General features: G+C 68.9%; 99 protein-coding genes, 4 tRNA genes and 3 pseudogenes (1 of these 106 running past the window's edge). 57 read left to right on the forward strand and 49 right to left on the reverse strand.

What is annotated here, in order from left to right; all coding sequences use genetic code 11:
• Positions 1–108 (forward strand): annotated as a pseudogene (locus NDR87_RS29255) (IS5/IS1182 family transposase); the annotation flags it as partial.
• 15 nt (positions 109–123) lie between these two features.
• On the opposite strand, the gene NDR87_RS29260 reads toward NDR87_RS29255, so the two are convergent.
• Genes NDR87_RS29260 through NDR87_RS29270 form a run of 3 tightly spaced genes read right to left on the reverse strand, consistent with a single transcriptional unit; the run spans position 124 to position 2703 of the window.
• The gene (locus tag NDR87_RS29260) at positions 124–1128 is read right to left on the reverse strand and encodes an ATP-binding cassette domain-containing protein (RefSeq protein ID WP_251917093.1); all 1005 of its coding nucleotides are present in this window, start codon (positions 1126–1128) and stop codon (positions 124–126) included.
• The gene (locus NDR87_RS29265) at positions 1125–1979 is read right to left on the reverse strand and encodes an ABC-2 family transporter protein (protein ID WP_308212165.1); all 855 of its coding nucleotides are present in this window, start codon (positions 1977–1979) and stop codon (positions 1125–1127) included. The genes NDR87_RS29260 and NDR87_RS29265 overlap by 4 nt, the downstream gene beginning before the upstream one ends.
• Complete coding sequence (locus NDR87_RS29270; RefSeq protein WP_251941250.1) at positions 1972–2703, reverse strand: ABC-2 family transporter protein; 732 nt, start codon at positions 2701–2703, stop codon at positions 1972–1974. Before NDR87_RS29270 ends, NDR87_RS29265 begins: the two co-directional genes overlap by 8 nt.
• 421 nt (positions 2704–3124) lie before the next feature.
• Between NDR87_RS29270 and NDR87_RS29275 the strand changes: the two genes are divergently transcribed.
• From NDR87_RS29275 to NDR87_RS37465, 5 genes are all read left to right on the forward strand, one after another.
• A complete protein-coding gene (locus NDR87_RS29275; RefSeq protein ID WP_251917089.1) occupies positions 3125–4243 on the forward strand; it encodes a sugar ABC transporter substrate-binding protein in 1119 nt (372 codons plus the stop codon).
• Positions 4243–5016: an ATP-binding cassette domain-containing protein gene (locus NDR87_RS29280; protein ID WP_251917087.1), complete on the forward strand. Its 774-nt coding sequence runs from the start codon at positions 4243–4245 to the stop codon at positions 5014–5016. The genes NDR87_RS29275 and NDR87_RS29280 overlap by 1 nt, the downstream gene beginning before the upstream one ends.
• 17 nt (positions 5017–5033) lie before the next feature.
• Positions 5034–6443 carry a sugar ABC transporter permease gene (locus tag NDR87_RS29285; protein ID WP_251917086.1) on the forward strand — a complete coding sequence of 470 codons (1410 nt, stop codon included), beginning with the start codon at positions 5034–5036 and terminating at the stop codon, positions 6441–6443.
• Complete coding sequence (locus NDR87_RS29290) at positions 6444–7601, forward strand: ROK family transcriptional regulator (protein ID WP_251917084.1); 1158 nt, start codon at positions 6444–6446, stop codon at positions 7599–7601. It abuts the gene before it with no gap.
• 164 nt (positions 7602–7765) lie between these two features.
• Positions 7766–10945 (forward strand): FAD-dependent oxidoreductase, encoded by a 3180-nt coding sequence (locus tag NDR87_RS37465; RefSeq protein ID WP_286014207.1) that lies wholly within the window; start codon positions 7766–7768, stop codon positions 10943–10945.
• Here NDR87_RS37465 and NDR87_RS29305 read toward each other — a convergent pair.
• Positions 10923–11906 (reverse strand): FHA domain-containing protein, encoded by a 984-nt coding sequence (locus NDR87_RS29305; protein WP_251917082.1) that lies wholly within the window; start codon positions 11904–11906, stop codon positions 10923–10925. The genes NDR87_RS37465 and NDR87_RS29305 overlap by 23 nt on opposite strands.
• Before the next feature lie 118 nt (positions 11907–12024).
• Here NDR87_RS29305 and NDR87_RS29310 point away from each other — a divergent pair, with 118 nt between their 5' ends.
• Positions 12025–12345, forward strand: a complete 321-nt coding sequence (locus tag NDR87_RS29310; RefSeq protein ID WP_251917080.1) for a hypothetical protein — start codon at positions 12025–12027, stop codon at positions 12343–12345.
• Here NDR87_RS29310 and NDR87_RS29315 read toward each other — a convergent pair.
• The 8 genes from NDR87_RS29315 to NDR87_RS29350 form a co-directional block, all read right to left on the reverse strand.
• Positions 12342–13763 (reverse strand): FAD-dependent oxidoreductase, encoded by a 1422-nt coding sequence (locus NDR87_RS29315; RefSeq protein ID WP_251917078.1) that lies wholly within the window; start codon positions 13761–13763, stop codon positions 12342–12344. The genes NDR87_RS29310 and NDR87_RS29315 overlap by 4 nt on opposite strands.
• Before the next feature lie 84 nt (positions 13764–13847).
• Entirely contained in the window at positions 13848–14246 is a 399-nt protein-coding gene (locus NDR87_RS29320; RefSeq protein ID WP_251917077.1) for a gamma-glutamylcyclotransferase, read from the reverse strand.
• A gap of 18 nt (positions 14247–14264) precedes the next feature.
• Positions 14265–15272 (reverse strand): allantoicase, encoded by a 1008-nt coding sequence (alc, locus tag NDR87_RS29325; RefSeq protein WP_251917075.1) that lies wholly within the window; start codon positions 15270–15272, stop codon positions 14265–14267.
• Positions 15273–16598 (reverse strand): allantoinase AllB, encoded by a 1326-nt coding sequence (gene allB / locus NDR87_RS29330; protein WP_251917072.1) that lies wholly within the window; start codon positions 16596–16598, stop codon positions 15273–15275.
• A 102-nt stretch (positions 16599–16700) separates the two neighbouring features.
• Entirely contained in the window at positions 16701–17849 is a 1149-nt protein-coding gene (locus NDR87_RS29335; RefSeq protein WP_251917070.1) for a glycerate kinase, read from the reverse strand.
• 11 nt (positions 17850–17860) lie between these two features.
• Positions 17861–19552, reverse strand: a complete 1692-nt coding sequence (gene gcl / locus NDR87_RS29340) for a glyoxylate carboligase (RefSeq protein ID WP_251917068.1) — start codon at positions 19550–19552, stop codon at positions 17861–17863.
• Between the two features lie 78 nt (positions 19553–19630).
• The gene (locus NDR87_RS29345; RefSeq protein ID WP_251917117.1) at positions 19631–20545 is read right to left on the reverse strand and encodes an NAD(P)-dependent oxidoreductase; all 915 of its coding nucleotides are present in this window, start codon (positions 20543–20545) and stop codon (positions 19631–19633) included.
• Complete coding sequence (locus NDR87_RS29350; protein ID WP_251917066.1) at positions 20512–21336, reverse strand: hydroxypyruvate isomerase family protein; 825 nt, start codon at positions 21334–21336, stop codon at positions 20512–20514. The genes NDR87_RS29345 and NDR87_RS29350 overlap by 34 nt, the downstream gene beginning before the upstream one ends.
• A gap of 213 nt (positions 21337–21549) precedes the next feature.
• On the opposite strand from NDR87_RS29350, the gene uraD reads away from it, so the two are divergent.
• The 4 genes from uraD (at position 21550) to NDR87_RS29370 (ending at position 24176) form a co-directional block, all read left to right on the forward strand.
• A complete protein-coding gene (uraD, locus tag NDR87_RS29355) occupies positions 21550–22053 on the forward strand; it encodes a 2-oxo-4-hydroxy-4-carboxy-5-ureidoimidazoline decarboxylase (protein WP_251917065.1) in 504 nt (167 codons plus the stop codon).
• The gene (uraH, locus tag NDR87_RS29360; RefSeq protein WP_251917063.1) at positions 22043–22378 is read left to right on the forward strand and encodes a hydroxyisourate hydrolase; all 336 of its coding nucleotides are present in this window, start codon (positions 22043–22045) and stop codon (positions 22376–22378) included. Before uraD ends, uraH begins: the two co-directional genes overlap by 11 nt.
• A gap of 6 nt (positions 22379–22384) precedes the next feature.
• Positions 22385–23290, forward strand: a complete 906-nt coding sequence (gene pucL / locus NDR87_RS29365) for a factor-independent urate hydroxylase (RefSeq protein ID WP_251917061.1) — start codon at positions 22385–22387, stop codon at positions 23288–23290.
• A 121-nt stretch (positions 23291–23411) separates the two neighbouring features.
• Positions 23412–24176, forward strand: a complete 765-nt coding sequence (locus tag NDR87_RS29370) for an IclR family transcriptional regulator (protein WP_308212166.1) — start codon at positions 23412–23414, stop codon at positions 24174–24176.
• 22 nt (positions 24177–24198) lie between these two features.
• Here NDR87_RS29370 and NDR87_RS29375 read toward each other — a convergent pair whose 3' ends face one another.
• Positions 24199–25230 carry a LacI family DNA-binding transcriptional regulator gene (locus NDR87_RS29375; protein WP_251941251.1) on the reverse strand — a complete coding sequence of 344 codons (1032 nt, stop codon included), beginning with the start codon at positions 25228–25230 and terminating at the stop codon, positions 24199–24201.
• A 6-nt stretch (positions 25231–25236) separates the two neighbouring features.
• Positions 25237–25641, reverse strand: a complete 405-nt coding sequence (locus NDR87_RS29380; protein ID WP_251917057.1) for a TIGR03618 family F420-dependent PPOX class oxidoreductase — start codon at positions 25639–25641, stop codon at positions 25237–25239.
• 92 nt (positions 25642–25733) lie between these two features.
• Between NDR87_RS29380 and NDR87_RS29385 the strand changes: the two genes are divergently transcribed.
• From NDR87_RS29385 to NDR87_RS29395, 3 genes are read left to right on the forward strand one after another with little or no spacing between them, the layout of a single operon-like run.
• A complete protein-coding gene (locus tag NDR87_RS29385; RefSeq protein ID WP_251917055.1) occupies positions 25734–26744 on the forward strand; it encodes a sugar ABC transporter substrate-binding protein in 1011 nt (336 codons plus the stop codon).
• Positions 26745–26748: 4 nt separating this feature from the next.
• Entirely contained in the window at positions 26749–27732 is a 984-nt protein-coding gene (locus NDR87_RS29390) for an ABC transporter permease (RefSeq protein WP_251917053.1), read from the forward strand.
• Entirely contained in the window at positions 27729–28514 is a 786-nt protein-coding gene (locus NDR87_RS29395; RefSeq protein ID WP_251917051.1) for an ATP-binding cassette domain-containing protein, read from the forward strand. The genes NDR87_RS29390 and NDR87_RS29395 overlap by 4 nt, the downstream gene beginning before the upstream one ends.
• A 17-nt stretch (positions 28515–28531) precedes the next feature.
• Here the strand turns inward: NDR87_RS29395 and NDR87_RS29400 are convergent, their stop codons facing one another.
• Positions 28532–29563, reverse strand: a complete 1032-nt coding sequence (locus tag NDR87_RS29400) for an NAD(P)/FAD-dependent oxidoreductase (protein ID WP_251917049.1) — start codon at positions 29561–29563, stop codon at positions 28532–28534.
• An 81-nt stretch (positions 29564–29644) separates the two neighbouring features.
• Between NDR87_RS29400 and NDR87_RS29405 the strand changes: the two genes are divergently transcribed.
• Both NDR87_RS29405 and NDR87_RS29410 read left to right on the forward strand, forming a co-directional pair.
• Entirely contained in the window at positions 29645–30229 is a 585-nt protein-coding gene (locus NDR87_RS29405) for a helix-turn-helix domain-containing protein (RefSeq protein ID WP_251917047.1), read from the forward strand.
• Positions 30230–30295: 66 nt separating this feature from the next.
• The gene (locus tag NDR87_RS29410) at positions 30296–32341 is read left to right on the forward strand and encodes a glycosyltransferase family 39 protein (protein ID WP_251917045.1); all 2046 of its coding nucleotides are present in this window, start codon (positions 30296–30298) and stop codon (positions 32339–32341) included.
• Here NDR87_RS29410 and NDR87_RS29415 read toward each other — a convergent pair.
• Positions 32342–32417, reverse strand: a tRNA-Gly gene (locus tag NDR87_RS29415).
• A 65-nt stretch (positions 32418–32482) separates the two neighbouring features.
• Positions 32483–33493, reverse strand: a complete 1011-nt coding sequence (locus NDR87_RS29420; RefSeq protein ID WP_251917043.1) for an LLM class flavin-dependent oxidoreductase — start codon at positions 33491–33493, stop codon at positions 32483–32485.
• A 289-nt stretch (positions 33494–33782) separates the two neighbouring features.
• Between NDR87_RS29420 and NDR87_RS29425 the strand changes: the two genes are divergently transcribed.
• Positions 33783–34175, forward strand: coding sequence for a hypothetical protein (locus tag NDR87_RS29425; protein ID WP_251917041.1), 393 nt, complete (start codon positions 33783–33785; stop codon positions 34173–34175).
• Here the strand turns inward: NDR87_RS29425 and NDR87_RS29430 are convergent.
• The 3 genes from NDR87_RS29430 to NDR87_RS29440 all read right to left on the reverse strand — a co-directional run bounded on the left by NDR87_RS29430 (position 34129) and on the right by NDR87_RS29440 (position 37907).
• Positions 34129–35910, reverse strand: coding sequence for a thiamine pyrophosphate-requiring protein (locus NDR87_RS29430; protein ID WP_251917039.1), 1782 nt, complete (start codon positions 35908–35910; stop codon positions 34129–34131). The two genes, NDR87_RS29425 and NDR87_RS29430, sit on opposite strands and share 47 nt — an antisense overlap.
• Positions 35911–36024: 114 nt before the next feature.
• A complete protein-coding gene (locus NDR87_RS29435) occupies positions 36025–36462 on the reverse strand; it encodes a nuclear transport factor 2 family protein (protein ID WP_251917037.1) in 438 nt (145 codons plus the stop codon).
• Between the two features lie 74 nt (positions 36463–36536).
• Entirely contained in the window at positions 36537–37907 is a 1371-nt protein-coding gene (locus tag NDR87_RS29440; protein WP_251917035.1) for an NAD(P)/FAD-dependent oxidoreductase, read from the reverse strand.
• A 447-nt stretch (positions 37908–38354) separates the two neighbouring features.
• Between NDR87_RS29440 and NDR87_RS29445 the strand changes: the two are divergent.
• Positions 38355–38537 (forward strand): annotated as a pseudogene (locus NDR87_RS29445) (cytochrome P450); the annotation flags it as partial.
• 301 nt (positions 38538–38838) lie between these two features.
• Here NDR87_RS29445 and NDR87_RS29450 read toward each other — a convergent pair.
• Positions 38839–38912: transfer RNA gene (locus NDR87_RS29450), tRNA-Arg, on the reverse strand.
• A gap of 186 nt (positions 38913–39098) precedes the next feature.
• Here NDR87_RS29450 and NDR87_RS29455 point away from each other — a divergent pair.
• A complete protein-coding gene (locus NDR87_RS29455; protein WP_251917031.1) occupies positions 39099–41138 on the forward strand; it encodes a cytochrome c oxidase assembly protein in 2040 nt (679 codons plus the stop codon).
• Positions 41135–42091, forward strand: coding sequence for a threonine/serine dehydratase (locus NDR87_RS29460; protein ID WP_251917029.1), 957 nt, complete (start codon positions 41135–41137; stop codon positions 42089–42091). The genes NDR87_RS29455 and NDR87_RS29460 overlap by 4 nt, the downstream gene beginning before the upstream one ends.
• 1125 nt (positions 42092–43216) lie before the next feature.
• Here NDR87_RS29460 and NDR87_RS29465 read toward each other — a convergent pair.
• Complete coding sequence (locus NDR87_RS29465) at positions 43217–45250, reverse strand: CocE/NonD family hydrolase (protein WP_251917027.1); 2034 nt, start codon at positions 45248–45250, stop codon at positions 43217–43219.
• A 141-nt stretch (positions 45251–45391) separates the two neighbouring features.
• Here NDR87_RS29465 and NDR87_RS29470 point away from each other — a divergent pair, with 141 nt between their 5' ends.
• Both NDR87_RS29470 and NDR87_RS29475 read left to right on the forward strand, forming a co-directional pair.
• A complete protein-coding gene (locus tag NDR87_RS29470; protein ID WP_251917025.1) occupies positions 45392–46030 on the forward strand; it encodes a TetR/AcrR family transcriptional regulator in 639 nt (212 codons plus the stop codon).
• A gap of 108 nt (positions 46031–46138) precedes the next feature.
• A complete protein-coding gene (locus NDR87_RS29475) occupies positions 46139–47548 on the forward strand; it encodes a lipase family protein (protein ID WP_251917023.1) in 1410 nt (469 codons plus the stop codon).
• 6 nt (positions 47549–47554) lie between these two features.
• On the opposite strand, the gene NDR87_RS29480 is transcribed toward NDR87_RS29475, so the two are convergent.
• Entirely contained in the window at positions 47555–48253 is a 699-nt protein-coding gene (locus tag NDR87_RS29480; RefSeq protein ID WP_251917021.1) for a S1 family peptidase, read from the reverse strand.
• A gap of 299 nt (positions 48254–48552) precedes the next feature.
• Here NDR87_RS29480 and ssb point away from each other — a divergent pair, with 299 nt between their 5' ends.
• The 5 genes from ssb to NDR87_RS29505 all read left to right on the forward strand — a co-directional run bounded on the left by ssb (position 48553) and on the right by NDR87_RS29505 (position 57521).
• The gene (gene ssb, locus NDR87_RS29485; RefSeq protein WP_251917018.1) at positions 48553–49041 is read left to right on the forward strand and encodes a single-stranded DNA-binding protein; all 489 of its coding nucleotides are present in this window, start codon (positions 48553–48555) and stop codon (positions 49039–49041) included.
• A 102-nt stretch (positions 49042–49143) separates the two neighbouring features.
• Positions 49144–50820 carry an energy-dependent translational throttle protein EttA gene (gene ettA / locus NDR87_RS29490; RefSeq protein ID WP_251917016.1) on the forward strand — a complete coding sequence of 559 codons (1677 nt, stop codon included), beginning with the start codon at positions 49144–49146 and terminating at the stop codon, positions 50818–50820.
• 326 nt (positions 50821–51146) lie between these two features.
• Entirely contained in the window at positions 51147–56045 is a 4899-nt protein-coding gene (locus NDR87_RS29495) for an NAD-glutamate dehydrogenase (protein ID WP_251917014.1), read from the forward strand.
• A 322-nt stretch (positions 56046–56367) separates the two neighbouring features.
• A complete protein-coding gene (locus tag NDR87_RS29500; RefSeq protein WP_286014216.1) occupies positions 56368–56820 on the forward strand; it encodes a thioesterase family protein in 453 nt (150 codons plus the stop codon).
• A gap of 14 nt (positions 56821–56834) precedes the next feature.
• Positions 56835–57521, forward strand: coding sequence for a hypothetical protein (locus NDR87_RS29505; protein WP_251917111.1), 687 nt, complete (start codon positions 56835–56837; stop codon positions 57519–57521).
• Positions 57522–57572: 51 nt separating this feature from the next.
• Here NDR87_RS29505 and NDR87_RS29510 read toward each other — a convergent pair whose 3' ends face one another.
• Together NDR87_RS29510 and NDR87_RS29515 are read right to left on the reverse strand one after the other, a co-directional pair.
• Positions 57573–57887 carry an AzlD domain-containing protein gene (locus tag NDR87_RS29510; protein WP_251917012.1) on the reverse strand — a complete coding sequence of 105 codons (315 nt, stop codon included), beginning with the start codon at positions 57885–57887 and terminating at the stop codon, positions 57573–57575.
• A 543-nt stretch (positions 57888–58430) separates the two neighbouring features.
• Positions 58431–59093: pseudogene (locus tag NDR87_RS29515) on the reverse strand (AzlC family ABC transporter permease); the annotation flags it as partial.
• Positions 59094–59169: 76 nt separating this feature from the next.
• On the opposite strand from NDR87_RS29515, the gene NDR87_RS29520 reads away from it, so the two are divergent.
• Positions 59170–59742 carry a helix-turn-helix domain-containing protein gene (locus NDR87_RS29520; RefSeq protein ID WP_251917009.1) on the forward strand — a complete coding sequence of 191 codons (573 nt, stop codon included), beginning with the start codon at positions 59170–59172 and terminating at the stop codon, positions 59740–59742.
• On the opposite strand, the gene NDR87_RS29525 is transcribed toward NDR87_RS29520, so the two are convergent.
• Positions 59721–60689 (reverse strand): NAD-dependent epimerase/dehydratase family protein, encoded by a 969-nt coding sequence (locus NDR87_RS29525; RefSeq protein WP_251917008.1) that lies wholly within the window; start codon positions 60687–60689, stop codon positions 59721–59723. The two genes, NDR87_RS29520 and NDR87_RS29525, sit on opposite strands and share 22 nt — an antisense overlap.
• Before the next feature lie 606 nt (positions 60690–61295).
• On the reverse strand, positions 61296–61988 hold the full coding sequence (locus NDR87_RS29530) for an HNH endonuclease (protein ID WP_251917006.1): 693 nt from the start codon (positions 61986–61988) through the stop codon (positions 61296–61298).
• Positions 61989–62326: 338 nt separating this feature from the next.
• Between NDR87_RS29530 and NDR87_RS29535 the strand changes: the two genes are divergently transcribed.
• The 5 genes from NDR87_RS29535 (at position 62327) to NDR87_RS29555 (ending at position 65774) form a co-directional block, all read left to right on the forward strand.
• Positions 62327–62731 carry a globin gene (locus NDR87_RS29535; RefSeq protein ID WP_251917004.1) on the forward strand — a complete coding sequence of 135 codons (405 nt, stop codon included), beginning with the start codon at positions 62327–62329 and terminating at the stop codon, positions 62729–62731.
• A 131-nt stretch (positions 62732–62862) separates the two neighbouring features.
• Entirely contained in the window at positions 62863–64455 is a 1593-nt protein-coding gene (locus NDR87_RS29540) for a glycoside hydrolase family 13 protein (protein ID WP_251917002.1), read from the forward strand.
• 73 nt (positions 64456–64528) lie between these two features.
• A complete protein-coding gene (locus NDR87_RS29545) occupies positions 64529–64807 on the forward strand; it encodes a hypothetical protein (protein WP_251917000.1) in 279 nt (92 codons plus the stop codon).
• Complete coding sequence (locus NDR87_RS29550) at positions 64794–65264, forward strand: DUF5130 domain-containing protein (RefSeq protein WP_251916998.1); 471 nt, start codon at positions 64794–64796, stop codon at positions 65262–65264. Before NDR87_RS29545 ends, NDR87_RS29550 begins: the two co-directional genes overlap by 14 nt.
• 144 nt (positions 65265–65408) lie before the next feature.
• Positions 65409–65774, forward strand: coding sequence for a helix-turn-helix domain-containing protein (locus NDR87_RS29555; RefSeq protein ID WP_251916996.1), 366 nt, complete (start codon positions 65409–65411; stop codon positions 65772–65774).
• 1 nt (position 65775) lies between these two features.
• Here NDR87_RS29555 and NDR87_RS29560 read toward each other — a convergent pair whose 3' ends face one another.
• From NDR87_RS29560 to pepN, 3 genes are all read right to left on the reverse strand, one after another.
• Entirely contained in the window at positions 65776–66366 is a 591-nt protein-coding gene (locus NDR87_RS29560; protein ID WP_251916994.1) for an ATP-dependent Clp protease proteolytic subunit, read from the reverse strand.
• A complete protein-coding gene (locus NDR87_RS29565) occupies positions 66363–66965 on the reverse strand; it encodes a ClpP family protease (RefSeq protein ID WP_251916992.1) in 603 nt (200 codons plus the stop codon). The genes NDR87_RS29560 and NDR87_RS29565 overlap by 4 nt, the downstream gene beginning before the upstream one ends.
• 87 nt (positions 66966–67052) lie before the next feature.
• Positions 67053–69641, reverse strand: a complete 2589-nt coding sequence (gene pepN / locus NDR87_RS29570; RefSeq protein WP_251916990.1) for an aminopeptidase N — start codon at positions 69639–69641, stop codon at positions 67053–67055.
• A 146-nt stretch (positions 69642–69787) separates the two neighbouring features.
• On the opposite strand from pepN, the gene NDR87_RS29575 reads away from it, so the two are divergent.
• Positions 69788–70612: a phosphoribosylaminoimidazolesuccinocarboxamide synthase gene (locus tag NDR87_RS29575; RefSeq protein WP_251916988.1), complete on the forward strand. Its 825-nt coding sequence runs from the start codon at positions 69788–69790 to the stop codon at positions 70610–70612.
• A gap of 9 nt (positions 70613–70621) precedes the next feature.
• Here the strand turns inward: NDR87_RS29575 and NDR87_RS29580 are convergent, their stop codons facing one another.
• Positions 70622–71842 (reverse strand): NAD(P)/FAD-dependent oxidoreductase, encoded by a 1221-nt coding sequence (locus NDR87_RS29580; RefSeq protein WP_251916986.1) that lies wholly within the window; start codon positions 71840–71842, stop codon positions 70622–70624.
• 156 nt (positions 71843–71998) lie between these two features.
• On the opposite strand from NDR87_RS29580, the gene NDR87_RS29585 reads away from it, so the two are divergent.
• On the forward strand, positions 71999–72649 hold the full coding sequence (locus tag NDR87_RS29585) for a DsbA family protein (protein ID WP_251916984.1): 651 nt from the start codon (positions 71999–72001) through the stop codon (positions 72647–72649).
• A gap of 3 nt (positions 72650–72652) precedes the next feature.
• On the opposite strand, the gene NDR87_RS29590 is transcribed toward NDR87_RS29585, so the two are convergent.
• The gene (locus NDR87_RS29590; RefSeq protein WP_251916982.1) at positions 72653–73741 is read right to left on the reverse strand and encodes a M48 family metallopeptidase; all 1089 of its coding nucleotides are present in this window, start codon (positions 73739–73741) and stop codon (positions 72653–72655) included.
• A gap of 78 nt (positions 73742–73819) precedes the next feature.
• On the opposite strand from NDR87_RS29590, the gene NDR87_RS29595 reads away from it, so the two are divergent.
• Both NDR87_RS29595 and NDR87_RS29600 read left to right on the forward strand, forming a co-directional pair.
• Entirely contained in the window at positions 73820–74290 is a 471-nt protein-coding gene (locus NDR87_RS29595; RefSeq protein WP_251916979.1) for a ribose-5-phosphate isomerase, read from the forward strand.
• Between the two features lie 124 nt (positions 74291–74414).
• Entirely contained in the window at positions 74415–75230 is an 816-nt protein-coding gene (locus NDR87_RS29600) for an Fpg/Nei family DNA glycosylase (RefSeq protein ID WP_251916976.1), read from the forward strand.
• Between the two features lie 33 nt (positions 75231–75263).
• On the opposite strand, the gene NDR87_RS29605 is transcribed toward NDR87_RS29600, so the two are convergent.
• The gene (locus NDR87_RS29605; protein WP_251916974.1) at positions 75264–76094 is read right to left on the reverse strand and encodes a DUF1542 domain-containing protein; all 831 of its coding nucleotides are present in this window, start codon (positions 76092–76094) and stop codon (positions 75264–75266) included.
• A 44-nt stretch (positions 76095–76138) separates the two neighbouring features.
• Entirely contained in the window at positions 76139–77137 is a 999-nt protein-coding gene (locus NDR87_RS29610; protein ID WP_251916972.1) for a GGDEF domain-containing protein, read from the reverse strand.
• A 406-nt stretch (positions 77138–77543) separates the two neighbouring features.
• On the opposite strand from NDR87_RS29610, the gene NDR87_RS29615 reads away from it, so the two are divergent.
• The 5 genes from NDR87_RS29615 to NDR87_RS29635 all read left to right on the forward strand — a co-directional run bounded on the left by NDR87_RS29615 (position 77544) and on the right by NDR87_RS29635 (position 79712).
• Positions 77544–77614, forward strand: a tRNA-Gly gene (locus NDR87_RS29615).
• Between the two features lie 56 nt (positions 77615–77670).
• Positions 77671–77747 (forward strand) — tRNA-Pro (locus tag NDR87_RS29620).
• 117 nt (positions 77748–77864) lie between these two features.
• The gene (locus NDR87_RS29625) at positions 77865–78647 is read left to right on the forward strand and encodes a DUF4389 domain-containing protein (RefSeq protein WP_251916970.1); all 783 of its coding nucleotides are present in this window, start codon (positions 77865–77867) and stop codon (positions 78645–78647) included.
• Between the two features lie 20 nt (positions 78648–78667).
• Positions 78668–79135 (forward strand): NUDIX domain-containing protein, encoded by a 468-nt coding sequence (locus NDR87_RS29630; protein WP_251916968.1) that lies wholly within the window; start codon positions 78668–78670, stop codon positions 79133–79135.
• 64 nt (positions 79136–79199) lie between these two features.
• On the forward strand, positions 79200–79712 hold the full coding sequence (locus NDR87_RS29635) for a VOC family protein (RefSeq protein WP_251916966.1): 513 nt from the start codon (positions 79200–79202) through the stop codon (positions 79710–79712).
• A 3-nt stretch (positions 79713–79715) separates the two neighbouring features.
• On the opposite strand, the gene NDR87_RS29640 is transcribed toward NDR87_RS29635, so the two are convergent.
• The 5 genes from NDR87_RS29640 to NDR87_RS29660 form a co-directional block, all read right to left on the reverse strand.
• The gene (locus NDR87_RS29640; protein WP_251916965.1) at positions 79716–82289 is read right to left on the reverse strand and encodes a polynucleotide kinase-phosphatase; all 2574 of its coding nucleotides are present in this window, start codon (positions 82287–82289) and stop codon (positions 79716–79718) included.
• Entirely contained in the window at positions 82289–84019 is a 1731-nt protein-coding gene (locus tag NDR87_RS29645; protein ID WP_251941252.1) for a 3' terminal RNA ribose 2'-O-methyltransferase Hen1, read from the reverse strand. The genes NDR87_RS29640 and NDR87_RS29645 overlap by 1 nt, the downstream gene beginning before the upstream one ends.
• Before the next feature lie 50 nt (positions 84020–84069).
• Positions 84070–84672 (reverse strand): maleylpyruvate isomerase family mycothiol-dependent enzyme, encoded by a 603-nt coding sequence (locus NDR87_RS29650; protein WP_251916964.1) that lies wholly within the window; start codon positions 84670–84672, stop codon positions 84070–84072.
• 254 nt (positions 84673–84926) lie between these two features.
• The gene (locus NDR87_RS29655; RefSeq protein ID WP_251917128.1) at positions 84927–85454 is read right to left on the reverse strand and encodes a hypothetical protein; all 528 of its coding nucleotides are present in this window, start codon (positions 85452–85454) and stop codon (positions 84927–84929) included.
• A 175-nt stretch (positions 85455–85629) separates the two neighbouring features.
• A complete protein-coding gene (locus NDR87_RS29660; protein WP_251916963.1) occupies positions 85630–88104 on the reverse strand; it encodes a phosphoketolase in 2475 nt (824 codons plus the stop codon).
• Positions 88105–88211: 107 nt separating this feature from the next.
• On the opposite strand from NDR87_RS29660, the gene NDR87_RS29665 reads away from it, so the two are divergent.
• The 7 genes from NDR87_RS29665 (at position 88212) to NDR87_RS29695 (ending at position 94667) form a co-directional block, all read left to right on the forward strand.
• Positions 88212–88778, forward strand: a complete 567-nt coding sequence (locus NDR87_RS29665; RefSeq protein WP_251916962.1) for an FKBP-type peptidyl-prolyl cis-trans isomerase — start codon at positions 88212–88214, stop codon at positions 88776–88778.
• Between the two features lie 114 nt (positions 88779–88892).
• Positions 88893–90260 carry a trigger factor gene (gene tig / locus NDR87_RS29670; protein WP_372494333.1) on the forward strand — a complete coding sequence of 456 codons (1368 nt, stop codon included), beginning with the start codon at positions 88893–88895 and terminating at the stop codon, positions 90258–90260.
• A 177-nt stretch (positions 90261–90437) separates the two neighbouring features.
• Positions 90438–91046: an ATP-dependent Clp protease proteolytic subunit gene (locus tag NDR87_RS29675; protein ID WP_308212169.1), complete on the forward strand. Its 609-nt coding sequence runs from the start codon at positions 90438–90440 to the stop codon at positions 91044–91046.
• 31 nt (positions 91047–91077) lie between these two features.
• Positions 91078–91746 carry an ATP-dependent Clp protease proteolytic subunit gene (locus NDR87_RS29680; RefSeq protein WP_251916959.1) on the forward strand — a complete coding sequence of 223 codons (669 nt, stop codon included), beginning with the start codon at positions 91078–91080 and terminating at the stop codon, positions 91744–91746.
• Positions 91747–92033: 287 nt separating this feature from the next.
• On the forward strand, positions 92034–93317 hold the full coding sequence (gene clpX, locus NDR87_RS29685; protein WP_251916958.1) for an ATP-dependent Clp protease ATP-binding subunit ClpX: 1284 nt from the start codon (positions 92034–92036) through the stop codon (positions 93315–93317).
• A gap of 206 nt (positions 93318–93523) precedes the next feature.
• Entirely contained in the window at positions 93524–94126 is a 603-nt protein-coding gene (locus NDR87_RS29690; protein WP_372494337.1) for a TIGR03086 family metal-binding protein, read from the forward strand.
• Positions 94127–94208: 82 nt separating this feature from the next.
• Positions 94209–94667 (forward strand): MarR family winged helix-turn-helix transcriptional regulator, encoded by a 459-nt coding sequence (locus tag NDR87_RS29695; protein WP_251916956.1) that lies wholly within the window; start codon positions 94209–94211, stop codon positions 94665–94667.
• Between the two features lie 135 nt (positions 94668–94802).
• Here the strand turns inward: NDR87_RS29695 and NDR87_RS29700 are convergent, their stop codons facing one another.
• The 3 genes from NDR87_RS29700 to NDR87_RS29710 all read right to left on the reverse strand — a co-directional run bounded on the left by NDR87_RS29700 (position 94803) and on the right by NDR87_RS29710 (position 98605).
• Positions 94803–95336, reverse strand: a complete 534-nt coding sequence (locus tag NDR87_RS29700) for a hypothetical protein (RefSeq protein ID WP_251916955.1) — start codon at positions 95334–95336, stop codon at positions 94803–94805.
• An 85-nt stretch (positions 95337–95421) separates the two neighbouring features.
• On the reverse strand, positions 95422–96237 hold the full coding sequence (gene fdhD, locus NDR87_RS29705; protein WP_251916954.1) for a formate dehydrogenase accessory sulfurtransferase FdhD: 816 nt from the start codon (positions 96235–96237) through the stop codon (positions 95422–95424).
• A gap of 73 nt (positions 96238–96310) precedes the next feature.
• Positions 96311–98605, reverse strand: coding sequence for an FdhF/YdeP family oxidoreductase (locus NDR87_RS29710; RefSeq protein WP_251916953.1), 2295 nt, complete (start codon positions 98603–98605; stop codon positions 96311–96313).
• Between the two features lie 142 nt (positions 98606–98747).
• Between NDR87_RS29710 and NDR87_RS29715 the strand changes: the two genes are divergently transcribed.
• Positions 98748–99149, forward strand: a complete 402-nt coding sequence (locus NDR87_RS29715) for a hypothetical protein (protein ID WP_251916952.1) — start codon at positions 98748–98750, stop codon at positions 99147–99149.
• 111 nt (positions 99150–99260) lie between these two features.
• A complete protein-coding gene (locus tag NDR87_RS29720) occupies positions 99261–100865 on the forward strand; it encodes an ABC-F family ATP-binding cassette domain-containing protein (RefSeq protein ID WP_251916951.1) in 1605 nt (534 codons plus the stop codon).
• A gap of 205 nt (positions 100866–101070) precedes the next feature.
• On the opposite strand, the gene NDR87_RS29725 is transcribed toward NDR87_RS29720, so the two are convergent.
• Positions 101071–102507, reverse strand: a complete 1437-nt coding sequence (locus tag NDR87_RS29725) for an MFS transporter (RefSeq protein WP_251916950.1) — start codon at positions 102505–102507, stop codon at positions 101071–101073.
• A gap of 99 nt (positions 102508–102606) precedes the next feature.
• Between NDR87_RS29725 and NDR87_RS29730 the strand changes: the two genes are divergently transcribed.
• Positions 102607–103047 carry a MarR family winged helix-turn-helix transcriptional regulator gene (locus NDR87_RS29730; RefSeq protein ID WP_251916949.1) on the forward strand — a complete coding sequence of 147 codons (441 nt, stop codon included), beginning with the start codon at positions 102607–102609 and terminating at the stop codon, positions 103045–103047.
• A gap of 13 nt (positions 103048–103060) precedes the next feature.
• On the opposite strand, the gene NDR87_RS29735 is transcribed toward NDR87_RS29730, so the two are convergent.
• Positions 103061–103558, reverse strand: coding sequence for a helix-turn-helix domain-containing protein (locus NDR87_RS29735; protein WP_251916948.1), 498 nt, complete (start codon positions 103556–103558; stop codon positions 103061–103063).
• Positions 103555–105804, reverse strand: a complete 2250-nt coding sequence (locus NDR87_RS29740; protein ID WP_251916947.1) for a molybdopterin-dependent oxidoreductase — start codon at positions 105802–105804, stop codon at positions 103555–103557. The genes NDR87_RS29735 and NDR87_RS29740 overlap by 4 nt, the downstream gene beginning before the upstream one ends.
• A gap of 111 nt (positions 105805–105915) precedes the next feature.
• On the opposite strand from NDR87_RS29740, the gene NDR87_RS29745 reads away from it, so the two are divergent.
• Positions 105916–106710 (forward strand): VOC family protein, encoded by a 795-nt coding sequence (locus tag NDR87_RS29745; RefSeq protein ID WP_251916946.1) that lies wholly within the window; start codon positions 105916–105918, stop codon positions 106708–106710.
• 50 nt (positions 106711–106760) lie between these two features.
• On the opposite strand, the gene NDR87_RS29750 is transcribed toward NDR87_RS29745, so the two are convergent.
• Positions 106761–108302: a glycerol-3-phosphate dehydrogenase/oxidase gene (locus NDR87_RS29750; RefSeq protein WP_251916945.1), complete on the reverse strand. Its 1542-nt coding sequence runs from the start codon at positions 108300–108302 to the stop codon at positions 106761–106763.
• A 23-nt stretch (positions 108303–108325) separates the two neighbouring features.
• A complete protein-coding gene (locus NDR87_RS29755; protein ID WP_251916944.1) occupies positions 108326–108973 on the reverse strand; it encodes a TetR/AcrR family transcriptional regulator in 648 nt (215 codons plus the stop codon).
• A 77-nt stretch (positions 108974–109050) separates the two neighbouring features.
• On the opposite strand from NDR87_RS29755, the gene NDR87_RS29760 reads away from it, so the two are divergent.
• Together NDR87_RS29760 and NDR87_RS29765 are read left to right on the forward strand one after the other, a co-directional pair.
• Positions 109051–110628, forward strand: a complete 1578-nt coding sequence (locus NDR87_RS29760; protein ID WP_251917108.1) for an FAD-binding oxidoreductase — start codon at positions 109051–109053, stop codon at positions 110626–110628.
• Positions 110625–111578, forward strand: a complete 954-nt coding sequence (locus tag NDR87_RS29765; protein ID WP_251916943.1) for a YegS/Rv2252/BmrU family lipid kinase — start codon at positions 110625–110627, stop codon at positions 111576–111578. Before NDR87_RS29760 ends, NDR87_RS29765 begins: the two co-directional genes overlap by 4 nt.
• 143 nt (positions 111579–111721) lie before the next feature.
• On the opposite strand, the gene NDR87_RS29770 is transcribed toward NDR87_RS29765, so the two are convergent.
• Together NDR87_RS29770 and NDR87_RS29775 are read right to left on the reverse strand one after the other, a co-directional pair.
• Positions 111722–112090, reverse strand: coding sequence for a hypothetical protein (locus NDR87_RS29770; RefSeq protein ID WP_251916942.1), 369 nt, complete (start codon positions 112088–112090; stop codon positions 111722–111724).
• A 131-nt stretch (positions 112091–112221) separates the two neighbouring features.
• A complete protein-coding gene (locus NDR87_RS29775) occupies positions 112222–112806 on the reverse strand; it encodes an XRE family transcriptional regulator (protein ID WP_251916941.1) in 585 nt (194 codons plus the stop codon).
• 79 nt (positions 112807–112885) lie between these two features.
• Between NDR87_RS29775 and NDR87_RS29780 the strand changes: the two genes are divergently transcribed.
• Both NDR87_RS29780 and NDR87_RS29785 read left to right on the forward strand, forming a co-directional pair.
• Positions 112886–113812 carry an NAD(P)/FAD-dependent oxidoreductase gene (locus tag NDR87_RS29780; protein WP_251916940.1) on the forward strand — a complete coding sequence of 309 codons (927 nt, stop codon included), beginning with the start codon at positions 112886–112888 and terminating at the stop codon, positions 113810–113812.
• A 288-nt stretch (positions 113813–114100) separates the two neighbouring features.
• Positions 114101–115343, forward strand: partial view of a valine--tRNA ligase gene (locus NDR87_RS29785; protein WP_251916939.1) — the 5' portion only. 1451 nt of this gene lie beyond the right edge of the window; the window shows 1243 of its 2694 coding nt (coding positions 1–1243); it begins with the start codon at positions 114101–114103; its stop codon lies off the right edge, out of view.

Consider the following 115343-nt stretch of genomic DNA (forward strand, 5'->3'; position numbering starts at 1 on the left):
TTCAACCGGCTCAAACAATTCCGGGAGCTGGCCACCCGCTACGCCAAACGCGCCGCCTACTACCAGGCCGAACTCACCATCGCCGCCATCATCCTCTGGCTGCGATGACTTACAGGACACGCCCTAGCCACGAACCTCCGGCAACCGCCGCAGCGCCGGGCGTATGCGCGATTCGTAGATGCGCCGCACCACGTCCTCGATATCGGGTTCCTCGATGGACAGATCGCGCACCTCCGCCCGCGCCGAGACCGCGGTGAGAAGTGCGGCGGCGGTGGTGAGCTCGGGGTCGAAGGCCAGCCGCTGCCGGATGCCGCCGCCCTCGACGTCGACCAGTTCCGCCCCCGGCATGCCGACCAGCTCGGGCGCGGGCGCGGCCAGATCGACCACCAGCACCCGGCGTACGCCCACGGTGGCGGCCAGCCCGGTCAGCGAGCCGTCGTAGGCCAGCCGCCCGTGGTCGACCACCAGCACCCGTTCGCACAGCCGCTCGATATCGCCCATGTCGTGGGTGGTGAGCAGCAGCGTGGTACCGCGCTGAATCCGTTCGTAGCACAGGAATTCGCGCAGGCGCTGTTTCGACAGCACGTCCAGGCCGATGGTCGGCTCGTCCAGGATCAGCAGATCCGGTGAATGCAGCAGCGCCGCGGCGATTTCGGCGCGCATGCGCTGGCCGAGCGAGAGCTGGCGCACCGGGATGTCGAGGGTGTCGGCCATTTCCAGCTGCTCCACCAATTCGTGGGTGCGCTTGCGGGCGTGATCCGGATCCAGGCGGTGGATGGCCGCCAGGATCGTGAACGATTCGCGCAGCGGTAGATCCCACCACAGCTGCGAGCGCTGGCCGAACACCACGCCGATCCGACCGGCGAGCTCGCGGCGCTGACGCACCGGTTCCAGGCCGCAGGTGCGGACCGTGCCGGAGGTGGGCACGAGGATGCCGGTGAGCATTTTGATGGTGGTGGATTTGCCCGCCCCGTTGGCGCCGATGTAGCCGACGGCGGCCCCGGCCTCGATGGTGAAACTCATCCGGTCCACCGCGACGAGCACTTCGCGACGGCGGCGGAAGCGACGATCGTCCCTGCGGTGCAGGACGAATTGCCGACTCAGATCGGTGATCTCGATCGCGTTCATCCGCCGCCTCCCTGGTAGTGCCGTACACCCGAGCGCCAGCAGCACAGCGCCACCAGCCAAACCCACAGCGCCGCAATCGGAGTCGCCCACGCCAGCCCGGCGGGCAGCCACGCGGGGCCGGGCAGCTCCAGCAGCGCGATGGTCGGCAGATAGGCCACGAAGGCGACCGGAACCGCGAACCCGAACAGCAGTTTCATCGGATGCCCGAAGACGGAGGTGGGCTGCTGGGCGGCGAAGGATCCGCCGTAGGTGAAGCTGTTGGTCAGCTCGGCACCGTCGATGAGGAAGAACTGCAGTCCGGCCGCGCAGACGAACAATCCGGCGAAGATGGCCGTCCCGGCCGCCAGCGAGACCAGAAGCAGGGCGAATTTGGTTCCGGTCCAGGCGATGTCGTTGTAGAGCAGCCCCGCCGCCAGCACGGCCGCGGCCACGGCGGCGCGGGTGAGCCTGCGCAGCGAGATATCGCTGGTGATGAGCTGCAGCAGCAGCGGTTGCGGGCGCAGGTGGAAGGCGTCGAGGGTGCCCATCCGGATGTAGGTGGGCAGCGTGTCGGTGTGCCCGACGGCGATCTGGGCGACCGCGAAGGACAGATTGGACAGGCCGAACAGCAACAGCATGGCGTCCATGTCCAGGCCGCCGAGAACCTTGACGTGGTGATAGATCACCCACACCTCGGCGAATTCCACCACACCGACCAGTAGGGAAGACAGCATATCGGCGGCGAACGACAGCGGATAGGCCTGTTGCGAGCGCATCCGCGAGCCCAGAACCGCCGCATAGGGGGTGAACCAGTATCCGTGCATCCCAGAGGTTTCGACTGCCTCGTCGAGTACTTCGATTGCCTCAGCCACCCTGCACCTCCAGTTTGCGCCGACCCGCGCGCAGCAGCAAGCGTCCGAGCAGCAGCGCCACCGCAACCCAGAAGATCTGGATGCACAGGATCTGGGCGACGGCGACGCCGGTGGCCCGGCCGGACAGCACATCGATCGGCCCCTGCAGCAGGGCGGGGAACGGGGTCAACATCGCGATCGTGTACAGCCAGTCCGGGAACAGGTGCACCGGGACGAACAGTCCGGCCAGGAAGGTGGCCACGATCTGATAGAGCAGCCGCAGCCCGCGCGTCTCCACGAGCCAGAAACCGACCAGCCCGACCGAGAACAGCAGCAGCGCCGAGATGGTCACGGCCAGCACCACACTCACCGCGCCCAGAACGTACGGACAGGTCTCGTGCGGCAGACCGATCTGCATGGTGAGCATTCCAGCTGCCACGCTGGGCACCCCGCGCACCAGCAGGGTGCATGCCGCTCGGCCGAGATCGGTTGCCAGATAGGAGAATTGGATATCCAGCGGGCGTAGGAAATCGATCGCGACATCGCCGTTGCGGATGCGCTCGACGATATCGGGCGGCGGGCCCATGAGCGCGAGCGCGCCCAGTAGTCCCTGTGAGAACCAGACATACGCCCCGATGGAATCGGCGTCGTAGCCGCCGAATCCGGCGGTGGTCCGCACGGCCGCGAGCATTACCGAGGCGCGGACCAGCCCGAACACCACATTGGTGAACATCCCGGCCAACATCGCCACGCGGTAGTGCCACTGCCTGCGGAACCCTGCTGCAGCCAGTCGTAAGTACACCCCGGGGTCCGCGCGCACAATCAATTCACGGTACGGCGAACGGGTTGCGTTCACAACAGGATTAGACACTTCCCGCTGTTCCGAAAGTGATACTGCACGGTTGCTGAACTGCCACGATATATGGGTCGCTCAGCAAACCCGCTCGTTCGGCCGAAACCGGTTCGGTGCGGACCGGTTTCGTGCCAGGATGCACACCTGGTGAGCGGGACCACACCGTTGTGGAATCGTGACCTCCAGTGTGAGCTGCGTCGCATATGTTGTTGCCTACAACATATGGCCGTCTTTCGTCGGGACTCCCCAACCAGAACCGAGCCGGGACACAGGGATAGGCGATCCGCGGCCGCCAGTTCGAAAGGTTCACCTGATGAGGACGAAAACGCTCGGGGCCGTCGCCGTCACCCTGGCCGCCCTGCTGCCCCTCACCGCCTGCGGTTCCAATACCTCTCGCAGCGACGGCGCCACCACCAGCCCCGGGGTTGGCGGCGCCAACGGTACCGTCGGGGTGATCCTGCCCGAGACGGCGACCTCGGCCCGCTGGGAGGGTTTCGACCGGCCGATGCTGCAGCAGGCGCTCACCGCACAGGGATTCGACGCCGATATCGAGAACGCCCAGGGCGACGTCCAGAAGTTCACCACCCTGGCCGACGGCATGATCGCCAAAGGGGTCAAGGTCCTGATCATCGCGTCGGTCAACTCCGAGGTCGGCACCGCGGTCGCCAACAAGGCGCGCAAGGCGGGCATTCCGACCATCGACTACGACCGGCTCAATCTCGGCGGCTCGTCGGACTACTACGTCTCCTTCGACAATGTCCGGGTCGGCCAGCTGCAGGGCCAGGGGCTGGCCGATGCGCTGAAGGACAAGCCGGGCGCGCAGGTGATCGAGATCCAGGGCGCGCCCACCGACAACAACGCCACCCTGTTCGCCCAGGGCCAGCACAAGGTGCTGCAGCCGCTCTACGATTCGGGCGCGCTGAAACTGGTGCACAGCCAGCCCATCGACGGCTGGGACAACCAGAAGGGCGGCCAGGTCTTCGAGCAGCTGCTCACCGGCAACGGCGGCCGCATCGACGGGGTGGTGGCGGCCAACGACGGCCTGGCCGGGGCGATCATCACCGTGCTGAAGAAGAACGGCCTCAACGGCAAGGTGCCGGTGACCGGCCAGGACGCGACCGTCGAGGGGCTCAAGGCGGTGCTGCGCGGCGACCAGTACATGACGGTGTTCAAGCCGATCAAGGACGAGGCCGAGGCGGCGGCGAAGCTGGCGGCGGCGCTGGCCAAGGGGGACAAGGCCACCGCCGACGGCCTGGCCACCGCGTCCAGCACCGACCCCAAGGGCAACCGCACGGTGAAATCGGTGCTGCTGGACCCGCATTCGATCACCCGCACCGAGGTCAAGCAGGTCGTCGACCAGGGCTATGTGAAGGCCGGTGAGTTGTGCACCGGCGATGTGGCGCAGGTGTGCACGCAGCTGGGCATCGCGTGATGTCCGAGCCTCTGCTACAGATCACCGGGCTGAACAAGAGCTTCGGTGCGGTGCACGTGCTGCACGACGTCGAATTCCTCGCTCCGGCGGGCGAGGTCACCGCGCTGGTCGGCGACAACGGGGCGGGCAAGTCGACCCTGGTGAAATGCATCGCCGGAATCCACCCCGCCGACTCCGGGACCATCCGGTTCCGCGGCGAGCAGGTGCAGCTGCGCGGTCCCAAGGACGCGGCGGCGCTGGGTATCGAGGTGGTCTACCAGGATCTCGCGCTGGCCGACAATCTCGACATCGTGCAGAACATGTTCCTCGGACGCGAGCGCGGCAGGCCGTGGTTCATGGACGAGGCGAGTATGGAGGCGGCCGCGCGGCGCACGCTGGCCTCGCTGTCGGTGCGCACCGTGAAATCGGTGCGCACCCCGGTCTCGTCGCTGTCGGGCGGTCAGCGCCAGACCGTCGCCATCGCGAAAGCGGTGCTGTGGAACAGCAATCTGGTGCTGCTGGACGAGCCGACCGCCGCGCTCGGCGTCGCCCAGACCCGCCAGGTCCTGGATCTGGTGCGCAGGCTCGCCGAGCAGGGCCTGGGCGTGGTGCTCATCAGCCACAACCTCGCCGACGTCTTCGAGGTCGCCGACCGGATCGCGGTGCTGTACCTGGGCCGGATGGCCGCGCAGGTACGCGCCGCCGAGGTCACCCAGAACCAGATCGTGGAGCTGATCACCGCGGGGCGCTCGGGCGAGCTGGGCCTGGCCCGGCCCGAGGCCGCGGTGCTCTAGTGGAGAAGGTCGTTGTGATGACTCGAGTTTCGGCCGATACGGCGGTCGCCGATTTCGGCATCGACACCACCACGGTGTCCACGGCCGAGGCCGTGCGCGCCTATATCGCGCGGGTGCGCGGCGGCGAGATCGGCTCGCTGCCCGCGCTGCTGGGCCTGGTGGTCCTGATCGTGCTGTTCACGACCATGTCGGAGGTGTTCTTCTCGCTCAACAACATCGCGAATCTGCTCGCCCAGGGTGCCGGGCAGACGATCATCGCTATGGGCATCGTCTACGTACTGCTGCTGGGCGAGATCGATCTGGCCGCGGGCACCGCCTCGGGGGTGGCGGGTGCGGTGCTGGCCATGCACTACGTCGACAACGGGAACCTGTTGTCGGGTATGGGCAATACGGTGTTCGTCGTCTTCATCGGGATGCTGGTGCTGGCGGCCGTGCTGGCCGCACTGCTGCGGATCTGGCCGGGGGTGGCGATATCGCTGCTCGGCGTGGCGATCGCGGCGGTGGGCCTGCCCGCCAACCCGTGGCTCGAGATGCTGCTGGCGGTGTGCGTCGGCACGGCCATCGGCTGCATCACCGGATTCCTCATCGCCCGCATCGGCATGCCGTCGTTCGTGGTGACGCTGGCGCTGTTCCTGGCCTGGCAGGGTGCGATTCTGCAGCTGATCGGCGAGGGTGGCGTGCTGGGTATCAGCTCCTCGCCGGTGCTCAACGAGGTGGCCAACGGAAATCTGTCGGTGCCGTGGAGCTGGGCGCTGTTCGTGGTGGCCGCGGGCGGCTATGCGGCGGTCGCGCTGGTGGGTCACTTCCGCAGGCGGGCACGGGGGTTGGTGACCCAGCCGACGCCGCTGGTGGTGGGCAGGGTGGTGGTGGTGACCGCGCTGGCGGCGGCGGCGACCGCGCTGCTGTCGGTCAACCGCTCGCCCAGCTCGCTCATCGAAATCTCCGGGGTGCCGTATGTGGTGCCGATCGTGCTGGCGCTGCTGGCCGCGGGCACCTATGTGCTGAACCGCACCACCTACGGACGGCATCTGTACGCCATCGGCGGCAACGCCGAGGCGGCCCGCCGCGCGGGTATCAATGTGACCCAGCTGCGGGCCAGCGTGTTCGTGATCTCCTCCGGCTGTGCGGCGATCGGCGCGATCGTGTACTCATCCAAGGTCGGTTCGGTGGATCCGCAGGCGGGTGGGCTCAATACGCTGCTGTTCGCGGTCGGCGCGGCGGTGATCGGCGGCACCTCGCTGTTCGGCGGCAAGGGCCGGGTGGCCGATGCGGTGATCGGCGGCGCGGTGCTGGCGGTGGTGTCCAACGGCCTGGGCCTGCTGCGCCAACCGGCCGCGGTGGTCTCGATCGTCACCGGGCTGGTACTGCTGCTGGCCGCCACCGTGGACGCGCTGTCGCGGCGGCGGGCCCAGGCGACCGGACGGTAGATGACGGTCGCCCGCCCCGACGAGGTGCGCCGATTCAATCGGGCCTCGCTGCTGCGCCTGCTGCATACCGGTGGCCCGGCCACCCGCGCGCGGCTGGCGCACGAACTCGGCCTCAACCGCTCGACCATCAAGATGCTGGTGGACGGGCTGGCCACCGACGGCGTGGTGGAGGAGCGGGTGCCGCGGCTGATCACGGGCGCGGGCCGCCCGTCGCTGCTGGTGCTGCCGCAGCCGCAGTCGGTGGTGGTGCTGGCCGTGGACGTGCAGGTCGAACACGCGGGCATCGCGCTGGTCGGGCTCGGCGGGGCGATCCTCGGGCGCAACAGCTGGAATCTGCGTGGGCCGGGCCCGGATCCGGACGAGCTGGTCTGCCGCATCGCCGAATCGGCCGCACTGCTCGCGCAGGATCTGCAGCTGCGGCCGGTGGCCGCCGGGGTCTCGGTGCCCGGGGTGGTCCGCCGCTCCGACGGGCTGGTGCACGCCGCGGCCAACCTCGGGTGGATGCAGGTGCCGTTCGGCATGCGGATGGGCCAGCTGCTCGGCGTGCCCGTGGTGGTCGGCAACGACGCCGAGCTCGGCGCGCTCGCCGAATATGTGCGCGGGGTGGGGCGCGGCGCGTCCGATGCGGTCTTCGTCTCCGCCGATGTCGGGGTCGGCGGCGGCATCATCGCCCAGGGCGCGCCGATGCGCGGATCGGCCGGATATCTCGGCGAGATCGGCCATATGACGGTGCGCCCGGGTGGGCGGCGCTGCCACTGCGGTAACGAGGGCTGCTGGGAGACCGAGGTCGGCGAGGCCGCGCTGCGCCGCGCCCTCGGCCTGCCGGAGGGCAGCCCGCGCGGGGCGATCGTGGCGGAACTGCGCGAACTGCAGCGGGATTCGGACCCGGTGGCGCGCCTGGGGGAGTACGTCGACTGGCTCATTCTCGGGCTGGTCAATGTGGTCAACATTCTCGGCGCGGAGCTGGTGGTGCTGGGCGATCTGTTCACCACGCTGCCCGATGCGGTGGTGCGGCGGGTCGAGCAGGAGGTGCTGCGCCGCAGCCTGGTGGGGCGGGCCCTGGGCGGGGTGCGGATCGAAAAGTCGTCGCTCGGCGCTGATCTGAAGTTGCTGGGCGCCGCCGAGGCGGCATTCGAAGATGTACTTGTCAGCCTTTAAGCCCTGCCTTCACACCCCAGCGAATTCGTAGTAGACCCGCCCGGTATTCGCGTACTCTTATACGCAGGTTCCGTCGCGAACCGGTCGCTAGTTAATCTCCATTGGATAACAGGTGTTCGGGCACCGTGCCGTGTCCGCATGCCGACGATCGAGGTCGATGCCGGATGTCCACCAGTGTGCGAGCCGACGACGGTGAGGGTGCCGTCCTGTCCGACCGGGCAACTCACTGGCGCAATGCGTTTCGCCGCTTCGGCGAGCGCAGCGGCATGCGCAGCGGTCCGCCGCTGATCGAGATCCGCGAGCCGGGCCGCCCGCCGCGCCGGTTGATGCTGTCGGGCCCGCGTACCTTCGGCCGCAGCGACGAGGAGGAGCCGCTGGCCGATCTGACCGTCTCGCGCAGGCATCTGCGCCTGGTGCCCAGCCCGACCGCGCTGTCGGCGGTCGACCTGGGCAGCAGAAACGGCACCACGGTCAACGGCATCCGGCTCACCGGACGGGCGACGCTGGCCCCGGGCGATGTGATCCGGCTGGGGGCCACCGAGATCATCGTGCTCTATGTGCCCTCGGCCCAGCCGGATCCGGAGCCGTCGCCCGCCGAGGCCCCGGCCGCGGCCCCGCCGCCGCCCGGTGACCGCCCGCTGTCCGCGCCCGTCCGAATCGCCAACCGGCTGCTCGGCATCGATCCGACCGGCACCCGAAATCTGTTCCCCGCCTATACCGAACTGCCCAGCCGGGTGCCGCGCCCGGTGTGGCACGCGGTGCGGATCGCCAGCATGTGCGCGTATCTGGCGGTGATCGTCGCGATGTTCGTGCGGCCCGCGGGCGGATTGTTCGCCTTCTTCGGCGTGGTCGTGCCGCTGCTGCCCGGGCTGTTCCTGATCGCGCCCGGGCTGTGGCGCAACAGCTGCCCGCTGGCCGCGGCCAATCAGGTGCCGCGGGTACTGGGGTTCACCCGGGCCAAGACCCCGCCCGAATGGCTGCGCAGGCGTGGCTATCTGGTGTCGGTCACGCTGTTCTTCGGCATCGCGGGTGCGCGGCTGGCGGGACTGGATCGCAACGGCCCGGCCGCGGGGATCGCGCTGAGTGCGGTGGCGCTCGCGGCATTTGGCGGCGGGGTGGTGTTCAAGGGCAAGAGCGGGTGGTGCAGCAGTGTCTGCCCGCTGTTCTCGCTGCAGCGCGCCTACGGGCAGACACCGTTCGTCACCGTGCCCAACAGCCACTGCCAGCCCTGTGTGGGATGTGCGAAGAACTGCTTCGACTTTCGCCCGCGCTCGGCCTATCAGGCGGATCTGGCCGATCCCGACCGGGCCTGGAGCGCGCCGCGCAAACTGTTCGCCGCCGCGCTGCCGGGTTTCGTGCTCGGCTTCTTCACCTTGACGGGGGACACCGCGAGCGCGGTGGCGCAGCGGTATTCGGTGCTGATCCTGTTCGTACTGGCCACCGTGGGCCTGTTCTTCGCGCTGGAGGCGATGACGAGGCTGAGCCCGGCCATGCTCACCGTCGGCTATGCGGCGGCGGCGCTGAACATCTTCTACTGGTTCTCCGGGCGTACCCTGGCCAACTCGTTCACGACCATCACCGGCATCGGCGCACCCTGGCTGCGCTGGCCGATCAGTGCCGCGATCGGGCTGGCCACGATCGCGTGGATCGCCCGCACCCGGGTGGTCGAACTGCAATATGCGCACAGTACCGGGGCGCGCGCCGAACCGGTGGCGCTGCCGTTTCCCCGTCGCCGCGGTGGCGCCGACGAGAAGGCAGCGGCGGCAACGGGTTCGGTGCGGTTCGAGCCGAGCGGGGCCGAGATCGCCGCCGAGGCGGGTATGAGCCTGCTCGACCTCGCCGAGCGGGCCGAGCAGCCCATCGAGGCCGGTTGTCGGATGGGGGTGTGCGGCGCGGACCCGGTCGCGGTGCTCGACGGGATGGAATGCCTGTCCCCGCCCGGCCGCGACGAGCGCAATACGCTGCGCCGCCTCGGCTTCGCCGACAACACCCGGATGGCCTGCTGCGCGCGGGTCGTGGGCGGTACGGCGAAGGTCTCGCTCACGCCGGAACCGGGCAGCGGAAACGGTTCGCGGCCCACTCGTTTCGATCGCTCCATCGTCAGCACGGTCGTGATCGGCGGTGGCATAGCCGGAGTCACGGCGGCCGATTTCCTGCGCCGCGGCCATCCGGACTGCGAGATTCATCTGGTCGGCCGCGAATCGCACGCCTTCTACAACCGCATGGGCATCTCGCGGCTGGTGTACGGCCGCTCGGCGATGCAGGGCCTGTATCTGCTGCCCGACCAGTGGTACGACGACCATCAGATCACCGCCTGGCTGAACACCCTGGCCACCGGCATCGACCTCGCCGAACGCCGGGTGTTCCTGGGCACCGGCGAGGCGCTGCCCTACGACCGGCTGATCCTGGCCATGGGCGCGAGCAGTACGGTGCCGCCGATCGAGGGGCTCGAGTATCCGGGGTGCTTCGTCTTGCGGGAGGCCGGGGATGCCATGGACATCCGGACCTATGTGCAGCAATTCCGCTGTGCGACCGCGGTCGTCGCCGGAGGCGGGCTGCTGGGGCTCGAGGCGGCGCATGCGCTGCATCTGCTCGGGTTGCGGGTGACCGTGCTCGAGCGCGGAGATCGGCTGCTGCGCAAGCAGATCGATCCGCGCTGTTCGCAGCTGGTGGCCGAGCATTTCGCGCGGACCGGCATCCGGGTGTTGACCGGCGCCGAAACCGCCGCGGTGACCGGCGATTCGGTGGTGCGCGCCGCGATGCTCACCGATGGCCGACGCCTCGACTGCGATGTATTCCTCGTCGCGGCCGGGATCCGGCCGAATATCGAACTGGCCAGGGCAGCGGGCATTCCCGTGCATCGCGGAGTGCTCGTCGACGACGGCATGCGCACCCAGGTCCCGGACGTGTACGCCGCCGGTGACGTCGCCGAACACGGCGGGCAGGTGTTCGGGCTGTGGCCGATCGCGGCCGAACAGGCGCAGATCGCCGCGGTGAACGCGCTGGGCGGGCAGCGCTCGCTGGTCGCGGAGACTCCGGCGATGATTCTCAAGGGCGTTGGGCTGGAACTGTTCTCGATCGGCAAGGTACGGGCCGGGCGGGCGGACGAGACGATCGTCGTCGAACGGCCCGGCTCGTATCGGCGGCTGCTGCTGTCCCAGGGTCGCGCGGTGGGCGCGACCGTGCTGGGCCATCATCCCGCGGAGGTGGCGGCGGTGCAGCAGGCCGTGCGCGACCGGGTGCCGGTTCCCGAGGCGGCGCGCTCGGCGTTGCGGGCCGGTGACTGGTCGGTGCTGCAATCGGCCCTGCAGACCGTGGAATTCAGTTCGTTGCCCGATAGGTGAGCACCGTATTGCCCACCCGCAGGCTCCAGCCGGGCTGCAACGCCTCCGGCCGCGGCCCGAGCCGGGTCCACTGCTCGGCCCCCGGCGCGGCGATGAAGGTGCCGGTCGGGGTCTCGTTGTCGTGCACGAAAACCGTTCCGTTGTCCACGGATACGAGCGCGTGCACGCGCGACATGCCCTGATCGGCGAAGGCGATGGGCGAGGCGGCGGCATGGCGGACCACGTCGGCGGCCATCGGATCGCGGCCGATGACATACGGTCGATCCAGCGGATAGGCCGCGCCGTCGTTGCCGACGAGCACACCGTGCGGGGTGTGATAGGTGACGGTGTCGGCGTGCGGATTGCTCAGGGCCGCAGCCGTTTGCACGCCGACGGCGCTCCAGCCGCGGTGATCGACGGGCACCGGGAGCTGGGCGGCCAGCAGCGCGGCGGCCGGGGTCGAGGATTCGCCCACGGCGCGGTGCTGGCCGGTGGTCGTGGAGCCGTCGACCAGCGCGCGCACGATCACCCCGCCGCCGGGGGCTACACCCGCGCGCAGATCGGTATGCGGCAGCTCCTCTACCGGAAGGTCGTCGTCCTCGGCGAGTACGACCTGCTGCACCGGTTCGCGGACGACCTCGTCCAGCCACGTCATCGCGCGGGTGCCCGAAAGCCGCTGGGTCTCATCGAATTTGTCGATCAGCGCCACCACCGGACCGCGCAGCAGCACCAGCACGCCCCCGGCCGTGGGCGCCACCACGCCGAACGCCGCGGCCGCCGCCGCGCCCTCCACGAAGACCGCCGCGACCAACTGCCGGACGAAGGTGGCACCCGGATCGTCGGCCTCGGCGGCCACCTCGGCCGCCTCCAGAATCCGCTCGGTGAAAGGGGTTTCGCGCGGGATGAAGACGACAATGTCCTCGAACCGGGCCACCAACCCGCTACCGCGAGCGATACCGACCTCCGCCTGCTCTCGACCCATCGGGGACTCCTTGTTCCGCACACCCACGCGACCTGCGCCGCCAAGGATAGCGCCGATGTTTCCGCGTGGGCGTTGTTGTGTTCTAGGCTGTTAGCATTCACGGCGGATCGGGGGCATCATGACCACCATGCGCGGGGTCTGCGAGCACACCGAGGGCAAGCATTTCACGGTGAACGCCATCGACCCGGGTGCGGGACTGCGCCGCGCCTTCGACGGCAAGCTGTTCGAGGAGGTGCCGCCCTTCACGGTGCTGGGCGCGCAAATTCAGGCGCCCGACCTCGACGCGCTGCACGGCGCGTGCACCTTCACCGGCACGGTCGGCCCGCAGCAGCTGTCGATGGTCTTCGACAGCGCGACCCGGATCAGCGGTCACATCGTGCCCGCGCTGGATCGCGAATGGGCGCTCGCGGGCGAGGGATACTGGCGGGCGGAGTTCTAGTCGCCCACGGCCGGTGCGGGATCGGTGAGCCCGGTGTGGATGCGGCGATCCGGATCGACCCGGCGGCGGATCTCGTCCAGTCCGGGCAGGTTCGCGCCGTAGTAGCGGGCAATCGTGTCGCCGCGCTCGAGGTAGTTGACGTAGGCGCCCGCGGAATGCGGGGCGAGGTGCTGGTGGGCGGCGGCGATCCAGGCGACGGCCACCTCGTGCGGAATCGGCTCGTAGGCACCCCATTCCACGAGCGCGGTGTGCGCGCGCCAGGGGAAAGCGCTGTCCGCGGGGGCCACGTCGCGGACCGCGCCGTCGAGCGGATTGAGTTGCACCCAGCCGGTGCCGCCCGCGCGGGAATGGTCGGTGAGCGCCGCCACGACGGCCGCGGCGGCCGGTTCGGTCAGTGCGGTCAGCACGTCGGAGCCGTTGGTGAAGGCGGCGCGGGGCTGGGTCGGGCCGCCGCCCGCGAGGTAGTCGACGGTCTCCCGATGCGAGGCGGTGCGCCGCTCGATCTTCCGCGGGGCCACGCCGACCGCCCAGATCATCTCCATGGCATGCCGGAATCCGGAGTCGGCCGGGCACACCAGCTGCATCCAGCAGCGCAGGCCGCCCTTGCCGTCGGCGTCGAGACTGACCGCCGCCCACGCCTCCCGTTCCGTCCGGTCCAGCCAGGCCGCCCAGCCGAGCAGACACCGCAGCGCCTGCTCGCCCGGAAAGACCAGGCGCACCAGATCCTTACGGGACGACGGGCAGGTGGCGTAGGTCAGTGCGGTGACCACCCCGACCAGCGCGCCGCCGCCGCGCAGCGCCCAGAACAGCTCGGGATCGGTGGCGGGCGAGACCTCGGCCGCGGTCCCGTCGGGCAGCACCACGGTGGCCGCGAGCAGCCGATCGCAGGTCAGTCCGTGGCGGCGGGATTCGAAGCCGAGGCCGCCGCCGAGGGTGAGCCCGGCCGCGCCGACCATCGGGCACATGCCGGTGGGAATGGTCTGCCCGAACCGGTCGAGTTCGGTGTAGACGGTGTGCAGCGGCGTCGCGGGCGCGATGGTCACCGTGCCGTCGCGGAAGGTCGCGCCGGTGAGCCTGCGCAGGTCGATGATCATGACGCCGGTCGCGGCGGACACCCCGGCGTAGGAGTGCCCGCCGGATCGAGCCGCCAGCGGCAGGCCGTTGTCGAGGGCGAACGACATCGCGGTGGCGACATCGTCGGCGGTGGCGACCTGCACGACGGCCAGCGGCTGCGCGCCGTCGTAGCGGGTGTTGAAGATCTGCTTGGCCGTGGCGTATTCGGATTCACCGGGCAGCACGACCCGGCCCCGCAACCGGGTGCGCAGCGCCTTCCAGTCCGGGATCGGCGGCTGGGTGGACTGGGCGGGCTGGGCGTACGCGAGGTTCGGCGCGAGCGCGGTGGCGGCCAACCCCGCCACACCCAGACCCAGCGCGCCCCGCAGGCACCGTCGACGGGAGAAGTGGTTGTCGATGGCGTCGGAGCTTAGCGCACCCTCGGCAAACTATTCGGACGACACGGCGGCGCCGGAACCGCCCCGATAGGCCCGCCAGTCGCCGATATCGGAGATATCGATCAGATCGGCCGAGCCGAGCAGTTCCCGGCGCAGCACGGTGGCCAGGCAGGCGGTGCCGTCGTCGAGTTCGATCAGGCCGAGCTCCAGTTCGGCGGGCTCGGCCGGAATCAGGTTGTCGCGCAGGGTCTCCATCGGCACGTCGTAGACCTCCCCGATGACCGCGCGGCCGTCGGTGGCGGTGGCGATCATGGCGGGGAAACGATCGGCTACCGAGAAGTACCGGTATTTCGGCGCGCTGCGGGCCACGCGCAGCAGGGGCGCACCGTCGAGTTGATGGTGCAGGCGGCCGTCGCGCATACCCTCACCGTTCAGGAACATCAGTACCATGCGGGATCTCCGTTCTGGTCAGCGGCCGGAGGTGGTGGCCGTGTAGCGGTCGCGCAACTGCCGACGCCCGATGTCGGTGAGCGGGCCGTACAGGCGCAGGCGGGCGATGCCGCCGTCGGGAAAGACGTTGAGCCGCACGCGGTGCACGGGCCGTGTCTCGGCCAGGCGGAAGCGGTGCGGGGCGTCTGGCCGCACGGGCGTGGGCGGCAGCAGGGTCACCTGGTCGCCGTCGGCGGTGTCGCCGTCGAGCGAGATACGCGCGGGCGCATTGCCCTTGTAGTGGGTGGTGTCCAGTTCGAGCACCGTGGGGGTCGCCTCGGTTGCCAAAGCGATGGCGGCCCAGTCGTTCCCGTCGTCGCGGCGGCGGCGCGATTCCCAGCCGTCGGCCATGAACCGGGAGATGCCGGGCTGGAGCATATTGTTCGGCGGGGAGAAGAAGCCGTCGCTGCAATCGAGCACCCGGCCGCCGTTGTGCAGCGCGATCAGATCGAAGGGGAGGTCGTCGAGCCACTGTGGGTCCGGGACCGCCGTGCCGTGCACGCGCAGCCGGGCGATGCCGCCGTCGGGGTGCATGTTCAGCCGCACGTGGGTGATGCGGCGTTCGGTGGTGACCTCGAACTCGTTGCGGGTGTCGCCCTTGATCGGCGAGCGCGCGACGAGCGGCTGCCAGGGGGCGGCGAGCAACTCCTCGGTCGTCGGATGGCCGGGGACGCAGGCGCCCTCGACGGAGATCTCGGGCGGGTAGTTGCCGACGAAATAGGCGGTGTCGACGACGATTCCGGCGGGGACACCGGCGATGCCGAGCCGGATGAGCGCCCAGTCGGGCCCGGGGCTGCCGTCGCGGCGGCGGCGGGTCTCCCAGCCGTCGTACTCCTGGCCCTTGTTGGTGAAGGTGTGCGGGCGGTAGGCGGGAGCCTCGTTCTTGATGAGGTTCTCGCGTTCGGCGAAGAATTCGTCGTTGGCGGCGAGCACGCTGCCGCCCACCTGCCGGGCCGCCAGATCGGGGAGCCGGGACCAGTCGCTCATCTAAACCTCTTTCCGGAGCAGGCGGCCACGAGGGTGGTCGCCGGTGATCGGTTCGCCGCGCAGCCAGGTGGAGCGCACCACCCCGCGCAGCCCGCGGCCGTGATAGGCCGAGATCGGATTGCGGTGCTGGAGGTCGGCGGCGTCGACGACGAACTCCTCGTGTGGGGCGAAGACACACAGGTCGGCGTCGGCCCCGACGGCTATGCGGCCCTTGTGTTTCAGGCCCACCAGATCGGCCGGGCCGGTGGCCAGCCAGCGGACCAGGTCGGCCAGGCCCACCCAGTCCGGAGCGGCGGTCCACATCGCGGCCAGACCGACCTGCAGGCCGGCGATGCCGCCCCACGCCTTGCCGAAGTCACCGCCGCCCGCGCGTTTCAGCGCGATCGTGCTGGGGGAGTGGTCGCTGACCACGCAGTCGATCACGTTGTCCCGCAAACCCTTCCACAGCCCCAGCCGATCGGACCGGCCGCGGATCGGCGGACAGCATTTGAATTCCGTTGCGCCGTCCGGGATCTCCTCGGCGGCCAGGGTCAGATAGTGCGGGCAGGTCTCGACGCTGACGCGCACCCCGCGCGCTCGGGCGGCGCGCAGCATGGGCACGGCACCGGCCGAGGCCAGATGCAGCACATGCACCCGCGTGTCGTAGCGTTCGGCCAGGTCGATCAGGGTGAGAATGGCGCGATGCTCGGCCTCGGCCGGGCGCGAGGCCAGGAAGTCGGCATAGATCGGCCCGTGCGGCGCCGGAGCGGCCGCGATGGTGGCCTGGTCCTCGGCGTGCACGATCAGCAGCGCATCGATCTCGGCGGTGGCCCGCACCACCGCCTCCAATTGGGCCCGATCCAGGTGACAGAACTCGTCGACCCCCGACGGCAACAGAAACGCCTTGAATCCGAACACGCCCTCGTGCGCCAGATCCGGCAGATCGGCGAGATTGTCGCCGACCGCACCACCCCAGAACCCGACATCGACATGACACTGCCCCCGCGCCGCATCCCGCTTCTGCTGCAGCGCACCGGAATTCACGGTCGCCGGAATGCTGTTGAGCGGCATGTCTATCAGCGTGGTGATGCCGCCCGCGGCAGCCGCGCGGGTGGCGGTGTCGAAGCCCTCCCATTCGGTGCGGCCGGGTTCGTTCACGTGCACATGACTGTCCACGAGCCCGGGCAGCAGCACCGAATCATCCGGTATCTCGACGATCTCGGCATCCCCGAGCCCCGCCTCGTAGGGCGCGATCTCGGCGATCCGTCCCGCCCGCACCACGACCGACGCCGCCACCTCACCGCCCGCGGTGATCACCCGGCGGGCACGAAAAACCTTGTGAATCACGAAATTGCCTTTCTGCGCCGGTCCTCCCGCCGTGCGGGCGGAAGCCGGAGACCCTGACGGCGGCGGGTCCCGGCTTCCACCCGCACGGCGGGAGCCACCGGATCATGCGGAGGTGACCTCGGGGGCGGGTAGGTGCGTGCGAGCGATGCGCTCGCCCACCTCCCGCAACAGTGCGGCGGCCTCGGACAGGCAGCGCTCGAGGTCTGGCTCGAGATCGTTCAGCGCATAGGCCGATTCGATTCCCGCGGTGCGTAGTTGGTGGTCGGGCAGGAGGCAGCGGCCTGCTACGGCGATGGTGGGGACACCGGCCTTGGCGGCGCGGGCGGCCACGCCGACGGGGGCCTTGCCGTGCAGGGTTTGGGCGTCCAGGGAGCCCTCGCCGGTGATCACCAGATCCGCACCAGCGACGGCGCGGTCGAAGCCGACCAGGTCCAGCATGACGTCGATGCCGCCGGAGCGGCGGGCGCCCAGGACCGCCAGGGCCGCGAAGCCGATACCGCCCGCCGCGCCCGCGCCGGGGCGGGCGGCGGCGTCGAAGCCGGTGCGCTTGGCGACCAGCTCGGCCCAGTGCGTCAGGCCCGCTTCGAGCACCGCCACCTGAGCGGCGTCGGCGCCTTTCTGCGGGCCGAAAACCGCTGCGGCGCCCTCGGTTCCGAGCAGCGGATTGTCGACGTCGCTGGCCAGCACCAGCTCGACCTCGCGAATGCGGGGATCGAGCCCGTGCAGGTCCAGGTAGGCCACCTCGGCCAGCCCGCCCCCGCCGGGCCGCGCGGGCCGCCCGTCGGGGCCGAGCGGCCGCGCGCCCAGCCCGGCCAGCATGCCCGCTCCGCCGTCGGTGCAGGCGCTGCCGCCGACACCGAGAACCACTGTCCGGCAACCGGTGTCCAGTGCCGCGCGCAGCAACTCCCCGACACCGAGGCTGGTCGCCGTCAGCGGCGCGGGCCGCCCGCCGGGCAGCCGCGACAATCCGCAGGCCGCGGCGGCCTCCACGACCGCGACCCGTCCGTCGTGCGCGAACCCCGCCCACACGGGCTCCCCGGTCGGGCCGCTCACCTCGATCGTGGTGCGATCGAATCCGGCGGAGACGGCCGCATCCACCGTCCCCTCGCCGCCGTCGGCGACCGGAACCCACCGGGTGCGGATCTCCGGTCGCACCCGGCGCAGCCCGGCCGCGACCGCGTCGGCGACCTCACCGGCGGTCAGCGATCCTTTGAACTTGTCGGGAGCCAGCACAATTCGGGGTGCGCTCATGGAACTACCGCCTACGCCGATTCGAATTCGCGCACGGCATCGATGGCCGGTCCGTGCGCGGTGTTGGCCTCGCGTTCGACCATGATCTCCACCAGCACCGGGCGGGAGGTGGCCTCGGCCTGTTTGCGGGCCCAGCTCAGCGCGTCGGCGATATCGCCGGGCTCGTAGACGCGTCGGCCGGAGCAGCCGTAGGCCTCCATGATCTTGACGTTGTCGGTGCCGAACTCGTCGTAGTGGATATCGACCTGATAGTTCATCTCGTACGGCAGCGACGCCTGGCGGATCAGGCCCAGATATTCGTTGTTGATCATGATGATCACGAACGGCACGTCGTACTGGGCGGCCACCGCCAGCTCCTCGACCAGGAACTGGAATCCGTAATCGCCAACCACCGCAACCACTTCCGCGTCCGGCTGCGCGGCCTTGACCCCGATCGCGGCCGGAATCTCCCAGCCCAGCGGCCCGGCCTGACCGCACACCTGATAGTGCCGCGGCAGATAGGACTTCTGGAACTGTCCCGACCAGATCTGGTAGAGCCCGATCGCGGTGACGAAATAGGTGTCCTCGCCGAAGGTCTCGTTGATCTCCTTGAACACCCGCGGCGGCTTGATCGGGGTGACGTCGAAATCGTCACGGCGAGTGAGGGTTCCGCGCAGCTCGGCCAGCCGTGCCACCCAGTCCCGGTATTCCCGCAGCCGTTTGCTTCCCCGCGCCTCGGCCAGCAGGGCGGTGAGGAACGGCCGGACATCACTCACCACACCGAGATCCGGACCGAAGACCTTGCCCAGCTGGGTGGGCTCGATATCGACATGGATGAACTTGCGATCGCCCCGGTACACGTCCAACTTGCCGGTATGCCGGTCGCCGAAGCGCGCGCCCAGCGCCAGCACCAGATCCGACTCCAGGAATGCCGCATTGGCCCAGCGCTGGCTGGTCTGCACGCCGGTGATCCCGGCGAACAGCTCGTGATCCTCGCGGAACGCGCCCTTACCCATCAGCGTCACCTGCACCGGAATGCCCAAAAGCTCGGCCAGTTCCAGCAATTGGTCGTGCGCCTCGCCGATCACCACGCCGCCCCCGGCCAGGATCAGCGGCCGCTCGGCGGCCAGCAGCATATCCAGTGCCCGGCGCACCCGCGGCGGATGCGGCAGCACCCGCGGCACCGGCAGCGGCGCATCAATGCTCGGATCCCACTCGATCTCCTGCTTCTGCACATCGATCGGCAGGTCGATGAGCACCGGACCGGGGCGACCCGAGCGCGCGATCCGGAACGCCTCCCGGAAGATCCACGGCGCCTGCGCCGCCTCCTTCACCTGCACGGCCCACTTGGTGACCGGTTCGGCGATGGCGACGATGTCGACGGCCTGGAAGGCCTCCTGGTGCAGCTTGGCCGATTCGGCCTGACCCGTGATGCACAGGATCGGAATGGAATCCGCGTGCGCGGTGTAGAGGCCGGTGATCATATTGGTCCCCGCCGGACCCGAGGTACCGATGGCCACGCCGACATTGCCGGTGGTGCGGGCCCACCCGTCGGCCATATGGGTGGCGCCCTCCTCGTGGCGCACGATCAGATGCCGCATATCGGTCCTGCGCATGGCGTCGTAGAGCGGCAGGATGGCCGCGCCCGGGCAGCCGAAGCTCACGTCGACGCCCTCCGACAGCAGCACATCCATGACGGCCTGCATGACCGGGACTTTCGCCATTTCTTCCAATTCCCTTCTGATACAACGTTTCCGGCGCGCGACGATCCGGCCGTCTCGGATGTGCGCGCGGTGCGCGGACTACTTCTCGCCGCGCCCGTTGAGGTTCTCGATCACCTTCAGCAGGGCCGAGTGATCCAGCGATCCGTGGCCCTGGGCGCGACCGGCCGCGATCAGCGAGGCCACCAGCGCCGCGGTCGGCAGCGCCACATCGCCCTGCCGCGCGGCGTCGGCGATGATGCCCATATCCTTGTGGTGCAGGTCGATTCGGAATCCGGGGGTGAATTCGCGGGCCACCATCGTCTTGCGCTTCACCTCGAGGATGCGGCTGCCCGCCAGGCCCCCGGCGAGGGCGTCCAGGCCCTTTCCGGCGTCCACGCCGAGCGCCTCCATGAGCACGATCGCCTCGGCGACCAGGGCGTAGGTGCCGCCGACCACCAGCTGATTGGCGGCCTTGACCACCTGCCCCGCACCATGCGCGCCGACATGGACGAAGGTCTTGCCGACGGCCTCGAAAATCGAAGTGGCCGAGGCGAAGTCGTATTCGGTGCCGCCGACCATGATGGACAGGGTGGCCTGCTCCGCCCCCACCTGACCGCCCGATACCGGCGCGTCCAGCACCCGGAATCCGGCCGCGGCGCCTGCCTCGGCGATGGCGATCGAGCTCTCCGGCCGGATGGTCGAGAAGTCGATCAGCAGCGCGCCCTGCGGCGCGTGGGCGAAGACGCCGTCCTCGCCGAGCACCACCTGTTCGACCTGCGGGTGGTTGGGCAGCATGGTGATCACGACCTCGGCATCCTTGACCGCCTCGGCGATGCTGCCCACGCCCCGGCCGCCGTCGGCCTCGAGCCGCCGGTAGGCGTCGGTGTTGAGGGTGTGGCCGAGCACCTCGTGTCCGGCCTTGGCCAGATGGCTCGCCATGGGCGAGCCCATGATGCCGAGTCCGATGAATCCGATCCTGGTCATGGGGTGACTCCTTGTCGCGTGGGCAGCCAGGCGAAGCTGTCGGCGCTGGCGCCGGAGGGGACGTATTCGGCGGCGACGTGACCGCGGTAACCGGCCGCGCCGAGCTTGTCGACGTAGCCGAAGATGTCGAGTGCGCCGGTGCCGGGCTCGTGGCGGCCGGGTGCGTCGGCGATCTGGACGTGGGCGATCCGGTCGTGGTGGCGCGCGATGACCTCGTCGAGGTCGTCGCCGTTGACCGTGAGGTGGTAGAGGTCGGCGAGCAGACCCAGATTCGCCGCCCCCTGCGCGGCGCGCACCCGGTCGAGTACGCCGATCACATCGGCGGCCGACTTCAACGGATAGGCCGCCATCCCACTGACGGGCTCCAGCAGCACCGTGCCGTCGATCTCGGCGATCGCGCGGGCCGCGAGTCCCAGATTGCGCAGCGCCACCTCGTCCTGCTCGGCCGGGGCCACACCCTCGATTCGGTTGCCGTACAGGGCGTTGAAGGCCCGGCAGCCCAGCCGTCCGCCGATGCGCACGGCCCAGCCGACGCTGTCGGCGAATTCCTGCTCCCGCCCGGGCCACGACACCAGGCCGCGGTCGCCGCCGGGCATGTCACCGGCGAACAGGTTGAGGCCGATCAGCCGCACCCCGGCCTGGTCGACGGCCCGGACGAAGGCGTCGACCTCGGCGGGGTCCGGTGTCGCGGTGGCGAACGGCCACCAGAACTCCACCGCCTCGAAACCGGCCGCACGGGCCGCCGCGGGACGGTCCAGCAGGGGGAGCTCGGTGAACAGGATGGACAGGTTCACCGCGTAGGGAAGGGGTTCTCGTGTCATGCGGTCTCTTCTCTCGATGCCGCGATATAATTCCATATTATGGAAACTTAGTTCCGTAATTCGACGGTAGCGGCATCCAGGTGTGGCGGTCAACACTTTTCGCGAACCTCGACGAACCTCGGCGAACCCGTTGACAGCGGGCTGCTACCGCTCCTAGATTCGATCAAACGGAATTTGATTTCCGCATCGCAGAATTTCTCGGAGGTGTGGACGGTGACGGAGCCGCTCACGATCGCCCGGATCAATCAGCTGCCCGCCCAGGTCTGGCGGGCGTCCCTGAAAGACGTCGTGGGCGTGACGGAATGGATCGACAAGGTGGCCGCGGCCCGGCCGTATGCCGGGCGCGGCGGGCTGCTGGAGCTGGCCGAGCGGGAGGTGCTCGCGCTCACCGAGGCGCAGATCCGCGCCGCGCTGGCCGACCACCCCCGCATCGGCGGGACGACCGCGCCCGGTTCCCAGGCCGCGCGCGAACAGTCCGGCGTGGACGGTTCCGACACAGATCTGGCCGAGCGGCTGCTCGCGGGCAACCTCGCCTACGAGGCGAAATTCGACCACATCTATCTGGTGTGCGCCGCCGGGCGCAGCGGGCCGGAACTGCTCGCCGACTTGACCACCCGGCTGGACAACGATCCGGGGACCGAAATCCTGGTCACCCGAAAGGAACTCGCCGCCATCGCACGAAAGCGGCTGGAACGGATGGTTATTCATGAGCCGTAGCGCCATCACCACCCATGTGCTCGACACCGCGGGCGGACATCCGGCGCGTGGCGTCGCGGTCCGGCTCGAGGCGCGTGGCGACGACGGCTGGCGCGAGTTGGCGGTCGGGCGCACCGACGACGACGGCCGGGTCGGATCGCTCGGTCCGGAGCGGGTCGAGGCCGGTGACTACCGCCTGATCTTCGACGCCGCCGCCTATTTCGGCGAGCGCGACCGATTCTTCCCCGAGGTGACCGTGACCTTCACCGTCACCGATCCGCGGCAGCACCACCATGTGCCGCTGCTGCTGTCCCCGTTCGCCATTTCCACCTATCGAGGGAGCTGAACTTCCATGGCCATCCAGCTCGGGCCGAACCAATACGGCAAGGCCGAGAACCGTCTCGTGCGGGTATTCCGCGACACCGCGCGGCACAGCATTCGCGATCTCAATGTCTCCACCTCGCTGCGCGGGCGATTCGCCGACGCGCACATCACCGGCGACCAGCGCGACATCCTGCCCACCGACACCCAGAAGAACACCGTCTTCGCCTTCGCCAAGGAGAAGGGCGTCGAGGCGATCGAGGACTTCGGCCTCACCCTGGCCGACCATTTCATCGCCCGCTGCCCCGGCGCGGACGGCGCGCGGATCGAGATCGATGAATACGCCTGGGACCGCATCCCGGTGGACGGCCTCGGCCACGACCATTCGTTCGTCCAGAGCGGCGGCGGCGTGCGCACCACCGTGATCAATGTCGACGGTGTCGGCCCGGACCGGCGCGCGCACGTGGTATCGGGCATCAAGGATCTGGTGCTGCTGAAGTCGACCGGCTCGGAATTCCACGGCTTCTTCTCCGACCGCTACACCAGCCTCGAGGAGACCAGGGATCGGATCATGGCCACCTCGCTGGTGGCCCGCTGGCGCTACAACCATACGGACGTGAACTGGGACAAGTCCTACGACTCGATTCGCTCGATCCTGTTGCGGCAGTTCGCGGCCGTGCACTCCTACGCGCTGCAGCAGACCCTCTACAGCATGGGCCGCGCGGTGCTCGAACAGCACACCGAGGTCGCCGAGATCCGCTTCTCCGCGCCCAACAAGCACCACTTCCGCTACGACCTCGATCGCTTCGGCATCGACAACCCGGGCGAGGTGTTCATCGCCGCCGACCGGCCCTACGGCCTGATCGAGGCGACCGTCGAACGCGACGACGCCACCGATCCCGGCAGGGCCTGGCACGGGATTCCCGCCTTTTGCTGAGCGCGGAGCGTGGCTGCTGGTGGTCCTCGGCGCGATCGGGGCGCTGTGCCTGGTCATGGTCGTCCGGTGAGATGCGACTGCGATGATAGGGGGCATATCGACCCACGAGGGAAGGATCGCCGTGACCGAATCGCGTGCCCGAGCGGGCGGGGTGCAGTCCGTCGATCGTGCCTTCGAACTGCTGGAACTGGTCGCCGACGCCGGAGGTGAGGCGACGCTGTCACAGCTGGCCGAATCCTCCGGATTGCCGCAGCCCACGATCCACCGGCTGCTGCGCACGCTCATCGCCGGGGGCTACATCCGCCAGCAGCCGTCGCGGCGATACGCGTTGGGGCCGAGGCTTATTCGGCTCGGTGAGACGGCCAGCCGGGTACTCGGCGCCTCGGCCCGTCCGCATCTGACCCGGCTGCGCGATCTCACCGGCGAGACCGCCAATATGGCCGTCCTCGATGGCGATCAGGTGGTCTACGTCGCGCAGGTCCCGTCCCCGCACGCCATGCGCATGTTCACCGAGGTGGGCCAGCGGGTGGATCTGCACTGCACCGCGGTCGGCAAGGCCGTGCTGGCCACGCTCGCCCCCGGGGAGGCCGACCGCATCCTGTCCCGAATCGCCATGAGCCCCCGCACCACCCACACCATCACCGACCCGGCCGTCATGCGCACCGAGATCGACCGCATCCGCATTCAGGGCTACGCCGTCGACGACGGCGAACAGGAGATCGGCGTGCGCTGCTTCGCCGTTGCCATCCCGAACGCCCCCACCCGCGCGGCCATCTCGATCAGCGGACCCCAGGCCCGGGTCTCCGGCCTGGATATGGACAAGATCATCCCCCTTCTCCAGGAGACCGCCGCCCATATCGGCCGCGACCTCGTCGCCGCGGGCTGAGCCGGATCGGAATCGGCCGTGGTCACCCCCCGTCGGGGGCGATTTCCCCGGAGCCGCGGGGGAGTAGGCGGGTGGGGATCACCCGGTGGCGGGGTGGGGAGAGGTCGCCGTCGACGCGGGCGAACAGGATTTCGGCGGCGGTGCGGCCGATGACGCTGGGGTCCTGGGTGATCGCGGTCAGGGCGGGGGCGAGCAGTTCGGCCAGCGGCAGGTCGTCGAAGCCGACGAGGGCGACCGTGCGGGACAGGCCGAGCCGGCCGATCGCGCGCAGCGCGCCGACGGTGACGAGGTTCTGGGCGCTGAAGATCGCGGTCGGCGGATCGGGGCGGGTGAGCAGCGCCGTGGTGGCGGATTCGGCGGCCGCGGGGGAGTGCAGGTCGGCGCGCACCAGGGCGGGGTCGAGGGGGACGCCGGTGTGGGCCAGGCCCTCGACGTAGCCCGCGTAGCGTTCGGCGGCGGTCCAGATCGTGCGCAGGTCGCCGAGGTAGGCGATGCGGCGATGGCCCTGGGCGGCAAGGTGTTCCACCGCGCGGCGGGCGCCGTCGCGATTGTCGGCGGTGACGCTGTCGATGTCGAGGGCGGGACGGCGGTCGACGAAGACGATGGGGGTGCCGCGGCTCTGCTCCTGCAGCAGCATGGCGTGGTCGGTGCCGACCGGCATGACGATCAGGCCGTCGACGCGGCGCGACAGCAGCGCGTCGAGGACCTCGCGCTGGCGGCCGGGATCCTCGTCGCTGCTCACGGCGAAGACCAGGGTGCCGCGGCCGTGCGCGACATCCTCGACGGCCCGATGCAGGGCGGAGGCATAGGGATTGGCGACGTCCATCAGGACCAGTCCGATGGCGGCGGTCCTCTGGCCGTGCCCGCGCAGCGTGCTGGCGGCGAGGTTGTGGCGGTAGCCGAGCATGGCCGCGGCGTCGGTGACCCGGGTGGCCAGCGCCGGCGAGACACCGTTCTCGCCGCGCACCACCCGGGACACGGTCTTGATGCTCACCCCGGCGAGGGCGGCCACCTCCCGCATGGTGGCGCGCCGCGGGCTCCGGGCGCCGGACAACGGTGTCTACCGGAGTCGTTCCACCGTCCCGGGTTTCGCGCCGACGGTGAGGATCTTGTCGGGCACCACGCGCACCACGACGCGGACCTTGTCGGGGGTCTCGGCGCGGAACGGGGCGCCGGTGTACTCCACCGACAGCGAGTCGATCAGCTCGCGCCCGCCCTGTTCGGTCAGCTCCGCGCGACCGCGCACCTCCACATAGTCGCCGTCGGCCTCGACGAGGATGCTGACGTGCGGATCGCGCTCCAGATTGGTGTATTTGCGGCGGTCCTTCAGGGTGGAGAAGTAGACCGCCTCGTCGTCTGCGCGCACCCACACCAGGCTGGTCTGCGGGGTGCCGTCCGGCTGGACCGTGGCGACCACGCCGTAATGCGGTGCGGCGAACAGTTTTCGGACCTTCTCGGCAAGCATGGGCACATCCTATGACAGGCCCCTGGACGTGAGGTGGATCACGTTCTATCGTCATGACAACGTTGTCTGACGCAACTTTTCGCAGGAGCACAATGATGTCCTCTCGTGCCGTCCGCTTCACCGCCGCCCTGGCCGTCGCCGTCGTCACCCTCACCGCCTGCGGCAGCGGCTCCGGCGACAAGATCACGGTGGGTCTGATCACCAAGACCGACACCAATCCGTTCTTCGTGAAGATGAAGGAGGGCGCGCAGCGGGAGGCCGATGCGGCGGGCGTCGAATTGCTCACCGCGGCAGGAAAATTCGACGGCGACAATGCCAGTCAGGTGACCGCGCTCGAGAATATGGTGGCCGCCGGGGCGAAGGGCATTCTCATCGCCGCCAGCGACACCAAGGCCATCGTGCCCGCGATCGAGAAGGCTCGCGCCAAGGGCGTCCAGGTCATCGCGCTGGACACGCCCACCGAGCCGCGCAGCGCGGTCGACGCGCTGTTCGCCACCGACAACTTCGCCGCCGGGCAGCTGATCGGCAAGTACGCCAAGGCCGTTCAGGGCGACCGACCCGCGAAGATCGCGATGATCGATCTCAATCCCGGGGTGACCGTAGGTGTGCTGCGGCACAACGGATTTCTGTCCGGCTACGGCGCGGCGCAGGCCACCCCGGAGATGACCCAGGACGTCTCGGCCCCGAATGTGGTGTGCGCCCAGCCCGCTCAGGGCGACCAGGCCAAGGCGCAGACCGCGATGGAGACCTGTCTGCAGAGGGACCCGGACATCAACGTCGTCTACACCATCAATGAGCAGTCGGCGCTGGGCGCGTACACGGCGCTGAAGACCGCGGGCAAGGAGAACGGCGTCCTGGTCGTCTCGGTCGACGGCGGCTGCACCGGCGTGCGGGCCGTGCAGGAGGGCAAGATCGCGGCGACCTCACAGCAGTATCCGCTGAAGATGGCCTCGCAAGGCGTTGCGGCGGTAGTGGATTTCGCCAAGAACGGAAAGAAGACCTCCGGCTACACCGACACCGGCGTCACGCTCATCACGGCGAAACCACAACCGGGCGTGGAATCCAAGGACGTGCGGTACGGCCTGGACAACTGCTGGGGCTGAGCCGATGACCACCACTTCCGCCGCGCCGAAGCCCTCGGCGCTGACCCGCGTGGTCGCCCTGCCGAACTTCGGCCCGGTCGCCGCGATCGTCCTCGCCGTCGCGTTCTTCGCCGCCCAGTCCGACCGCTTCCTGACCGGCGGCAACCTCTCGCTGATCGTGCAGCAGGTGATGGTGGTCGGCACGCTGGCGATCGGCCAGACGCTGATCATCCTCACCGCCGGAATCGACCTGTCCAACGGCGCGGTCATGGCGCTGGGCAATATCGTGATCACCAAGCTGGCCGTCGATTCGGGCGTGCCGCCGCTGGCGGCGATCGCGCTGGGGCTGGCGTTGACGGCCGGATTCGGTTTGCTCAACGGTTCTTTGGTGAGTCTGCTGCGGCTGCCGCCGTTCATCGTCACCCTCGGCACCTACGGCATCGCGTTCGCGCTGACCCACATCTATTCCAAGGAACAGACGATCTCGGGCCTGCCCGGCGCACTCACCTTCTTCGGCAAGACCTTTCCCGTCGGCGACACCGATATCACCTACGGATCGGTGGCGATGCTGGTGCTGTTCGGTATCGCCTGGTATGTGCTGCGCCAGACCGCGGCCGGGCGACACGTCTACGCGGTGGGCAACAATCCGGAGGCGGCGCGGCTCACCGGAATCGACACGCGCCGCGTGCTGCTCGGCGTCTACACCGCCGCGGGCCTGATCTACGGGCTGGCGGCGCTGCTGCTGGTGGCGCGGACCGGGGTCGGGGATCCCAACGCGGGGCAGACCGACAACCTCGACTCCATCACCGCGGTCGTGCTCGGCGGGACCAGCCTGTTCGGCGGGCGCGGCAGCGTGATCGGCACGCTGCTGGGGGCGTTGATCGTGGGCATCATCCGAAATGGGCTGCAGCTCATGGGAGTCGCCTCGATCTATCAGACGCTGATCACCGGCGTGCTGGTGATCGCGGCGGTGGCGATCGATCAGTTCAACCGGGGGAGGCAGAAGTGAGCGAGCCGGTGCTGCGGGCGACGGGGTTGGTCAAACGCTTCGGGCACGTCACCGCGCTGGACGGCGCGGACTTCGATCTGTATCCGAACGAGATCCTGGCGGTCATCGGCGACAACGGAGCCGGGAAATCCACTCTGATCAAGGCGCTTTCGGGTGCGCTGGTGCCCGACGAGGGGGGGATCTTCCTCGGCGGCAGGCGGGTGCGGTTCCGGCGGCCCATCGATGCGCGGCGGGCGGGCATCGAGACGGTGTATCAGGATCTGGCCGTCGCGCCCGCGCTGGACGTCGCCGACAATCTGTTCCTGGGCCGGGAATTGCGGCGGCGGGGCCCGCTCGGATCGGTGTTCCGGCTGATCGACAAGGAGCGGATGATCCGAGAAGCCCAGCAGCACATGGCGAATCTGAAGATCGGCATTCGGTCGATGCGCCAACCGGTGGAGACGCTGTCGGGCGGACAGCGCCAGGGCGTGGCGGTGGCGCGCAGTGCGGCGTTCGCCCGGCATGTGGTGATCATGGACGAGCCGACCGCGGCGCTGGGGGTGAAGGAGACCGGGATGGTGCTCGATCTCATTCGCGAGGTCCGCGACCGCGGTCTGGCCGTCATCGTCATTAGCCACAACATGCCCAATGTGTTCGAGATCGCCGACCGGGTGCACATCCAGCGGCTCGGGCGGCGGGTGGCGGTGATCCGACCGCACGAATTCTCGATGTCCGACGCCGTCGCCATCATGACCGGCGCGATGGCGGGCACCGAGGTGGACGACCATCGCGTCGGGGAGTGAACCGGCCGGGTCCCGAATCAGCGTTGGGTGGGCAGCAGACCGTGCCGGTGCGTGCCCAGGACCTGGTCGCTGACCTGGGCCTCTAGCTCGGCCGAGAAGCCGGTGCGCCGACTCCGCACCGCGGCGCGCACCTCCGCTGCCACCAGATCGGCATTGATCTGGGCCGCCGCGGCCGCTCCCGCCGCGGCGGCCGCACCCACCTGCGCGGACGGGTCGGTGACATTTCCCGCGGCCCAGACGCCGGGGATCTCGGTCCGGCCGGTGGGGTCGGCGGCGATGAATTCGCCCGCGCCGCTGGGGTGTTCGATCGGATACAGGCCCAGGGTGGCCAGGAATTCGGCGCGGGCGGTCATGCGCGGCCCGACCGCGAGCGCCTCGAGGGCGACGATCCGCCCGTCAGCCAGCCGCACCCCGGTCAGCCGGTCGTCGGTGACCAGCACCTGCGCCACCGCACCCTCGACGATGCGGATGTCGCGCGCCGCCAGCTGTTCGGCCTGCTCGCCGGTGGGCGGCGTGGTCTGGGCGAGATAGACGACCCGGTCGCTCAACTGTCGAAACAGCTGTGCCACATGCCCGGACAGCGGGCCGTTGCCCAGCACGCCGATGACCCGGTCACGGACCTCCCATCCGTGGCAGTACGGGCAATGCAGGACGTCGCGTCCCCATCGCTCGCGCAGGCCCGCGATCTCGGGCAACTCGTCGATCAGTCCGGTGGTCACCAGCAGCCGCCGCGCCCGGACCGATCGACCGTCGGCCAGTTCGACGACGAATCCCGCCTCGTCCCGGGCCGCCGTCACCACCGCGCCGTCGATCACCCGGCCGCCGTAGGACGCCACCTCGGCACGTCCGCGCGCGAGCAGTTCGCTCGGCGGCATGCCGTCGCGTGCGAGCAGACCGTGCACCCCGTCCGCCGGGGCGTTGCGCGGCGCGCCCGCGTCGATCACCAGTACCGAGCGCCGGGACCGGGCCAGCATGAGCGCGCCGTTCAATCCCGCCGCGCCGCCGCCGATCACCACCACGTCGTATTCGTCGTTCCACTGTTCGGTCATTCGGACCACCTCCATGCCCCGACCATGCGGGCGACCGGGCGAATCCGGCAAGGAAGTTTGCCGAAGTGGCAAAATCAAAGGATGGACGACATCGATCGGGCCCTCGACGCGGTCGGTCCCCGACTGCGCGAACTGCGCCGGCAGCGTCGCACCACGCTGGCCGAATTGTCCGCGGCCACCGGCATTTCGGTGAGCACCCTCTCGCGCCTGGAATCGGGCGCGCGGCGACCCACCCTGGAACAGCTGCTGCCGCTGGCCCGCGCCCACGGCGTCACCCTCGACGAACTCGTCGACGCACCGGAGACCGGTGACCCGCGGATTCATCTGCGCCCGGTCACCCGGCACGATATGACCATGGTCCCGCTGACCCGGCGAGCCGGTGGGATCCAGGCGTACAAGATCGTGATCGGACCGGACGACCGCCCCCGCACCCCCGAACCGAAGACCCACGAGGGTTACGAGTGGCTCTATGTGCTCGACGGTCGGCTGCGCGTCGTCCTCGGCGAGCACGATCTGGAGCTGACCCCCGGTGAGGCCGCGGAATTCGACACCCGCGTCCCGCACTGGTTCGGCGCGGCCGACTCCCGGCCGGTCGAATTCCTGGTCCTGTTCGGTAAGCAGGGTGAACGCGCGCATCTGCGGGCCGCACCGAAGCAACGGGGGTAGCGGCTCCCAGCAAATACACAGCCACGACACAGCACCGCGCCACGCGGCGGCGGCACGCTCGGCGAGATGAGTGTCATGCTGTCCGAACCGACTGTCGTCGAAGCCACGCCGCCGGTCCGGCGTGATCGCCGCGCCTGGTCGCTGGTCGCGCTGCTGGTCGCGACCGCGGCCCTGTACCTGTGGAATCTCGGTGCGAGCGGCTGGGCGAATCAGTTCTACGCGGCGGCCGTGCAGGCCGGATCCACCAGTTGGAAGGCAATGCTGTTCGGTTCCACCGACGCGGCGAATTCGATCACGGTGGACAAGACGCCGGGCGCGCTGTGGGTGATGGACATCTCGGCGCGGCTGTTCGGATTCGATGCGTGGAGTCTGCTGGCGCCGCAGGCACTGGCGGGCGTCGCCGCGGTGGCGGTGCTGTATGCCGCGGTGCGGCGGGTCGCCGGGCACGGCGCGGGGCTGCTCGCCGGGGCGGTGCTGGCGTCGACCCCGGTGGCGGCGTTGATGTTTCGCTACGACAATCCGGACGCGCTGCTGGTACTGCTGCTGACGGTGGCGGCCTACTGTGTGCTGCGGGCCACCGAAAAGGACGCCGCGGCCCGGTGGTTGCCGCTGGCCGGGGTGGCGATCGGATGCGGTTTCCTCACCAAGATGATGCAGGCGTTCCTCGTGCTGCCCGCCTTCGCGCTGGTGTATCTGCTCGCGGCCCACGTTCCGTGGCGGGCGCGACTGCTTCGCTCGGTGGGCGCGGTGCTGGCGGTCGTGGTGTCGGCGGGCTGGTATCCGGCGCTGGTGGCGCTGTGGCCCGCGGACTCGAGGCCCTACATCGGCGGCTCGCAGCACAACAGCGTGCTGGAATTGGCGTTGGGCTACAACGGTTTCGGGCGCATCACCGGCAACGAGCCGGGTGGGCTGGGCAATACCGATTTCGATGCCGGATGGGCTCGGCTGTTCGGTGATCAGATGGGTGGTCAGATCGCCTGGCTGCTCCCCGCGGCGCTCGTACTGGGCGTGGCCGGGCTGTGGGCGCTGCGCCGCGCCCCGCGCACGGATGCCGCGCGGGCGGCGCTGCTGCTGTGGCTGGGCTGGTTGGTGGTCACCGGCGTCGTCTTCAGCTTCGCGGGCGGCATCCTGCATCCGTACTACACGGTCGCGCTCGCACCCGCGATCGGCGGTTCGGTGGGGATCGGTGCGGCGCTGATGTGGCGGCGGCGCAGCGATATTCGCGCCGCCGCGGTGTTGTCGGGTGCGGTGCTGCTCACGGTGATCCTGGCGTGGGTGCTGCTGCGGCGGACGCCCGAGTGGCTGCCGTGGCTGGGCCCGGCGATCGCGGTCACGGGGGTGGTGGCGGCGGTCCTGCTGCTGGGTGTCGGCCGGATGCCGCGCCGGGTGGCGATCGGTGCGGCGGCCGTGGCCGTCGTGACGAGTCTGGCTGCGCCGGTCGGGTATTCCGTTGCGACCGTAACGACCTCGCACGGGGGTCCCATTCCCACTGCCGGGCCGCCGGGGGCAGGGTGGGGCCACTTCCGTCTGGGGAAGGCGGGTGGCCCGTGGGGTGGCCGGAATCCGGGCGGAGGCGGCAATGGGGCTAATCCCGGTGGCGGCACAGGTGTTTCGGGTGGGAATAGTCCCGACGGCGGGAGTGGCGCTCCCGGCCATGGCGGTGGCCGAGGGGATTCCGGTGCGAGCAACGCCGTGCCCGGCCCGCACGGTGCTCCGGGAGACGGGATGGGCGGCGGCCCGATGGCCGGACTGTTCGGTGCCGCCGAGCCCGGTGCGAATATCGTTGCGACGCTGGAGAAAGACGCCGACGAATACACCTGGGCCGCGGCCGCGGTGGGCTCCAACAGCGCGGCGACGTATCAGCTGGCGATCCGGTACCCGGTCATGGCGATCGGGGGTTACAACGGCACCGATCCGTCACCCACTCTGGAGCGGTTCGAATCCCTTGTGGCGCAACACAAGATCCACTACTTCATCGATGGGCAGACGATGGGTGGCAGGCGGGGCGGCTCGTCCGGTGGCAGTGATGCGGCCCAGCGGATCGCGCAGTGGGTGCGGTCGAACTTCGCCGCCCGCACAATCGACGGTGTGACGGTCTACGACCTCGGGTGATGGAGCGGATGACGGGATTCGAACCCGCGACCCTCACCTTGGCAAGGTGATGCGCTACCAACTGCGCTACATCCGCATTTCGCCGTCCGGCGGCGAGAAGAAACAATAGCCCATGGGTGCCGAAAACCGCGAATCGCCTGTTCAGCCGACCGGCTGCGGTGTCAGCGCGGCCAATCGGGCCAGCCGCGCATGCGATTCGAGGCGGGGGTCGCGGTCGAAGGTGCTGGTGTGCACGAGGATCTCGTCCGCGCCGGTGCGGGCGATCAGCCGCTCGAGCGCCTCGGCGACCGCGTCCTCGGTGCCGTGGATGTGGCCGCGCAGGGATTCGTCGAAGATGCGGCGCTCCCGCGCGGACATCTCCGCGGGCCGCACGGTCTCCGGGGGCACCAGCACCGGGAATTCGCCGCGGGTGCGGGAGTAGGCGGCGGCCCACGCCTCGGGGATCAGCAGCCGTGCGGCCTCGGCGTCGGAGTCGGCGATCAGCACCGTCGAGGACACCATCACGTAGGGCGCCGCGCCCCACGGGGTGGGCCGGAACTCCTCGCGATACCGCTCGATCGCCTCGACCATCGCATCCTCACCGCGCACGGCCGCGATGACCAGCGGCAGGCCGAATCGCGACGCCCGCTGCGCGCCGGAGCCGGTGGCCAGCAGATAGGCCGGGATCGGCAAACCCTCGGTGGGCCAGGCGTGCACGCCGTCTCGGCCACGCGCCAGATAGTCCAGCAGCTCCGCCAGCTGAGCGTCGAAGGCGTCGGCATCGCCGGTGTCGTGGCCGAGCGCGCGCCGCACCCCGCCGGTGAAGCCGACCGAGCGGCCCAGGCCCATATCGATCCGCCCGGGAAACAGCGACTCCAGCACGCCGAACTGCTCGGCCACCACCAGCGGTTGATGATTGGGCAGCATCACCCCGCCGGTGCCGACCCGGATCCGGGAGGTCGCCGCGGCCACGGCCGCCGCCAGCACGGTCGGGGCGGAACCGGCCACGCCGGGCACGCTGTGATGCTCCGACACCCAGAACCGGTGATAGCCCCACCGCTCGGCCAGCCGCGCGAATTCGACGGTCTCCCGCAGGGCCGCCGGATGACTCTGCCCCTGCCGGACCCGGGACCGATCCAAAATCGAGAATCGAACGGCGCGCAACGAACTCATGCCGGAAACAACGCTTCGAGCCGAGGAGCATTCCAGCGCCGCGCCCACCAGCGAAAACCTGACAGAAAATTTCGTTCAACCGATCGGTAAGGCGGCCCTGTCCGGAAATCGTTAAGTCGCACTAAACGCACATGGTGTGACTCGCCCTTGTTCTAACGATGTGCTCGGGGGGAAGATGCAGGTGGATGTGTATGCGGCAGGTCGGGGAGGCGGTTCCGCAGCGCATCTGAGAATAAGTTTCAGCAAGGCAATCTGCGCCCGGGGACGCGCAATGGCAACGGGAGGGCCAATGATCGTGCTGTCCGCCGTGATCTCCGTGCTGCTCATCGCAGCCGTGAGTGTGGCGTGCTGGTGGCTCGCGCACAGCGAGGAGTACGCCGAAGACCTCGATCTACCGCATCGAGTCTGCGCTCGGTGCCTGCTGGACGGCATCGACCGTCCGGTCGTCGAGGACCTGTCGGAACGGATCACCCGCTGCGGCCGCCGCGCCTGCGCGACCCTGGGCGAGGCCGAGGAGCAGGCGTGGACCGAGGCCCGGCCCGCGCCGGTCGAGGCTCCTGTAGAGGCTGCTCCTGTCGAGGCCGAGGCGCGCCCTGCTGTCGATCCGGTCAGGGCCTGCCCTGCTGTCGATCCAGTCAGGGGCGAAATTCCTGCAGCTTGGTCTTCGCACCCTGCACCATGAGGTGCCAGGCGTTGGGATCGCCGCGCAGGATCGCCTTGCCCATATCCCTGATCTGCTCGGAGGTGGCGTGCGGCGGGATCGGCGGCACCTCCGGATCGGTATGCACATCGATCAGGGTCGGCCGGTCGGCCGACAGCGCCTGCCGCCACGCGTCGGCCAGCCGGTCGGGATCGTCGACGGTGATGGCGTCGAGCCCGAAACAGCGGGCCAGGTCGGCATAGGACACGTCGGGAAGGTTCTGGGACTCCTCGAATTTCGGGTTGCCGCCCATGGCGCGCAGCTCCCAGGTCACCTGGTTGAGGTCGTTGTTGTGCAGCACGCACACCACCAGCCGCGGGTCCGACCACAGCTCGTGATAGCGGGCGATGGTCATCAGCTCGGCCAGCCCGTTCATCTGCATCGCCCCGTCGCCGACCAGCGCGATGGCCGGGCGAGCCGGTTCGGCGAACTTCGCGCCGATGGCATAGGGGACCGCGGGACCCATCGTGGCCAGCGTGCCCGACAGCGAGCCGCGGATCTGCCCGCGGAAGCGCAGACAACGCGCGTACCAGTTCGCGGAGGAGCCGGAATCCGCCGTGACGATGGCATTTTCGGGGATCTGCCGGGACAGCTCCCACACCACCCGCATCGGATTCACGGGTTTGGCCTCGACCATGGCCTGCTGTTCGATGGTATGCCACCACTGTTCGACATTCTTCTCGACGGTCTCCCGCCAAGACCGATCGTCCTTGCGCCGCAGTTGCGGAATCAGCTGGGCCAGTGTGGCTTTGGCGCTACCGACCAGATTGACCTCGGTGGGGTAGCGCATGCCGATCATCGCCCCGTCCAGATCGATCTGCACCGCGCGCGCCTGGCCGAACTCCGGAAGGAATTGGGCGTAGGGAAAATTCGACCCGACGATGAGCAGGGTGTCGCAGTCGCGCATCAACTCGTAGCTGGGCCTGCTGCCGAGCAGACCGATGGGACCGGTGACGTACGCAAGATCGTCGGGCAGCACATCCTTGCCCAGCAATGCCTTCGCCACCCCGGCGCCGGTCAGCTCGGCCACCTCGACCACTTCCCGGGCGGCCTCGCGGGCACCCTGGCCGATCAGGATCGCGACCCGGCTGCCCGCATTGAGCACCTCGGCCGCGCGCCGGATCTCCGCCTCCGGCGGCACGGTCGTCGAGGGCAGCGCGCTCGGCGGGCTGGAGGGCACGTGCTTGAACTCGTGTTGCGGCGGCTGGTAATCCTCCTCCTGCAGATCGGAGGGGATGATCACCGCGGTGGGGGAGCGGCGGGTCATGGCCGTGCGGAAGGCGCGGTCCAGGGCATTGGGCAGCTGGCTGGGGACGTTCACCTCGACCAGATAGTCCGAGGCCACATCCTTGAACAGCGCCTGTAGGTCGACCTCCTGCTGGTAGCTGCCGCCCATCGCACTGCGCGCGGTCTGACCGACGATCGCCACCACCGGAACGTGGTCGAGTTTGGCGTCGTAGAGCCCGTTGAGCAGGTGGATCGCGCCCGGCCCCGAGGTCGCGGTGCAGACGCCGACCCGGCCGCTGAACTTGGCATAGCCGGTCGCCTCGAAGGCGGCCATCTCCTCGTGCCGGGCCTGCACGAACCGCGGCCGATTGTCGGCCCGCCCGAACGCGGCCACCAGCCCGTTGATGCCGTCACCCGGGTAGCCGAAGACCTGATCGACCCCCCACTCCCGCAAGCGCTGCACCACGTGATCCGCCACCTGCATCGACATCGACTCCTCCTGCTCGTTGGTGCCTTCGTCGTTCGCGAGGTGCCCGGTTCGGACATGGCCAAACGTGATTGTCGGATTGCGCACAGCGGGGCCGATGGTCCGGCTGCGCCTGCGCTACCCCGCCGGTGGGGTCAGGAACATATAGCTCTTCTCCTGCGCGCGCCGGGTGATGCGCCAGCGGCCATCGACGCGGGCGAAGGTGTCCAGGTACCACAGTCCGTTCAGCATGAGGGTGGGGCGGCCGTCGGGTCCGGAGACGAGCATGGGGTTGTGGCATATGCTGCGGGCCGTGGCGGTGTCGCCGTCGACGGTGATCGACGAGTTGCTCACCAGATGTTGGTAGGCAAGGAAATTCGGCAGCACTGCGGCCAGGAAGCGTTTGGTCTCGGCCAGATCGCCCGCCGGGCCGCCCATGGCGGTGTAGTCGATGTGGGCGTCGGCGGTGAAGATCTCGTCGAGCAGCTCCCACCGACCGGCGTCGACCGCGTGCGAGTACCGCACCATCAGGTCCTCGATCTCCAGCCGGTCCGAAATCTCCTGCAGGGACAGCATCTTCGCCTCCGAGTCGCCGCGCGTGCAGACCATGTCATCAGGAATCGGCGGCGCGGGCCGGTGATTCGGCGAAATCAGTGCAGCTCGTTCAGCGTCGCCTCGATGGCGCGATGGAAGGTCGGGTAGGCGTAGATCATCTCGTGCAGCGTGGCCGTCGGCACCCGGGCGTGCACGGCGAGGACCAGGGCGCCCAACACCTCACCCCCGGTCGGGCCTACCGAGGTCGCGCCCACCAGCACGCCGCGGTCGGCGTCCTCGACCAGTTTGATCAGACCCGCATTGCCCGCCTTGTGAATCCAGCCGCGCGTCGAGGCGGTCAGATCGGTGACGGCCGTGCGCACCCGCAGCCCGGCGGCGCGCGCCTGGGCCTCGGTCATGCCGACCGCGCCCACCTCGGGATCGGTGAAGGTGACCCGCGGCACCGCGTGGTACTGCCCGGATTCGGTTGCGGTGCCGAGGATGTCGGCGGCCGCGATACGCGCCTGGTACATCGACATATGGGTGAACGCGCCGTGTCCGGTCACGTCGCCGACCGCCCAGACGCCCTCGGCGGCGCGCATATGCTCGTCGACCTCGATGCCGTGGGCGCGCTCATCCAGCCCGACCGCGCCGATTCCCAGCGCCGCCAGATCGGTGCGCCGCCCCGTCGCCACCAGCACCTGCCGCACCCGCAGCGGCTCGCCCTCGCTCAGGTGCACGGTGAACCACTCGCCGTCGTATTCGACGCGAGTCGTCTCGACCCCGCTGCGGACCGAAATGCCTTCCGCGGCAAACGTCTTCGCTACCAGCTCGGCCGCCTCCGGCTCCTCCTTGGGCAGGATGCGGCTGCGCACGACCACGCTGACCCGCGCGCCGAACCGCGAGAACACCTGGGCGAACTCCATACCCACCGGCCCGCCGCCCAGTACGAGCAGCGATTCCGGCACCGCGGTCGCGGCGACGGCCTCGCGGTTGGTCCAGTACGGCGTCTCGGCCAGCCCCTCGATCGGCGGAATCGCCGGGGCGGTACCGGGATTCAGCACGATCGCCCGGGCCGCGCGGAAGGAGCGCGGGCCCTCCGCGGTCTCGACCGTGACCTCCCCGGGCGCGGAAACCCGCCCCCAACCGCGCACGAACCGGCCACCGGCCTTCTCGAATCGCTCCACCGCGACCGTATCGTCCCAGTTGTCGGTGGCCTCGTCGCGAATCCGCGCGGCAACCGGCCCCCAGTCCGGCCGCACCTGCGCCGCGCCCGCCAGCTCCCCGACCCGCCGCGCCTCGGCCAGCGACTCCCCGGCCCGCACCATCATCTTCGTCGGCACACAGGCGTAATACGGACATTCCCCACCCACCAGCCGCCCCTCCACGCCGACCACCGCGAGCCCCGCCTGCGCCAGCCGGGTGGCGAGGTCCTCGCCGCCCGGTCCCATCCCGATCACCACGGCATCCACGGTCTCGATCGACATAGCGTGCTCCTCCTGACGGCTCGTCGGTGGGTGTGCCTCCCGGGGTCATGCTTTCACGCGCGAGTGCTGAGGGGGTGGAAGCCGGGTGATCTCGCACAGGCTCGATAACGCCTCCGGCAGCGGACGCATGCGCCGGGTTCGGCCTTTCGAGTCTCCCGATCGGCCAGATCCGCTGGGCGGCAAGGAAGATCATCTCAACGACCGAACACTTTCCCAGGGCTCGAGGCAGACCGATCGCCATCACCGGTGCTTCCAGTCCTACTCTGGCGCTTCCGCATCCCAAACATCGCGACCCCCTGTTCGGTGATGCCAAGGCCATCGATCCTGCCCGCCCGACGCAGAGCGAGTCCGAGCTCGCGCGCGAACTCGGACCGATCTACGAGTTGATGTTCGGTAGCGACTACCGGTTGGTCGTGGTGACCGGAACAGAACTCGCGCAGCACCGGTCCCAAGGACCTGCTCGATCTGATGCTGACCACCGTCGATCCGGACACCGGTGCGACGCTGCCCGCCGAGAACATCGCCTACCAGGTCGTATCCTTCCTGCTCGCCGGGCAGGAGACGACCGCGGGCACACTCGGATTCGCCCTGCACTTCCTGATGCACCGGAGAATCTGTACGCGACGCTGAATGGCCTACCGCCTGAGCGACAACGGGATGGGATCAGACGGCCCAGGCCGTCGACCAGCTTCGCCGCCAGCGCCTCGGCCAGCTCCGCTCCATTTCAGCACGGGCAGAGCGTTGCCCCAGCGCACTGGCGGATGCCGGGGGGAGGAGGGATGCCATGACAGCGGCCGCGCGAGCGTGCGACGGGCGATGATCCACCGCGGCCCGGCCGATGTCGCCCGAACGGGAAAATCCCTTCTTGTTTGAGCGTGGCGTGCGAAGGGTAAGGGTTAGTCACCAGCGTTGTCGCTGGTGACACGTCGAGCGCCCCCGGCAGGAATCGAACCTGCGACCTAGGGATTAGAAGGCCCTTGCTCTATCCAACTGAGCTACGGAGGCAAAGCAGGCACCACACACCATGCCGCGTTCGCGGCACGGTGTCCAGCGAGTTGATTATAGCGACCGTCCAGCTCAGTCCTGGCTCCCGTCGAGCAACCGACACGCCCTGTGATCCACCCGACAGGAGCGGCGATGACGGTCAGGGCGGGCCGTCGGGGGTGGTCCGGCCGAACTAGGCTGAAACCCATGTCGTCACCGCAGGACCCGTCCGTCGAGTCTGAAAGCCAGGCCATCCGGTCGGAGTCCGCGGCGATGTTCCCGGTGCTGACCGCCGTCGCGATCGCGGTCGCGGCGCTGGTCGCGCCGCTGGTGGTCGGACTGTCGGCGGCGCGGGCGCTGACGTTGCTCGGCATCCCGGATCCGGGACCGCTGACCACCTACGGCCTGCCCGCGGTGCGGGCGATCGCCGACCTGTCGGGAGCGTTGGCGATCGGGTCGCTGCTGTTCGCCGCGTTCCTCACCCCGCCGCAGAGCGACGGACTGCTCGACCTCGGCGGCTATCGGGCGCTGCGGCGCGCGGGGATCGCGGCGTTGGTATGGGCGGTCGCGGCCGTGCTGCTGGTGCCGCTGACGCTGTCGGACACCACCGGGCAACCGGTGGGCAGCATCCTTCGGCCGGAACAGGTTTGGCAGGCGATCGGCAAGGTGGAGGTCGCGGGTTCCTGGCGGGCAACGGCTTTCATGGCCGTCGTTCTGGCCATCGGTTGCCGGTTGGCGTTGCGCTGGGGCTGGACTCCGGTGTTGTTCGGCTGGTCGGTGTTGTGCCTGCTGCCGGTCGCGCTGACCGGTCATTCGTCCTCCGGTGGTGCGCACGACATCGCGACCAACAGCCTGATCCTGCATCTGGTCGCGATGGCGGTGTGGGTCGGCGGGCTGTTCGCGGTGCTGGCGCACGCGGTGCGCGGCGGGCGGCACACCGCGCTGGCGGCGAGCCGCTTCTCGCTGGTGGCGGCCGGTGCGTTCGCGGTGGTCGCGGTGAGCGGTGTGCTCAACGCGTGGGTGCGGGTGCCGTGGGGTGATCTTTTCACCACCACCTACGGCCGGTTGGTCGTGGCCAAGGCGGTGGCGCTGTGCGTGCTGGGTGTGATCGGATTCGTGCAGCGGCGCAAGGCGATTCCCGCCTTGGCGGCCGACTCGCGGGACCGGGCCGCGCTGATCCGCTACGCCGGGGTGGAGGCGCTGGTGTTCGCCGCGACCGTGGGCCTGGCCGTGGGCCTCGGGCGCACCCCGCCGCCGGAGCTGCGCCGGGTGCCCTCGCCCGCCGAGGTGGAACTGGGCTACGACCTCGCGGGACCGCCGACCGTGGCGCGCATCCTGTTCGACTGGCGCTTCGATCTGATCTTCGGAACGCTGTCTGTCGTGCTCGCGGTGTTGTATGTGGCCGGGGTGCGCCGACTACGGGGTCGCGGAGACGCCTGGCCGATCGGTCGCACGGCGGCGTGGCTGTGCGGTTGTGCGGTGATGTTGATCGCGACCAGTTCCGGTGTGGGTCGCTACGCCCCGGCGATGTTCAGCGTGCACATGGCCCAGCACATGCTGCTGTCGATGCTGGCCCCGATCCTGTTCGCGCTCGGCGGCCCGGTGCTGCTGGCGCTGCGCGCGCTGCCCGCGGCGGGACGCGAGGCGCCGCCCGGGCCGCGGGAATGGATCTTGGCCGCCGTGCACAATCCGGTGTCGCGCTTGCTGACCCAGCCGGTGATCGCGTCGGCGGTGTTCATCGCCGGGTTCTACGCGCTGTATCTGGGCGGCATCTTCGACCGGGTGGTGGACGAGCACGGCGCGCATCTGGCGATGAATCTGCACTTTCTGGTGTCGGGCTACCTGTTCTACTGGGTCGTGTTGGGTATCGATCCCAAACCCCGTCAGGTGCAACCGCTGACGCGGGTCGGCATGGTGTTCGGCTCGCTGCCGTTCCACGCGTTCTTCGGTGTGGCGCTGATGAGCATGACCACCGTGATGGGCGGCTGGTTCTATCGTTCGCTGGGTCTGTCCTGGAATTCGGATCTGCTCGGCGATCAGCACACCGGCGGCAGCCTGGCCTGGGCCAGCGGCGAGATCCCGCTGGTGGTGGTGATGGTGGCGCTGCTGGTGCAGTGGTCGCGCAGCGATACCCGGCTCGCGCAGCGGCTGGACCGCGCGGCCGATCGCGATCACGACGCCGCGCTGGCCGCGCACAACGCCATGTACGCCGAGCTGGCCAAGCGAGACCGGGGGGCCGGGCGGTGACGGACACTCCCGCCTCCCGGAAGGTGCGGCGGCTCTATCGCTCCGACGTCCGGGCGGCCAAACTGCGCCTGGGCGGCCGGACCCGGGTGACGCCGGTGTTCCACACCGAGGTCAGCGGTCCGCACGGTCCGGTCAAGGTGAGTTTCAAGCTCGAATATCTCCAGCACGGCGGCACTTTCAAGGTCCGCGGCAGTCTCAACGCGCTGCTCGAGTCCCGCGGCGACACCCGCCCGGTGGTGATCGCCTCCGGCGGCAATGCGGGCATCGCGGCGGCCCTGGCCTGTGCGCTGGAGAACCGGCCCTGCACCGTCGTGGTGCCCGAATCCGCGCCGCACACCAAGGTCGCGGCCATGTGGGCCTACGGCGCCGAGGTGCTTTGGCACGGAACCACCTACGCCGAGGCGTACCGCTTCGCCGACGAGCTGACCGGTGAGCGCGGCGCGATCCAGCTGCATGCCTACGATCTGCCCGCAGTGGTGGCTGGTGCGGGGGTGGTGGGCCTGGAAATCGAACAGCAGGTGCGTGGACGCCAGCCCGTGCTGGTGGCGGTCGGCGGCGGCGGACTGGCCGCTGGCATCGCCGCCGCGCTGGGTGCCCGCGGCCGGGTGGTCGGCGTGGAACCCAAGGGCGCGCCGACCCTGCATTCGGCCCTGGCCGCGGGCCGCGCCGTCGACGTCCACATCAACAGCATCGCCGCGGACGCGTTGGGCGCCACCAGGATCGGCCGCATCCCCTTCGAGATCGCCCAGCGCTACCGGATGGCTTCGGTGCTGGTGACCGACGACGCGATCGCCATGGCCCGCGAATATCTGTGGCGGGAGTTCCGGATCATCGTCGAACCGGCGGGCGCGACCGCACTGGCGGCCATTCAGAGCGGGGCATATGTGCCCGAGCCGGACGAACGGCCGGTCGTGGTGCTGTGCGGGGCGAATACGGACCCGACGACGCTGTAGGAACCGGCCGGTGATGGCGCACCGGGGTCGCGAACCGCGGCGCCGATCCGGGCGGGAACTGCCGCGCCAGCTCGTCGAGCCGATCGCGGATGCGCCGAATCCGCTTGTCCGGCGTGATCTTCGGCAGGAACGGCGAGACCGACAGCGATGCCGGGCGGGCGGTCGCGGGCGTCCCCACCTCGAGATTGCTCAGGACACCGCAGAGTTCGCGCCCGTATCCCAGATCCACCGCCGTCCGGTCGGCACGGTATTCGGCCCGCTCGAGCAGCGGCGCCAGCGCCCAGGCCGCGAGTTCGGGGAGCAGCCGCAGCAACAGCGCGGGCAGCAGGCCGACGATCACCGTGGCCGCCGCGACCGTCGGACACGCCACGAGCACCCGGCTGAGCACGGTCCAGGCGGCGGAGAAGATCCGCGCGCAGCGCGCGGGCAATCGCTGCGCGATGGCATCGCCCACCGCGCGCGGTCCCGGCAGCAGCGCGTTCTCGACCGCGACCAGCGGGAAGTTGTAGTAGCGGAACACCAACTGCCACAGCGCCGCCCGCCCCTGCGCCCGCTGACCGATCTGATGTGCCAGCACCGCCTCCAACTCCCGGGGGCGCAGCCGCGGCAGCGCGTCGGCGGGTGCGGTGATCATGCGGTCGGGCACCGCGAAATCCCGATCGGATTCCTGCAGCCACAGGGTGTAGTCGGCGGCGCGCATTCCGGCCGCGCGAGTCACGTTGTCCCAGGCCGTGAACAGCGCGTGCCGTTCCGCACCGACCGGCCTGCGTAGGCCGAACAGATGCAGCGGCCATCGGCCCGCCGCACCCGCGAAACACAGTCCGCCCCACAGCGCGCACAGCAGAAACCACGCCGCGGGCAACGCGCCCGGAGTCGCCACGCCGAGCAGCAGTCCGAGTCCGTAGAGCAACAGGGTCATCAGCAGCGCGGACGGGAGCGCCGACAACGTTGACACGAGCCATGCCCGCATCCGATCCGCAGTCGATCGCCGGGTGATTGCGGGTCCGCCCGGATGGTTCGTCTTCGCGATCACTTCGGAGGCCACACCCGACAGTACAGCGAATCGAGGCTGGTCCGCCGCCAACGGGAATTTTTGTTAGGTTGCCTAAACTCGAGGTCCGCGGGTCACCACCCCGACCCGCCGATCGGAACGTTGACGAAGCTCGGCTGGTCCGGGTTCAGCTCGAGGTGCTGGGGCGCGAGGCGGCTGTCGACGAGGATGGGCATGAGGGCCATACCCTTGGGAAAGTTGCTCGCGTACACGTCGACACGCAGCCGGTGTCCCGGCTGGAGGACGGCGTCGGTGGGGGTCAGCCCGATGTCGAGCACGGTCGGTGCGCCGGGGGTCAGCGGCTGTCGGCTCTCGAAGGTGAGTTTCGGATAGGGCACGGTCAGATCGCCGTTGGCGGAGCGCTCGCTCTTGGCCGGGTCCAGCGCGCGCAGCGACGCGGTGAGCTGCCCGGTGGCCAGTACGGTCGAACGCCCGTCGGGGGCAACGTCGTTGAGGGTGGCGCTCCAGTAGCCGTCGATGGTGTCGAGCACGGTGTTGAGATGGACGTTGACCGGTCCGGAGATCAGGGTCGGCTCCGCGACGGGTGTGCTGGTGAAGGTCAGGCCGTTGAGCTCCTGCGGCCGGGCATCGTTCGTGCATCCGGACAGCAGCACGGTCAGGCCCGCGGTGCCCACGGCCGTGTCGTTGGAACAGATGCTCGTGATGCCGGGCCCGATCGTCAATCGTTGCGGCGCGGTCGTGTTCGCGGGTGTGAGGGTGCCGTCGTGGACGCTGGTGGCGGTCGTGCCGCTCGGCGCTCCGTTCAAATACATCCGCCGGTATTCGACCCCCGCACGCGGGTAGCGGTCGGTGCTGGTCCAGCCGCCGCCGAGCTGTTCGCTCGTGATCGGGCCGAAGGTGTCGATGCCATTGTCGATTCCCTTGAGCCACCGGTCGAACCAGGCGCGCTGCAGGACGTCCAGGCGCGGCGGACGGCCCGGCTTCCCGAAATCGATGCCCGGATTGAGGTGGTACGTATCGCCCATCAGGAGCTGCTTCTGCCCGGGCGGCAGCGGAATGCGCTGGTAGATGGACGGTTGGGTATTGGTGAACACATCGTGCCAACCGCCGACCACGAAGGTCGGAATCCGGATGCGCTCGGCTTCGGCCAGCATGCCGTCGCGCAGCGGACTGGGCTCGCTGAGCACCGACACCAGATTGTCGGGCATTCGGCTCGAATCGAGCGTGGTCAGCGCCGCGATCAGCATGTCGAAGAAGGTGAAGGGGCTGGCGACCCGGTCGGCCAGCCACTTCCAGTCGAACCGGCCCTGTGCGGCGGCCATCAGGTCGGGCAGCAGCTTCGACAGATTCACCGCCGTCAACCAGCCAGGGGTGAACGCGACGTTCAAACCGCCACCGGGAGCGAGGATGTCGCGCATCAGATCGCTGCCGGGCTCGACGGGGAAGATCGCCTTCAGCGCGGGCGGCTGTTCGTCCGCGGCCTGGATCTGATTGACCGCCGAATACGACACCCCCGTCATGCCGATATTGCCGTCCGACCAGGGCTGGTGCGCCGCCCACTCGATGACCTCGACGGTGTCCTGCTGTTCGCGCGCGCCGAAGAACGACATCGTGCCCTGGGAGAAGCCGGTGCCGCGCACATCGACGACGACCTGGGTGTATCCGGACCGGATGAGGTTGCGGTCGACGGTGAAGTTGCGCGGTAGGCCACCGCCCAGCATCTTCGTCAGGTCGGTGACGCCGTCCAGCGGGGTCCCGGACAGGTCGAAGCGGCGGAACAGCTCCACCAGCGCATCGGAGAGCACCGGGATCGACAGCGCCGAATCCGCCAGCATGGACGCGAGTTTCGTGTAGGGGGTCAGATTCACCAGTGTCGGCGTCGGGGTGTCGACGGGGCGGCCGGCCGCGTCCGCGGGTCGATAGACGTTGGCCTTCAATATCGTTCCGTCGCTCATGGTCAGGGGGACGTCCCAGTCGATGTGCACGTTCGGATGCGGTGGCGGGGCCGCGTAGCTGGCAGCCCAGGCCCTGCCGAACTCACCGCCGTCCGGATCCGCCTGCGCCAGAACGGCATACGACGAGGTGATGATGAGGGCGATGAGCGCGGCGAACAGCCGCCGCGGGCATGTGAAGGGTCGAGATCGCATCGGACTGCCCGGCTTCCTGCGTGGCGGCGTGTGCCCGCATATAAAAGAGAATGGCTGCTTCCTTAATGTAAAGTGGGCTGGGTCACAGTGTCAACGCGGTGGGCGCGCGGCCCTCGGCGCCGCGCGAGGCAGGATAGGAACGTGACCCAGGACCAGGTTTCGCGCCCCAAGCGCCGCACTCAGCAGGAGCGGCGAGCGGCCACGGTGGCCAAGCTGATCGACGCGACGATCGATGCGATCAGCGAGCTCGGTTACCACCGCACGACGATCCAGGAGATCTGTGAGCGTGCGGGGCTGTCGGTCGGCGCGATGTTCCGCCAGTTCGACGGCCGCTTGGACTTGATCGTCGCGACCGCGCAGGAGATCGTCACGCGGCAACTGACCACCTTCCGAGCCCTGCTGGCCGAGGTCGGCGACGGTGACGACGCGCTTCGGGTGGCGTTGCGGTTCATGCGCGAGGCGCAGCAGTCCAAGCCGAATGTCGCCCTGCGTGAGGTCTTCATCGCGGCGCGCTCGGATCGGGAGCTGCATGCGCGGATCGCGCCCGCCGCGTCCGGGTACTACGACGCGATCATGGCCGAGGCGGAGCGCTCGGGGGTGATGCGGCGCTTTCCCGAGCACGTGCGCGAGCCGCTGTTCTTCACCGTGCTGCACGTGTTCTCGGGTCAATCGGTCGTCCGGGCCATCTATGACCGCCCGGACCTGGACGAGTCGGTGCTGGAGTTCGTCTACGACCTGCTGACCACCTACGCCGGGACAGAGGGCCCCGCGCGAATGTGACCGTTGACACGTCGCGGCCTGTGGCATACGGTCTGTGCAACTTAGAGAGGGAAAGCTCTCTTTTCAGTTTGCACGGTCTTCGTGCTCGGGATTCGATGAGGAGTTCTCATGGCCGCGGCGCACGGCATCCGTACCGTCCTCGCCCACACCACCCTGGCCCTGGCCGCCGGTCTGGCCCTGGCCGCAGGTCCGGGCGCGACGCCCGTCGCGCTCGCGGAGCCGGTTGCGGTCGCGCCGCCGTTACCGTTTCCCGTTCCGCCCGCGCCGCCGTACCTCGACCCGGCGTTCTACACCCCCGACCCGGCCGGGGTCGCGACCGCGCGGCCGGGTGAGATCCTCGCGGCGCGGCAGGTGAATCTCGCCAATTTCTGGCTGATTCCGTTGAACGTCAAAGCTTGGCAGCTGTCCTACCGCAGCACCAATACCCGGGGCGAGCCCATTGCGGCCGTCGCGACGGTAATCGTCCCGCACCGGCCGCCCGCGAGTGGACTGCGTGGGCTGCTGTCGTTCCAGTTCGCCGAGGACTCGCTGTCGATGAACTGCGCGCCGTCGTATGTGCTGCAGATGGGGTCGCTGCCCAATCCGCTCAATCCGGTGATCCCAGCGGAATTCGTCGAGGTGCAGGCCATGCTGCAGCTCGGGCACGCCGTCGTCGTTCCCGATCATCAGGGGCAGAACGGGGCCTGGGCGGCCGGGCCGCTCGGCGGTCGCATCACCCTGGACGGCATCCGAGCGGCCGAGAACTTCGAGCCCGCAGGGCTTTCCGGCCCGGCCACCAGGGTCGGGCTGTGGGGTTATTCCGGCGGTGCCATCCCCACCGGTCACGCCGCCGAGCTGCAGCCCGACTACGCCCCGGAGTTGAACCTCGTCGGTTCCGCGACCGGCGGTCTGATGGCCGACATCCGGGAGGCCCTCGACTACAACAACGGCACCTCGACCTTCGGGGGAGCGGTGCTGGGCGGGCTGTTCGGGGTGGCGCGCGAATATCCCGAGCTGGCCGGGTTCGTGGACCGCTACCTCAATCCGCTCGGCAAGGCCGTTCGGGTGCTGCACGAAAACCAATGCGTCGCACTGCAATTCGCGGGATTCCCGTTCGTGAACATCAAGGGCCTGTTCGACTATCCCGGCGACCCGCTGCGGGCTCCGGAGGTGCAGGGGGTGATGGACGATCTCGCACTCGGCAAACGCGCTCCCCTCGCGCCGGTGTACATCTACCAGGCACCGCTGGACGAGGTCATGCCGATCAATTCGGTCAACCGCCTCTACGACACCTACTGCGCCACCGGAACCGCCCGCGTGGCCTACACCCGAGACCTGTTGAGCGAGCACGGCATCGCCGCGGTCTCCGGCACCGCGAGCGCCGCCCTGTGGCTCAACGACCGCCTCAACGGAATTCCGGCCACGGACGGCTGCCGCAACCGCGACGTGCTGACCCAGTTCGCCGATCCGGGTGCGCTGCAGGCCTTCGCCAACGCGGTCGGGCAGACCCTGGCCTCCGCGCTGGGCATGCCGGTGTGACCGGCGTTACGGGACCGGCGGCAGGCGCCACTCGAACCGCCCGCCCGTATGCGCGCTGATGGTGTCGCGCAGATAGCTCGCCGATTCGACGACGATGCCGCCGCCCTCCTTGGTGCCGATCAGGATGCCGAGGAAGTCGGCGGCGCCGGGGCCGCCGCGTCGATAGACGATGCCGCCGGAATCGCCCTTCTCCGAGGGGAAGTCGGCGACGAAGTAGCCGTTCTGCACCGCGGTCACCGGGCCGCAGGTGGTCCCGGTCGTGGACCCGATGTGGCAGACCTCCTCGCCGACGGCCGGTACAGCCTCGGCGGAGGTGATCGTCAGCCGGTCGGGCAGGGTTGCCGCCGCGGCGACGTTCGGTTCGTAGCGTACGAGGGCGAAACCGAGCTGCTCGACGGTGTCGTCACTGCCGAAACCCTGTTCGTAGACCCCCATCCGGAATCCGTCGTGCGCGAAGACCGCCTTGCCGCCCTGGAAGCAGTGGCCCGCGGTGACGCCGTATTGGATGTCACCGATATGCCCGCTCAGGCCCAGACTGCACCGCTTGTCGTCGGTGTTGAGCGCCATGCCGGGCGCCGCTATGCCCATCGCGGCACGGGCCTCGGGCGGCCCGGCGGTGGCCATGGCCAGGACCGCGGCCAGGATGATCAGGAAGTTCGGCAAGCGGCCTGAAGACAACGGCCGCAAGCCATCTGGAATTCGCATGTCTGCTGTCCCCTCCCGGTCGGCGGCTCGGCCCGCCGGCTCGGCCCGTACCGTATCACCGGTGCCCGCCGCCCGCGACGCCAAGAATTGTTGGGGCGGAAGGGCTTCGGGGCAGGTGACCGGCCTGCTGGGGCGAATTCGAAACGGGCGGAATTCACAAGCGGAAACTTATCCACAAATTCGATTTCGATCTTTCGCGGGCGGCGGCGGGAGGGGAGGCTGGAGCCATGCCCTCGGGCCGAGGGGTTGGGGCTCGGGGATCACAACGTCGACAAGTCGGAAAGTCAAGGGGTGGAACCATGTACGAGACAACGATGGCCGTCATCGGCAATGTCGTCACCCATCCGGTGCGGCGCAGCCTGCCCGGCGGGGAACAGGTGGTGACGTTCCGGATGGCGAGTAATTCCCGCCGCTACGACCGCGAAGCCGGGGACTGGGTCGACAGCGGCACCCTCTTCCTCACCGTGAACTGCTGGCGGCGGCTGGTCGAGGGGGTCGACGCCTCGATCCGGCGCGGCGACCCGGTCATCGCCTACGGGCAGCTGCGCACGACCGAGTACCGCACCCGCGAGGGTGTGCAGCGGCGCGATCTCGAGCTGCGCGCCAGCGCGGTGGGACCGGATCTGGCGCGCTGTACCGCGGCGGTGACGCGGCACGGGCCGGGGAACTTCCCGATCGGCCCGGCCGTTGTCGATCAGGTGGACGACGGGCCGCAGGAGCGGCCGCGCGCCGAATCCGGGGCCTTCGATAGTGTCGAGGCGCCCCGCGACGACCTCCGGACGGCCTGATCCGTCCGGGCGGAATCAGACAACTACCGACCGATAGGCCCGCCTCGTCCCCGCCACCGCCCGCGACGGAGACGCTGCGCGTCGCAGAATAGGATTTCGTACATGGCTGAGTTCATCTATCAGATGAGGAAAGTTCGGAAGGCACACGGCGACAAGGTCGTGCTCGACGACGTGTACCTGAACTTCCTCCCCGGCGCCAAGATCGGCGTCGTCGGTCCGAACGGCGCCGGTAAGTCGAGCGTGCTGAAGATCATGGCCGGACTGGACCAGCCCAACAACGGTGAGGCGTGGCTCGCGCCCGGCGCGACCGTCGGCATCCTGCAGCAGGAGCCGCCGCTCAACGAGGAGAAGACCGTCCGCGGCAACGTGGAGGAGGGCCTCGGCGAGATCAAGGTCAAGCTGGACCGTTTCAACGAGATCGCCGAGCTCATGGCCACCGACTACTCCGACGAGCTCATGGAGGAGATGGGCAAGCTGCAGGAGGAGCTCGATCACGCCGACGCCTGGGACCTGGATTCCCAGCTAGAGCAGGCGATGGACGCGCTGCGCTGCCCGCCGCCGGACGAACCGGTCACCCAGCTCTCCGGTGGTGAGCGCCGCCGGGTCGCGCTGTGCAAGCTGCTGCTGAGCAAGCCCGACCTGCTGCTGCTCGACGAGCCCACCAACCACCTCGACGCCGAGAGCGTGCTCTGGCTCGAGCAGCATCTGGCCCAGTACCAGGGCGCGGTGCTGGCCGTCACCCACGACCGGTACTTCCTGGACAATGTCGCGGGCTGGATCCTCGAGCTCGACCGCGGCCGCGCCTATCCGTACGAGGGCAACTACTCCACCTACCTGGAGAAGAAGGCCGAGCGCCTCGAGGTGCAGGGCAAGAAGGACCAGAAGCTGCAGAAGCGGCTCAAGGACGAGTTGGCGTGGGTCCGCTCGGGCGCCAAGGCGCGTCAGGCCAAGAACAAGGCCCGTCTGCAGCGCTACGAGGAGATGGCGGCCGAGGCCGAGCAGATGCGCAAGCTGGACTTCGAGGAGATCCAGATCCCGGCCGGTCCGCGCCTGGGCAATGTGGTCGTCGAGGTCGAGCATCTGGACAAGGGCTTCGGCGATCGGCAGCTGATCAAGGATCTGTCGTTCAGCTTGCCGCGCAACGGCATCGTCGGTGTCATCGGCCCCAACGGCGTCGGTAAGACCACGCTGTTCAAGACCATCGTCGGCCTCGAGCAGGCCGACAGCGGCACCGTACGCGTCGGCGACACGGTGAAGCTCAGCTACGTCGACCAGAACCGCGCGGGCATCGATCCGAACAAGACGGTGTGGCAGGTGGTCTCCGACGGGCTGGACTACATCGAGGTCGGCAGCCAGGAAATGCCCTCGCGCGCATATGTTTCGGCGTTCGGCTTCAAGGGCCCGGACCAGCAGAAGCCCGCGGGCGTGCTGTCCGGCGGTGAGCGCAACCGGTTGAACCTGGCGCTCACGCTCAAGCAGGGCGGCAACCTGATCCTGCTCGACGAGCCGACCAACGACCTCGACGTGGAGACCCTGGGCTCGCTGGAGAACGCGCTGGAGAAGTTCCCCGGCTGCGCCGTGGTCATCTCCCACGACCGCTGGTTCCTCGACCGCACCTGTACCCACATCCTGGCCTGGGAGGGCGACGACACCAACCCGGCCAAGTGGTTCTGGTTCGAGGGCAACTTCGAGGCCTACGAGGCCAACAAGATCGAGCGGCTGGGACCGGATGCGGCGCGCCCGCACCGGGTCACCCATCGCAAGCTCACCCGCGATTGATTCTCCGTCAGCGGGTACGCATCTGATGACAGAGGCGTACCCGCGCGCGGAAGAGCAAGGAGCTGGCTACTGCTCGGTTACTCACAGGCGAATAGCGTGATCCGGCCATTGCGGTCGGGCGTCAATTGATCGTTGGCGCAACGTCCTACGCGTACCACCAGCGTGTTCTGCTGGTACGTGGGTGAATTCGTACCCGAGTAACCGTGCGGGCGTTCGGACTTTGCCGTGGCTTTGGGAGGAATCCCTCCCGGCTGCTCCAACACCCAGCTACTCTCGACCCCGGCGTCACTGTTACGGAACCGAATCCGAGGGAGTTGGCGAAGAAAATGACGGTCTCGTCCGAATTGTCCAGCGCGGCGTGGGTCGCGGGGTTGCCGGAGCAGTTGCGCGGTGAGCTCGCCACCCTCGAGGAGGCATACTTCCGCCACGTGGACGCCGGCGACGTCGACGCGATCAGCGGAAGCTCGCTGCAGATCTTCCGCAGGCACATCGAACTGGGCATGCAGCGCCCACCGGGGACGGCCCGCGTGCGGGTGTACCACCCCGACGACGGCTCCGGGCTGGGTGCCGCGGTTCAGATGGTCACCGACGACATGCCGCTGCTGGTGGAATCGGTGACCTCCTCGCTGAGCCGCATCGGCGTCAGCGTCAGCGAGATCATCCACCCGATCTTCGAGGTGCGGCGCGACGACGAGGGTCGGCTGGAATCCGCCGCCCCGCACGAGGTGGACGGCAACGGCGTCACGGGCCTGCGCGAATCGTGGATGCATGTGCAGCTGCACCCGTCCACCAGTCCGGAGCTGCTGCAGCGGATCGAGGCCGCGATTCCCGACGTGCTCACCGACGTGCGGCAGGTCATCGGCGATACCGAGGCCATGCGCGCGGTGCAGGACCAGCTCGCCGACGCGCTCGACGCGGCGGCGAAGGAGGACACCCCGCCGTTCAGCGGCACCGATCTGGTCGACTGCGCCAACCTGCTGCGGTGGCTGGCCGACGGGCATTTCACGGTGCTCGGCTACGCGCGCTACCAGCGCGCCGCGGCCGAGGGCGGGAAGACGAAATCCGTTGTCGTACCGGGCAGTTGCCTCGGTGTGCTGCGGCCCAATGTGGGCACCGATTTCCTGGTGCCGGTCAACGGCGGCAACCGACCGCTGCTGATGCTGACCCAGGGCCTGGTCCCGGCCACCGTGCACCGCTCGGTGTATCCGTACTTCATCGGCGTCGCCGAATTCGACGCCGCTGGCGCGATCACCGGGGAACACCTGTTCATCGGCGTGTTCACCGTGGCCGCCATGCACGAGAACGTGCTCGACATCCCCGTCATCGAGCGGCGGGTGCGCGCGGTGATCGAGCAGAGCGGTTTCGATCTGGACTCCTTCTCCGGGCAGGCGATGCTCGAGGCGATCCAGTCGTTCCCGCGCACCGAGCTGTTCTCTTCCGACACCGAGACCATGCGGCGCACGGCCAGCGCGGTGCTCAACGTCGGCATGCGCCGACAGGTGCGGCTGTTCCTGCGCTCGGATTCCTACGGCCGCTTCGTGGCCTGCATGGTCTACCTGCCGCGTGACCGCTACACCACCCGGGTGCGGCTGGAGATGCAAGACATCCTGGTGCGCGAGCTGGGCGGCGTCTCGATCGACTACTCGGCCCGGGTGTCCGAAAGCGAGCTCGCCAGTGTGTATTTCACCGTTCGGTTGCCCGAGCCGGGCACCAAGGTGGATACCTCGGAGGCCAACCGGTTGCGGATCCAGGCGCTGCTGACCGAGGCCAGCCGCACCTGGGACGACCATCTGCGCGACGAGGTTGCCACCTCGTCGGTGCTGGATCCGGCCGTGGTACAGCGCTATTCGGCCGCGCTGCCGGACGCCTACAAGGAGGATTTCGAGCCCAGCCGGGCGCTGGCCGACATCCTCCGGTTGGAGCGGCTCCCGGCCGGGCGGATCGATCAGCATCTGTACCGGCGACCCGAATCCGACCCGGGCTCATGGCGTTTCACGCTCTACATCGGCGCGGGCATCTCGCTGAGCCAGGTGCTGCCGCTGCTGCAGAGCCTCGGCGTGGAGGTCGTCGACGAACGGCCCTATCAGCTGGAGTTCGAGGACGGCCGCGAGGCCTGGATCTACGACTTCGGCCTGCAGGCGCGGCCGGATCTGCTGCGTAAGGCGTTGGACCGCAATATGGATGCCGAGCTGGTGGAGACCACCGATCGGCTGGACGTGCTCGACGCCCAGGAGCGCGGTCTGCGGGATCGGTTCACCGAGGCGTTCGACGCCCTCTGGTACGAGCGCGCCGAGGCCGATCCGCTCAACGAGCTGGTGCTGCGGGCGGGGCTGCACTGGCGCTCGGTGTCGATTCTGCGCGCCTACTCGAAGTATCTGCAGCAGGCCGATTTTCCCTACAGCCAGGCCAATATCGCGCGGGTGCTGCTGGCCTCGCCCGATATCGCGCGGTTGTTCGTGGAGCTGTTCGCGGCGCTGTTCGATCCCGATACGGTCTCACCGGAGCGAGCGGGCGAACTCGAGACGGCGGTCCGGGAGCGGATCAACGAGGTTGTCAGCCTCGATGCCGACCGCATTCTGCGGGCGATCCTGGGCCTGTTGAAGGCGTCGCTGCGGACCAATTTCTATCGGGTCGACGGCCAGGGGCGGCCGCGGGGTTACCTGTCGATCAAGGTGGAGCCGCGTGAGATCGCCGAATTGCCCAAGCCGCGGCCGCAATTCGAGATCTTCGTGTACTCGCCGCGGGTGGAGGGTGTGCATCTGCGGTTCGGCCCGGTGGCGCGCGGCGGATTGCGCTGGTCGGATCGGCTGGAGGATTTCCGCACCGAGATTCTGGGCCTGGTGAAGGCGCAGGCGGTGAAGAACGCGGTGATCGTGCCGGTGGGGGCGAAGGGCGGATTCGTGGTGAAGCGGCCGCCCGCCGCGACGGGGGATCCGGCCGCGGATCGCCAGGCGCTGCAGGCCGAGGGCGTGGCCTGCTATCGGACGTTCATCTCGGGCCTGTTGGATGTGACCGACAACGTCGATCACGCCACGGGCAAGGTGGTGCCGCCGGAGCGCGTCGTGCGCCGCGACGGTGACGACACGTATCTGGTGGTGGCCGCCGACAAGGGGACCGCGACGTTCTCCGATATCGCCAACGAGGTCGCGCAGTCCTACGGATTCTGGCTCGGGGACGCGTTCGCCTCGGGTGGTTCGGCGGGTTATGACCACAAGGCGATGGGCATCACGGCCAAGGGCGCGTGGGAGAGCGTGAAGCGGCACTTCGCCGAGATGGATATCGATACCCAAACCCAGGACTTCACGGTCGTGGGTGTGGGTGATATGTCCGGTGACGTGTTCGGCAACGGGATGCTGCTGTCGGAGCACATCCGGCTGGTGGCCGCGTTCGACCACCGCCACATCTTCCTGGACCCGAATCCCGATGCGGCGCGGTCGTTCCGGGAGCGGCAGCGGATGTTCGCGCTGCCGCGGTCGTCGTGGGCCGACTACGACACCTCGTTGATCAGCGAGGGTGGTGGCGTGTGGGACCGCACGGTGAAGGCGATTCCGATCAGTCCGCAGGCGCGGGCGGCACTCGGGTTGGCCGACGACGTGACGGTGTTGTCGCCACCGGAGCTCATTCGGGCGATCCTGCTGTCGCCGGTGCAGTTGCTGTGGAACGGCGGTATCGGCACCTACATCAAGGCGTCGACCGAATCGCATGCCGAGGTCGGGGACAAGTCCAACGACGCGGTGCGAGTGAACGCGAACGAGTTGCGGGTCAAGGTGATCGGTGAGGGCGGCAACCTGGGCGTGACCGCACTCGGCCGCATCGAGTTCTGCCGCAACGGCGGTAAGTGCAACACCGACGCGCTGGACAACTCCGCGGGCGTGGACTGCTCCGATCACGAGGTCAATATCAAGGTCCTGTTGGACGGGGTGGTCTCGAGCGGGGAACTGACTGCCGCGGAACGCAATCCGCTCCTGGCGTCGATGACCGACGAGGTCGCGAACATGGTGTTGTTCGACAACGTGTCGCAGAACTTCCTGATGGGCATGTCGCGGACCGAGGCGCCGCGGATGCTGAACGTGCACATGCGGTTGATCGAGGAGCTGGAATCCCGGCGCGGGCTGGATCGTGATCTGGAGGCGCTGCCCTCGGACGCGGATATGAAGCAGCGGCTCGAGCAGGGGAGCGGGCTCACCTCGCCGGAGTTGGCGAATCTGCTCGCGCACGTGAAGCTGTCGTTGAAGTCGGATCTGCTCGAGGGCGATCTGCCCGACAGCGCCTACTTCTCGGCGCGGCTGCCGAAGTACTTCCCGACCCCGCTGCGGGAGCGGTTCGGCGCGGCGATCAAGAAGCACCGGCTGCGCCGAGAGATCGTGACCACGATGATGGTCAACGAGATGGTCGATCTGGGCGGCATCACCTATGCGTTCCGACTGTCCGAGGAGATCGGCGCCACGGCCGGGGACGCCATGCGCGCCTTCGCCGCGGCCAGCAAGATCTTCGACCTGCATTCGATCTGGAGCCGCATCCGGGCCGCCGATGCCGCCACCGCGGTGAAGGACGAACTGGAACTGGAGACCAAGCGCACTCTCGATCGCGCCTCGCGGTGGTTGCTGAGCAACCGGCCGCAGCCGATCGCGGTCGGCGCGGAGATCCATCGCTACGCGGGCAAGGTGCGCGAGCTCGCGCCGAAGGTGCCGGGTTGGCTGCGCGGCCACCACATCGACACCCTCGAGGAACAGTCGACGAAGCTGATCGGCCGGGGTGCGCCGCAGGATCTGGCGTCCGAGGTATTCGGCCTGCTCAACCTGTTCCCGCTGCTGGACGTCATTGATATCGCCGATATCACCGAACGCGGCGGCGAAGAGGTGGGCGCGCTGTACTACGCGCTCAACGAGCATCTCAAGATCGACTGGTTGCTGCAGGCGGTCAGCCACCTCGAACGCGGGGACCGCTGGCACGCTCTGGCAAGGCTGGCGCTGCGCGACGATATGTACGCCTCGCTGCGCTCGCTCACCCTGGACGTGCTCTCCGCTGGCGATCCGGAGGAGACCGCCGAGGAGAAGATCGCCTACTGGGAGTCCAAGAACCAGTCCCGCCTGGGCCGCGCCCGCGCCGCCCTCTCGGAGCTGTTCGAGTCCGGCACCCACGACCTGGCCACCCTCTCGGTAGCGGCCCGCCAGGTCCGCAGCATGGTCAGCGGCGTCGGCGCCCAATCCGAGGTCCCCAGGTAACCGCAACCCCACCGGCCGCCGCACCCGTACCGCACGGCGGCCGGTGGGACACCACCCGAGTGGTCCGGCGGCTCCTGCTTTCTGGTGTCGCGGCTTCTCGCTTCCTGGCGCTGCAGCCGACTGCCTACCGCGCCGCAACCCCCGCCTTCTGGCCCTGAATCTTCCGATTGCCCTGACCCCTGAAACTTCCAGCCGCCTGGCCTCTGAAGCTGGCCTCTGAAACTTCCGCGCGGCTGGCCCTGAACGGAGTGAAGGGCACAAAGGCTGCATACTGGGAGCGGTCCATCCGATCGGAGGTAATGCGTTGACGAGTGGTGGTTCGCTGGCCGGGAACGGATCGGCGCGCGGCTCGGCCGTGCTGCCCAGGCGGTTTCACACCAAGGTCGAGGTGCGCTGGTCCGATATGGACGCCTTTCAGCACATCAACCATGCCCGCATGGTGACGTTGCTGGAGGAGGCCCGGATTCCGTGGCTGTTCGACGACCGCCCGACCTCCGGCCTGCGCGCCGGATGTGTGATGGTCGACCTGCACGTTCGCTACCGGGGACAGCTGCGGCACGAGGACACGCCGCTCGACGTGGCGATGTGGATCCAACAGATGCGCGCGGTCGACTTCACCATCGGCTACGAGGTGCGCGCCAATGGCGTCGCCCCGGATTCGCCGCCCGCCGTCACCGCCAGCACCCAGCTCGCCGCCTTCGATATCGAGACCCAGCGGCTGCGCCGGTTGACGACGATCGAGCGCGATTACCTGAACCAGTGGAAGATCGGCTGAGCTCTTCCGACGATATGACCTTCGAATACAGCGATCAGCGGGTGCTGCAGATCCGCGACCCTGCCGAACGCGAGAATTTGGCGACCTTCGTCGCGCGCGCGATACGGCTCGATCCCGCGGCGGTTATCCGGCTGCGACGGCGCGGGGTGAACTATGTATCCGCCTGGGCGGCAACCGGATTCGAGGCGCTTGCGGTGCGGACGGTGGTCGCCGAGCTGGGCGTCGGCGATGTCACGGTCGGCGGCGATCTGATCCTGTCGGGTCTGAACGGCCCCGACGCGGGCGCGCCCATCGACCTCGGCTACTCGATGGATTCCGCCTGGCGCGGCGCGCTCCCGCCCACCACCGGTTTCGTGCACGTGGACGACGTGCCCGCCCGCGCCCTGGTCGAATTGGCCGAGCGTGGGGTGGAATTGGCGGCCGAACACGGCAGCGGCCACGGCCCCCCGGCCTCGCTCCTGGACCAGACCGTCCTCACCGTGACAGGTGGAGACGAGCAGGTCGAGGTGCCCATGCGGGTGGTATTCGCACTCACCGCAATGGATTTCATCCCGCACTCCGGTGACAAGGCCGACTCCCGCCGCATCACGTCGACCGAGATCGTTCGCGTCCGTGCCACCCGCACCTGGCTGCGCATCGACGCCCGCTACGGTTCGGTGGCCCGCCGCCGCGGCCCGGGCATGCCGCTCATCCCCTCCTGAGCCGGCTCGACCTGTGGCAACATCCGAGCGACAAGCGCCCCGCGGACCGGCTCAGGCGACCCCGAGGACGCGGAGCAGGGCAGTGGTCGCGGCCGCGGTGAGCGCCACCACGATCAGTGGCGCACGCCGCCAGGCCAGGACCACTGCCACCAGAGCGCCTGCGGGCAGGGCGAATCCGACCTTGTGCCCCGAGGGCATCAACTCGGTGACGGCCAGGGCGGTCAGCAGAACCACCGACCCGGTCTCCAGCAGGTCGGTCACATGGGGCGGAACATTGATACGGCGGCGCAGCAGCGGCCCGGCGAAGCGGATGGCGTAGGTGCCTACCGCGAGCGCGATAGCTCCGGCAATCAGGGTGGTGCTCAAAAGATTCTGCCTCTACTTCATCGAAAGACGTTGCTGCTCTTGGTTGTCGCCGACCACTGCGCTGCCCGGAGGCCGGAAGGTCGCAAGCCGGACGATCCACCGGAACCCGTCGGCACGAGCCGTCGGCATTTTGGGCTCCGATCAACGCATCGCCGCTCACGGTTTCGGTACCGGCTAGCGGTGTCGGCAGTGGTCTTCCTCCCGATCCGCGATATCGGCGACGGTCCTGCTCCCGCTGGCGGTACCGGCGGCCGTTCTACTGCTGCTCGCGGTATCGCCGACCGCCCTATTGCCGCCGCTCGCGGTGTCGCCGACCGTCCTACTGTCGCTCGCGGTATGGCCGACCGCCCTACTGCCGCTCGCGTTATCGGCGACCGTCCTATTGCCGTTCGCAGTACCGACGGTCGCCCTGCTTGACATCTCGACCGCGGTCGGCTTCGTGTTTCGAGCCCCGGCGAGCTCCATCTCCTCGACTCCGGCGAGCTCCGCCTCCGCGGCCCCGGCACACTTCACCTGCTCGGCCTGCCCCGCCTGCTCTCCCCGTTTGCGGTCGAAGGCGAGTAGCGCCGCGGGCAGAGCCAGCAGGACCGGCAGGCCGGCCGCGAGGAACGGGGTGGTGATGGCGGCTACGGCGGCGCCCGCGATCACGGCCCGGCGAGTGGCCCTGTCGCGCAGGGCCGGTACCGCCAGGGCGAGCAGTACGGCGGGGAACACGGCGTCCAGGCCGAAGCGGGATGGATCGGGGACCGCCGCGCCGATCACGACGCCGAGGACCGCGCCCAGCGGCCAGGCCAGCAGCACGCCGAGTCCGCACAGCCAGAACCGGGCGCGACGGCGGTCCTGGTCGTTCTCGGCGAGGGCCAGCGCGACCGATTCGTCGTTCATCACGTGCGTGCCGAGCAGGCGTCGCCAGCCGGTGCCGACCACATCCGGCAGCGCCAGGCCGTAGGGCAGGTGCCGGGCATTGACGACCAGGCCCACGAGCACCGCGGCCACCATGCTGCCACCGGCCGATACGATGCCGATGAACAGAAATTCCGCGCCGCCCGCCAGTACGAGCACGCTCAGCAGGATCGGCAGCCAGGCAGGCAGTCCCGAGGTCACCGAGGACGCGCCGTAGGACACGCCGATGACCCCGACCGCCAGGCAGACGGCCGCGATTCCGGTCAGGTCACTGCGATCCAGTGTTCGCCATATCGAACGCACGGCTTCTATAGTGAACACAGGAGGCGGGGTTCGTCAACGAGGACTCCACGACACCGAGGTACTGTCTGGACCCACTATGACCGAGCACGACGGCGCGCCGACCGCGCCACCGCAGGAGGCCATCGCCGCCGCGCTGCGCCGCGAGCGCGCGCGTTCGGGGATGTCGCTCACCGAGGTCGCCCGCCGCGCGGGTGTGGCGAAATCCACACTGTCCCAGCTGGAATCGGGCACCGGCAATCCGAGCATCGAAACGCTGTGGGCGCTGTGCGTGGCGTTGGGAATCCCGTTCTCGCGGCTGCTGGACCCGCCGCGCCCGCAGGTCCAGGTGATCCGCGCGAGCGAGGGGCCGGTACTGGCCTCGGCCCATGCCAACTACCACGTCACCCTGCTGGCGGCCAGTCCGCCCAACGCCCGCCGCGACATCTACCTGGTCTCCGCCGAGCCCGGCCAGCCGCGCGAGTCCGAACCCCATCTGCACGGCGAGATCGAACATGTGATTCTCGCCGCGGGACGCGCCCTGGTCGGCCCGGCCGACGCCCCCGTCGAACTCCGTCCCGGCGACTACATCCGCTACCCGGGCGACCAGCCACACATGTTCGAGGCACTGGAGCCGGGCACCTGGGGAATTCAGGCCAGCGAGTACGGCTGACGCGATCGGTTCGTCTGGACGACAACGGTTTTCCACCAGTTCACGGTTCCGGCGGCCACCTCCTCGAGTGGTGTCGGACGCAGGCCGAGTCGGTGCTCGCTGGCGGTGGAGTCGAGGTGGAACGGGCGATCGAACTGGTAGTTCATCTCGGCCAGTTCGCGCATCATCTCGTTCATCAGCCCGGCCGCGCGCAGGGCCCAGGTCGGCATGGCGAGGATGCGCGGGGCCGGGCCCCCGGCCGCGGTCGACAAGACGGCGACCAGTTCTCGAATCGATACGGCCGGAGCGGTGGGCGCGTGCAGGAACGAATTCCACAGGGTGCGGTCGGCGGCGGCCTTGATCATGGCGGCGGCCAGATCGGGCATGTAGGTGAACGAATGCGGCAGATCGATGCGGCCGAAGGCCTGAACGGCCCTGCCGCCGAGGATATTCGGGACCATGCGCTCGCCCGCGTGCGACATTCGCACATGCGGTCCGATGAAGTCGGCGGCGGCGACGCTGACGGTGGGGGTCGGCGATTCCTCGCGTGCCCGTAGCAGTGCCGCGCGCACGGCAGGCTTGCCGAAATCGGCTGCGCGCGGCATGGTTTCGACCATCGGTCGATCGACCGGGCCATAGGAGTACAGGCTCTCCGGGAAGACCACCACCGCGCCGACCCGGCCCGCGACCGACAGCACATTCTGTTCGGTCCCGGGCAACTCGTCCCACCAGGCACGCGCGGCATACCGCGAACCGTGGGTGCAGTGGTAGATCGCCACCGCGCCTTCGGCCGCGGCGCTCAGCTGGTCCGTCCGGGTGACATCCACGCGCCGGCGCTCGATCAACGGATGCTCGGGGCCGCTGCCGGACCGGGTCAGAATGCGAACCCGTTGCCCCGCCCCGGCCAACTGCTCGGCGATGGTGGTCCCGACGGGTCCGGCTCCGGTGACTATGTGCAACTCGGACATGATGTCTCCCTTTTCTAGAGAGCAGTGCTCTCGCTTTAGGGACGAGCATGCCGCATCGACTGCCCAGGTGTCAAGAGCGCTGCTCTCTTTTGTGATTGCTGCATTCGTAACCGGTTTACCGCGCCCTCGGTCACGAGTCCCAAAGCGGGGATCGCCACGCTCGCGGTCGGTTGGAGCCGCGGGTGGGATCGCGCGGAGTGGCTCGGTACTGGTCGAAACGAGTCGCACGGTGTGATCGGGCGGCGCGTTGTATGTGGCGCGGAGTGGCGTGCCCCGGTGCCGGCGTGGCCCGGCGGCGGGGCCGGGTGTGGGCGTGGCGCGGCCGGTGGTGTGGCGTGGCCGGGTGTAGGCGTGGGTGGCCAGGTGGCCTGGGTGGGTGGAGTCGCCCGGGGTGGTCGGACGGGCGTGGACAGTCGGAGTGGGATGAGTGATTCAGCTCACGGCTGTCGGGCCCGATTTCGGCACAGGACTATCGGGGCTGAGCTATGGAGGCCCGCTGGCGCGAGGTATGCGCGCTCGACAACCAGGTCGCGGCAGCGCTCATCGCGGCCGAACGCGCGCAACCGCACCGGGGATCGCGCATCTGCCAACCGGCCGGTTACCGGGTCAGGCGGCGCCTTCGCCGAGGTACTGCAGCCATACCGGGTCCAGGTCGGCGGTGGTCGACAGCAGGCGCCAGTGCGGGCCCTTGGGGGAGACCAGGGGTTGGCGCAGGGTCCAGCCGAGCTCGCTGAGGAGTTTGTCGGCCTTTCGGTGGTTGCAGGGGGCGCAGGAGGCGACGCAGTTCTCCCAGGAGTGGGCGCCGCCGCGGCTGCGCGGGATTACGTGGTCGATGGTTTCCGCCTTGCCTCCGCAGTAGGCGCAGCGGTATCGGTCGCGGTGCATGAGGGCCGCGCGGGTCATCGGCACCCGGGCGCGGTACGGCACGCGGACGTAGTTGCGCAGGCGGATCACCGAGGGCAGGGCGACCGAAGCGCCGGCGGAGTGGACCACCGGACCATCGGCATTGTGATGGACGGGATCGGCCTTGTCGCAGATCAGCAGGACGATGGCGCGGCGTGCGGACAGCGCGGTCAGCGGCTCGTAGGTGGCGTTCAGAAGCAACACCCGGCGCTTGACCCAGGGCGCGACGGCTGGCGGAGATTCGGTAGATCGGTGCTGGTGAGCACCCGGATAACTATGTTTATCGATGACAACATGCAGCGGAGTAGCCCCCGACCCACGATTGTGGACGTCGGCGGGCTGGAGTTGTCGGTGAGTTCTCGCCTCGTGTGACCGGGCGCCGTGCCGCTGCTTCATGGGAACCCCGAATTCGTATTGTCCGGTTCGTGTGGTATCTGGGCAGACACTGCCACCCAGTTGACCATGGAACCGCCACCTTTGCCAGCTGATTTGACACATTCCGTCTGTGCTGTGCGTGAACGGCCGGTTACACCCGGGGGCGGTATGCACTCGACGCCCGTTTCCGCGCCACCAACTGGTGATCTCAGAATGCCGACGCCCCGCCGCCCCGCCGAGCACAATCCGATCCCGATTGAGTGCCAACTTGTTGCCGAGGCAGGGGGCGGGCTGGGGTTGGGGGTGGCGGGCACAATGGAGCGGGACGGTGGACTTGGGTGCGACGGATGAGAGGTTTGATGAGTTCGGGAGAGCAGACGGCGACCTCCTTTTACGAGGCGGTCGGTGGGGCCGAGACGTTTCGGCGGCTGGTGGCGGCCTTCTATCGGGAGGTGGCGGCGGACGAGGTGCTGCGGCCGTTGTATCCGGAGGAGGATCTCGGGCCCGCGGAGCGGCGGTTGCGGATGTTCCTCGAGCAGTACTGGGGTGGGCCGCGGACCTATTCGGACGAGCGCGGACATCCGCGACTGCGCATGCGGCACATGCCCTTCCGGATCGGGCCGATCGAGCGCGACGCCTGGCTGCGCTGCATGCGGATCGCGGTGGCCGAGATCGAACCCGAGGTGCTCGACGATGAGCACCGGCGTGCGCTGCTCGACTACCTGGAGATGGCGGCAAATTCGCTGATGAACTCGCCCTTCTGACCCACCGCGCAAACTTGGTGTAGTTCACGGGGTTTCCACTACAAGTCTATGCTGCCGAAAATTTGCTCCATATCGCCGGAGTCGCCCGCTCGGAGCGCTTTCAGCGGAAATCTTTGGCACTATTAACCTTTGTGACACCTTCATCAGCCGGGGACTCTCCCGTCGACCCGTGGTGGCGGTCGGCGGTGTTCTATCAGGTCTATCCGCGCTCGTTCGCCGACTCCGACGGCGACGGCGTGGGTGATCTGGGCGGTCTGCGCGACCGGCTCGGATATCTCGAGCTGCTCGGCATCGATGCGCTGTGGATCTGCCCGGTGATGCGCTCGCCGATGGCCGACGGCGGCTACGACGTCAGCGATCCCCGCGATATCGACCCGCTCTTCGGCGATCTCGCCGTCCTGGACGAGCTGATCGCCGAGGCGCACGAGCGGCGCATCCGCGTCACGATGGACCTGGTGCCCAACCACACCAGCGACCAGCACCCCTGGTTCATCGCGGCACTCGCCGCCGAACCGGGCAGCCCGGAACGCGCCCGCTACATCTTCCGTGACGGCCGCGGTCCCGACGGTTCCGAGCCGCCGAACAACTGGCCCAGCATCTTCGGCGGCCCGGCCTGGACCCGCATCACCGAACCCGACGGCCGCCCCGGCCAGTGGTACCTGCACATCTTTGCCCGCGAGCAGCCGGATCTGAACTGGGAAAACCCGGATGTCATCGCGGATTTCGAGAAGACGCTGCGCTTCTGGCTCGACCGCGGCATCGACGGTTTCCGTATCGACGTCGCCCACGGCATGGCCAAGCCACCTGGCCTGCCGGATATGGACCCGGTACCGACCGGCATGTTCCACCTCGAGGACGACGACTACCGGTTCAACAACCCGGGCGTGCACGACATCCACCGCCGCATTCGCAAGGTGATCGACGAATATCCGGGGGCGGTCTCGATCGGTGAGGTCTGGGTCAACGACAACGTGCGCTTCGGCGAATACCTGCGCCCGGACGAGCTGCACCTGGCGTTCAACTTCAAACTCGCCGAAACCCCCTTCGACGCCGCGAAAATCCGTGCGGCCATCGACAATTCGATGCAGGCGGTGACCTGGGTGGGCGCGAGCGCGACCTGGACGCTGTCCAATCACGACATCGATCGCGAGGTCACCCGCTACGGCGGCGGCGCGGTCGGGGTGGACCGGGCCCGCGCGATGATCCTGCTGGAGCTGGCACTGCCGGGCGCGGTGTTCATCTACAACGGCGCCGAACTGGGCCTGCCCAATGTCGACGATCTGCCCGAGGAGGTGCTGCAGGATCCGGTGTGGGAGCGCTCCGGGCATACCGAGCGCGGCCGCGACGGCTGCCGGGTGCCGATTCCCTGGGAGGGCGACCGGCCGCCGTTCGGCTTCACCACCGGGCCGAATTCCTGGCTGCCGATCCCCCCGCAGTGGGCCGAGCTGACCGTGGAAGCTCAGTTGGAGCGGCTGAACTCGACGCTGTCGCTGTACCGCATGGCCCTCGAATTGCGTTCGGTGCGGCCGGAATTCACCGGAACCAGCCTGGACTGGTACGGCAGCCCGCCCGGCTGCCTGGCCTTCCGGACCGGAGGCGGGCTGATCTGCGCGCTCAACGCGACCGACGGCCCGATCCCGCTGCCGCCGGGCGAGGTGCTGCTGGCCAGCGCGCCGATCGAGGGACGGCAGCTGCCCGCCAACGCGGCGGCGTGGCTGGTGTAAAAGATTCCGACACGTGCCCGCGGCGGGCTCACCGGTCGATTGCGCCGTCGGGCCCATCGTCTACCGTTGGGTCGTGAGCATTCTCGAGACAGTGCTGATCTTTGTCGGCATCCCGCTGGTGATCTATGCGGTGATCGCCGGATTGTCGTATCTCGGCAAGCCGCTGCCCGGCGAGAAGCCGGTCCACTACAACCTCGGTGACAAGTGGACCGCCGACCCGGTGCTGTGGAGTGCGACCGACGAGGTGACCGGTTCGGGTCACGGGCACGCAGACCCTGCGCATGGCAGTCATGCCGCAATCGAATCCGCACGGGTGGACCTGATCGGAGGCCGGGCAAGTGGCAAGTTCTAAGTGGCCCGCGGTGGTCGAGGCCGACCTGCCGCACGGATGGGCCGTGACCAGCAGCGGCCGCGTCTCCGGCGTGCACGAGGCCGGTGACGTGTTCAAGGAGGCGCCGTTCAGCGATCACGAACGGCTGCTGATGGACAACACGCTCACCGAGGCCACCCGCAGCACGAAGGTGCGGTTCAACGTCTACATCGGCGACCTGGGCGCGGATCCGGCCGCGGGCGTCGACGCGCTGTTCCCGCGGACCCCCGAGGCGGCGCGTTCGGTGCTCATCGCCGTCTCCCCGAACGAGCATGCCGTGGAGGTGCGCTCCGGCCGCGAGGTGGCCGACCGCGTCAACGATCGGATCTGCCAGCTCGGCGTCACCGCCGCGCTGTCCTCGCTGCGGCAGGGCGAGCTCATCGACGGACTCGTGTCCGCGGTGCGTGTGATGGCCGCGGCCATCGGGCGGCCCAGCTAGTTCCCGACCGCGCACCCCTTCCGTTCCCACGCACCCGCTTCGCGCGACCGCAGCGAGTGCGACGCAACGGAAGGGGTGCGCTGTTTGTACGCCCTGAGCGTAATGAGGGGGCGGGTCGGCGGGGGAGGGGCTTAGGCTCGGAACATGGCCGAGCATCGCAGACTGCATTCCATTCCGGGCGGGCGCGAGGATGAGCCGGTGCGCGAGCCGCTCTGGCGCGAGGTGCTCGGCGAGCGCCTGCGCGCCCTGCGCCAGGAGCAGCGCGAGACCCTCGCGGAAACCGCTGGGCGCGCGGGTGTTTCCCCTCAGTACCTGTCCGAGGTCGAGCGCGGGCGCAAGGAGCCGTCGAGCGAGATGATCGCCGCCCTGGCCGGGGCGTTGGGGACGACGCTGGGCGGGCTCACCGAACAGGTCGCCGACGATCTGCGCCGGTACCAGCGCGCGGCCGTGCTGCGCCCCGCGGTGCCGCGGCATACCGCGGCACCGACGCTCATGGCGCTGGCGGCCTGATTCAGCGCGGTCCGAGGATCCGGTCGGCCAGGCCGTAGTCGATCGCGGACTGGGCGGTGAACACGCGGTCGCGATCGGTGTCGTGGCGCAGTGTCTCGACCGTCTGGCCGGTGTGCTTGGACAGGATCGACTCGATCGCTGCCCGCATGCGGACCAGTTCGTCGGCCTGCAGGATGAGGTCGGGAATCGTGCCCTGGCCGCGGGCAGCCGGTTGGTGCAGCACCACGCGCGCGTGCGGCAGCACACCCCGGTGGCCCGGTGTCCCGGCGGCGAGCAGGACGCCGCCCACGCCGATGGCCTGGCCCACGCAGGTGGTCGCCACCGGTGCGTGCAGATGCTGCATGGTGTCGTAGATCGCGAGCATCGCCGACAGATCGTTGCCGCCCTCGCAGTTGATGTACAGGCTGATCTCCTGCCCCGGGCTGTCGGCGTCCAGGTGTAGCAGCTGGGCGATGAGCGCGTTGGCGACTCCGGAGTCGATCGGCGTGCCGAGGTAGACGATGCGCCCGGCGAGCAGATGCGAGTAGACGTCCATGATGCGCTCGCCGCGCGGATGCTGGGCGATCACATTGGGAATGGTGTAGCTGGTCACGAGATCCCCACCTTCTGCTTTTGCGGAATGACCTGGTCGAACGATTCGACGATCCGGTCGATGAAGCCGTATTCGAGCGCCTGCTGCGCGGTGTAGTAGCGGTCGTGCAGCGAGTCCTCGTAGACCCGCTCGTAGGGCTGCCCGGTGTCCTCGGAGATGCAGGTGAGCACGGTCTTGATGGTGTGGCGCAGATCGTCGGCCTGGATCTCGACCTCACCCGCGCTGCCGCCGATTCCGGCCGACCCCTGATGCATCAGCACCCGGGCGTGCGGCAGCGCGAACCGGTGTCCCCTCGTTCCCGACGACAGCAGGAATTGCCCAGCGCTGTAGGCGATTCCGAGTGCCAGTGTGGACACCTCGCACGGCACCAGCCGCATGGTGTCGCGAATCGCGAGCATGGCCGGAACCGACCCGCCCGGCGAATGGATCCACAGCGAGATCCCCGCCAGCGGATTCTCCGCGGCCAAAGTGAGGATCTGCGTCATCAGCAGCGTCCCGTTGTCGTCGTCGAGCGGGCCGTCGAGTACCACGATGCGCCGGGCGAGCAATTGCTCTCTGGCGCGCCAACCGAACAGCGGAGTCTTGTTGTCCTGAGCCATGTCTCAACGGTGCCCGACCTGCCCCGCGAAATGCGCCCCACGCTGCTGTGAGCAGATCTGCTCACAGCAGCGAGAGCCCTGGCGCTGTTACGAGGCGTCGAAAGCCCGCGCGCGCAGCGCGCGTTCCACGCCCGCCCGGCCCTCGATCACCAGGCGGCGCAGGGCCGGGGGATGGTCGGCGGCGAGGAATTCGTCGGCGATGGCGAGGGCGTCCTGCGAGATCGCCCAGGACGGGTACAGGCCGATCACGACGGTCTGGGCCACCTCGCTGGAGCGCCGCTCCCAGACCGCGGGGATGTCGGCGAAGTAGCGCTCGGTGTAGGGGGCGAGCAGTTCGGACTGCCCCACCGGGGCGAAGCCGCCCACGATCGCGCGGGTGGTGATGTTGGGGACCGAATCGTCGTTCATGACCGTATCCCACGCCTTGGCCTTGACCTGCGCGAGCGGGCGCGCGGTGGCCGCCGTGGCGGCCTGGCGGCGACCGGCCGCGGTGGGGTCGCGCTCCAGTTCCGCGTCGATGAACGGGGTTTCCAGCCCCTCGCCATCGATCTCACCCGCCGACGCCAGCGCCTGCACGATGCGCCAGCGCAGGTCGGTGTCGACCGCCAGACCGGGCAGGCCGACCGTGGCGGGATCGGCGTCGAGCAGCTCGCGCAGCACCTCGATATGCCAGGGCGACAGCAGTGCGGCGGTGAGCGCGTTGACGAAGGCCAGCTGCCGATCCGAGCCGGGCTCGGCCTCACGGGCCAGCTCCAGCAGCCGGTCGGCGTACTGCGGCCAGCCGGACGCGGTGGCCCAGCCGGGTTCGGCATAGCTCGCCAGCGCCGTCTGCGCCTGCAGCAGCAGCCGTTGCACCACACCGATTTCCGTTTCCGCGCCCACGCCGCGCTGCACCAGCGCGACGAAGTCGCGGGCCCGCATCTCGGCCTGACGGGTCATTTCCCACGCCGCCGACCAGCACAGCGTGCGCGGCAAGGATTCGGCGATATCGGCGATGCGGCCGACCACGGTCTCCAGCGACTCCGGATCCAGGCGCACCGAACAGTAGGTGAGATCGTCGTCGTTGATCAGCACCAGCTTGCCGCGCTCGACGCCGACCAGTTCGGCCACCTCCGTGCGCTCGACGGCGTCGAGATCGAGCTCGACGCGCTTGGTGCGCACCAGCTTTCCGTCGCGCTCGTCGTAGACGCCGATCGCCAGCCGATGCACGCGATGCTCACCGGCGCCGGGCGCGGCGCCCTCCTGCACCACGGCGAAGCGGGTGAACTTGCCCTCGGCCACCTCGAAATCCGGTCGCAGGATGTTCAGGCCGGTGGTCTTCAGCCACTGCGCGCCCCAGGTGGAAAGGTCCCGCCCGGACGCCTTTTCGAGCGCGCCCACCAGGTCGTCGAAGGTGGCGTTGCCGTAGGCGTGCTCGGCGAAGTAGTCGCGCAGACCCGCCAGGAACGGTTCCAGGCCCACGTAGGCGACCAACTGCTTGAGCACCGAAGCGCCCTTGGCATAGGTGATTCCGTCGAAGTTCACCTCCACCGCCGCCAAGTCCGGAATGTCGGCGGCGATCGGATGGGTGGAGGGCAGCTGATCCTGGCGGTAGGCCCAGGACTTCTCGACATTGGCGAATGTGGTCCAGGCGCTGGTGTATTCGGTGGCCTGCGACTGGCACAGCACCGAGGCGAAGGTGGCGAACGACTCGTTCAGCCACAGATCGTCCCACCACTTCATCGTCACCAGATCGCCGAACCACATGTGCGCCATCTCGTGCAGCACGGTCTCGCAGCGGCGTTCGTAGGAGGCGCGGGTCACCTTGGAGCGGAACACGTAATCCTCGAGGAAGGTGACCGCACCGGCGTTCTCCATCGCGCCCGCGTTGAATTCGGGCACGAACAGCTGGTCGTACTTGCCGAACGCGTAGGGCACCCCGAAATTGCGGTGATAGAACCCGAAGCCCTGTTTGGTCTCGGTGAACAGCCGCTCGGCATCCATATGCTCGGCCAGCGAGGCCCGGCAGTAGATGCCCAGCGGGATCACGCCGTGCTCGTCGGTATAGCTGTCGGTCCACTTGGCGTACGGTCCGGCGATCAGCGCCACCAGGTAGGTGCTCATCCGCGGCGTGGTGGCGAAGGTGTGCTCGACCACCGCACCCAGCGGCCGGGTCTGAATGCACGCCCCGTTGGAAATGACCTCCCAGTCCTGCGGCGCGGTCACGATCACGTCGTAGGTCGCCTTGAGATCGGGCTGGTCGAAGCAGGCGAACATGCGCTTGGCATCGGCGGTCTCGAACTGCGAGTACAGGTACACCTTGTCGTCGGTCGGATCGACGAACCGGTGCAGGCCCTCGCCGGTGTGCGAGTAGACGCAGTCGGCCTCGACCACGAGTTCGTTGCGCTCGGCCAGATCGGTCAACCGTAGCCCGCGGGATTCGTCGTAGTCGCTCACATCCAGCGGCTCACCGTTGAGCACCGCCGAGCGCACCCCGGCCGCGACGATGTCGACGAAGGTCTCCGCGCCGGGGGTGGCGGTGAAGGTCGCGATCGACCGGGAGAAGAAGGTGTCCGTTCCGGTGGCGTCGGGGACGGTCGGCTGATCGGTCAGATCGAGTTCGACACGGTAGTTCTCCACGTGGATGGTCGCGGCCCGGGCGACGGCCTGCTCGCGGGTGAGGTTCGGTGCGGACAAGGAAACTCCTTCGCTGTTCGGATTCGGGGCGCAACGGAACCCACAATGCCATGTAGCGGACGGTTCGGGCGCGTACATATCCGCCCACGGCACGCCAGCGGGGCCTCGGTAGGGTTGGGCGTCGGCACGGGATATGAGGAGGACAGGTGCAGCACATCCACGCGGGCAAGGTTCGTGACCTGTACGAGGATGGCGATTCGCTGATTCTGGTCGCCTCGGACCGGGTCTCGGTGTACGACGTGGTGCTGCCGACCCCGATTCCGGACAAGGGCGCGCTGCTGACCCAGCTGTCGAACTGGTGGTTCGACTTCTTCGCCGATGTGCCCAACCACGTGCTGTCCACCACGGACGTGCCCGCCGAATTCGCCGGGCGGGCGATCCGGGTGAAGCCGCTGAAGATGATTCAGGTCGAATGCATCGCGCGCGGCTATCTCTCCGGCTCCGGGCTGAAGGAGTATCAGCGGACCGGTTCGGTATCCGGAATCGCGCTGCCGCCGGGGCTGCGCGAGGGCGACAAGCTGCCGGAGCCGATCTTCACCCCGACCACCAAGGCCGCGGTCGGCCACGACGAGGCGATCAGTTTCGACGATGTGGTGCGCCAAGAGGGCCGCGAGGTCGCCGAGCGGCTGCGCGAGCTCACCCTCGAGGTGTACTCGCGCGGTGCGGCCTACGCCGCCGAGCGCGGGGTGATCATCGCCGACACCAAATTCGAATTCGGCTGGTACGAGGGCGAAATCGTGCTGGGCGACGAGGTGCTGACCAGCGACTCCTCCCGCTACTGGCCCGCCGCCGAATGGGCGCCCGGCCGGCCGCAGCCCTCCTTCGACAAGCAGTTCGTGCGCGACTGGGCCACCTCCACCGGCTGGGACAAGGAGCCGCCGGGGCCGGAGATTCCCGCCGATGTCGTCGCGGCCACCCGGCAGAAGTACATGGAGGCCTACGAGCTGATCACCGGCAAGAGTTGGAACTAGCCTCTCGCACTACAACTTTGCCGACGGGTCGGCCAGGCGTTTCGGGTCGACCGGCCGCTGGGACAGGATCAGCTCCTTGATCCGGTCGCCCACATCCCAGATGTTGACGTTCATGCCCGCCAATACCCGGTTGGCCGAATCCAGCCAGAACGCCACGAATTCGCGCGCGGCGACGTTGCCGCGCACCACGACCGTCGCGTCCTGATCGGGCGCGACGTAGCCGGTGTACTCCATTCCGAGGTCGTATTGATCGGTGAAGAAGTACGGCAGCCGGTCGTAGGTGGCCTGGGCGCCGAGCATGGTGCGCGCGGCGACGGCGGGCTGATTCAGGGCATTCGCCCAGTGTTCCACGCGAATTCGGCGGCCGAGCACCGGATGCTGGTGGGCGGCGATATCGCCGACGGCGACGATGTCCGGGTCGACGGTCGCCAGGCTCTCGTCCACCAGTACCCCGCCGTCGACCTCCAGCCCGGCATCGGCGGCCAACTCGACGTTCGGGCGCGCGCCCACCGCCACCAGTACGGCGTCGGCATCGATCACGGTGCCGTCGTCCAGCCGCACGCCGGTCGCCCGGCCCCGCGCGGCGGCGATCTCGGCGACCCGCACGCCGCAGCGCAGATCCACGCCGTGCGAGCGGTGCAGGTCGGCGAAGACGTCGCCCATCTGCGTGCCGAGTGCCGCCTTCAGCGGCACCGACTCCGATTCCAGCACGGTGACCTGGACTCCCGCCGCACGGGCGGCGGCGGTGACCTCGAGACCGATCCAGCCCGCGCCGATCACCGCGAGTTTCCGGGCGGTGCCGAACAGCGCGATGAGCGCATCGGAGTCGTCGATGGTGCGCAGTTGGTACACGCCCTCGGCGTCCGCGCCGGGTAGCGGCAGCCGCCGCGGCCGCGACCCCGTGGCCAACGCCAGCTTGTCGTAGGGCAGGGTCGAACCATCCGGCAGCGCAACGGTTTTCGAGGAGCGGTCGATGGCGGTGACCGTGGTGCCCAGCAGCAGCTCGACGTGGTGGTCGCGGTACCACGGCGCCGGATCGACGGTGAACTCCGGCAGCGCCTTCTTGCCCAGCAGATGTTCCTTCGACAGCGGCGGGCGCTCGTAGGGCAGGTGATCCTCGGCGCTGATGAGTGTGACCTTTCCGCCGAAGTCGTTGGCGCGCAGGGCTTCCGCCAGCTTGGCCGCGGCCAGCCCGCCGCCGACGATCACGAACCTGGAATCTGTGGACATGCGAACCTCCGTGCGACGGCAACCGGGTTGCTCTCGACACTACTGCCGTGCCCCGCGGGCCTCGGAAATATCCGCGAGATTTGGTCGTTGACCACAGACGAGGGCGGCAGGCGCCGCCGATCCCCTATTGACTCGAATGTTCGAGAGGACGCCGACGTGAGCGACAACAACACCGGCAGCAAGGATCGGGTGGACTTCTGGTTCGACCCACTGTGTCCGTGGTGCTGGATCACCTCTCGCTGGATCCTCGAGGTCGAGCAGGTGCGCGATATCGAGACGCACTTCCACGTCATGAGCCTGTCGGTGCTCAACGAGGATCGCGAGGGCCTGCCGGAGCAGTATCTGGAGTTGCTGAAGGTGGGCTGGGGTCCGGTGCGAGTGGCCATCGCCGCCGCGCAGGAGCACGGCGATGAGGTGCTCGCCCCGCTCTACACGGCCATGGGCACCCGCATCCACGACCGTCGCGCCGACTACGAGCGCGAGGATCGCGCCGCGACGCTGGCGGCCGTGATCGCCGATTCGCTCGCCGAGGTCGGCCTGCCCGCCGAGCTGGCCAAGGCTGCCGAGAGCACCGAGTACGACGAGGCGCTGCGCAAGAGTCATCACGCCGGGATGGACAAGGTCGGCAAGGATGTGGGCACACCAACCATTCACATCAACGATGTCGCCTTCTTCGGGCCGGTGCTCTCGCGCATCCCGCGCGGCGAGGAGGCGGGCAAGGTGTGGGACGGCGCGGTCGCCCTCGCCTCCTATCCGCACTTCTTCGAGCTCAAGCGGACCCGCACCGAGGACCCGCAGTTCGACTGAGCCTTACCGCTGGTTCGGCGGCAGTCCGGGGGCCTCTCCGTACTGCCCCGGCGGCGGATAGTTGCCCGGCGGGGGATAACCGCCGGGATAGGCCGGATACGCCGGATACTGCGGCGGCGGCGGTTGCGGCGGGTTCGGGCGCAGGAACAGGCGTCCGTGCCTGCTGCGGTCGCGCAGCGCCCACATTCGCCAGGTCAGCACCGGATGGCTGGACAGGGCATTGACCACCCAGACGAAGAAGCCCCGCTCCACGGCCGCGCGGTCGGCCATCTCGTCGAAGTCGATCAGGGTGTTCAGGTACTTGCCACCGGCCAGCACCTTCATCGCGCCGGGGGCGCCGACATGGCGATTGCAGTAGCCGTGGTTGTCGGCGGTGTACTCCTGGGAGCGGATCAGCGCATCGCCGAGCAGCGGCAGGAACGGCACGAGGAACATGCCCAGCTGCCGCCAGTAGGAGACGTGCCCGGCGGCGATGTGGCCCACTTCGTGGCCGATGATGAACGCGAGCGCGTCCGGATCGCGCGCCGCGCCACCGACCTCGAACAGATCGCTGTAGACGACCACGTAGCGCCGGAAGCCGTGGCCGGACGCGAAGGCGTTGATCTGGCCGTTGCCCGTGACCACATACGCGTCGGGCACCGTGGCCATCCCGAAGCGGCCCGCCGCCTCGACCACCAGCCGGTATCCCTCAGGGAACTGGGTGGGCGACATCTTCACGGCGTTGAGCCGCTGCATGGAGTAGTTCGCGCCGCGGCCGAACCACAGCAGCAGCGGGGCCAGGATCAGCAGGATCACGTACTGGTCGACGTAGCCGAACAGCAGCAGGCCGATGCAGAACAGATAAGCCAGCGCGGTGGTCACCACGACGACCACCAGCAGCGGGATCTCCCAGCTGTGCCGCGCGGGCAGGCCGTCGGGACCCAGGCCGCGGGTGCCGCTGTGCGGCGGGACCGACGGCGGCGCGTACGGGGTCTGCGGCGCCCAGCCGGGCGGTCCCACTCGGGGATCCCAGCCTGCCATTCCGGTGACGGGATTCCAGCCGGGCGGTCCCGCTTGTGCGGAGGGTGGGGCCCACTGATCGTCGGACTGCATGGTTAGAACTCTAATGATCACGACCGGGCGTTATCCCGAAGCCAACCGTTCGATGCGGGCCTGACACAATCTGGTGCCATGCGCGTATACCTCGGTGCCGATCATGCCGGTTTCGAACTGAAGAACCACGTCAAGGACCATCTGAAGCAGGCCGGTCACGAGGTGATCGACTGCGGAGCCCACGAATACGACGCCGTCGACGACTATCCGGCGTTCTGCATCGACGCCGCCCGCCGCGTCGTCGCCGACGAGGGCAGCCAGGGCATCGTGTTCGGCGGCAGCGGCAACGGCGAGCAGATCGCCGCCAACAAGGTTCCCGGCGCCCGCTGCGCGCTGGCCTGGAGCGTGGAGACCGCCAAGCTGGCCCGCGAGCACAACAACGCGCAGCTGATGGGCATCGGTGGGCGGATGCATTCGGTCGAGGAGGCGCTGGCGATCGTCGATGCCTTCATCGCGACCCCGTGGTCGAACGAGGCCCGGCACCAGCGCCGCATCGACATCATCGCCGAGTACGAGAAGACCGGCGAGGCCCCCGCGGTCCCCAACTGACCGAAGAACCCATACGCCGCACTCTTTCCGATCCTTCGCACCCGCTGTGGCCGCCCGCAGCGGGTGCGAAGTGCGAGAAAGGGTGCGTTGTTCGTTCGATGCCGCTCGGAGAGCGAGGTTTTGGATGCCTGAGGGGCATACGCTGCATCGGTTGGCGAAGTTGCATACGAAGCGCTTCGCCGGGGGAGTTGTGCGGGTGTCGAGTCCGCAGGGGCGGTTCGCCGAAGGGGCGGCGCTGGTGGACGGGCGGATGCTGGTGCGGGCCGAGGCGTGGGGCAAACATCTGCTGCACCACTACGACTCCGGGCTGGTGGTGCATGTGCATCTCGGGCTGTACGGGACGTTCACCGAATTGCCCGCGCCGCTGGCGGATCCGGTGGGGCAGGTGCGGATGCGGATGATCGGAGCGGGGCGCGGGGACGGGCCGCCGTACGGGACCGATCTGCGCGGGCCGACCGCCTGCGAGGTGCTGCACGAACCCGAGGTGGCCGCGCTCACCGCCCGGCTGGGTCCGGATCCGTTGCGCCGCGGCGCGGATCCCGATCGGGCGTGGCAGCGCATCCGTCGGTCCGCACGGCCCATCGGCGCGCTGCTGATGGATCAGTCGGTGGTCGCGGGCGTGGGCAATGTGTACCGGGCGGAACTGCTGTTCCGCCACGGCATCTCACCGCACCGGCCGGGCCGCGAGCTGACCGCCGCCGAATGGGACGAGCTGTGGACCGACCTGGTCGAGCTCATGCGCACCGGCGTGCGCCGGGGCAAGATCGTGGTGGTGCGCCCGGAGCACGACCGGGGTGCGCCGTCGTATGCGGAGGGCAGGCCGAGGACCTACGTCTACCGCCGCGCGGGGGAGCCGTGCCGCCTGTGCGGGTCCACCATTCTGCATTCGGTGCTGGATGGGCGAAATCTGTTCTGGTGCCCGGTTTGTCAGCCGAGTTGATTTCGGTGCGGGGTCGGTAGGCCGGGGAAGGGCTCAGAAGCCGCCGTCGAAGCCGCCGCCGCTGTCGAAACTGCCGCCGCCGAACCCGCCTCCGTCGAAGCCGCCCCCATCGAACCCACCGCTGTAATCACCGCCGCCGAAATCACCGCTGTCGTAGGCGCCTTGCTGGTCGGCACCGCCCGCGTCCTGGCCCGCGGCGAAGCCCGCGTCGTAGCCCTCGCCGTAGCCGCTCTCGAAACCGGTCGCGCCGTAGGCGACGCCCGACATGCCGCTGAACAGGGCGTCGAACAGCAGCACCGAGCCGACGCCCCAGGCGCCCGCGACGAGCGCGGTCTTCCACCAGGGTTCGGAGTACCAACCGGCGGGGACCGGGCGGCCCGCGACGCGGCCGCCGGGGTAGTAATTGGGAGTTTGCGGGGACGGTGTCGGGGACGCCTCGATGCGGCGGCCCTCGAAGTCGATGGCGCGGTCCTCGGTCACCCGCCCTGCCGCACTCTGGCCGTCGAGTTCGGGTACCGCGGGGCCGGGATCCATGCCCATGGCCGTGCGCGCCGCGCGAATGTAGTAGAGCCCCTCCACGGCGGTCTCCTTGGCGAGCCGGGCCTGCGCGACCGTGGTCGCCTGGTCGATCTGCGAACCGGCCGCGTTCAGGCGCTCACCGGCGTCCGCGAGGGCTTGTTTGGAGGCGGCGTCGGTGCCGGTCAGGTTGTAGACCTGACCGCCGAGCCGTTCGATGAGGCGTCGCGCGTCGGCCTTCGCGTCGGCGAGTTTGGCGGCCTCGCGATTGCGGGAGGACCGACCGGCGAAGACCACCGCCACGAAGACGATCAGCACGACCACCAGAAGGATCAGCAAGAGCGACACATCGACAAGCGTACGCGCACGCCGGATAACCGGACGATTGCGACTTATCCGGCAACCGCCGCGTCGAAGATCGGCCGGGTGACGAATCCACCCGGCTCCACCTCGCCACCGACCTCCGACAGCGCGAATCGCCGCTTCCCGGCCGTCTTCGCCGAATACATCGCCCGATCGGCACTGCGCAGCAGATCGGAGAAATCGCAGGCGCGCCCGGGCGGGCAGAACGCCGTGCCCACACTCGCCGAGACCGGCACCGGCCCCGCCGCCGTGCGTACCGGATCGTGCATGGCCGCGAGCACCCGCATGGCCACCTCGCCGAGCGTATTGCGCCGGGCGGGCAGCGCGAGCACGAATTCGTCACCGCCGTAACGGCATACGACCGTCTCCTCCGGACAGGCCGCGCGCAGCCGCCGCGAGATCTCCACCAGCACCTCGTCGCCGACCGCGTGGCCGAAGCCGTCGTTGATCTGCTTGAAGTCGTCCAGGTCGAGTAAAAGCAGCCCGACGCCGCGGGAGCGGTCGGTCGCCATCAGCCGCACCCGCTCCTGCAGCAGCGAACGATTCGCCAGATCGGTCAGCGCATCGTGGGTGGCCTCGTGGCGCAGCCGGTGCTGCAGGGCGGCGATCTCCTGCACGCGTACCGAGACCGCCTCGGACAGGCTGCGCTCCTGCTGGGCCAGCGCCCGTTGTTGCAACGCCTCGGCATAGGCGTCGATGGCGTGGCTGGCCACGAACGGCCACCGGGTCGCCACCAGCGAACCCGGTTCGCCCGGCGCGAAGCCCAGCAGCGCGCGCGTCGCCGGGGCGAGCATGCGCGTGCGGTCGAACGGCGGCTCGGCCAGGCGGTGGCCGACATCGCGGGCCGCCCGCACTGGGAACGGTTCGGATCCGGCCAGATCCAGCAGCTCATCGATGATGGCGGCGAAGACCTGTTCGAGATGTTCGGGTGGGACGCTCAGGCCGCTGCCGCCGTAGACGGCGCGCACCCAGTCCCGGGTGGTCGCGGCGATCGCCGCGGCGGTCGGTGCATCCGGTTCGGCGGGCATCTGCGCTCACCCCGCGCAGACGCCGTCTGAACCGGCGCCCTTGCCGGTCGTACCCTTCGGATCGAGCTCACTGCTATGCGGTCCTGTACACCATCGGCGCACGCTCACCGCCCCCTTTCCAGATACCCCCGTCCGGCAAAAAGGATCCTAGCAAGCCACCCGACACGGAAACGCGATGTTTTGCAACCTGTTCCGGTGTCTCGCGAATGGCGATCGGCAATGAGATCGATTGCCTGCCTGTGGTGTTACACCAGCTTCGGTGTGTCCCGCATGGGCGTGTTCGCGTGTCGCCCCCGACGCGCCGACAAGACCGTCACCGACGAGGCGATTGGCGTTCGGGAAGCGGAGTTCGGTACAGTCTCAGGCGCAGACGGCATCGTGGCGATCCCATCGGTGTCGTGTGCGTGCGGGCGTAGTTCAATGGTAGAACCTCAGCCTTCCAAGCTGATGGTGCGGGTTCGATTCCCGTCGCCCGCTCCGACGGCCGTTTTCCCGTTCATCGGGGACTCGCCAGCGGAGTCGCTGGCCGACAACGGGGTGTAGCGCAGCTTGGTAGCGCATCCGCTTTGGGAGCGGAGGGTCGCAGGTTCAAATCCTGTCACCCCGACCATGAACCGATGATGTTTTTCCGGAATGCCCGTCGGCATCCATATCGCACTCGATTCCCCTCGCCGCGTGTCGGCGTGGAATCGAGGCGTTTGCTGATCAATTGCTTAACGTAGATGGCATGACGGTTACGCCCGAGCCGATGTATGTTGCCGAGGCACCGGAGCCGGTGGAGCTGGATGTGTTCGCTCCGGAGCGGCAGCGGCGGTGGACCGTGTTGCTTCGGTTGTTGCTGGTGATTCCGCAGTTGGTCGCGGTGTGGGTATTGCAGATCGTCGGGACCGTGGTGGTGATCGTGGGGTGGTTTGCCGCCCTGGTGCTCGGACGGTTGCCGGAGTGGTGTGGGGAGTTGTTGCGGAGCATCGTGGCGTATGAGGGGCGGGTTGCGGGGTATGTGTTGTTGCTGGTGGATCGGTATCCGCCGTTCACCTTCGAGGTAGCGCCGGTGGGGTATCCGGTGCGGGTGTGGTTTCCGGCGCCCACCCGGTTGAATCGGCTGGCGGTGCTGTTTCGGCTGGTGTTGGCGTTTCCGATGCTGGTGGTGAGCAATCTGCTGTATGTGGGGTGGTCCAGCGTGGCGGTGATCGTGTGGCTGGTGACGCTGATCCTCGGTCGGCAGCCGCGGGCGCTGTTCGAGGCGTCGGCGGCGGGGCTGCGGATTCATGTGCGCACGATGTCGTATGTCTCGCTGCTGACCCCGGCCTATCCGTGGGGGATCTTCGGTGACGATGCCGCGGCGGCGGGGCGGCCGCCCGCCTCGCCGACCCGGCCGCTGCTGGTCTCGACCGCGGGGAAGGTGCTGTTGGTGGTGTTCCTGATTCTGGGTGTGCTCGCCGAGGCGGTCAGCGGCAGCGTGTCCTCGACCGAGGATGACGACTCCACCGAGGTCACGACCCTGGGTTAGCGCTACGGCAGACTGCTAGCATGAGATACAGCGCGGGGGTTCTGGTCTATCGGCGTCGGCCCGGGTTGCAGGTGCTGCTCGGCCATCTGGGTGGGCCGCTGTGGGCGCGCAAGGACGCGGGCGCGTGGTCGATTCCCAAGGGCGAGTACGAGCCCGGCGTCGAGGAGGCGCGGGCCGCGGCGGCGCGGGAGTTCACCGAGGAACTGGGGCTGCCGGTGCCTGCGGGAGAGTGGTTGGACCTGGGCGAGGTTCGCTACAGCAGCGGGCGCAAACAGGTCGTGGTGTGGGCGGTGGAGGGCGAGCTCGATCCCGCCCGGATGAATCCGGGGACCTTCGAGATGGAATGGCCGCCGCGCTCGGGGCGGCGGCAGGAGTTCCCGGAGATCGATCGGGCCGAATGGTTCGATCCGGACGCGGCGCGGGTCAAGCTGTCCGCCGGTCAGCGCCCGCTCATCGATCGATTGGTCGAGCGCCTGTCCGCCGACTGAGCGCCGAGAAAACTTCCAGCGTCGGCGCGGCGTGCGCCCAGCGCCCGGCGGTCGACGCGGACAGGTGATCGACAGATCGGCGATTCCGCCGCGCATCGCCTCGGCGCGGGCCGTAGTACTCTCGGCCGGAAAGGTGGTGCGCGACATGACCGTTCTCGACTCCCCGATCCCGCGATTCCATCTGGCCGTGCCGGTCGACGACCTCGACGCAGCGCGCCGCTTCTACGGTGAGGTTCTGGGCCTCGAGCAGGGCCGCAGCGCCGACACCTGGATCGACTGGAATCTGCACGGGCACCAGTTCGTCACCCATCTCGCGCCGAACCGGGCGCCGCGGACGCACAACCAGGTCGACGGCCACGACGTTCCGGTGCCGCATTTCGGCCTGCTGCTGACCGTGCCCGCATTCCACGAGCTCGCCGACCGGCTGCGCGCGGCGGGCACCGAGTTCGTCATCGAGCCCTATCTGCGCTTCGCCGGTCGGCCCGGCGAGCAGTGGACCATGTTCCTGCTGGATCCGGCCGGAAATGCCTTGGAGTTCAAGGCATTCGCCGACGACTCGCAGGTCTTCGCGGTCTGAAACCTACAGGCGCGGATCGACCGGTTCGGACTCCAGGGCCAGGACCGCGAAGACCGCCTCGTGCACCCGCCACAGCGGTTCGCCGGTGACGAAGCGGTCCAGCGACTCCAGCCCGAGGGCGTATTCCCGCAGGGCCAGTGCGCGTTTGCGGCCCAGGCCGCGCACGCGCAGGCGAGCCAGATTGCGCGGGTGCGGGTATTCCGGGCCGTAGATGATACGGAGATACTCCGGGCCGCGGCATTTCACGCCCGGCTGCACGAGTCTGCCGGTCCCGCTTGCGGTTACGAGCGATGCGAGCGGTTTGACGACCATGCCCTCGCCGCCCGCCGCGGTCATATCGGTCCACCAGGCGGTCGCGGCGGCCTCGGCGTCCGGGTCGGCCAGGTCCACGGTCATCCGGCGGGTACCGGTGAACAGCCGCGGGTCGGCGGCAACCAGGGCGTCGAGCCGGGTGAGGTGCCAATCATGGTCGCGCACGGCGAGGTTGGCGCCCTCGGCGGCCAGGATCTGGAACGGCGCCAGCCGCAAGCCCTCGAGACCGTCCACCGGCCAGCAGTAACGGCCGTAGGCGGCGGTGAAGGCTTCGGCGTCCCGGCGGCGGGTCGCGGTGCGCTCGGCCAGTTCGCCGACGGGCAGGCCGCGTGCGGCGGCCGCCGCCAGGACCTCGGTGGCCGCACCCAGGGCCGCGCGGGCGGCCGCGCCGACCGCGGCGTACTGGTCGCGCAGCAGGCCCATGGCCTTGGCCGACCACGGGAGCAGTTCGGCATCGAGGGCCAGCCAGGTGGTGCCCAATTCGTCGAACAGCCCGGCGGTTTCGGCGGCCGCGCGCAGGCGCGCGAGGACGGCCTCGGTGCGCTCCGGATCGTCGAAGAACGGGCGGCCGGTGCGGGTGTAGAGCGCGCCGGTGCTGCCGTCGGCGATGCCGAAGCGGTCGCGGGCAGCCTGCGGGGTGCGCGCGACCACGGCGATCGCACGCGAACCCATATGCTTCTCCTCGCACACCACCGTGCCGACGCCCTCGGACCGGTAGTAGGCGAACGCCTGCGCCGGATGCTCCAGCAGGTCGCCGGAATCGGCTGTGGCACAGGGGGACATGGTCGGCGGCAGGTAGATCAGCCAGCGCGGGTCGATCGCGAAGCGGCTCATCACCTCGAGGGCGGCGCTCGCATTCTCCTGCTGCACGCTCACCCGGCCGTGGTGGCGGGTCTCCACGACGCGGCGGCCGATCACATCGTCGAGGTCGAGGACGCCCGGATCGCGGCGCACCACCCCCGCGGCGGTGGTGATGGTGGTCGCCTGCAGCGGTCGCACCGGTTCGTACCAGATCCGCTGGGCGGCAACGGATACCGGCTCGCGTTCCGGATAGCGCAGGGCGCTGAGGCGGCCGCCGAACACCACGCCGGTGTCCAGGCACAGGGTGTTGTTGATCCAGCGCAGCTCGGTGACCGGGGTGTGGCCGTAGAGCACGGTGGCGCGGCCGCGGTAGTCCTCGGCCCATGGATAGCGCACGGGCAGGCCGTATTCATCGGTCTCGCCGGTGGTTTCGCCATACATCGCGAACGAGCGCACCCGGCCCGAGGCGCGGCCGTGATACTCCTGCTTCAGGCCGGCGTGGGCGACAACGAGATTGCCGCCGTCGAGCACGTAGTGGCTGACCAGGCCGCGGCAGAATTCGTGGGCGGCCGTGCGGAACTCCTCGGGCTCGGCCTCGAGCTGGGCCAGCGATTCGGCGAGGCCGTGGGCGATGCGGACCTTCTTGCCGTCCAGGGCGCGGACCAGTTTGTGTTCGTGATTTCCGGTGACGCACAACGCGTTTCCGGCTGCCACCATGCCCATCACCAAGCGGAGCACACCGGGGGTGTCCGGGCCGCGGTCGACGAGGTCGCCGACGAAGACGGCGGTGCGGCCGTCGGGATGGCGGGCGTCGATCGGGCGGCCCGCCTCGTCTCGCCGCAGGAGGTAGCCGAGTGTTTCGAGCAGGTTCTCCAGTTCGGCGCGGCAGCCGTGGACGTCGCCGATGACGTCGAACGGCCCGGTCAGCTCGCGCTTGTCGTTCCAAGCCTTCTCGTCGACCAGGGTGGCCGCCTCGATCTCCGCCACGCCGCGCAGCACGTAGACCTTGCGGAAGCCCTCGCGTTCCAGCGCGCGCAGGCTGCGCCGCAGATCGCGCTGCTGACGGGCGACGACGTGCCGGCCGAGGTGGGCGCGGTCGGGCCGATCGGCATTGCGCTCCAGGCAGATTCGCTCCGGGACGTCGAGGACGATGGCGACGGGCAGGACGTCGTGCTCGCGCGCCACCCGCACCAGTTCCTGTCGCCCCATGGGCTGGACGTTGGTGGCATCGACCACCGTCCGCAGCCCGCGTCGCAACCGCACGCCCACGATGTGGTGCAGCAGCGCGAAGGCGTCGTCGGTGGCGCTCTGATCGTTCTCGTCGTCGCTGACGATGCCGCGGCAGGCGTCGGAGGAAACGATCGCGGTGTGGCGGAAGTGCTTGCGCGCGAAGGTGGACTTACCCGAACCGGTGCAACCGATCAGGGCGACCAGCGACAGCTCGGGGATGGACAGCTCGGTCATCACGCCTCTCCTTCCCGGGCGTCACCGACGAAGATCGCCATCTGAGTCGGGGAGCCGTGGCGTTCGTCCATTGGGCCGATCGGCTCGAATCGTGCTGTGTAGCCGTATGTTTCGGCAATCCGTCGGGACCACTCGGCGAACTCGGTCCGACTCCATTCGAATCGATGGTCGGTATGCCGGTAGGTCCCGGCGGGCAGGCCCTCGTAGAGTGCGTTGTATTCGGCGTTGGGAGTCGTCACGACCACCGCCTTCGGTGCCGCCGAGCCGAATACGGCATGCTCCAGCGCCGCGAGCCGAGGCGGATCGACATGCTCGATCACCTCCATCAACACGGCGGCGTCATACCCGCGCAACGCCGCATCGGTATAGGTCAGCGCACCCTGACGAACCCGGACCCGCTGCGCCATCCAGGCAGGCAGCCGCTCCATCCGCCGCTGCGCCACGTGCAACGCCCGAGTCGACACATCCACGCCCACGATCTCGGTGAATTCCCGATCCGCCGCCAACTCCCGCAACAACGCCCCCTCGCCACAGCCCAGGTCGAGCACGCGGTGAGCGCCGAGGTCGCGCAGGGCGCGCACGACCGCGGCGCGGCGGGTGACGGTGAGCGACCGGTGCGGGGGTGCGGCCGAAGGGTCGTGCGGCGTATGCGTCGATGTCGCGAAATCGACAGTGGAACGGGCGAATTCGCCACCACTGTTCCGGTCGGTGATGCCGGTCGTGTTCGCGCGGTCGGCCGGATGCGCGCGGTCGGTCGGGTCGATGGCGTTCGCGGTACTCGGATCGTTCACGAAGTTCAGCCTGTTCGGCGTGTCCGGGTCGGTTGTCGTTCCCGCGTTGCTCGGCAGGTCCGCGGTACCTGCCGCGAGGTCTGCGGGCGCGGTGGCCGCGAGGGAATCGTCGATGTCGGCAATCGGTTCTTCGACGGCGTCGAGTTGTTCCGGTGTGGCGTCGTCGATTTCGGCGAGGCGGGCCAGGGCCGCGCGGACGAGGGACTGGCGGCGGGCGAGGTAGCGGCGGGTGATCCAGGCGCGTTCGGGGTGGGTGGGGAGCCAATCCGCGCCGGCGCGCAGGAGTTTGTCGATCTCGTCCTGGGCCAGCCAATAGTGCTTGCTGCCGTCGAGGACGGGCAGCAGAACGTACAGGTGCGACAGGGCCTGGGACAGGCGCAGGGCACCGGTCAGTTCCAGCCGGAGGTAATGGGATTCGCCCCAGTCCGGAAAGGCGGGATCCAACGGGATCGGGGTCGCGGTGACCTGCCAGCCCAGGGGCGCGAAGATTCGCTCGGCGATCTCGGGTCCGCCCGTGCAGGGCACGGCGGGTAGCTCGATCCGCAGCGGCAGCGCGGTCTCGGTCAACTCCGGTCGCTGCGCGCACCGCCCGTGCAGCGCGGTCCCGAAGACGGTCGAGATCGCCACCGCCAGCAGTGACGAGGCGGCATACGGCCGATCGTTGACGTACTGCCCGAGGCTGAACTCCCCCGCGCCCCGCGACTTCCCCCGGACCAGCCGAATCGGATCGATCTCCAACAGCAGGGCCGCGGTACACCGCTGCTCGGTCGCCTCCGGATACACCACGTGCGCCGCCCCGTACGACTGCTCGAAGACCTGCACCCGCGCTGGATTCTTGTGCAACAAGAACCCGAGGTCGGTAGCGGGCCAAGCGGCCCCCGGGGGCCGTGCGCAGGTGATCGTCAACAACACCGCCCGATCGTCACCCGCCGAACCCACCCGGGCAACCGAATTCCGTCATTTCGGGCGCTGGTGGACGGCGGAGGGATTCACAGACGGTTTCGCAGGGTATGCACGCCCGGCCCGGTGAGGTCATCGCAATAGGTGCTCCTGCCTGCCATTGCCATGGTCAAGGCAAGGGTCGGCCCCGTGACCAGGGGGCCGGTTCCGGTGGCGAAGGGGCTGTCGGTCGCTACCACACGGAGCCCTTCGATCGCGCTTCGGCTGGAGACGGTGAAGTTCCGGCTCGCGTAGAAGTGGGCGACGGCGGTGGCGGCTGCGATCGAGGGCTCGCGGGATAGGCCGAGCGGACGCCGGATGTCTTGGGCGTGGACGACCACCTCGCCGAGCCAGGCCGCGATATGGCCGGACGGGGAGGCGGTGCTCGTGACGATGGCTCGGAATCGGTCCAAGGTCTCGGCCGGGTTGTCGCCGCGGTGGGCGTCGAGCTGTCGCGCGTTGTGTTTGTCGAAGTCGAACCCGGTGCTGATGACGCTGACCAGCCAACGGAATCGACTGTTGGTCGCGCCCGCGGTGAGATGTGCGACGACCTGTTCCACCGTCCACTTTTCGCACAGTGACTGCTGAGCCCATTGCAGGTCGGTCAGATCGGCGAGGTCGTCGGCCAACGCCGCCCGTTCGGCGTGGACCATCGCCCACAGCTCGTTGCGAGAAACAACATTCGACACTAGAGCAAATCTCCACGTCCGGGGCAGCCGGCCGGTGCGCGGTGATGGTCGGCGACCATCGCTTCCGCGCCCATCCCGGCTGCGGGTGTTCGAAGTTTCGATCTACTGACGGCGGTGTTCGCCGAAACTCATCGGCACGCCGATGGTCGGACTCGGCAGCGAGGGCGTTGGCCGGGTGGGGCTTCCGGCGGGATGGGTGGAATGGCTTGGGGGAGGGGCTATACGGGAGCGGGGGTCAGGGCGGTGGGGTCCAGAAGGTGCACTTGGCGTAGTTCGTGGACGTGTAGGTGGTGGGGGCGGTGGGTCCAGCTTGGGGGCAGGTTGCGGCGGCGGGCGGCGTAGGCGGTCATGAGGTCTCGGGTGAGGCGGGCGGGGGAGATGCGGTTGGTGGTGTGGTGGTTGGTGATGATCACCAGGAGGTGGTCGGGGGTGTCCTCGGGGTCGCCGAGGATGCGGAACGAGCGGGCGCGAACGGGGGCGGACGTGGCGCGGGCCGCCTCGGGGGAGAGGAATTCGTTTACGGCGCCCGGTAATTCGAGGGGGGTGACCAGCACGGGAACCAGATCGGGGACGGGGGCGGCCTCGGGCGACAGCACCAGGTTGACCCTGGTGGGGTCGACGGTGCGTAAGGCCTCGTGGCGGGCCATCAGGTCGGCGAAGGCGTCGCGCAGCCCTACGGTGTAGAGGTATCCGGTGAAGCGCAGTGCGAATACTGTCGCGCCGGTTGCGGTTGTGTCGGCGGGCAACGAAACGGTAGGCATCGTGCCGGCCCTGCGCGTGTCCATGCGGTTGTCCAATCCCCAAGTAACCCATGCCCCTGTCTCCAGGGGCACGACGGGAGCTTATAACCGTCCGTACAGTTTTGGTGGAGAAGGTTCATTCTTAATTCGTATGACCAGCTTGCTACCGCCCGCTCACCCCCTACGATCGACTACGCGAATAGGGCCAGGTCCACTCCGCGACGGCCGGAATGTCCTCCCCGTGCTCTCGCGTCCACGCCCGCGCCGCCAACCTGGCGTCCACCATCTCCTGCCGCAGCCCGGCCGCACGGGTCTGCAGCCCGGGCACCCGATCGATGACATCCATGACCAGATGGAAGCGATCGAGATCGTTGAGCATCACCATGTCGAACGGCGTTGTGGTGGTGCCGTTCTCCTTGTAGCCGCGCACATGCAGCCCGGAGTGGTTGGTGCGCCGGTAGGTGAGTCGATGGATCAGCCACGGATAGCCGTGGAAGGCGAAGATCACCGGCCGGTTCGTGGTGAACAGCGTGTCGAACTCGCGGTCGGGCAGCCCGTGCGGATGTTCCTCGCTGGGCAGCAGCCGCATCAGATCCACCACATTGACGACCCGAATCCGCAACTGCGGCAGCCGCTCCCGCAGGATCGCGGCCGCGGCGAGGGTCTCCAGCGTCGGCACGTCCCCGGCGCATGCCAGCACCACGTCCGGCTCGGTGCCCAGTTCGTCGTTGTGCCCGGCCCACTCCCACAGGCCCGCGCCCCGCGCGCAGTGCGCGGCGGCCTCCGGCACCGACAGCCAATCCTGTTGCGGCTGTTTGCCCGCCACCACCACGTTCACGTAGTGCCGTGAGCGCAGGCAGTGGTCGTAGGTCGACAGCAGGGTGTTGGCGTCCGGTGGCAGATACACCCGCACGATCGAGGGCTTCTTGTTCAACACCACGTCGAGAAAGCCCGGATCCTGATGGGTGAATCCATTGTGATCCTGCCGCCAGACATGCGAGGACAGCAGGTAATTCAGGCTCGGCACGGGCCGCCGCCACGGCACCTGCGCACTCGCGTCCAGCCACTTCGCGTGCTGATTGAACATGGCGTCCACGATGTGGATGAATGCCTCGTAGCAGGTGAACACCCCGTGCCGCCCGGTGAGCAGATAACCCTCCAGCAGCCCCTGGCACATGTGCTCGGACAGCACCTCGATCACCCGGCCGCGGCGATCCAGCCCCACATCGAACTCGCCGACCTCGGCCTGCCAATCGCGTCCGGTCACCTCCAGCACGTCCTGCAGCCGATTGCTGGCCAGCTCGTCGGGGGCGAAGGTGAGGAAGTTGTCCGGATTGGCCTTCGTCACATCGCGCAGCCAGCCGCCCAGCACCCGGGTCGCCTCATGTTTGGTCGCGCCCGGATCCGTGACCTCGACCCCGTACGAGCGCCAGTCGGGCAGCCGCAGATCCCGCAGCAGCGCACCGCCGTTGGCGACCGGATTGGCACTCATCCGCCGATCGCCGCTCGGATTGAGTCGTAGCACCTGCGGAAGCGGAGAACCGTTCTCGTCAAACAACTCCTCCGGCCGATACGACCGCAGCCACTGCTCGAGCACGGCCCGATGCGCCGCATCCGACCGCGCCCCGGGCAGCGGCACCTGATGGGCGCGGAAGGTGCCCTCGACCGGATCCCCGTCGACCTTGGGCGGGCAGGTCCAGCCCTTCGGCGTGCGCAGCACGATCATCGGCCAGAACGGCCGCGCGCCGTCCGCGCCGGACCGGGCCGAGCGCTGGATGTCGGCGATGCGGTCCAGGCAGGTGTCCACCGCCGCGGCCATGGCCTGATGCACCGCGGCCGGATCGTGCCCGGCGACCACGATCGGGTCGTAGCCGTACCCGCGCAGCAGCGACAGCAGTTCGGACTCCGGAACGCGGGCCAGCAACGTCGGATTGGCGATCTTGTACTCGTTGAGCGCCAGCACCGGCAGCACGGCGCCGTCGCGGGCCGGATTGAGGAATTTGTTCGCGTGCCAGCTCCCGGCCAGCGGCCCCGTCTCCGCCTCGCCGTCACCGACCACGCAGAACACCGTCAGATCCGGATTGTCCAGCGCCGCACCGAACGCGTGCAGCAGCGAATAGCCGAGCTCACCACCCTCGTGGAACGACCCCGGCGTCTCCGGCGCGCAATGGCTGGGCACGCCGCCGGGGAAGGAGAACTGCCGGAAGAACTCCCGCATCCCCTCCACGTCGCGCGGTATATGGCTGTACAGCTCGGAATACGTACCCTCGAGCCAGCCGCAGGCATTGGGCCCCGGTCCGCCGTGACCGGGTCCGGCGACGAACACCGCGTTCAGGTCGCGGGCCAGGATGGCCCGATTGGCATGGGCCCACACCAGATTCAACCCCGGCACGGTGCCGAAATGGCCCAGCAGCCGCGGTTTGACGTGCTCGGCCGCCAGCGGCGTGCGCAGCAGCGGATTGGACATCAGATAGATCTGCCCGACCGACAGATAGTTCGCCGCTCGCCACCAGGCATCCAGGTCGGTGAGCTGATCATGGTCGAGCGGGCCGGGCGCCTCGCCCAGGTGATAGGGCTCCGGTGCGACGGTGTCGCCACCGCGAGTGCCGACATTGTCGGCCGAGGTGTCGCCACCGGCACTTGCCAACTGGGTCATCCGCGAACTCCTCACGTAGGACGTCGCTTTGGGCCTACCCACCCTGTGCCCTGCCAGTCACGCTACCGGCGCGATGTGACCGAGACGCGTCCGTTAGGGTGCCGCGCATGACCCCACTGGCCCGGATCATCGGCTCGACCGTGCTCGTCGCGACCGCAGTCGCCCTCACCGCCTGCGGAAACGGTGACGACAAGAGTTCGCCCGCACCCGCTGCGACGCCGTCGAAAACGGTGTCCGGAGCGGCCGCGCCGACCGCGAGCCACGGCCGCGAGTGCACGGCCGACGACATCAAGACCACCGGCGGTTTCGGTGAGCCGCCCACCATCACGATCCCCGGCGACTGCGATCCGCCCAAGCGGCTGATCACCAAGGACCTCGTCGAGGGCAGCGGCCCCGGCGCGGTGGCCGGACAGCAGCTGACCATGAACTACACGCTGGTCACCTGGTCGGATCGGCAGAAGCTGGACAGCTCCTTCGACGCCGGGGAGCCCTTCCCGGTCACGCTCGGCGCGGGCCAGGTCATCCGCGGCTGGGACGAGGGCCTGCTCGGCGTGCGGCAGGGCGGCCGCCGGTTGCTGATCATCCCGCCGGATCTGGGCTACGGAAAGGGCGGCAACGGCATCAAACCCGACGAGACGCTGGTGTTCGTGACCGATGCCGTCAAGGTGGGCTAGCAGCGGCCGATTGCAGCCATGCCCATGACGTCGACTAACCTGGTCGGGATGCGATCGGGGGGACCGAACACGTCAACCAGAGAACTCGTCAGAACGAACACAAGGAGCATGTCCGTGAAGAGCACCGTCGAGCAGCTGAGCCCGACCCGGGTCCGCATCAACGTCGAGGTGCCCTTCGAGGAACTGAAGCCGGACTTCGACCGGGCCTATCAGGCGCTGGCCAAGCAGGTGCGCATCCCCGGCTTCCGCCCGGGCAAGGCGCCGGCCAAGCTGCTGGAGGCCCGCCTGGGCCGCGGCGCGATCCTCGAGCAGGTCGTCAACGACGCGCTGCCCGCCCGCTACAGCGAGGCCGTGGTCTCCGCCGATGTGAAGGTCATCGGCCGCCCCGAGATCGAGATCACCAAGATCGAGGACGGCCAGGAGCTGGCCTTCACCGCCGAGGTCGACGTCCGCCCGGAGATCACCCTGCCGGAGTACTCCGATATCGCCGTCACCGTCGACCCGATCGCGGTGGAGGACGCCGACATCGAGCAGCAGCTGCAGTCGCTGCGCCAGCGCTTCGGCACTCTGAAGAGCGTCGAGCGCCCGGTCCAGAACGGCGACTTCGTCTCCATCGACCTGTCGGCCACCGTGGACGGCCAGGAGGTCAGCGAGGCCTCCACCACCGGCCTGTCCCACGAGGTCGGCTCGGGCCAGCTGATCGAGGGTCTGGACGAGACCCTGGTCGGCATGACCGCCGAGGAGTCCAAGGACTTCACCTCGACCCTGGTCGCCGGTGAGTTCGCGGGCAAGGAGGCCGTGATCACCGTGAAGGTGAACTCGGTCAAGGAGCGCGAGCTGCCCGAGGCCGATGACGAATTCGCCCAGATGGCAAGCGAATTCGACACCATCGAGGAGCTGAAGGCCGACCTGCGCAAGCGCGTGGAGCAGGTCAAGAAGGTGCAGCAGGCGGGCGAGATCCGCGACAAGGTGCTCGAGGCGCTGCTGGAGAAGACCGAGGTGCCGCTGCCCGAGGGCGCGGTGCAGGCCGAGGTCGACGCGGTGACCCACGACGCGGTGCACGGCTTCGACCACGACGAGGCGAAGTTCGCCGAGGCGCTGGCGGCGCAGGGCTCCTCGCGCGAGGAGTTCGACTCCGACGCCAAGGAGTCGGCCGAGAAGTCGGTCAAGACCCAGCTGCTGCTCGACGCCATCGCCGAGAAGGAGAACACCCAGGTCGGCCAGGACGAGCTCACCGAGCGCATCCTGTTCCAGTCGCAGCGCTACGGCCTGTCGCCGGAGCAGTTCATCCAGCAGGTCCAGCAGGCCGGTCAGTTGGGTGCGATCTTCGCCGACGTGCGCCGCGGCAAGGCGCTGGCGACCGTGGTCGGCCAGGCCAAGGTGACCGACACCGCGGGCAACGCGGTCGACACCACCGAGATGTTCGGCAGCCCGGACGAGGAGGGCTCCGAGGAGCAGCCCGCCGCGGCGAGCGCCGAGTAATTACATGCAACAGCAGCGCGAATGTCCTTTGGTGATTGCGAAATTTGCGCTGTGAGCGAAGGAGGGCGGTACCGGGAGTTCGGTGCCGCCCTGCTTCGTTAGGGTTTGTGTCAGCGAATCAGAAATGGCCGTGCTAGCTAGCACCGAGCCGGTGAGAGAGGGCAGGTATCCGTGACAATCAATCAGGCAGGGCCGGTCATGACATCCGCGACCGCTGGTCTCAACCTCAGTGACTCCGTGTTCGAGCGCCTGCTGCGCGACCGCATCATCTTCCTGGGTACACAGGTCGACGACGATATCGCCAACAAGCTGTGCGCCCAGCTCCTGCTCCTGGCGGCCGAGGATCCGACTCGCGACATCTCGCTGTACATCAACTCGCCCGGCGGCTCGGTGACCGCGGGCATGGCGATCTACGACACGATGCAGCTGGTCGAGCCGGACGTTGCCACCTACGGCCTGGGCCTGGCCGCCTCGATGGGCCAGTTCCTGCTCACCGCGGGCGCCAAGGGCAAGCGCTTCGCCCTGCCGCACGCGCGAATCATGATGCATCAGCCCTCCGCGGGCATCGGTGGCTCGGCCGCCGACATCGCGATCATGGCCGAGCAGTTCGCGCACACCAAGCGCGAGCTCAACGAGCTGCAGGCGCTGCACACGGGCAAGTCGGTCGAGCAGGTGACCGCCGACGCCGACCGCGACCGGTGGTTCACCGCGAAGGAAGCCCTCGAGTACGGCTTCATCGACAGCGTGATCACCCACGCCCGCCAGGCCAACGGCACCGCCAACTAGCTCACCGACTTCGAGACCTTTGGAGACGAAGATGACTCATTTCGATCCCCGCGCCGGGCTGTCCGGTGTCGCGCCGGCCGGTCCGCAGGCGCGCTACATCCTGCCGTCGTTCATCGAACACTCCAGCTTCGGTGTCAAGGAGTCCAACCCGTACAACAAGCTGTTCGAGGAGCGCATCATCTTCCTCGGCGCGACGGTGGACGACACCTCGGCCAACGACATCATGGCCCAGCTGCTGGTGCTCGAGTCGTTGGATCCCGACCGTGACATCACGATGTACATCAACTCCCCCGGCGGCTCGTTCACCGCGCTGATGGCCATCTACGACACCATGCAGTACGTGCGCGCCGACGTCGCGACCGTCTGCCTGGGCCAGGCCGCCTCCGCCGCCGCGGTGCTGCTGGCCGCGGGTACCCCCGGCAAGCGCGCCTGCCTGCCCAACGCCCGCGTGCTGATCCACCAGCCCTCGCTGGAGGGTGGCATTCAGGGCCAGGTCTCCGACCTGGAGATCCAGGCCGCCGAGATCGAGCGCATGCGCCGCCAGATGGAGACCACCCTGGCCCGGCACACCGGTAAGGACGCCGACACGATCCGCAAGGACACCGATCGCGACAAGATCCTCACCGCCGAGGAGGCCAAGGAATACGGGATCATCGATACCGTGTTCGACTACCGGAAGCTGAGCGCCCAGAAGAAGTGAGCGTGGCGGCCTTCCGTCGTCTCGGCGGCGGAAGGCACGCCCGGAGTGAGAAACGTGCCCCAAGTTGTCGACCTGTATCGCGTCTACCGGGTACGGTCACTAGAGGGACCTTTGCTCATGGTTGTCGGCACGGTCGAAGGACCTGAGGACAAAACTGCCGGAATCCCCGAAAAATCCGATCGGCGCACGACACCGATCGTTGTAGGGCGGGTAGCGTAGTTCGAAGGCGGCTTGTCGGCTTCCGAGACAGACGGTTGCACGCGGACAAGGAAGTAGGGACCCACGAGATGGCGCGCATCGGTGATGGCGGCGATCTGCTCAAATGCTCGTTCTGCGGAAAGAGCCAGAAGCAGGTCAAGAAGCTCATTGCGGGACCGGGTGTATACATCTGCGACGAGTGCATCGATCTGTGCAACGAGATCATCGAGGAGGAGCTGGCCGAGTCCAGCGAGGTCAAACTCGATGAGCTGCCCAAGCCCGCAGAGATTCGGGAGTTCCTCGAGCAGTACGTGATCGGCCAGGACACCGCCAAGCGGACCCTCGCCGTGGCCGTATACAACCACTACAAGCGCATTCAGGCGGGCGACAAGGGTCGCGACGGCCGCGGGGAGCCGGTCGAGCTGACCAAGTCGAACATTCTGATGCTGGGACCCACCGGCTGCGGTAAGACGTATCTGGCGCAGACGCTGGCGAAGATGCTGAACGTGCCGTTCGCCATCGCCGACGCCACCGCCCTCACCGAGGCGGGTTATGTCGGTGAGGATGTCGAGAACATCCTGCTCAAGCTGATTCAGGCCGCCGACTACGACGTCAAGCGCGCCGAGACCGGCATCATCTACATCGACGAGGTCGACAAGATCGCCCGCAAGAGCGAGAACCCGTCGATCACCCGCGACGTCTCCGGCGAGGGCGTGCAGCAGGCGCTGCTGAAGATCCTGGAGGGCACCCAGGCGAGCGTGCCGCCGCAGGGCGGGCGCAAGCATCCGCATCAGGAGTTCATCCAGATCGACACCACCAACGTGCTGTTCATCGTGGCGGGCGCGTTCGCGGGTCTGGAGAAGATCGTGCAGGACCGGGTCGGCAAGCGCGGCATCGGGTTCGGCGCGGAGGTGCGCTCGAAGGCCGAGATCGACACGACCGACCACTTCGCCGACGTGATGCCGGAAGATCTGATCAAGTACGGCCTGATTCCCGAGTTCATCGGTCGCCTGCCGATCGTGGCCTCGGTGACCAATCTCGACAAGGAATCGCTGGTGCGCATCCTGTCCGAGCCGAAGAACGCGTTGGTGAAGCAGTACGTCCGCCTGTTCGAAATGGACGGCGTCGAACTGGAATTCACCACCGACGCCCTGGAAGCCGTTGCCGACCAGGCGATTCTGCGCGGCACCGGCGCTCGTGGCCTGCGCGCCATCATGGAAGAGGTTCTGTTGCCGGTGATGTACGACATCCCCAGCCGCGACGATGTCGCCAAGGTGGTCGTCAATGCCGATACGGTGAACGACAATGTGCTGCCGACGATCGTTCCGCGCAAGCCGGTGCAGCGCACCGAGCGGCGCGAGAAGTCGGCCTAGTCGCATTCGGACAGCACAGCGGGCCCGGGAGTTTTCTCCCGGGCCCGCTGTCTTTCTGTGGTCCGGCAGCGCTGACGGCGCACATTATCTCTAGTTCCGCTGGGGGATCGCGGTAAACCGGCGTGCCCGAGTTTCGGATGTGGTGGTGGCCACACGTTTGCGCCTGCTGATAATAAGCATGGACATACGATCTGCGATCGCTTACGATTTCGAGCATGACTGATATACGGGAATGCAACCGCCGAGCGGTGGACTACAGCGCCGAGATCGTGTCCCGGGTGACCGCCGATGATCTGGATCGCCCCACGCCGTGCGCGGCCTGGAAGCTTTCGGACCTGTTGGCGCATATGACCGTCCAGCATCGCGGCTTCGCGGCGGCCGCTCGCGGGCGCGGCGGCGATCCGGCGGTCTGGCAGCCTGCCCCGCTCGCCGACGATCCGATCGCGGACTACCGGGATGCCGCCGCCGACGTCCTCGCCGCGTTCACCGAGAAGGGAGTGCCGGAACGGGATTTCGCCATGGCCGAATTCGGGCCGGATGTCACCGTTCCCGGCCAGCAGGCCATCGGGTTTCACTTCATCGACTACGTGGTGCACGGCTGGGATGTGGCCCGGACGCTCGGTTTCGACTACCACCTGGCCGACGACCTCGCCGAGCCCGCGCTGGAGATCGCCCTGGCGGTCCCGGACAACGAGGTGCGCCTGGCTCCGGGTGCGCCCTTCGCTCCCGCCGTGCGGGCTGGCGAGTCGGCCACCGCCCTGGACCGCATTCTGGCAGCGCTGGGGCGATCGCCGCAGTGGCCCAACTGAATTCGCGGGAGTTGCGGCGAGCGCCGGTTGCTCTGCGGCCCGGCATGCGTTTGGAGGGGAGCCGGGGACGTAAGTTGATCGCATGGCGAAGACGGAGCGGCCGGATTTGGCGGCGATGATCGTGCCGTTGGCGCGGGCGTTGATGGCGTTGGAGCGGCCGGTGCTGGCGGAGCACGGGGTGAGCATGTGGGGGTATGCGGTGTTGTCGGCGCTCGGGCGGGGGACCGCGCGGGGGCAGGGGGTGCTGGCCGAGGAGATCGGGGCCGACAAGACGCGGATCATTCCGGTGCTGGACGATCTGCAGGAGCGGGGATTGATCGAGCGCCGGCCCGACCCGGCCGATCGACGGGCCCGGCTGCTCGCGTTGACTCCGGCGGGGCGGGCGCTGCGCGACGCTGTGCAGGCCGATATTCAGGCCAGGGAGGAGAAGCTACTGGATCGGCTCAGCGCCGCCGACCGCCGCGGCTTTCTCAACGCCCTGTCCATCCTCGCCGCGCTCCCTCGCGAGGAGGTCGTCGGCGAGAGCGCCACCCCGCGGTGACGCCCCCCCGAGCTCTCTCATCGGACCCGGTGACGACCGATGCCCCCAGTCGCGCCCGCTGTCGAAGGTCGTCGTTGACCTTCCGTGGTTCGCCGTTGAACCTTCGTCCGATGTCTGCTCATCGCCCTCGGAGTCTCACCTGTTACGACGGCGCGGCAGACGGAAAGTCATCGGTGCGGGGTCACGGAGTCGGATTCGTTCGCGAGGCGCTGCCAGCAGCGCGGCCAGGCCGAGGGCGGGCAGCAGGACCACCGACAGCAGGCTGAGAACGTAGCTGCCGGTCGGCATTTCGCCGGGCTTGTGCGCGACGTGGTAGATCAGGTGGATGGTGCCGAAGACCAGCCAGCCCAGCCCGGCGACCCGGGCCAGCAGGCTGTCGCCGTAGTAGAGCGCGGCGGCGGTCACGGCCGTGAGGCCGAGGAAGAACGCGCCCACATCGGTGGCGAGATGATGGTTGTAGGGCCCGTCCACCGACACCCAGGTCAGCCCGAATCCGGGGAAGCTCCGATACCAGGATTCCGGCGCGAGCGCGGCCCACAGGCCGGTGAACAGCCCGATCGCCACCAGCGCACCGAGGCAGATCTGGGTGATCAGCCACCGCCGCCGGTTCACGTCCAGCCGCATCCGCACCCGCAGGTTGTCGCCCGCACGTTGCACCGAGATTCGCATCGGGTTCTCCCGTTCGCCGTCGCAGTCCGGTAGCAGTTACGGTAAGTCGACCAGTGTCTGTGAACAAGCGTTCACGGAACTCGGTTCAACGGATCTTCAGGCGATGGGCCGCGCAATAGACGTTCATGGTCTCCCCGCGCACGAATCCGGCCAGGGTGAGCCCGGATTCGACGGCCAGATCGACGGCCAGCGAGCTCGGCGCGGAGACCGCCCCCAGGATCGGGATGCCCGCCATGACCGCCTTCTGCACCAGCTCGAACGACGCGCGTCCGCTGACGACGAGCACGAGATCGTGGGCCGGAATCCGGCTCTCCCGCAGCGCCCAGCCGATCACCTTGTCCACGGCGTTGTGCCGCCCGACATCCTCGCGCACCGCCAGCACCGAACCATCGGCGGCGAACAGCCCGGCCGCGTGCAGGCCCCCGGTGGCATCGAAAACGCTTTGGCGCGAACGCAACAGATCCGGCAGGCTGGCCAGGATCTCCGCATCGACCAGCGGCCCCTCCGCCGGAATCGGAAACCGCGTCCGCGTGCGCACCTCGTCCAGCGCGGTCTTCCCGCACAGTCCGCAGGCGCTGGTAGTGAGGAAATTCCGCCCGAGAATCGGAGTGGGTGTGCGCAATTGGATGTCGAGCACGTTGTAGGTGTTCTGGCCGTCGGCATCGGTGCCCGCGCAATAGCGGGCGGAGACGATGTCCTCGCGCGAGCCGATGATGTTCTCGCTCAACAGGAATCCGTGCGCCAGATCGATATCGCTGCCGGGCGTGCGCATGGTGACCGTCAGCGAACGTCCGTCGACCCGCAGCTCCAGCGGCTCCTCCACCGCCAGGGTGTCGGGTCGCTCGGTGTTACCGGCGGGGGAGATGCGCACGGTCCTGCGGCGCGCGGTCACTCTGCTCACGACGGCACCTCGCTGGCGCTCGGTGCCGCCGTGAGCAGGCCACGCCGTGTCCATGGTTCGCTCGCAAGCTCGCTCACGCCGACGTCCGCTCCAGCCGAATCGTGACCGCTTTGGACACCGGCGTATTGGACCGCTCGGCCACGTGATCCAGCGGTACCAGCGGATTGGTCTCCGGATAGTAGGCGGCCGCATTGCCGCGCGGGGTCGAATACGGCACCAGGCGGAACCCGTGCACCCGCCGCTCGCTGCCGTCGGTCCACTCCGACACCAGGTCCACCAGCTCGCCCTCGGCGAAACCGAACGCGGCGATATCCTCCGGATGCACGAGAACCACCTTGCGCCCGTTGTGGATTCCGCGGTAACGGTCGTCGAGGCCGTAGATCGTGGTGTTGTACTGATCGTGGCTGCGCAGCGTCTGCAGGATCAGCCGCCCCGGCGGCACCGGCAGCCAGGTCAGCTCGTTGACCGCGAAATTGGCCTTCCCGGTGGAGGTCCGGAATTCGCGGGCATCGCGCGGCGGGTGCGGCAGCTGGAAACCGTTGCGCTCGCGCACCTTCCGGTTGTAGTCCGCACAGCCGGGCACGACCCGGGCGATGGCGTCGCGGATCGCGTCGTAGTCGCGGCGGAACCGCTCCCACGGCACCGGATGATCGGGCCCGAACAGCTCGCGCGCCAATTCGCACACGATCGCGACCTCACTGCGCAGCTGATCGCTGACCGGGGTGAGCCGTCCCGTCGACAGATGCACCATCGACATCGAATCCTCCACCGACACCTGCTGTTTCACCCCATCCTGCACGTCAAGATCGGTGCGGCCGAGGGTGGGCAGGATCAGCGCGGTGCGCCCGTGCACGACATGGCTGCGATTGAGTTTGGTGGAGACCTGCACGGTCAGCTCGCAACCGCGCAGCGCCGCCTCGGTGACCTCGGTGTCGGGAGTGGCCGAGACGAAGTTGCCGCCCATGCCGAAGAACACCTTCGCCCGCCCGTCGCGCAGCGCGCGAATGGCCGCCACGGTGTCGTAGCCGTGGCGGCGCGGGCTGTTGATGCCGAATTCGGAATCGAGTGCGGCCAGGAAGGTTTCGGGCATCTTCTCCCAGATGCCCATCGTGCGGTCGCCCTGCACATTGGAGTGGCCGCGCACCGGGCACACCCCCGCGCCGGGCTTGCCGATCATGCCGCGCAGCAACAGCAGATTGGTGATCTCCTCGATGGTGGCCACGCCGTGGCGCTGCTGGGTCAGCCCCATCGCCCAGCAGACGATGGTGGCCCTCGATTCGGCCAGCAGCCGCGCGGTCCGCGCGAGCTGTTCGCGGGTGAGGCCGGTGGCCTGCTCGACGACGCCGAGATCGACCGCGCGCATATGCTTTTCGTATTCGGCGAAGCCCGCGGTGTGCGCGTCGACGAAGGCGCGGTCGACGACGGTGCCGGGCGCGCGGTCCTCGGCCTCGAACAGCAGTCTGGCCAGTCCCTGGAACAGCGCCATATCACCGCCGAGGCGGATCTGGAGGAAGTCGTCGGCAATGGTGATGCCGGTGGTCAGGCCCTTGATCGTCTGCGGATCGCGGAAACCCATCAGCCCGGTCTCCGGCAGCGGGTTGACCGCGATCACCTTGGCGCCGTTGTCCTTTGCCGTGCCCAGCGCCGACAGCATGCGGGGATGGTTGGTCCCAGGATTCTGCCCGGCCACGATGATCAGATCGGCCCGGGCGAAATCATCGATCGAGACCGAACCCTTGCCGATGCCGATCGAGGAGGTCAGCGCGGTGCCGGAGGATTCGTGGCACATATTGGAGCAGTCCGGCAGATTGTTGGTGCCGAAGCTGCGGACCAGCAGCTGGTAGAGGAACGCCGTCTCGTTGGCGGTGCGGCCGGAGGTGTAGAACACCGCCTCGTCGGGAGAGGCCAGGCCGCGCAACGTATCCGCGATGAGGCGGTAGGCCTCGTCCCAGCCGATGGGGGAGTAGTGCGTGGCGCCGGGACGCAACACCATCGGATGGGTGAGTCGACCCTGCTGGCCGAGCCAGTACCCGGATCTGGTCGCCAGCTCCTCGATCGAATGGTCGGCGAAGAACTCCGGGGTGACCGTGCGCAGCGTCGCCTCCTCGGCGACGGCCTTCGCGCCGTTCTCGCAGAACTCGGCCGGGCGGCGATGTCCGGTCGGCTCGGGCCAGGCGCAGCCGGGACAGTCGAAGCCGTGGCGCTGATTGACCCGCGCGAGCGTGCGCGCGGTGCGGATCAGGCCCATCTCCTCGACCGCGCGCTCGAGCGCCACGGTCACGGCCGTCACGCCCGCCGCGCTGTCCTTCGGCGGCGTGACGGTCACCTGTGTTTCGTCGATGTCGCGGGTCGGCGCGTCGCGGTGCATGACCCTATCGTCCTCCTCCCGTCGGAAACCCGACAATCGGGCGGTTCTCCCCCCGATCGGCGGCCGGTCGCGCGAGGATCGATGCCGACATCCGGGTCGTCGGATCGCACCGGCCCGGTTACCAGGACGAACGAGGATGCACATGATCAGCAGGATTGGCGCCGGACTTCTCGCGGGCACGGTGGGCGCGGCGCTCGTCGCCCTGGCCGCGCCCGCGAACGCCGCGGTCTCCCAGCTCTCGTCGACTCCGAATCTGGCCTTCGGTTCGGCGACCAACTACGGCACCGGGTGCCACTACACCCTGCGGGCCACCGTCACCGAACCGGTCGGGCGGGTGGCCTTCTTCGACAACGGACAGCTGATCGGCTGGGCTCGATCCGGCGGGGCGTACGCGCTCATCGACTGGATTCCGCGGACCGAGGGCCGTCATATCCTGGCCGCGGTACAGGAGAATCAGACCCCCGACATTCCGGCCGCGACCCTGGAGTTGTCGGTCGGCCGCGGTATCGACCTGCTCGGCGCGTGCAATGTATTCGGTGGCTGAGGCGGCTGTTCGCCGCTAGCATCGGCGACATGCTGATGCACCGAATCTCTTAGCTGCGGACCTCGCTTCCACGCCAGAAGTCTGTCCTCAGCCCGATTCGGAGCATCTCTCATGATCACCGTTCGCGGTGTCGAGCTGCGCGTCGCCGCGCGCGTACTGCTCACCGACGCCACCTTCACCGTTTCCCCCGGCGACCGCATCGCCCTCATCGGCCGCAACGGCGCCGGGAAGACCACGCTGCTGCGCTGCCTGGCCGGGCTCGACCGCCCCGCCGCCGGAGTGGTCACCGCCACCGGCCCGGTCGACCTGCTGGTCCAGGATCCGCGCGCGGTGGATCCGCGGGTCAACGTCGCCGATCGGATACTGCCCGCCCGCGGGCTCGACTCGTCGGTGCGCGCGCTGCGCGCCGCCGAGGCCGCCATGGCCGCGGCCGCCGACGCGGGCGAGCTCGAGCGGGCGATGCGCGCCTACGACCGCGCCGAGGCCGCGTTCCAGTCCGGCGGTGGGTACGCCGCCGAGGCGGAGGCCGCCCGCATCGCCACCGGTGTCGGCCTGCCAGACCGGGTCCTCGGCCAGCCGGTGGCCGCGCTGTCGGGCGGTCAGCGCCGCCGGGCGGAGCTGGCGCGAATCCTGTTCGGCGGCAACGGTTCCACCCTGCTGCTCGACGAGCCCACCAACCACCTCGACGCCGACGCGATCGGCTGGCTGCGCACGTTCCTGCAGGGGTATCCGGGCGGGCTGGTGGTGATCAGCCACGACATCGCGTTTCTGGCGGGCTTCGTCAATCGTGTGTTCCGGCTCGATCCGCACCGCGCCGCCCTCGACGTCTACAACACCGATTGGGACGGTCATCTGGCGCAGCGCGATGCGGACGAGCGCCGCCGAATCCGCCAGCGTGCCAACGCCGAACGCAAGGCGGCCGCGCTGCACGCGCAGGCGGAGAAGATGAAGGCGCGCGTGTCGACGGCGGTGGCCGCGCGCAATATGGCGCGGCGCGCGGATCCGCTGCTGGCCGAGGTGGAACCGCGGCGACGGGCGGAGAAGGTGGCCCGCATCCGGCTGCCCGACCCCCAGCCCTGCGGCCGAATACCGTTGGGAGCCATCAGTTTGACCAAGTCCTACGGCGCGCACCGGGTGCTGGATGGGGTCGATCTGGCGGTGGATCGCGGGAGCCGCCTGGTGATTCTCGGCCACAACGGCGCGGGCAAGACCACACTGCTGCGCTTGCTCGCGGGACGGGAGACCCCCGACGGCGGTCGCGTCGTGCCCGGAACCGGGCTGCGGCTGGGGTATTTCGCGCAGGAACACGACACGCTGGATCCGGCGGCGACCGTGCGGGCGAATCTGGTCGCCGCCGCGGCGCACCTGAGCGACGCCGAAGTACGTCAGGTCTTGGGCGCGTTCCTGTTCACCGCCGACGACGCCGACAAACCGGCGGGCGTGCTGTCCGGTGGCGAGAAGACCCGGCTGGCCCTGGCCGGTCTGGTGCATTCGGGGGCCAATGTGCTGCTGCTGGACGAGCCGACCAACAATCTCGATCCCGCCTCGCGCGCGGAGGTGCTCGCGGCCATCGACGCCTATTCGGGCGCGATCGTCATGGTCACCCACGACGAGGGCGCGATCGACGCGCTGCGGCCCGGTCGGGTGTTGATCCTGCCGGATGCCGACGAGGACCTGTGGTCCGAGGAGTACCGGGAGCTGGTAACGCTGACCTGATCGGGTCCGCACCCGCGATCCGGCGGCCTACGCCGAACTCGAGGATAATGCCCTGGCCGTTTTGCCCAGGGTGCAGCGGTTCGATTCCACGCTGGTCATGAAGCAGGCCGTCGTCGATCGGGCCATCCCGACCTGACAACAGCGAAACGGGCTCGGAGAGCAGGGTTTCCGAGCCCGTTTCGCTTGTTCCGCGGCTGTGTGTCGGCTAAACCGCCGCGGGGATCAGTTCCGCCTCCTCGGCCTCGGCCTCGGAGTCCCGGTCCTCGGGACGCAGGCCGAGCAGGGCGGCGAGAATCGTTGCGGCGCAGGCGCCCGCGCCGACCCAGAACGCCACCGTGAACTGGCCCTCCTCCGGCAGCGGGAGGTGCGGCAGCAGTTTGGCGGTGAGCAGGGTGGTGATGATCGCGCTGCCCAGCGAGCTGCCGACGGTGCGCGAGATGGAGTTGATGCCGTTGGCGATGCCGCTCTGGTGATGCGGCACCGCGCCCGCGATCAGGGCGGGCATGGCGGCGTAGGCCAGACTGATCGCCGCGCCGACGACGACACCGCCCCAGATCACCGAGGCGCTCCCATCGTGCGACAGGGCCAGCCAGGCGAATCCGGCCGTGCCGACCAGCCCGGCCAGGGCCAACACCAGGCGGCCGCCGAGCTTGCCGACCAGGATGCCGCCGATCGGGGCGGCCACCATCGAGGCCAGCGCGGTGGGCAGTAGATATTCCACCGAGGCGCGCAGGATCGAGGCCTCGAAGCCGTAACCCGCGACGTGCTTGGGCATCTGGGCCAGATACGAAATGCCCATGAACAGCAGGAACATCGCGAAACCGATGAACATGCCGGACAGGTTGGTGAACAGCACCGGCCGGTGGGCGAACATCTTCAGATCCACCAGCGGCGCGGCGACCTTGCGCTCGACGATCACCCACGCCACAGCGAACACGATCGAGGCGGCGAAGCAGCCCAGGGTGGCCGCCGAGGTCCAGCCCCATTCGTGGCCCTGCGAGATCGGCAGGAGCAGCAGCACCAGAAAGCCGCCCAGCGCGACCGCGCCCGGCAGGTCGACGCTGCCCGGATGCCGCTTGCCGGTCGCCGGGACCGCGACCGCGGCCGCGATCAGCGCCAGCACCGACAGCACGGCGGTGAACCAGAACACGATGTGGTAGTTCGGATCGCTGCCCTTGGTCAGCAGGCCGGTGGCCACCAGGCCCAGGCCGCCGCCGAAGCCGAGGGTGCCGCTGACGATCGCCATCGCGTTGTGCAGGCGCGCGTGCGGAATCTCCTCGCGCAGCATGGCCAGCGCGAGCGGGAAGATCGCGGTCGCCACGCCCTGCAGCGCACGGCCGACCAGCAGCACGCCCAGCGAATCGGCCAGCGCCGAGACGGTCGAGCCGATCGCGGCCACCACCAGCACGGCCAGCAGGGTGGGCTTCTTGCCGTAGAGATCGCCGATGCGGCCGAGCAGCGGCGTGCAGACCGCGGCCGAGAGCAGCGTCGCGGTGGTCACCCAACTCACCGACGTGGTGGAAACGTGCAGCTTGGTGGCGATCAGGCCCAGGATCGGCACGGCCTGGGTCTGCATCACCGTCACGATCATCGCCGCGAATGCCAGGACGCCGGTCAGTAGCGAGCCCTTTCGCTCCGTCACGGACACCTCCAGATGCTTGAGCGCTGATAAGTTTGAAGTATTCAAGTATCTAAGGCTTCAAAGATAAGCGCTGTCAATCGTGGAGGTAGGATCGCCGCTATGAGCCCGGCCACAACCCAGAGCGCATTGGCATTGTTGATTGCCCGATTCGTCACGGCGTACATGCACGACTTCCTCACCGCGGCCGAGGGGCACGGGCTCACGTTGACCCAGGCCAAGCTGCTGTTGGCGCTGAACGAGCCGCCGGGGGAGCAGCCGATGCGCGCGCTGGCGGCGCAGCTGGCCTGTGATCCGTCGAATCTGACCGGTGTGGCCGATCGCATGGAGGCGCGCGGGCTGGTGCGGCGCACGGTGAATCCGTCGGATCGGCGGGTGAAGTATCTGGCGGCGACCGAGGAGGGCCGCGCGCTGGCCGACGGCATCCGCGCGGCGCAGGTGCGGACCTACAAGGCGCTCGCCGAGCTCACCGGCGAGGAGGAACTCCTGCTCGAGGGCATGCTCGAGCGCCTGGTACCCAAGCTCGAGGCCCGGGAGGACTGAGTCTTCGGCCCCTTTATTCGGTGAAACGCTCCAGGGCCAGGGCGCTTTCGCGCCATCGCGCGGGGAAGCCGGGCCCCAGCCGCGCCGACATATCCGCGTGGCGCAGCGGCTCGCGGCAGTGGGCGCACACCACTTCGGCGTGGGTGTCGTGGTCGCAGGCGGTGTGGTGCAGCACGACCGGCGCGCCGGATTCGGAGGCCAGCCAGCGGTCGCCCCAGCGCATGATCGCGGCCAGCACCGGGAAGAAGTCGACCCCCTTCTCGGTGAGCCGGTATTCGTAACGGGCCGGGCGGTCCTGATAGCGCACCTTCGCCAGCATGTCCTCCTCGACGAGGCGATTCAGCCGTTGGCTCAGCACATTGCGGCTCAGTCCGAGCCCCCGCTCGAAATCGTCGAAACGCGTGGTGCCGTAGTACGCCTCGCGCAGGATCAACGGCGTCCACCAGTCGCCGACGAGGTCGACGGTGCGGGCGACCGAGCAGGGCCAGTTCGCGAACGTGGTGCGTTTCATGCGTTCACGGTATCGATCCGGGCCGGGACGTACTTGTGCCACGGCGTGCCGACCCATTCGTCGCGGGAGTCGAAGGCGGTGAGCTCGTTGGGGGCGACGCCGGTGGTGACGGTGGCGCCGTCGGGGGCGGTGACGGTCAGGCCGAGTCCGTTCGGCAGGGACAGGTGACCCGAGCGCATGCGGTCGGTGGGCTCGACGGTGACCTCGGTGCTGCCGCGGCGGGTGGTCAGGCGGACGCGGTCGCCCGCGGCGAGGCCGAGGCGCCGGGCGTCGGTCGTGCTGATGCGCAGCGCGCCGCCGCTGTCGCGCTTGCGCCACTGCGGATCTCGCATGATGGTGTTGGCGGTGAAGGCGCGGCGCTCACCCGCGGCGAGGACGTACGGCCATTCGGCGGGGTCGTCGTCGGCATCGGGGAGGGTGGCGATCACCTGGAGCAGTTCGGGGATGTGCAGCTGAACCTTGCTGTCGCGCAGGCGCTTCCAGGTCTCGTCGTAGTCGTCCTCGGTGATCACCACGCCGTGTTCGCCGGTCAGGATCGCCTCGAACAGAGCCTCTGCCGCGGCGAGACCCGTTCCGTATCCGGCCCTTTCGACGCTGTGCGGGAAGCGGCGCACGCAGTTGTGGGCGGCCGCCCAGAGCATGGCCGCCGCGTCCGCGCCGTCGGGCAGGGTCGGGCCGAGCGTGCGGTAGAGCAGCACCGGGGCGAGTTTGGCCTTGTTCCGATCGGCCAGCACACCGAGGAAGGCCGTGGCGAAGGTCTCGCGGCCCCGGGACAGTGCCGCGCGCAGCGGGGCGTAATCGTCCTCGGTGAGTGCGCCGGTTGCCTCCACCAGCCGGGCGTGAATCTCCGGTTCGGCCAGCACGCCCGGGGGCGGGGGCAGCACCGGGTGGCGCAGGTGGAAGATGTTGCGCGGGAAGTCGAAATTGAAGAATGTCGCCTCGTACTTCTCGAACTGAGTCGCTGCGGGCAGGACGTAGTCGGCCAGCCGGGCGGTCTCGGTCATGGCCACATCGACCACGACCACGAGTTCGAGCGCCGCCAACGCCTCGCGCATGCGGGCCGAATCGGCAAGGGAGTGCGCCGGATTGGCGCTCTCGACGAACATCGCGCGGTAGCGGGCGGGGTGGTCGGTGAGGATCTCCTCGGTGATCACATTGCACGGCACCAGCCCGCTGACGATCGGCGCGCCGACGACCGGGCTGCGCGGCCCCGCACCCGCCGGGTGGCCGCGATCGAAGCCCAGATTGGACAGGCCGGTGAAGGCGTACTGGGTGCCCGGCTTGCCGATATTGCCGGTGAGCAGCCACACCAGCTTCTCGGCATAGCTGACGACCGTGGAGTAACGGTTCATCTGCACGCCCAGATCCTCGAGCGCGGCCACCGAGGCGGCGCGGCCGAGGCGGTGGGTGGCGGCGGTGACCAGGTCGAGCCGCACATCGGCGATGGCGCAGTACCTTTCGATCGGGACCGCGCGCAGCACGGCCAGCACCTCGTCGACGCCCAGGGCGTGCTCGGCGAGCCAGTCGTGGTCGATCAGGTTGTCGCGCACCAGGATCGCGGCCATCGCGGTGAGCAGGTAGATATCGGTGCCCGGGCGCAGTTGCAGATGGAAGTCGGCCAGTTCGGCGGTCTCGGTGCGGACCGGGTCCAGGACGATCATCGAGCGGTTCGGGTCGCGAGCGATCTCCTTGAGCACCGTGCGGGCGCGCGGAAAGCCGTGCGACTGATAGGGATTCTTGCCCACGAACAGGGCGACCTCGGCGTGCTCGACATCGGCGCGCACGGGGTGCCCGGCCATGCGCGCGCCCACCCAGAAGTCGCCGGTCTTCTCCTGGGCCAGGGCGCTGGAGCGGTAGCGGATGCCGAAGGCCGCCATCGTCGCGGTGGCGTACGCACCGCCGAGGTGATTGCCCTGACCGCCGCCGCCGTAGTAGAAGATCGACTCGCCGCCGTGGCGCAGGCCGATCTCCCGCAGCCGCGCGGCGACCTCGGAAATCGCGGTGTCCCAGTCGATTTCCTCGAAGGTGCCGTCGGGGCGGCGGCGCAGCGGCGAGGTGAGGCGGTCGGTGCGGCCGTTCTGGTAATGGTCCAGTCGCAGCGCCTTGTTGCAGGTGTAGCCCGCCGATGTGGGATGCAGCTTGTCGCCGCGGATCTTCTCGAAGGACCGGCCGTCGGGGCCCAGCAGGATCTGAATCCCGCAGTTGCATTCGCACAGGATGCATGCCGTGGGCTGCCACTCCGTCATGGCAGGAGCGTACGCCGGGTGAGTTCACTTACGCTACCCACTCGGCCGATGAGTTTCGCGGGGCCGGGGCGTCGGAGTGGGTGAGCTTTCATCGCTACCCGAGGAGTTGTCATGACCTACACCTTCAAGCCCGGAGATCCCTGCTGGGTCGAGCTGTACACCGGCGATACCGACCGAGCGGTCGCCTTCTATGGGGAACTGTTCGGCTGGACCGCCGACCGGGCCGAGGAGTTCGGCGGGTACATCACCTTCCGCAAGGACGGCAATGCCGTGGCGGGCGGAATGCGCAACGACGGGGCGGACGGGTCGCCGGATCAGTGGACGGTGTATCTGGCCGCGCCCGACGCCCAGGCGGTTGCCGATGCCGCGGCCGAGCACGGTGGCCGGGTGGTGTTGCCGCCGATGCCGGTGGGAGAGCTTGGCAGTATGGCGGTGCTGGCCGATCCGAGCGGGGCGGGCGTGGGGGTGTGGCAGCCCGGCGTGCACACCGGCTTCGGGGCGTTCGGGATGGTGAGTGGTGGGCAGTGGCGCGATCACGTCGGATATCCGTCGTGGTTCGAGTTGCACACTCCCGAGTACGAGCGGGCGCTGAGCTTCTATCGGGAGGCGTTCGGGTGGCAGGATCCGTTCGTCATCTCCGATGCGCCCGAATTCCGATACACCACAATTCATTCCGAGAGCCCCATGCTGGGTGGAGTGATGGATGCCGGGGGCTTCCTGCCCGCGGGGTCGCCGGGCGGGTGGCAGATCTACTTCGGGGTTGAGGATGTGGACGCGGCGGTGAAGACGGTGGTGGCGCTGGGCGGGTCGGTCGACGAGGAGCCGGTGGATACGCCGTACGGGCGCATGGCCGCCGTGGTCGATCCCGGTGGGGTGCGATTCCGGTTGGGCGGCAACAGCATCTGAGGACGATGACCCTGCGGTTCGCTGGGCGCGGACCGGAGGGCCGCGGTGGATCAGTGCTCGGGCTGGCGTAGTTCGGCGACCGCGGACCGGGCGGCGGGCAGGGCGGCGGCGCGGTCGTCGGCGACCAGGCCGATGCGGCTGCGGCGGTCCAGCAGGTCGGATTCGTCGAGTGCGCCCTCGTGTGAGATGGCGTAGGCGAATTCGGCGCGCAAAACGTCCAGCTCGGGGGCGACCGGCTCGGCGAGGGACGGATCGCGCTGGGCGAGTGCGGTGATCACCGCCGCCTCGCTGCCGTAGCGTTCGACCAGCAGGGGAGGGGCCTGGATGCGGTCGCGGGCCGCACCGGATACCGCGCCCACCAAGGGGATTCGCTTGGTGGTACTGGGTCCGGCGGGCAGGTGGGCATGCGTCACTGCGGCGTCGACGGCGTCCTCGGCCATCTGGCGGTAGGTGGTGAGCTTGCCGCCCACGATGGTGACGGGGCCGCCGGGGGCGTGCAGGACGGCGTGTTCGCGGGAGATGTCGGCGGTGCTATCGTCGGCGGTGCGCAGCAGTGGGCGCAGACCGGCGAATTTACCGCGGATATCGCTGCGCCGCAGGGGTTCTCGCAGGACGGTATTGACCGTGTCGAGCAGGAAGTCGATCTCGGCGGCGGTGGGCTCGGGCTCGTCGGGCACCGGGCCGGGGGCGTCCTCATCGGTCAGGCCGAGGTAGACCCGCCCGTGTGCGGCCGGGAAGGCGAAGACGAAGCGGCTGGTGCTGCCCGGAATCGGGACGGTCAGCGAGGCGGACAGTCCGCCGAACGCGGCCGCGTCGAAGACCAGGTGGGTGCCGCGGCTGGGGCGCAGCTCGATACTGGGGTCGACCCGATCGGCCCACACGCCCGCGGCATTGATCACCGAACGCGCACGCACGGTGAGGGTTTCGCCGGACAGTGTGTCGCGCAGCACCGCTGACTCGCCGGAGACCCGGGTCGCCTCCACCCGCGTCAGCACGCTCGCCCCGTACGCCGCCGCGGTGCGGGCGATCGCCACCACCAGGCGCGCATCGTCGACCAACTGTCCATCCCAGGCCAGCAGCCCACCGCGTAATCCGTCGCGCCGCAACGTCGGAGCCAGTCGCAACACCTCGGCCGCCGCCACCCGTCGCGAGCGCGGCAGCACCGCCGCCGACGTTCCCGCGCCGCGCCGCAACACATCCCCGGCCGCGAACCCGGCCCGCACCAGCACCCGCTGCGCCGCCCCCACATTCGGCAGCAACGGCACCAGCTGCGGAATCGCCCGAGTCAAATGCGGCGCGGTCCTGGTCAACAACACATTCCGCTCGACCGCGCTCTCGTGCGCGATCCCCACCCCACCGGAGGCCAGATACCGCAGCCCCCCGTGCACCAGCTTCGAACTCCACCGACTGGTCCCGAAGGCGAGGTCGTGCTTCTCCACCAACACCGTCCGCAATCCGCGAGCAGCAGCATCCAAGGCCACCCCCGCACCGGTGATCCCACCGCCGATCACCAGGACGTCGATGATCCCCCCATCCCCCAACGCCCGCAGCTCCCGCTCCCGCCGTGCCGCGTTCAACGCCGAATCGATCATTTTCGAGTTCCCATCGCAAGTGGTCATGAGAGGTGGGGTTTCGGGGTGGGGAGCAGGTAGCCGTTGAGGGCTTGGGTCAGTTCGGTGTCGAGGTGGGGGGCGGGGAGGAGGGGGGCGACCGTTCCGGCGGATTGGACTGCGGATTGGGCTATGAGCAGGAGCATGGTGGCCAGGTGGTCGGGGTTGCCGGGGCGGATGGAGCCGTCGTGCTGGCCCTCGCGGATGAGGGTGGTGAACAGGCGGATCAGTTCGCGCTGGTTGCGGCCCAGGCGGCCGAAGACGTAGGTCAGCATGAGGTCGGTGTCGGTGCGGAAGATCTTGGTGAACAGGGGGTTCGAGCGCAGGGTGGCGGCACCGGCGACGATGCCGTCCACCAGGCGTTGCCGTGCGGGGCCGTGCGGGGGGACGGTGCGGGCGACGATGGTGCGCATCTCCCGGACGAGCAGGTCGGCGATCAGCGCGCCGGTATCGGGCCAACGGCGGTACACGGTGGGGCGGCTCACCCCGGCGCGGCGGGCGACCTCGGTGAGCGTGGTGCGGCGCACCCCGAACTCCTCGACGCAGGCGCGCGCGGCATCCAGGATCGCCAGATCCGTCGCGGACATCTCGTCGTCGGCGTCGGGTGCCTCGATCGCGGACATCACCGATCCCTCCTCGTTACTGCTTGACATTCTATGTCACACTGTAACGCATGGTCGACACACGAGAGGCGACGTCCGCCGCCGCGACACCGGGCGAGCGCCCGAATATGGTGTGGGACGCCTGGGGCGTCCCGTCCGGACACGCGCCGCTCCCGGAAAAGATCCGCACGTTGCTGGCGCAGGTGTTCGGGGTGTCCGGTGAACCGGTGGCCCGCCGTGCCGCGGACGATGTGCCGCTGCGCCCCCGCGCGCTGACCGGGGAGCAACTCGCGGCGCTGTCGGCCGTGGTCGGCGCCGAATTCGTGTCGAGCGAGCACCGGGACCGGCTGCTGCGCGCGGGCGGCAAGAGCACTCCCGATCTGCTGCGCCGCCGTGCCGAGGGGCCGCAGGACGCACCCGATGCCGTCGTCTTCCCCGCCGATCACGAGCAGGTGCTCGCGGTGCTCGCCGCCTGCGCCGAGCGAGGCATCGCGGTCGTGCCGTTCGGCGGCGGCACCAGCGTGGTCGGCGGCGTGGATCCGGCCCGCGGTCGGTTCGGCGCGGTCATCGCCCTGGACCTGCGACGGTTGGACGCCCTCGTGGACGTCGATCCGATCAGCCTCACCGCCACCCTCGGCGCGGGCGTGACCGGCCCGCAGGCGGAGAAATTGCTGGGCGCGCACGGACTTTCGCTGGGCCACTTCCCGCAGAGCTTCGAATTCGCCAGTATCGGTGGCTTCGCAGCGACCCGCTCGTCCGGTCAGGCCTCGGTCGGATACGGGCGATTCGACGACATGATCCAGCGTTTGCGCATCGCCACCCCGAGCGGCACGGTCGAACTCGGCCGCGCCCCGGCCTCGGCCGCCGGACCGGATCTGCGTGAACTGTTCGCCGGATCGGAGGGCACGCTCGGCGTCATCACCGAGGTGACGCTGCGGGTGCATCCGACACCGGAAACCGTTGCCTACCAAGCCTGGTCGTTTCCGGACTTCGCCACCGGCGCGGCCGCGCTGCGCACCGTCGTACAGACCGGCGCCGCGCCCACCGTGCTGCGCCTGTCCGACGAGGCCGAGACCGGACTCAATCTGGCGCGTGCGGGCGATGTCGGCGGCAATGCCGTCGGCGGCTGCCTGGCGATCACCACCTTCGAGGGTTCGGCGGCCCATGCGCGGGCGCGCAGTGCGGAGGCGAACGCGCTGCTGGCGGCGGCGGGCGGCACCGCACTGGGCGAGCAGCCAGCCCGGGACTGGGAGCACGGCCGGTTCTCCGCGCCGTATCTACGCGACGCTCTGCTCGATGTCGGAATCCTCTGCGAGACACTGGAAACCGCGACCAGTTGGTCGAATCTGGCGGAACTGAAGACGAAGGTCACCGCGGCGCTGACCGATTCGCTCACCGCGCAGGGCACCCCGGCCCTGGTGATGTGCCATATCTCGCACACCTATCCGACCGGCGCATCGCTGTACTTCACCGTCGTCGCCAAGCAGGCCGACGATCCGCTGGCCCAGTGGCTGATCGCCAAACGCGCCGCGAGCGACGCGATCAGCGCGACCGGCGGCACCATCACCCACCACCACGCGATCGGTGCCGATCACCGCCCGTGGCTCGGCGCGGAGATCGGCGAGGTCGGGGTCCGGGTGCTGCGCGCGGTCAAACAGGCCGTCGATCCGGCGGGAATTCTCAACCCGGGGAAGCTGATTCCGTGAGTGGGCAGATTCGGTCCGTACTGCTGGTGACCAATCCGCTGTCCGGGCATGGGAGAGGAGTCGCGGCGGCGGCCACGGCGCGCGCGCGTTTCGCCGAGCGCGGGGTCCGGGTGGTCGATGCGTGCGGCGAGACCGTGGCCGAAACCATTCGGCTGGTGCGTGATTCGCTGGCCGATCACACCGATGGCCCGGACGCGGTGGTCTGCGCGGGTGGTGACGGACTGGTCTGCATCGTGCTGCAGGCCCTCGCCGGAACCGGGGTGCCGCTGGGCATGATTCCGGGCGGCACCGGCAACGACCTGGCCCGTGAACTCGGTGTGCCCGAGGGCGATCCCCTCGCGGCCGCCGAGGTCGTCCTGGCCGGGAACACCCGCACGATCGATCTGGGCGTCGTGCGGACCGCCGGACCGCACTTCGGCGGCGCGGGGCTGCCCGAGTCCGTCCACTTCGCCACCGTGGTGGGCACGGGTCTCGATGCGCGAGTCACCCTGCGCGCCAACCGAATGCGCTATCCGAAGGGTCCGCTGCGCTACACGCTCGCCGCCCTGGCCGAACTCGCCAGCGGTCTGGCCGTGCCCTATCGCCTCGACCTGCGCGGCGTGCCGGGCGAATCCGGCCCGGTGACCGTCGAGACCGAGGCGATCATGGTGGCCGTCGGCAATACGCGCAGCTATGGCGGCGGCATGCAGATCTGCCCCGATGCCGTGATCGACGACGGCCTGCTGGAGGTGACGGTGGTCGGTGCGATGTCTCGCCTCGAGATGCTGCGCCTGTTACCCGTCCTCTCGTCCGGGAAACGGGTCGATCACCCCGCGCTGCGGCAGTTCCGGGCGACCGGGATCGACCTGGCCGCCCCCGGCGCGCCCGCGACGGCCGACGGCGAACCGGCGGGCCTGCTACCCGCGAACTTCCGCGTCCTACCCGGAGCCCAGCCGGTCCTGGTGCCCTGAACAAGGCCGCCCGATGCGCCCCGCGAGCGGGCTCTCGGCGAGTGGCCCCTGTTCACAAAGGTGTGCCCCTCGCCCCGCGAGCGGCCCCTGCAGGAGAGGGAGGGGCCGGGCATCGGGGGCGAGGGGCACTGGGGAGGGTGGTCTCACCACTGCTGCACGACGACCACACGCGGGCCGGGGGCGATCACGATCGAGACGTGGCCGTCGGGGTGTCCTGCTGCTTCTCCGGCGATATCGCGCATGGAGGCCATGACGCCAGTGCCAATGCGCGGTAGCTGGGAATCCGGGCGGATGCCGACGGCGACATTGTCGCCGGGCAGATAGTGGTCGATGAGGGCGGGCACCGGGCCGTTGGCGAAGGCCTGGGTCTCGGCCGTGCTCAGCTCGAGGCCGACCGCCCCGGCCTGCGGATAAGCGACCGGGGCGGCCGCACCGGCCGTGCCGGCCCCGATGAGGGCGGCCGCGGCGACGCCGGTGAGCATGGTGGTGAGGGCAATGGTCCGAACACGCATGAGATCCCCGCTTTCTCCCGGAACCGCAGCCGAAGTGCGATTGCTGATTAATAGCTAGGAGACATCAGGGGCGTCGTCGCGGGCAAGGGTAGAAGGGTTGGGATCACAGCACCGGCCGAATGTGATCCGGGCTACTGTCCCCGCGTGCGGGCGCGCAGATGAATCCGCTCGCCCTGGCCCCCGAAGATGCTCAGAATCTCCACCGGCCCGGTGCCCGTACTGCCGAACCAATGCGGTTGGCGGGTATCGAATTCCGCGGCCTCGCCCGGCCCGAGCTCGAGATCGTGCTCGCCCAGCAGCAGCCGCAGTCGCCCCGACAGCACGTACAACCACTCGTGCCCCTCGTGCACCCGCATCTCCGGCCACTTCTCCTCGGCCGGGACGATCATCTTGTACGCGTGCAACGGGCTGGGCCTGCGGGTCAGGGGCAGGATCGTGCGGCCGCCCACCCGCCGGGCGGGCGCCTGCACGCGGGGGTCGGCGGTGCGCGGCGCGGCGATCAGCTCGTCCAGCGACACCTCGTGCGCCTGCGCGATCGGCAGCAGCAATTCCAGGCTGGGCCGCCGCTGACCCGATTCCAGGCGCGAGAGGGTGCTCTTGGAGATGCCGGTCCGCGCCGCGAGTACGGCCAGGGTCACACCCCGGTCGGTGCGTAATCGCTTGAGCCGCGGGCCGATATCGGCCAGGGCGACGGTCAGGGCCGGATCGGTGCTCACCGCACCGATATTTCCGGCAATTCCCGGAAACGGCAAAACGCCTTGCCGGTTCCGGAACTCCTGCGGCACCTTCGCGACCATGAATGAGACGACATACGACGTGGTGATCGTGGGCGGCGGAGCGGCCGGGCTGTCGGCGGCGCTGGTGCTGGGACGTGCGCGTCGCTGGGTGGCGGTGGTCGACGCCGGGCAGCCGCGCAACGCCCCGGCCGAGCATATGCACGGATACCTCTCCCGCGACGGCATGCCGCCCGCGGAACTGCTCGCGACCGGTCGGCGCGAGATCGCCGATTACGGGGTGGAGCTGTTCGACGACCGGGTGGTCGCGGCCGAAAGCGCCGGGTGCGGACTGGCTTTCACGATCCGGCTGGCGAGCGGGAAGCTGCTGCGCGCCCGCCGCGTCCTGGTGGCCACCGGCCTGCGTGACGAACTGCCGGAACTGCCCGGCGTGCGGGAACGATGGGGCCGCGACGTGCTGCACTGCCCCTACTGCCACGGTTACGAGGTTTCCGACCAGCCGATCGCGCTGATCGGCGGCGATGAACCGGGCGCGGCGGCGCGGGCCGTACATCTGGCGCTGCTGCTGCCGCAGTGGTCGCCCGACCTCGTCTTCTTCCCGCACACCCAGCAGCTGACCGAGGTGGAGCGCCGCCGCATCCGCGCGCGGGGCGTCCGCATCGTGGACGGCAAGGTGGTCCGGCTGGCCGTCGCCGACGACGCGCTGCGCGGTGTGGAACTGGCCGACGGCCGGGCGGTCGCGCGGTCGGTGGTGTTCGTCGCGCCGACCTTCGTGCCCGACAACGCCGTGCTCACCGCGCTGGGCTGCGAGATCGGATCCGACGGCTGGGTGGTCACCGATTCCGCGGGGCGCACCTCGGTCGCGGGTGTGTGGGCGGCGGGCAATGTGGCCGATCCGCGGATGCAGGTGATCACGGCCGCGGGCGCGGCCTGCGCGACGGCCATCGCGATCAATGCCGATCTCGTGGCGGAGGACTCGATCGCCTGAGCCCGGCGCGCCCGGGGTGACGGCGAGATGAACGGCCGCTGAACCCTACCGGCGATTGTGCACTGTCACACACCGAGCGCTTGCCGATCATGCCTGCCACCCGGCCCGTCCCGTGGCAAACCCGCACCCAGACAAGGGATTCGGGCAAAACCTGAGAATTGCATATGGATTCGCCGGACGAGCGCGGATCAGCGGTAATCTGAAACATGAGAGCGGGGTTTTCGGTGTCCCTCATCCGCCGAAAACCCCGCTCTTCGGCTATCTGCCCGTCTTCCTTAGAATCGCACGGTGACCAGCACAGCCTCTGAGAACCCACGTAATCGTGCCGACGCCCTCCCCAAGAGCTGGAACCCCGGCGATGTAGAGGCCGAACTGTACGAGCGTTGGGTAGCGGCTGGTTACTTCGGAGCCGATGCGAACAGCGACAAGCCGCCGTACTCGATCGTGCTACCGCCGCCGAATGTCACCGGCAGCCTGCACATGGGCCACGCCCTCGACCACACCCTGATGGACACCCTCACCCGCCGCAAGCGCATGCAGGGTTATGAGGTGCTGTGGCTGCCGGGCATGGATCACGCGGGCATCGCCACCCAGACCATCGTGGAGAAGCAGCTCGCCGTCGACGGCAAGACCAAGGAGGACTTCGGCCGCGAGCTGTTCATCGACAAGGTCTGGGACTGGAAGCGCGAGTCCGGCGGTCAGATCCAGGGCCAGATGCGCCGCCTCGGCGACGGTGTGGACTGGAGCCGCGACCGCTTCACCATGGACGACGGCCTGTCGCGCGCGGTGCAGACCATCTTCAAGCGGCTCTACGACGCGGGCCTGATCTATCGCGCCGAGCGGCTGGTGAACTGGTCGCCGGTGCTGAAGACCGGCATCTCCGATCTCGAGGTCGACTACAAGGACGTCGAGGGTGAGCTGGTGTCGCTGCGCTACGGCTCGCTCGACGACAACGAGCCGCACGTCATCGTGGCCACCACCCGGGTGGAGACCATGCTCGGCGACACCGCGGTCGCGGTGCATCCGGACGACGCGCGCTACAAGGATCTGATCGGCACCACGCTCTACCACCCGATCACCGGCAGGCAGATCCCGGTCGTCGCCGACGACTACGTGGATCCCGAATTCGGTTCGGGCGCGGTGAAGATCACCCCCGCCCACGACCCCAACGACTTCGAGCTCGGCCTGCGCCACGGCCTGCCGATGCCGACGATCATGGACGAGTCCGGCAAGATCGCCGGTACCGGCACCGAATTCGACGGTATGGATCGCTTCGAGGCCCGGGTGAAGATCCGTGAGCGGCTGCAGGCCGAGGGCCGCGTGGTGGGCCGCAAGTTCCCCTACGTGCACAGCGTCGGCCACTCCGAGCGCAGTGGCGAGCCCATCGAGCCGCGGCTGTCGATGCAGTGGTGGGTGAAGGTGGAGCCGCTGGCCAAGGCCGCCGGTGACGCGGTGCGCAACGGCGACACCGTGATCCACCCGACCAGCCAGGAACCGCGCTGGTTCGCCTGGGTCGACAACATGCACGACT

Source organism: Nocardia sp. CDC159, assembly GCF_023740735.1.
In the GTDB taxonomy this organism is placed as follows: domain Bacteria; phylum Actinomycetota; class Actinomycetes; order Mycobacteriales; family Mycobacteriaceae; genus Nocardia; species Nocardia pulmonis.

Bases quoted from the DNA above. Each gene is read 5' to 3' on its own strand.
- NDR87_RS29735 (WP_251916948.1), bottom strand. From the start codon at position 103,558: ATGAAACGCACCACGTTCGCGAACTGGCCCTGCTCGGTCGCCCGCACC.
- NDR87_RS29640 (WP_251916965.1), bottom strand. From the start codon at position 82,289: ATGACCGAGCTGTCCATCCCCGAGCTGTCGCTGGTCGCCCTGATCGGT.
- NDR87_RS29665 (WP_251916962.1), top strand. From the start codon at position 88,212: ATGACCCCACTGGCCCGGATCATCGGCTCGACCGTGCTCGTCGCGACC.
- NDR87_RS29610 (WP_251916972.1), bottom strand. From the start codon at position 77,137: ATGCCCGCCGAACCGGATGCACCGACCGCCGCGGCGATCGCCGCGACC.
- NDR87_RS29480 (WP_251917021.1), bottom strand. From the start codon at position 48,253: ATGCGAATTCCAGATGGCTTGCGGCCGTTGTCTTCAGGCCGCTTGCCG.
- NDR87_RS29650 (WP_251916964.1), bottom strand. From the start codon at position 84,672: ATGGTCCACGCCGAACGGGCGGCGTTGGCCGACGACCTCGCCGATCTG.
- NDR87_RS29505 (WP_251917111.1), top strand. From the start codon at position 56,835: ATGACCTTCGAATACAGCGATCAGCGGGTGCTGCAGATCCGCGACCCT.
- NDR87_RS29275 (WP_251917089.1), top strand. From the start codon at position 3,125: ATGAGGACGAAAACGCTCGGGGCCGTCGCCGTCACCCTGGCCGCCCTG.
- NDR87_RS29755 (WP_251916944.1), bottom strand. From the start codon at position 108,973: ATGTCAAGCAGTAACGAGGAGGGATCGGTGATGTCCGCGATCGAGGCA.
- NDR87_RS29660 (WP_251916963.1), bottom strand. From the start codon at position 88,104: ATGACCCAGTTGGCAAGTGCCGGTGGCGACACCTCGGCCGACAATGTC.
- NDR87_RS29525 (WP_251917008.1), bottom strand. From the start codon at position 60,689: ATGTCCGAGTTGCACATAGTCACCGGAGCCGGACCCGTCGGGACCACC.
- NDR87_RS29720 (WP_251916951.1), top strand. From the start codon at position 99,261: ATGATCACCGTTCGCGGTGTCGAGCTGCGCGTCGCCGCGCGCGTACTG.
- ettA (WP_251917016.1), top strand. From the start codon at position 49,144: ATGGCTGAGTTCATCTATCAGATGAGGAAAGTTCGGAAGGCACACGGC.
- NDR87_RS29400 (WP_251917049.1), bottom strand. From the start codon at position 29,563: ATGACCGAACAGTGGAACGACGAATACGACGTGGTGGTGATCGGCGGC.
- NDR87_RS29595 (WP_251916979.1), top strand. From the start codon at position 73,820: ATGCGCGTATACCTCGGTGCCGATCATGCCGGTTTCGAACTGAAGAAC.
- NDR87_RS29465 (WP_251917027.1), bottom strand. From the start codon at position 45,250: ATGCGATCTCGACCCTTCACATGCCCGCGGCGGCTGTTCGCCGCGCTC.
- pucL (WP_251917061.1), top strand. From the start codon at position 22,385: ATGGCCATCCAGCTCGGGCCGAACCAATACGGCAAGGCCGAGAACCGT.
- uraH (WP_251917063.1), top strand. From the start codon at position 22,043: ATGAGCCGTAGCGCCATCACCACCCATGTGCTCGACACCGCGGGCGGA.
- NDR87_RS29405 (WP_251917047.1), top strand. From the start codon at position 29,645: ATGGACGACATCGATCGGGCCCTCGACGCGGTCGGTCCCCGACTGCGC.
- NDR87_RS29630 (WP_251916968.1), top strand. From the start codon at position 78,668: ATGAGATACAGCGCGGGGGTTCTGGTCTATCGGCGTCGGCCCGGGTTG.
- clpX (WP_251916958.1), top strand. From the start codon at position 92,034: ATGGCGCGCATCGGTGATGGCGGCGATCTGCTCAAATGCTCGTTCTGC.
- ssb (WP_251917018.1), top strand. From the start codon at position 48,553: ATGTACGAGACAACGATGGCCGTCATCGGCAATGTCGTCACCCATCCG.
- NDR87_RS29305 (WP_251917082.1), bottom strand. From the start codon at position 11,906: ATGGGTCGAGAGCAGGCGGAGGTCGGTATCGCTCGCGGTAGCGGGTTG.
- NDR87_RS29555 (WP_251916996.1), top strand. From the start codon at position 65,409: ATGGCCGAGCATCGCAGACTGCATTCCATTCCGGGCGGGCGCGAGGAT.
- NDR87_RS29710 (WP_251916953.1), bottom strand. From the start codon at position 98,605: ATGCACCGCGACGCGCCGACCCGCGACATCGACGAAACACAGGTGACC.
- NDR87_RS29260 (WP_251917093.1), bottom strand. From the start codon at position 1,128: ATGAACGCGATCGAGATCACCGATCTGAGTCGGCAATTCGTCCTGCAC.
- NDR87_RS29320 (WP_251917077.1), bottom strand. From the start codon at position 14,246: ATGGTACTGATGTTCCTGAACGGTGAGGGTATGCGCGACGGCCGCCTG.
- NDR87_RS29495 (WP_251917014.1), top strand. From the start codon at position 51,147: ATGACGGTCTCGTCCGAATTGTCCAGCGCGGCGTGGGTCGCGGGGTTG.
- NDR87_RS37465 (WP_286014207.1), top strand. From the start codon at position 7,766: ATGTCCACCAGTGTGCGAGCCGACGACGGTGAGGGTGCCGTCCTGTCC.
- NDR87_RS29530 (WP_251917006.1), bottom strand. From the start codon at position 61,988: ATGAAGCAGCGGCACGGCGCCCGGTCACACGAGGCGAGAACTCACCGA.
- NDR87_RS29745 (WP_251916946.1), top strand. From the start codon at position 105,916: ATGACCTACACCTTCAAGCCCGGAGATCCCTGCTGGGTCGAGCTGTAC.
- NDR87_RS29380 (WP_251917057.1), bottom strand. From the start codon at position 25,641: ATGCTTGCCGAGAAGGTCCGAAAACTGTTCGCCGCACCGCATTACGGC.
- NDR87_RS29420 (WP_251917043.1), bottom strand. From the start codon at position 33,493: ATGAGTTCGTTGCGCGCCGTTCGATTCTCGATTTTGGATCGGTCCCGG.
- NDR87_RS29290 (WP_251917084.1), top strand. From the start codon at position 6,444: ATGACGGTCGCCCGCCCCGACGAGGTGCGCCGATTCAATCGGGCCTCG.
- NDR87_RS29535 (WP_251917004.1), top strand. From the start codon at position 62,327: ATGAGTTCGGGAGAGCAGACGGCGACCTCCTTTTACGAGGCGGTCGGT.
- NDR87_RS29410 (WP_251917045.1), top strand. From the start codon at position 30,296: ATGAGTGTCATGCTGTCCGAACCGACTGTCGTCGAAGCCACGCCGCCG.
- NDR87_RS29695 (WP_251916956.1), top strand. From the start codon at position 94,209: ATGGCGAAGACGGAGCGGCCGGATTTGGCGGCGATGATCGTGCCGTTG.
- NDR87_RS29580 (WP_251916986.1), bottom strand. From the start codon at position 71,842: ATGTCCACAGATTCCAGGTTCGTGATCGTCGGCGGCGGGCTGGCCGCG.
- NDR87_RS29740 (WP_251916947.1), bottom strand. From the start codon at position 105,804: ATGACGGAGTGGCAGCCCACGGCATGCATCCTGTGCGAATGCAACTGC.
- NDR87_RS29435 (WP_251917037.1), bottom strand. From the start codon at position 36,462: ATGCTGTCCCTGCAGGAGATTTCGGACCGGCTGGAGATCGAGGACCTG.
- NDR87_RS29750 (WP_251916945.1), bottom strand. From the start codon at position 108,302: ATGATCGATTCGGCGTTGAACGCGGCACGGCGGGAGCGGGAGCTGCGG.
- NDR87_RS29270 (WP_251941250.1), bottom strand. From the start codon at position 2,703: ATGTTGGCCGGGATGTTCACCAATGTGGTGTTCGGGCTGGTCCGCGCC.
- NDR87_RS29715 (WP_251916952.1), top strand. From the start codon at position 98,748: ATGATCAGCAGGATTGGCGCCGGACTTCTCGCGGGCACGGTGGGCGCG.
- alc (WP_251917075.1), bottom strand. From the start codon at position 15,272: ATGAGCGACTGGTCCCGGCTCCCCGATCTGGCGGCCCGGCAGGTGGGC.
- NDR87_RS29440 (WP_251917035.1), bottom strand. From the start codon at position 37,907: ATGTCGATCGAGACCGTGGATGCCGTGGTGATCGGGATGGGACCGGGC.
- NDR87_RS29600 (WP_251916976.1), top strand. From the start codon at position 74,415: ATGCCTGAGGGGCATACGCTGCATCGGTTGGCGAAGTTGCATACGAAG.
- NDR87_RS29700 (WP_251916955.1), bottom strand. From the start codon at position 95,336: ATGCGAATCTCGGTGCAACGTGCGGGCGACAACCTGCGGGTGCGGATG.
- NDR87_RS29390 (WP_251917053.1), top strand. From the start codon at position 26,749: ATGACCACCACTTCCGCCGCGCCGAAGCCCTCGGCGCTGACCCGCGTG.
- NDR87_RS29565 (WP_251916992.1), bottom strand. From the start codon at position 66,965: ATGGCTCAGGACAACAAGACTCCGCTGTTCGGTTGGCGCGCCAGAGAG.
- NDR87_RS29680 (WP_251916959.1), top strand. From the start codon at position 91,078: ATGACTCATTTCGATCCCCGCGCCGGGCTGTCCGGTGTCGCGCCGGCC.
- NDR87_RS29350 (WP_251917066.1), bottom strand. From the start codon at position 21,336: ATGACACGAGAACCCCTTCCCTACGCGGTGAACCTGTCCATCCTGTTC.
- NDR87_RS29760 (WP_251917108.1), top strand. From the start codon at position 109,051: ATGGTGTGGGACGCCTGGGGCGTCCCGTCCGGACACGCGCCGCTCCCG.
- NDR87_RS29770 (WP_251916942.1), bottom strand. From the start codon at position 112,090: ATGCGTGTTCGGACCATTGCCCTCACCACCATGCTCACCGGCGTCGCC.
- NDR87_RS29385 (WP_251917055.1), top strand. From the start codon at position 25,734: ATGATGTCCTCTCGTGCCGTCCGCTTCACCGCCGCCCTGGCCGTCGCC.
- NDR87_RS29285 (WP_251917086.1), top strand. From the start codon at position 5,034: ATGACTCGAGTTTCGGCCGATACGGCGGTCGCCGATTTCGGCATCGAC.
- NDR87_RS29730 (WP_251916949.1), top strand. From the start codon at position 102,607: ATGAGCCCGGCCACAACCCAGAGCGCATTGGCATTGTTGATTGCCCGA.
- NDR87_RS29625 (WP_251916970.1), top strand. From the start codon at position 77,865: ATGACGGTTACGCCCGAGCCGATGTATGTTGCCGAGGCACCGGAGCCG.
- NDR87_RS29335 (WP_251917070.1), bottom strand. From the start codon at position 17,849: ATGAGCGCACCCCGAATTGTGCTGGCTCCCGACAAGTTCAAAGGATCG.
- NDR87_RS29425 (WP_251917041.1), top strand. From the start codon at position 33,783: ATGATCGTGCTGTCCGCCGTGATCTCCGTGCTGCTCATCGCAGCCGTG.
- gcl (WP_251917068.1), bottom strand. From the start codon at position 19,552: ATGGCGAAAGTCCCGGTCATGCAGGCCGTCATGGATGTGCTGCTGTCG.
- NDR87_RS29475 (WP_251917023.1), top strand. From the start codon at position 46,139: ATGGCCGCGGCGCACGGCATCCGTACCGTCCTCGCCCACACCACCCTG.
- NDR87_RS29455 (WP_251917031.1), top strand. From the start codon at position 39,099: ATGTCGTCACCGCAGGACCCGTCCGTCGAGTCTGAAAGCCAGGCCATC.
- NDR87_RS29590 (WP_251916982.1), bottom strand. From the start codon at position 73,741: ATGCAGTCCGACGATCAGTGGGCCCCACCCTCCGCACAAGCGGGACCG.
- NDR87_RS29780 (WP_251916940.1), top strand. From the start codon at position 112,886: ATGAATGAGACGACATACGACGTGGTGATCGTGGGCGGCGGAGCGGCC.
- NDR87_RS29520 (WP_251917009.1), top strand. From the start codon at position 59,170: ATGACCGAGCACGACGGCGCGCCGACCGCGCCACCGCAGGAGGCCATC.
- NDR87_RS29430 (WP_251917039.1), bottom strand. From the start codon at position 35,910: ATGTCGATGCAGGTGGCGGATCACGTGGTGCAGCGCTTGCGGGAGTGG.
- NDR87_RS29310 (WP_251917080.1), top strand. From the start codon at position 12,025: ATGACCACCATGCGCGGGGTCTGCGAGCACACCGAGGGCAAGCATTTC.
- NDR87_RS29280 (WP_251917087.1), top strand. From the start codon at position 4,243: ATGTCCGAGCCTCTGCTACAGATCACCGGGCTGAACAAGAGCTTCGGT.